At 55.0% G+C, this 115,343-nt stretch carries 102 protein-coding genes, 1 pseudogene and 1 riboswitch (1 of these 104 only partly in view); of the genes and pseudogenes, 10 read left to right on the plus strand and 93 right to left on the minus strand.

What is annotated here, in order from left to right:
* Together C8P63_RS02045 and C8P63_RS02050 are read right to left on the minus strand one after the other, a co-directional pair.
* Positions 1-887, minus strand: the 5' portion of a protein-coding gene (locus C8P63_RS02045) for an aldehyde dehydrogenase family protein (protein WP_108021674.1). 547 nt of this gene lie to the left of the window's left edge; the window shows 887 of its 1,434 coding nt (coding positions 1-887); its start codon is at positions 885-887; its stop codon lies off the left edge, out of view.
* Positions 884-1,975 carry a tartrate dehydrogenase gene (locus C8P63_RS02050; protein WP_108021675.1) on the minus strand — a complete coding sequence of 364 codons (1,092 nt, stop codon included), beginning with the start codon at positions 1,973-1,975 and terminating at the stop codon, positions 884-886. Before C8P63_RS02050 ends, C8P63_RS02045 begins: the two co-directional genes overlap by 4 nt.
* Before the next feature lie 425 nt (positions 1,976-2,400).
* Between C8P63_RS02050 and C8P63_RS02055 the strand changes: the two genes are divergently transcribed.
* Positions 2,401-4,056, plus strand: coding sequence for a PucR family transcriptional regulator (locus C8P63_RS02055; protein ID WP_108021676.1), 1,656 nt, complete (start codon positions 2,401-2,403; stop codon positions 4,054-4,056).
* A gap of 12 nt (positions 4,057-4,068) precedes the next feature.
* Here the strand turns inward: C8P63_RS02055 and C8P63_RS02060 are convergent, their stop codons facing one another.
* The 8 genes from C8P63_RS02060 to C8P63_RS02095 all read right to left on the minus strand — a co-directional run bounded on the left by C8P63_RS02060 (position 4,069) and on the right by C8P63_RS02095 (position 14,015).
* Positions 4,069-4,857, minus strand: coding sequence for an ABC transporter ATP-binding protein (locus C8P63_RS02060; RefSeq protein ID WP_170109442.1), 789 nt, complete (start codon positions 4,855-4,857; stop codon positions 4,069-4,071).
* Between the two features lie 238 nt (positions 4,858-5,095).
* The gene (locus tag C8P63_RS02065) at positions 5,096-5,938 is read right to left on the minus strand and encodes a VOC family protein (protein WP_108021678.1); all 843 of its coding nucleotides are present in this window, start codon (positions 5,936-5,938) and stop codon (positions 5,096-5,098) included.
* 171 nt (positions 5,939-6,109) lie between these two features.
* Positions 6,110-6,550, minus strand: a complete 441-nt coding sequence (locus C8P63_RS02070; RefSeq protein ID WP_108021679.1) for an Rrf2 family transcriptional regulator — start codon at positions 6,548-6,550, stop codon at positions 6,110-6,112.
* A 790-nt stretch (positions 6,551-7,340) separates the two neighbouring features.
* Entirely contained in the window at positions 7,341-8,861 is a 1,521-nt protein-coding gene (argH, locus tag C8P63_RS02075) for an argininosuccinate lyase (protein WP_108021680.1), read from the minus strand.
* 22 nt (positions 8,862-8,883) lie between these two features.
* Positions 8,884-10,602 carry an ABC transporter permease gene (locus C8P63_RS02080; protein ID WP_245920626.1) on the minus strand — a complete coding sequence of 573 codons (1,719 nt, stop codon included), beginning with the start codon at positions 10,600-10,602 and terminating at the stop codon, positions 8,884-8,886.
* A complete protein-coding gene (locus C8P63_RS02085) occupies positions 10,595-11,692 on the minus strand; it encodes an ABC transporter ATP-binding protein (protein WP_108021682.1) in 1,098 nt (365 codons plus the stop codon). Before C8P63_RS02085 ends, C8P63_RS02080 begins: the two co-directional genes overlap by 8 nt.
* A gap of 26 nt (positions 11,693-11,718) precedes the next feature.
* On the minus strand, positions 11,719-12,795 hold the full coding sequence (locus C8P63_RS02090; protein ID WP_108021683.1) for an extracellular solute-binding protein: 1,077 nt from the start codon (positions 12,793-12,795) through the stop codon (positions 11,719-11,721).
* 29 nt (positions 12,796-12,824) lie between these two features.
* Positions 12,825-14,015 (minus strand): ROK family transcriptional regulator, encoded by a 1,191-nt coding sequence (locus C8P63_RS02095; protein WP_108021684.1) that lies wholly within the window; start codon positions 14,013-14,015, stop codon positions 12,825-12,827.
* Between the two features lie 228 nt (positions 14,016-14,243).
* On the opposite strand from C8P63_RS02095, the gene C8P63_RS02100 reads away from it, so the two are divergent.
* A complete protein-coding gene (locus tag C8P63_RS02100) occupies positions 14,244-16,763 on the plus strand; it encodes an NEW3 domain-containing protein (protein ID WP_108021685.1) in 2,520 nt (839 codons plus the stop codon).
* Positions 16,764-16,887: 124 nt separating this feature from the next.
* On the opposite strand, the gene C8P63_RS02105 is transcribed toward C8P63_RS02100, so the two are convergent.
* The 12 genes from C8P63_RS02105 to C8P63_RS02165 form a co-directional block, all read right to left on the minus strand.
* Positions 16,888-17,589 (minus strand): trypsin-like serine protease, encoded by a 702-nt coding sequence (locus C8P63_RS02105; protein ID WP_108021686.1) that lies wholly within the window; start codon positions 17,587-17,589, stop codon positions 16,888-16,890.
* A 140-nt stretch (positions 17,590-17,729) separates the two neighbouring features.
* The gene (locus C8P63_RS02110; protein WP_108021687.1) at positions 17,730-17,948 is read right to left on the minus strand and encodes a hypothetical protein; all 219 of its coding nucleotides are present in this window, start codon (positions 17,946-17,948) and stop codon (positions 17,730-17,732) included.
* A 450-nt stretch (positions 17,949-18,398) separates the two neighbouring features.
* The gene (locus C8P63_RS02120; RefSeq protein ID WP_108021689.1) at positions 18,399-19,835 is read right to left on the minus strand and encodes an MFS transporter; all 1,437 of its coding nucleotides are present in this window, start codon (positions 19,833-19,835) and stop codon (positions 18,399-18,401) included.
* Positions 19,836-19,885: 50 nt separating this feature from the next.
* Positions 19,886-21,598, minus strand: a complete 1,713-nt coding sequence (locus C8P63_RS02125) for a thiamine pyrophosphate-requiring protein (RefSeq protein ID WP_108021690.1) — start codon at positions 21,596-21,598, stop codon at positions 19,886-19,888.
* Between the two features lie 44 nt (positions 21,599-21,642).
* On the minus strand, positions 21,643-23,100 hold the full coding sequence (locus tag C8P63_RS02130; protein WP_108021691.1) for an aldehyde dehydrogenase family protein: 1,458 nt from the start codon (positions 23,098-23,100) through the stop codon (positions 21,643-21,645).
* A gap of 67 nt (positions 23,101-23,167) precedes the next feature.
* The gene (locus C8P63_RS02135) at positions 23,168-23,572 is read right to left on the minus strand and encodes an acyl-CoA thioesterase (RefSeq protein ID WP_108021692.1); all 405 of its coding nucleotides are present in this window, start codon (positions 23,570-23,572) and stop codon (positions 23,168-23,170) included.
* Positions 23,569-24,873 (minus strand): phenylacetate--CoA ligase family protein, encoded by a 1,305-nt coding sequence (locus tag C8P63_RS02140; protein ID WP_245920627.1) that lies wholly within the window; start codon positions 24,871-24,873, stop codon positions 23,569-23,571. Before C8P63_RS02140 ends, C8P63_RS02135 begins: the two co-directional genes overlap by 4 nt.
* A 36-nt stretch (positions 24,874-24,909) precedes the next feature.
* Positions 24,910-25,695, minus strand: a complete 786-nt coding sequence (locus C8P63_RS02145) for an IclR family transcriptional regulator (protein ID WP_108021694.1) — start codon at positions 25,693-25,695, stop codon at positions 24,910-24,912.
* Between the two features lie 31 nt (positions 25,696-25,726).
* Positions 25,727-26,842: a cupin domain-containing protein gene (locus C8P63_RS02150; RefSeq protein ID WP_108021695.1), complete on the minus strand. Its 1,116-nt coding sequence runs from the start codon at positions 26,840-26,842 to the stop codon at positions 25,727-25,729.
* A gap of 13 nt (positions 26,843-26,855) precedes the next feature.
* Entirely contained in the window at positions 26,856-27,350 is a 495-nt protein-coding gene (locus C8P63_RS02155; RefSeq protein WP_170109444.1) for a DinB family protein, read from the minus strand.
* A complete protein-coding gene (locus C8P63_RS02160; RefSeq protein ID WP_108021697.1) occupies positions 27,313-28,293 on the minus strand; it encodes a fumarylacetoacetate hydrolase family protein in 981 nt (326 codons plus the stop codon). The genes C8P63_RS02155 and C8P63_RS02160 overlap by 38 nt, the downstream gene beginning before the upstream one ends.
* Positions 28,294-28,351: 58 nt before the next feature.
* Positions 28,352-29,581, minus strand: coding sequence for an FAD-dependent monooxygenase (locus tag C8P63_RS02165; protein WP_108021698.1), 1,230 nt, complete (start codon positions 29,579-29,581; stop codon positions 28,352-28,354).
* 264 nt (positions 29,582-29,845) lie between these two features.
* Here C8P63_RS02165 and C8P63_RS02170 point away from each other — a divergent pair, with 264 nt between their 5' ends.
* Entirely contained in the window at positions 29,846-30,616 is a 771-nt protein-coding gene (locus C8P63_RS02170) for an IclR family transcriptional regulator (RefSeq protein WP_108021699.1), read from the plus strand.
* 170 nt (positions 30,617-30,786) lie between these two features.
* Here C8P63_RS02170 and eutS read toward each other — a convergent pair whose 3' ends face one another.
* From eutS to C8P63_RS02280, 22 genes and pseudogenes are all read right to left on the minus strand, one after another.
* Positions 30,787-31,128, minus strand: a complete 342-nt coding sequence (gene eutS, locus C8P63_RS02175) for an ethanolamine utilization microcompartment protein EutS (protein WP_108021700.1) — start codon at positions 31,126-31,128, stop codon at positions 30,787-30,789.
* Between the two features lie 29 nt (positions 31,129-31,157).
* Positions 31,158-32,093, minus strand: coding sequence for a malate dehydrogenase (gene mdh / locus C8P63_RS02180; RefSeq protein WP_108021701.1), 936 nt, complete (start codon positions 32,091-32,093; stop codon positions 31,158-31,160).
* A 30-nt stretch (positions 32,094-32,123) separates the two neighbouring features.
* A pseudogene (locus C8P63_RS02185) lies at positions 32,124-32,384 on the minus strand (BMC domain-containing protein); the annotation flags it as partial.
* The gene (locus C8P63_RS02190; protein WP_108021703.1) at positions 32,381-32,662 is read right to left on the minus strand and encodes a EutN/CcmL family microcompartment protein; all 282 of its coding nucleotides are present in this window, start codon (positions 32,660-32,662) and stop codon (positions 32,381-32,383) included. The gene C8P63_RS02190 and the pseudogene C8P63_RS02185, both read right to left, overlap by 4 nt.
* Before the next feature lie 16 nt (positions 32,663-32,678).
* On the minus strand, positions 32,679-33,392 hold the full coding sequence (locus tag C8P63_RS02195; protein ID WP_108021704.1) for a hypothetical protein: 714 nt from the start codon (positions 33,390-33,392) through the stop codon (positions 32,679-32,681).
* A complete protein-coding gene (locus C8P63_RS02200) occupies positions 33,374-34,045 on the minus strand; it encodes a phosphate propanoyltransferase (protein ID WP_108021788.1) in 672 nt (223 codons plus the stop codon). Before C8P63_RS02200 ends, C8P63_RS02195 begins: the two co-directional genes overlap by 19 nt.
* A 162-nt stretch (positions 34,046-34,207) precedes the next feature.
* Positions 34,208-34,498 carry a BMC domain-containing protein gene (locus tag C8P63_RS02205; protein WP_108021705.1) on the minus strand — a complete coding sequence of 97 codons (291 nt, stop codon included), beginning with the start codon at positions 34,496-34,498 and terminating at the stop codon, positions 34,208-34,210.
* A gap of 54 nt (positions 34,499-34,552) precedes the next feature.
* Positions 34,553-36,049: an acetaldehyde dehydrogenase (acetylating) gene (locus tag C8P63_RS02210; RefSeq protein ID WP_108021706.1), complete on the minus strand. Its 1,497-nt coding sequence runs from the start codon at positions 36,047-36,049 to the stop codon at positions 34,553-34,555.
* On the minus strand, positions 36,050-36,604 hold the full coding sequence (locus C8P63_RS02215) for a BMC domain-containing protein (RefSeq protein ID WP_108021707.1): 555 nt from the start codon (positions 36,602-36,604) through the stop codon (positions 36,050-36,052).
* A gap of 12 nt (positions 36,605-36,616) precedes the next feature.
* A complete protein-coding gene (gene eutL / locus C8P63_RS02220) occupies positions 36,617-37,270 on the minus strand; it encodes an ethanolamine utilization microcompartment protein EutL (RefSeq protein ID WP_108021708.1) in 654 nt (217 codons plus the stop codon).
* 19 nt (positions 37,271-37,289) lie between these two features.
* Positions 37,290-37,442, minus strand: a complete 153-nt coding sequence (locus tag C8P63_RS18895) for a hypothetical protein (RefSeq protein ID WP_170109445.1) — start codon at positions 37,440-37,442, stop codon at positions 37,290-37,292.
* Positions 37,443-37,459: 17 nt separating this feature from the next.
* A complete protein-coding gene (locus C8P63_RS02225; RefSeq protein WP_342748041.1) occupies positions 37,460-38,932 on the minus strand; it encodes an ethanolamine ammonia-lyase reactivating factor EutA in 1,473 nt (490 codons plus the stop codon).
* Between the two features lie 80 nt (positions 38,933-39,012).
* Complete coding sequence (locus C8P63_RS02230) at positions 39,013-39,630, minus strand: ANTAR domain-containing response regulator (RefSeq protein ID WP_245920629.1); 618 nt, start codon at positions 39,628-39,630, stop codon at positions 39,013-39,015.
* A 105-nt stretch (positions 39,631-39,735) separates the two neighbouring features.
* Positions 39,736-40,167, minus strand: a complete 432-nt coding sequence (locus tag C8P63_RS02235) for a EutP/PduV family microcompartment system protein (RefSeq protein WP_108021710.1) — start codon at positions 40,165-40,167, stop codon at positions 39,736-39,738.
* A 34-nt stretch (positions 40,168-40,201) separates the two neighbouring features.
* Entirely contained in the window at positions 40,202-41,620 is a 1,419-nt protein-coding gene (locus C8P63_RS02240; protein WP_108021711.1) for a sensor histidine kinase, read from the minus strand.
* Positions 41,621-41,646: 26 nt separating this feature from the next.
* The gene (eutH, locus tag C8P63_RS02245; protein ID WP_108021712.1) at positions 41,647-42,888 is read right to left on the minus strand and encodes an ethanolamine utilization protein EutH; all 1,242 of its coding nucleotides are present in this window, start codon (positions 42,886-42,888) and stop codon (positions 41,647-41,649) included.
* A gap of 21 nt (positions 42,889-42,909) precedes the next feature.
* Complete coding sequence (gene eutC, locus C8P63_RS02250) at positions 42,910-43,785, minus strand: ethanolamine ammonia-lyase subunit EutC (RefSeq protein ID WP_108021713.1); 876 nt, start codon at positions 43,783-43,785, stop codon at positions 42,910-42,912.
* Positions 43,785-45,158 (minus strand): ethanolamine ammonia-lyase subunit EutB, encoded by a 1,374-nt coding sequence (locus C8P63_RS02255; RefSeq protein WP_108021714.1) that lies wholly within the window; start codon positions 45,156-45,158, stop codon positions 43,785-43,787. Before C8P63_RS02255 ends, eutC begins: the two co-directional genes overlap by 1 nt.
* Positions 45,159-45,547: 389 nt before the next feature.
* Positions 45,548-46,660 carry a hypothetical protein gene (locus C8P63_RS02260; protein WP_245920630.1) on the minus strand — a complete coding sequence of 371 codons (1,113 nt, stop codon included), beginning with the start codon at positions 46,658-46,660 and terminating at the stop codon, positions 45,548-45,550.
* Positions 46,661-46,682: 22 nt separating this feature from the next.
* Positions 46,683-47,666, minus strand: coding sequence for a Nif3-like dinuclear metal center hexameric protein (locus tag C8P63_RS02265; RefSeq protein WP_108021715.1), 984 nt, complete (start codon positions 47,664-47,666; stop codon positions 46,683-46,685).
* Between the two features lie 133 nt (positions 47,667-47,799).
* Positions 47,800-48,156, minus strand: a complete 357-nt coding sequence (locus tag C8P63_RS02270; protein ID WP_245920631.1) for a Na-translocating system protein MpsC family protein — start codon at positions 48,154-48,156, stop codon at positions 47,800-47,802.
* A gap of 533 nt (positions 48,157-48,689) precedes the next feature.
* Positions 48,690-49,505 (minus strand): creatininase family protein, encoded by an 816-nt coding sequence (locus C8P63_RS02280; protein WP_342748045.1) that lies wholly within the window; start codon positions 49,503-49,505, stop codon positions 48,690-48,692.
* Between the two features lie 116 nt (positions 49,506-49,621).
* On the opposite strand from C8P63_RS02280, the gene C8P63_RS02285 reads away from it, so the two are divergent.
* Positions 49,622-50,419 carry an aspartate dehydrogenase gene (locus C8P63_RS02285; RefSeq protein WP_108021718.1) on the plus strand — a complete coding sequence of 266 codons (798 nt, stop codon included), beginning with the start codon at positions 49,622-49,624 and terminating at the stop codon, positions 50,417-50,419.
* 30 nt (positions 50,420-50,449) lie between these two features.
* On the opposite strand, the gene C8P63_RS02290 is transcribed toward C8P63_RS02285, so the two are convergent.
* From C8P63_RS02290 to C8P63_RS02330, 9 genes are all read right to left on the minus strand, one after another.
* A complete protein-coding gene (locus C8P63_RS02290; protein WP_108021719.1) occupies positions 50,450-50,794 on the minus strand; it encodes a 2Fe-2S iron-sulfur cluster-binding protein in 345 nt (114 codons plus the stop codon).
* 22 nt (positions 50,795-50,816) lie between these two features.
* Positions 50,817-51,089 (minus strand): DUF1450 domain-containing protein, encoded by a 273-nt coding sequence (locus C8P63_RS02295; RefSeq protein WP_170109446.1) that lies wholly within the window; start codon positions 51,087-51,089, stop codon positions 50,817-50,819.
* A 13-nt stretch (positions 51,090-51,102) separates the two neighbouring features.
* A complete protein-coding gene (locus tag C8P63_RS02300; protein WP_211308227.1) occupies positions 51,103-51,789 on the minus strand; it encodes a GntR family transcriptional regulator in 687 nt (228 codons plus the stop codon).
* A 19-nt stretch (positions 51,790-51,808) separates the two neighbouring features.
* Positions 51,809-52,339 carry a chromate transporter gene (locus C8P63_RS02305; protein WP_108021722.1) on the minus strand — a complete coding sequence of 177 codons (531 nt, stop codon included), beginning with the start codon at positions 52,337-52,339 and terminating at the stop codon, positions 51,809-51,811.
* Complete coding sequence (locus tag C8P63_RS02310) at positions 52,336-52,911, minus strand: chromate transporter (RefSeq protein ID WP_108021723.1); 576 nt, start codon at positions 52,909-52,911, stop codon at positions 52,336-52,338. The genes C8P63_RS02305 and C8P63_RS02310 overlap by 4 nt, the downstream gene beginning before the upstream one ends.
* Before the next feature lie 28 nt (positions 52,912-52,939).
* Positions 52,940-53,419, minus strand: coding sequence for a GlcG/HbpS family heme-binding protein (locus C8P63_RS02315; RefSeq protein WP_108021724.1), 480 nt, complete (start codon positions 53,417-53,419; stop codon positions 52,940-52,942).
* Positions 53,420-53,448: 29 nt separating this feature from the next.
* Positions 53,449-54,918 carry an aldehyde dehydrogenase family protein gene (locus C8P63_RS02320; protein ID WP_108021725.1) on the minus strand — a complete coding sequence of 490 codons (1,470 nt, stop codon included), beginning with the start codon at positions 54,916-54,918 and terminating at the stop codon, positions 53,449-53,451.
* Between the two features lie 69 nt (positions 54,919-54,987).
* The gene (locus C8P63_RS02325; protein WP_108021726.1) at positions 54,988-55,707 is read right to left on the minus strand and encodes an iron-containing redox enzyme family protein; all 720 of its coding nucleotides are present in this window, start codon (positions 55,705-55,707) and stop codon (positions 54,988-54,990) included.
* Positions 55,708-55,816: 109 nt separating this feature from the next.
* Positions 55,817-57,277: a hypothetical protein gene (locus C8P63_RS02330; protein WP_108021792.1), complete on the minus strand. Its 1,461-nt coding sequence runs from the start codon at positions 57,275-57,277 to the stop codon at positions 55,817-55,819.
* A gap of 203 nt (positions 57,278-57,480) precedes the next feature.
* Here C8P63_RS02330 and C8P63_RS02335 point away from each other — a divergent pair, with 203 nt between their 5' ends.
* On the plus strand, positions 57,481-58,899 hold the full coding sequence (locus C8P63_RS02335) for a hypothetical protein (protein ID WP_108021727.1): 1,419 nt from the start codon (positions 57,481-57,483) through the stop codon (positions 58,897-58,899).
* A 60-nt stretch (positions 58,900-58,959) separates the two neighbouring features.
* Here the strand turns inward: C8P63_RS02335 and C8P63_RS02340 are convergent, their stop codons facing one another.
* The 32 genes from C8P63_RS02340 to C8P63_RS02495 form a co-directional block, all read right to left on the minus strand.
* The gene (locus tag C8P63_RS02340) at positions 58,960-59,649 is read right to left on the minus strand and encodes a GntR family transcriptional regulator (RefSeq protein WP_108021728.1); all 690 of its coding nucleotides are present in this window, start codon (positions 59,647-59,649) and stop codon (positions 58,960-58,962) included.
* 261 nt (positions 59,650-59,910) lie between these two features.
* Positions 59,911-61,131, minus strand: a complete 1,221-nt coding sequence (locus tag C8P63_RS02345) for an acyl-CoA dehydrogenase family protein (protein ID WP_108021793.1) — start codon at positions 61,129-61,131, stop codon at positions 59,911-59,913.
* A 157-nt stretch (positions 61,132-61,288) separates the two neighbouring features.
* Positions 61,289-62,440: an acyl-CoA dehydrogenase family protein gene (locus tag C8P63_RS02350; protein ID WP_108021794.1), complete on the minus strand. Its 1,152-nt coding sequence runs from the start codon at positions 62,438-62,440 to the stop codon at positions 61,289-61,291.
* Between the two features lie 7 nt (positions 62,441-62,447).
* A complete protein-coding gene (locus C8P63_RS02355) occupies positions 62,448-63,347 on the minus strand; it encodes a 3-hydroxyacyl-CoA dehydrogenase family protein (protein WP_108021729.1) in 900 nt (299 codons plus the stop codon).
* Positions 63,344-64,555 carry a thiolase family protein gene (locus tag C8P63_RS02360; protein WP_108021730.1) on the minus strand — a complete coding sequence of 404 codons (1,212 nt, stop codon included), beginning with the start codon at positions 64,553-64,555 and terminating at the stop codon, positions 63,344-63,346. Before C8P63_RS02360 ends, C8P63_RS02355 begins: the two co-directional genes overlap by 4 nt.
* A 154-nt stretch (positions 64,556-64,709) precedes the next feature.
* Positions 64,710-66,434, minus strand: coding sequence for a sigma-54 interaction domain-containing protein (locus tag C8P63_RS02365; protein ID WP_245920632.1), 1,725 nt, complete (start codon positions 66,432-66,434; stop codon positions 64,710-64,712).
* 239 nt (positions 66,435-66,673) lie between these two features.
* The gene (gene fadH / locus C8P63_RS02370; RefSeq protein ID WP_108021732.1) at positions 66,674-67,444 is read right to left on the minus strand and encodes a 2,4-dienoyl-CoA reductase; all 771 of its coding nucleotides are present in this window, start codon (positions 67,442-67,444) and stop codon (positions 66,674-66,676) included.
* A 284-nt stretch (positions 67,445-67,728) separates the two neighbouring features.
* Positions 67,729-68,550, minus strand: a complete 822-nt coding sequence (locus C8P63_RS02375; RefSeq protein ID WP_108021733.1) for a 5'-methylthioadenosine/adenosylhomocysteine nucleosidase — start codon at positions 68,548-68,550, stop codon at positions 67,729-67,731.
* Between the two features lie 107 nt (positions 68,551-68,657).
* Positions 68,658-70,418: an adenine deaminase gene (gene ade / locus C8P63_RS02380; protein WP_108021734.1), complete on the minus strand. Its 1,761-nt coding sequence runs from the start codon at positions 70,416-70,418 to the stop codon at positions 68,658-68,660.
* A 134-nt stretch (positions 70,419-70,552) separates the two neighbouring features.
* Positions 70,553-70,654: riboswitch (purine riboswitch) on the minus strand.
* Between the two features lie 167 nt (positions 70,655-70,821).
* Entirely contained in the window at positions 70,822-72,192 is a 1,371-nt protein-coding gene (locus tag C8P63_RS02385; RefSeq protein ID WP_108021735.1) for a GntP family permease, read from the minus strand.
* Positions 72,193-72,207: 15 nt separating this feature from the next.
* A complete protein-coding gene (gene pdxA / locus C8P63_RS02390; protein WP_425437222.1) occupies positions 72,208-73,221 on the minus strand; it encodes a 4-hydroxythreonine-4-phosphate dehydrogenase PdxA in 1,014 nt (337 codons plus the stop codon).
* Positions 73,209-74,525, minus strand: a complete 1,317-nt coding sequence (locus C8P63_RS02395; RefSeq protein ID WP_108021737.1) for a four-carbon acid sugar kinase family protein — start codon at positions 74,523-74,525, stop codon at positions 73,209-73,211. The genes pdxA and C8P63_RS02395 overlap by 13 nt, the downstream gene beginning before the upstream one ends.
* Before the next feature lie 20 nt (positions 74,526-74,545).
* A complete protein-coding gene (locus C8P63_RS02400; RefSeq protein WP_108021738.1) occupies positions 74,546-75,325 on the minus strand; it encodes a DeoR/GlpR family DNA-binding transcription regulator in 780 nt (259 codons plus the stop codon).
* Between the two features lie 288 nt (positions 75,326-75,613).
* Positions 75,614-76,381, minus strand: a complete 768-nt coding sequence (locus C8P63_RS02405; RefSeq protein ID WP_108021739.1) for a ParB N-terminal domain-containing protein — start codon at positions 76,379-76,381, stop codon at positions 75,614-75,616.
* Positions 76,378-77,601, minus strand: a complete 1,224-nt coding sequence (locus C8P63_RS02410; RefSeq protein WP_108021740.1) for a type III PLP-dependent enzyme — start codon at positions 77,599-77,601, stop codon at positions 76,378-76,380. Before C8P63_RS02410 ends, C8P63_RS02405 begins: the two co-directional genes overlap by 4 nt.
* Positions 77,598-78,386, minus strand: coding sequence for an HpcH/HpaI aldolase family protein (locus tag C8P63_RS02415; protein ID WP_108021741.1), 789 nt, complete (start codon positions 78,384-78,386; stop codon positions 77,598-77,600). The genes C8P63_RS02410 and C8P63_RS02415 overlap by 4 nt, the downstream gene beginning before the upstream one ends.
* Positions 78,370-80,211, minus strand: coding sequence for an IucA/IucC family protein (locus C8P63_RS02420; protein ID WP_245920633.1), 1,842 nt, complete (start codon positions 80,209-80,211; stop codon positions 78,370-78,372). Before C8P63_RS02420 ends, C8P63_RS02415 begins: the two co-directional genes overlap by 17 nt.
* Entirely contained in the window at positions 80,186-81,970 is a 1,785-nt protein-coding gene (locus C8P63_RS02425) for an IucA/IucC family protein (protein WP_108021742.1), read from the minus strand. Before C8P63_RS02425 ends, C8P63_RS02420 begins: the two co-directional genes overlap by 26 nt.
* Positions 81,971-81,975: 5 nt before the next feature.
* Entirely contained in the window at positions 81,976-83,235 is a 1,260-nt protein-coding gene (locus C8P63_RS02430; protein WP_108021743.1) for an MFS transporter, read from the minus strand.
* Positions 83,232-85,016 carry an IucA/IucC family protein gene (locus C8P63_RS02435; RefSeq protein ID WP_146172091.1) on the minus strand — a complete coding sequence of 595 codons (1,785 nt, stop codon included), beginning with the start codon at positions 85,014-85,016 and terminating at the stop codon, positions 83,232-83,234. The genes C8P63_RS02430 and C8P63_RS02435 overlap by 4 nt, the downstream gene beginning before the upstream one ends.
* Positions 85,017-85,067: 51 nt before the next feature.
* Entirely contained in the window at positions 85,068-86,096 is a 1,029-nt protein-coding gene (gene sbnB / locus C8P63_RS02440) for a 2,3-diaminopropionate biosynthesis protein SbnB (RefSeq protein ID WP_108021745.1), read from the minus strand.
* 6 nt (positions 86,097-86,102) lie between these two features.
* Positions 86,103-87,119 (minus strand): 2,3-diaminopropionate biosynthesis protein SbnA, encoded by a 1,017-nt coding sequence (gene sbnA, locus C8P63_RS02445; RefSeq protein ID WP_281258663.1) that lies wholly within the window; start codon positions 87,117-87,119, stop codon positions 86,103-86,105.
* A 295-nt stretch (positions 87,120-87,414) separates the two neighbouring features.
* Positions 87,415-89,019 (minus strand): gamma-glutamyltransferase family protein, encoded by a 1,605-nt coding sequence (locus C8P63_RS02450; protein ID WP_108021746.1) that lies wholly within the window; start codon positions 89,017-89,019, stop codon positions 87,415-87,417.
* 268 nt (positions 89,020-89,287) lie between these two features.
* On the minus strand, positions 89,288-89,818 hold the full coding sequence (locus C8P63_RS02455) for a chromate transporter (protein WP_108021797.1): 531 nt from the start codon (positions 89,816-89,818) through the stop codon (positions 89,288-89,290).
* Positions 89,819-89,822: 4 nt separating this feature from the next.
* Positions 89,823-90,410, minus strand: coding sequence for a chromate transporter (locus tag C8P63_RS02460; protein WP_108021747.1), 588 nt, complete (start codon positions 90,408-90,410; stop codon positions 89,823-89,825).
* 27 nt (positions 90,411-90,437) lie between these two features.
* A complete protein-coding gene (locus C8P63_RS02465) occupies positions 90,438-91,406 on the minus strand; it encodes an ABC transporter ATP-binding protein (RefSeq protein ID WP_108021748.1) in 969 nt (322 codons plus the stop codon).
* Positions 91,384-92,382 carry an ABC transporter ATP-binding protein gene (locus C8P63_RS02470; RefSeq protein ID WP_108021749.1) on the minus strand — a complete coding sequence of 333 codons (999 nt, stop codon included), beginning with the start codon at positions 92,380-92,382 and terminating at the stop codon, positions 91,384-91,386. Before C8P63_RS02470 ends, C8P63_RS02465 begins: the two co-directional genes overlap by 23 nt.
* A gap of 11 nt (positions 92,383-92,393) precedes the next feature.
* Positions 92,394-93,929, minus strand: a complete 1,536-nt coding sequence (locus C8P63_RS02475) for a glutathione ABC transporter substrate-binding protein (RefSeq protein ID WP_108021750.1) — start codon at positions 93,927-93,929, stop codon at positions 92,394-92,396.
* Between the two features lie 34 nt (positions 93,930-93,963).
* A complete protein-coding gene (locus C8P63_RS02480; protein WP_108021751.1) occupies positions 93,964-94,866 on the minus strand; it encodes an ABC transporter permease in 903 nt (300 codons plus the stop codon).
* Positions 94,867-94,883: 17 nt separating this feature from the next.
* Positions 94,884-95,825, minus strand: coding sequence for a nickel ABC transporter permease (nikB, locus tag C8P63_RS02485; RefSeq protein WP_108021752.1), 942 nt, complete (start codon positions 95,823-95,825; stop codon positions 94,884-94,886).
* Between the two features lie 12 nt (positions 95,826-95,837).
* On the minus strand, positions 95,838-96,314 hold the full coding sequence (locus C8P63_RS02490; protein ID WP_108021753.1) for an Lrp/AsnC family transcriptional regulator: 477 nt from the start codon (positions 96,312-96,314) through the stop codon (positions 95,838-95,840).
* Positions 96,315-96,751: 437 nt separating this feature from the next.
* The gene (locus tag C8P63_RS02495) at positions 96,752-97,942 is read right to left on the minus strand and encodes a M20 family metallopeptidase (protein ID WP_108021798.1); all 1,191 of its coding nucleotides are present in this window, start codon (positions 97,940-97,942) and stop codon (positions 96,752-96,754) included.
* Between the two features lie 572 nt (positions 97,943-98,514).
* Between C8P63_RS02495 and C8P63_RS02500 the strand changes: the two genes are divergently transcribed.
* Genes C8P63_RS02500 through C8P63_RS02510 form a run of 3 tightly spaced genes read left to right on the plus strand, consistent with a single transcriptional unit; the run spans position 98,515 to position 102,186 of the window.
* On the plus strand, positions 98,515-100,017 hold the full coding sequence (locus tag C8P63_RS02500; RefSeq protein WP_170109447.1) for a spore germination protein: 1,503 nt from the start codon (positions 98,515-98,517) through the stop codon (positions 100,015-100,017).
* A complete protein-coding gene (locus tag C8P63_RS02505) occupies positions 100,017-101,123 on the plus strand; it encodes a GerAB/ArcD/ProY family transporter (protein ID WP_108021755.1) in 1,107 nt (368 codons plus the stop codon). Before C8P63_RS02500 ends, C8P63_RS02505 begins: the two co-directional genes overlap by 1 nt.
* A complete protein-coding gene (locus C8P63_RS02510) occupies positions 101,107-102,186 on the plus strand; it encodes a Ger(x)C family spore germination protein (RefSeq protein WP_170109448.1) in 1,080 nt (359 codons plus the stop codon). The genes C8P63_RS02505 and C8P63_RS02510 overlap by 17 nt, the downstream gene beginning before the upstream one ends.
* A 126-nt stretch (positions 102,187-102,312) precedes the next feature.
* Here C8P63_RS02510 and C8P63_RS02515 read toward each other — a convergent pair whose 3' ends face one another.
* The 7 genes from C8P63_RS02515 to C8P63_RS02545 all read right to left on the minus strand — a co-directional run bounded on the left by C8P63_RS02515 (position 102,313) and on the right by C8P63_RS02545 (position 111,633).
* On the minus strand, positions 102,313-102,648 hold the full coding sequence (locus C8P63_RS02515) for a hypothetical protein (RefSeq protein ID WP_108021757.1): 336 nt from the start codon (positions 102,646-102,648) through the stop codon (positions 102,313-102,315).
* A 21-nt stretch (positions 102,649-102,669) separates the two neighbouring features.
* A complete protein-coding gene (locus C8P63_RS02520; RefSeq protein ID WP_108021758.1) occupies positions 102,670-104,412 on the minus strand; it encodes an ABC1 kinase family protein in 1,743 nt (580 codons plus the stop codon).
* 46 nt (positions 104,413-104,458) lie between these two features.
* Positions 104,459-105,349: a R2-like ligand-binding oxidase gene (locus tag C8P63_RS02525; protein WP_108021759.1), complete on the minus strand. Its 891-nt coding sequence runs from the start codon at positions 105,347-105,349 to the stop codon at positions 104,459-104,461.
* A 55-nt stretch (positions 105,350-105,404) separates the two neighbouring features.
* Positions 105,405-105,830, minus strand: a complete 426-nt coding sequence (locus C8P63_RS02530; protein ID WP_108021760.1) for an SCP2 sterol-binding domain-containing protein — start codon at positions 105,828-105,830, stop codon at positions 105,405-105,407.
* Positions 105,831-106,191: 361 nt separating this feature from the next.
* Positions 106,192-107,760, minus strand: a complete 1,569-nt coding sequence (locus C8P63_RS02535; protein WP_108021761.1) for a SagB family peptide dehydrogenase — start codon at positions 107,758-107,760, stop codon at positions 106,192-106,194.
* Between the two features lie 22 nt (positions 107,761-107,782).
* On the minus strand, positions 107,783-109,732 hold the full coding sequence (locus tag C8P63_RS02540; protein WP_108021762.1) for a TOMM precursor leader peptide-binding protein: 1,950 nt from the start codon (positions 109,730-109,732) through the stop codon (positions 107,783-107,785).
* On the minus strand, positions 109,729-111,633 hold the full coding sequence (locus C8P63_RS02545; RefSeq protein WP_108021763.1) for a putative thiazole-containing bacteriocin maturation protein: 1,905 nt from the start codon (positions 111,631-111,633) through the stop codon (positions 109,729-109,731). Before C8P63_RS02545 ends, C8P63_RS02540 begins: the two co-directional genes overlap by 4 nt.
* A gap of 159 nt (positions 111,634-111,792) precedes the next feature.
* Between C8P63_RS02545 and C8P63_RS18900 the strand changes: the two genes are divergently transcribed.
* Both C8P63_RS18900 and C8P63_RS02560 read left to right on the plus strand, forming a co-directional pair.
* The gene (locus tag C8P63_RS18900; protein WP_170109449.1) at positions 111,793-112,365 is read left to right on the plus strand and encodes a hypothetical protein; all 573 of its coding nucleotides are present in this window, start codon (positions 111,793-111,795) and stop codon (positions 112,363-112,365) included.
* A 270-nt stretch (positions 112,366-112,635) separates the two neighbouring features.
* Complete coding sequence (locus C8P63_RS02560; protein WP_108021766.1) at positions 112,636-113,061, plus strand: DUF2935 domain-containing protein; 426 nt, start codon at positions 112,636-112,638, stop codon at positions 113,059-113,061.
* 11 nt (positions 113,062-113,072) lie between these two features.
* On the opposite strand, the gene shc is transcribed toward C8P63_RS02560, so the two are convergent.
* Positions 113,073-114,968, minus strand: coding sequence for a squalene--hopene cyclase (gene shc, locus C8P63_RS02565; RefSeq protein WP_245920634.1), 1,896 nt, complete (start codon positions 114,966-114,968; stop codon positions 113,073-113,075).
* Between the last annotated feature and the right edge of the window lie 375 nt (positions 114,969-115,343).

The raw sequence follows: 115,343 nt of genomic DNA on the forward strand, positions 1-115,343 counted from the left end.
TCATGAACCAGGATCCGTTGGACGGCGATGCAGGCCTGTCCGGCGTTGTGGAAACTGCGGGCAGCGATCTGCCGGGCGGCCAGGTCCAGGTCGGCGTCTTCGTGAACCAGATTCGGGGAGTTGTTCCCCAGCTCCAGCGTGACCGGTCGCAGCCCGCTTGCCTCCTTGATCCGCTGTCCCACCTCCGCCGAGCCGGTGAAGGTGTAAAGGGCGATCCGTTTGTCCCGAAGGAGCCACTCCCCCGCTTCCCGGCCCGAACCGGTGATCACCTGGACATGACCGGGGGGAAGCCCCGCCTCCTCCAAGAGAGTGACCAACTGGAAGGCGGCAAGGGGCGTCTCCGAGGAAGGTTTCAACACCACCGTGTTGCCCGAAGCGATGGCGGGGGCCACCTTGTGGACATTTAACAGCCACGGATAATTGAAGGGTGTGATGGCGCCGATCACTCCCCGGGGCACCCGGATCGCCCAGCCGGTCCGATTCTCCGAGCCCGGTGTGGCATGAAGGGGGACCATTTCTCCTGAGATGCGCTTCGCTTCCTCCGCGGACAGGCGCAGGGTGTTGATCACCCGGTCCATTTCCCCCCGGGCGTCCTTCCGCGTCTTCCCCACCTCCCGGACGAGGGAAAGTTCCAGAGTCTCCCGCCGCTCCTCCGCCAGGCGGGAAGCCGCAAGCAGGATCTCAGAGCGTTGAAAGGGTGTCAGGGAGCTTTTCCGGAAGGTCTCCTCCGCCCGGGTGACGGCCTCTTCCACCTGGTGCCGCTCCGCCCGGCCCACTTCGGCGATCACATCCCCGGTGTATTTGTTTTTTACCGGGATCCACTCCCGTGTCTCCACCCATTCTCCCCGAATGTACAGAGGGTAACGCTGGACTTGCTGGACGGTCATGTGCTCTCCTCCTTTGAACCCCGTTTCAAGATCTGCCGTCGGATGGCCTCCCCCATCTCCCGGGTGGAAGCGGATCCCCCCAGGTCCGGGGTTCGGACGGTTCCTTCCACCAACACCTCCTCCACCGCCTCCAGGATCAACCCGGCCTCCTCCCGGTGTCCCAGGTGCTCCAGCATCAGACTGACGCTCCAGATCTGGGCGATCGGGTTGGCGATGCCTTTTCCGGCGATATCCGGGGCGGAACCGTGGATCGGTTCGAACATCGACGGATACCGCCCGTCGGGATTGAGATTGCCGGAAGGAGCCAGCCCCAGCCCTCCGACGATGGCCGCTCCGAGGTCCGTCAGGATATCCCCGAACAGATTGCTGGCCACCACGACTTCAAAGACCTGGGGACGGGTGACGAAGCAGGCGGCCAGGGCATCCATGTGGACCTTCCACGTTTCGATCCCGGGATGCTCCTGTGCCACCTCGCGGAAAATCTCGTCCCAAAAGGGCATGGTGTGGTTGATCCCGTTGGACTTGGTCGCCGCGGTCACGTGGGTTTTCCCGGTGGTCCGCGCCCACTCGAAGGCGTATCGAATCACCCGTTCCGTCCCGTGCCGGGTGAAGACGCTGTTCTGCACCGCCAGTTCATGGGAAGTCCCCCGGTGGAGACGACCGCCGGAATCCGAGTACTCCCCTTCGGTGTTCTCCCGGATCACCACGAAGTCCAGTTCCTCCGGCCCCCGGTCCCTCAGGGGACTCTCGATCCCCCTCAACAGCTTGATCGGCCGGTAGTTGATATACTGGTCGAACCCGCGCCGAATGGGGAGGATCAGCTCCCAGATGGAGACAGGGTCCGGCACGTCCGGAGCCCCGATCGCCCCCAGCTGGATCGCGTCGAAATCCCGGAGGACGCTTAAGCCGTCTTCCGGCATCATCCGCCCGTGCTTCCGGTAGTGGTCACAGTTCCAGTCGAATGCCTGCCTTCGGAACCGGAGCCCCCCGTGCAGTTCCTCCACCGCGTGCAGGACTCTCAGCCCTTCCATCATCACCTCCGGTCCCACCCCGTCTCCGGGGAGGACCGCCAACCGGTACTCTTTCATCGAAACGCTCCTTTGACGCAGTTTTCTGTCATTAGCTGATTTGGAAGCCTCTTGGAACGGCAGACTTATAGTTTAGTATAATCAATAGAAAGAATACACGCATTAGTTAGAAGCGTTGTAATTTAATGTTCGTTTCGAGAAAGGGGAAGCGTTTACCCAAAGTAGCGACTTTGCTGTCCTACCCAGTGGAGAATCAGCCTGCAAGGGCGTTTAGGGGCAAAAGCTGCTCTGTGTTGCATCCGAAGGCGTTTTGCCCCTGCCCGCAGCAGGATGATTCGGAGCGGACAGTGCAACCATCACTGCAGGACAGCAGCCGGAGCGGCTTTGGGTAAATGCTGCCAATCACTTTTTCACAACGCTTCTATACAAAATGTTAGGTGAATACCTACGTCATCTTGACATCACCGCAGGGGAGGAAGAAAGTGATGCACTCCACCACCCGCTTCACGGTCCGGGACGCCCTCGACCGTCCTCTCTTCGCGACGGCCCGGGTGTTGGCCGGAAAGGACAGCCTCGATCGGACCATCCGTTGGGTTCACATCCTGGAAGTGACCCGCTTCGAGCATCTGATCAGCGGCGGGGAGATGATTCTCACCACGGGCATCGCCTTCCGGTCGGGAACGGATTCCCCCCTCGCCTACCTCCGGAAACTGATTGACCTGGGGGTCTCCTGCCTCTGCATCGAACTGGGGGAGTATTTCACCGAACTCCCCCGGGAGATGGTGGAACTGGCGGAGTCCCGGGGCTTTCCTTTGGTCGTCTTTGAGGAAACCGTCCGCTTTGTCGACATCACCCAGGACCTCCACTCCCTCCTGATCCACCGCCACTACGACCGTCTCAAGCAACTGGAAAGTCTGTCCCGGACATTCCACCGGCTCACCCTGTCACCCCAGGGGTTGGAGAACATCCTGAAGTTGCTCCACACTCATACCGGCCACACGGTCCTCTTTGTACCGGCCCAGGGCCGTCCCCGATCCGTGCCCATGCTGCCCCCGGAAGAACGCGATTCTCTCTTCGTCCGCATCCAGGATGACCTGGCTGGGGCAGAAAAGGATTCCCCCCCTTACCGACGGGAACACGCAGGACGTCCGGTCCTCCTTCAACCCGTTCAGGCCATGGGGCAAACCTGGGCCTTTCTGGGGCTGGTCTGTCACGCCACGCCGGAAGAATACGAGTCGCTCATTCTGGACTGGTCCTCCCTCGCCATCGCCCAGGACCTTCTCCGGAAGCGTTACCTGGAGGAACGAAAGCTCCACACGGAGCACCTGTGGGTGGACGACTGGCTCCACGACCGGATGGCGGAATCCGATCTCGAGTACTACCTGGGCAGCGACTACGACACGCTCGCCTCCACCCCCTTCCGGGTGTGCCTTCTGGAACTGCCGGAAGGAAACCGGACGACATCCGCTCACCGGGAGCTGGACGCCTTCCGTTACGAGATCTCCCTCATCGTCCGCTCCACCTTTGAGAAACAGGGATTCCGCCCCTTCATCACCCTGCATAACGCCCGGTTGGCCGTCATCGCTTTCAACCGGCGATCCGAAGCGTCCGAACGGGACCGCCTTCGCCAGGTGTTTGAGAACATCCGCCGTCTTTGCCGCCAGGCGCAGTGGAACTTTCATCCCCTGATGGGTGCCGGCCGCCTCTGCCGGAATCTCCTCCGGGCTCCCGAATGCCATCGGGAAGCCCACCAGGTCCTGACCGTCAACCGAAGGGAACCCGTCTCCCCCTTCTATGAAGACCTGGGAATCTACCAGCTCCTTCTCCACCCCGGCGGCAACCAAAACCTCACTTCCTTTGTGCGGGAACACCTCGGCCCCCTGATCAACCACGACCGGGAAAAAGGAAGCGACCTCCTCACCACGTTGAAGGTCTACCTCGACCACAACGGTTCCAAAAAGGAGGTCGCCGAAAAACTCTACATCGTCCGCCAGTCCCTCTATTACCGCCTGCAGAAAATCGGGAGCCTGTTGGGCGAAGATTATCTGTCCCCGGATAAGAAGCTCACCCTTCAGGTGGCCCTCCGGGCCTGCCGGATGGTGTATCCGGAGTTGGTAAAGGAGACGGGAGAAAAGACATAAGTTCGCGGATCGTCATGACCTCAATCGTATCCACGGCCGGTCCTGTTGCCAAGTCACTTGCAACGGGACCCCAAACACCCGGCTCATCTGTTGATCCGTCAAAATCCGGTGCTTTTCCCCCTTCGCCAGGATCCGCCCTTCTTTCAGCAGCAAGACGTGCTGAATCACCGGCACGATTTCCTCCGCATGATGGGTGATATACAGGATCGTCGGACCCTCCTCTGCCTCTCCCATCACCTGAAGCGATCGCAGGAGAGATTCCCGTGCCCGGATGTCCAGTCCCGTGCCCGGTTCATCCATCATGAGAAGGGCCGGTTTTGCCATCCAGGCGCGGGCCAGCAGGACGCGCTGTTTTTCCCCCTGGGACAACTGAACGAAAGGCTTCGATGCGAGGTCCTCACACCCGAACCGCCGGAGCAACTCCATCGCCTCCTCCACCTCCCGGTCGGCCACCCGCTCATACACCCCGATGGTGGCCCGTTTCCCGCTGATCACCACGCGAAGGGCGGATTCATTTCGATGGTGACGATCGAACCGCTCGGCAAGGGAAGGGCTGATCCACCCGATGGAACGACGCAGTTCCTGCAGGGGGTACTCGCCGAACTTCTTCTGAAGCACGGTCACGCTTCCCTCCGTCGGCCACGTATACCCCGTGATGATATGGATCAGTGCGGTTTTCCCGGCTCCGTTCGGACCGAGGATGGCCCAGTGCTCCCCCCGTTTCACCGTCCAGTCCACGCCGCTCAGCAAGGTTTGTTCTCCCCTTTGCCAACAGACACCTTCCAATTCCAGGATGTTCAAAATTCAAACTCCTTTCCGACGGTATTTCCGGCAATATAGCACAGGGGGCGCTTCGGCTCAATCATAAGGTTACGCCCCCTTATAGAGGTTGCGATCAGTTAACTTAAAAATAGAGCGGACTAATACAATTTTTGCAAGTAAACTGAAAAGCGACTCCCTTACAACCGGTTGAAGGCAGTCGCTTTTTTAAACACCACACCCAACAGCACTTGAAAAGCCGTTTCGGGAACACCCGGGATTATGGGTGGATCCGGATTTGATTTTCAAAGGGATCGGTCGTCAACACGGCCGCTCCCCGGGTTTCAACCGGGGCACCGATCTGCCGCAGCCGTTGAGCGATGCGTTCCACCTCTTCCGGGGACTGGACTTTAAGCGAAAAAACGCGCAGACCCACGGAGTTGGGGGGAGGCGGCGGAGCCCCCTGTCCAGCCCAGGTGTTCAGGCCGATGTAGTGGTGATAACCGCCGGCCGACACGAACAGGGTCCCGTTCCATCGGATGGTGGGTTCCAAATCCAACCCTTCACAATAGAACTCCTCGGCTTGGTGAAGATCGGCCACATGCAAATGCACATGTCCGATTCGGGTCTTCTGCGGAAACCCCTCCCAAGTCTGATCCCCCGCCAAGGAAAGCAATCCCTTGACATCCAAAGGATCACTGACAGCCGGTAACTCTCCATCCCGTCGCCACAACTCGCGCGGACGGTCAGCGTAGATTTCGATGCCGTTTCCATCGGGATCCGGAAGGTAAAGGGCTTCGCTGAAATGGTGATCCGATGCTCCCATTCGGATCCCGATATCGGCCAGGTAACGGAGACACCGGGCCAGGTCGGTCCGTTCGGGCAGAAGGATGGCATAGTGATACAATCCTGTGGTCCCGGGGGGTTTCGGTCGGGCTTCGGCTACCTCTTCCAGGATCACCAAAGGGGTGGTTCCGTCAGCCGTGAGTTCGGCTGTCCGGCTTTCCCGGCGCAGCATACGAAAGCCGAGGGTATCCCGGTAAAAGTCAAGCGAACGCTCCAGATCCGCAACGGTCAAATGGACGCGGCTGATCTCCGTTTCGGGATGGATTGGCCGGTTCATATGTGAATCCCTCCAGTCGGATTGATTTTCTCAGTATGATCTCTCTCATTAAGGTGCCTTCCCGCATCTCGATTGATGTAACCATCATTGTTACAACACATCCAAAAAATAGCATGATGAATCAGGACTGTATGACAGCCGGGTGTCATTTCCTTCAGCCCCGGGACTCATTTACGATGGACGGTCCTCCATCTGTTGGATCAAATCCTCGACCAGCTGTTTCATGGTGATTTGTTCCAACACTTGTTCCATCGCCGATTGGGCGATTTTCAAAATCACATGGAGCACGGTTTGGATGTTGGCCCCGACCGGACACTGAGGATTGGGATGCTCGTGAAAGTGGAACAGCTCACCTTCCTCCACCACTTCCACTGCCCGGTAAACATCCAGCAGGGTGACATCCTCCAGGCTCTTCAGCAGATAGGCTCCCCCTGTTCCCGGACGGACGCCGACCAGGCCCGCTTTTTTCAGCTTTCCGATCACCCTGCGAATAATGACCGGATTGGTGTTGACACTGCTTGCAATCCATTCCGAAGTACAGTGGGAAGCTTTTTCAACCTCAAGAAGGGAAAGGATGTGAACAGCTATAGTAAAACGACTGCTGATTTTCATGGCATCACCCTTTGTGTTATGTAACCATAATAGTTACAACTCAGAAGGAATGCAACTCCAAAAAACACCGGTGGGACAGAACTTCGCCAAGCTGATCCGGTCGTTAAAGTCCCCAAGCGCTTGCAAGATCACTCCTTTTTGAAGAATAGATGGAAATTTCGTCATGAACCCCAATTGGGTGTCAAAAATTTATCAGGGGGTCCAATCGGAATCTGTACATCAACGGCTACGGACCGAGGTCCGAGTCAACGGCAACTGAAGCGGGTTCAGGGAAGCAGATACTTCTCACTGAGCTTGGCTCGCTCAGCATCCAAACATAGGAATTCATCACGCAGATACTTTGATCTACCCATTTGAAATATTGTGAAATAGTGAGCGGCAGCAATTACCCGAAGCCGCTCCGGTTGCACTCACAGAGCACAAGTCTCGCCGGGGTCGCTTCTCTCCCCGGTCTCGCTATGCTGTCCTGCAGGGATGGATGTACGGTCCGCTCCGAATCTTCCTGCTGCGGGCAGGGGCAAACGCCTGCGGATGCAACACAGAGAAGCTTTTGCCCCTGAACGCCCTTGCTGGCGGATTCTCCGCTGGGCAGGAAAGCAAAGTCGCTATTTCGGGTAAACGCTTCCCCCTTCTTCTGACCTAACAATAAATCACAACACTTTTAGGTAACATTGTGTGTAATTGGGTTTGTCCATTAAAATTCGGGTCAACCGCAGACTAAGGGTTGACTTATTCCACCAACTCCGAGAAAGGCCACTTAAAATCAGACTTTCTTTAAACGTAATGCATTTTATCCATCGGAAGACAGAATAAAGCTATGAACCCGGTCCATCAGCCTCTCTTGGGCAGATTGGATTTTACCTTCAACCCGGGTCCACCGGTCCCGGTCTTCTTTTAAACGGCTTTTGCGAACATCCAGCATCCGTTGGGCTTCCTTGGGACTGGGACCCCCTGGACATTTGCGAACTTCGATGAAATAATGAGGATCGCTGACTTGGGCCAGTTTTTCTTGAGAAAAGGTCATCTCCCTTCCTAAGACTTCTTTAGCCGCTTCGAGAATCATCTGTGGAGGAACTTCATCCAGCTCCATGCCGGCCCGGTGGGCTTTGTGGGCCACCTTGGAAGCGATCTGGTGAGCGGTTCGGAATGAAATCCCCTTCTCCCGAACCATGGCATCTGCAAGCTCCGTAATGGTGATGTATCCTTCCCGGGCCCGTCGCGCGAGATCTTCCCTGTTGATTTCAATGGTGCTGATAACGGCGGTCATCAATTTAATCACCCGGACGCTCTTGTCGATCGCCTGGTAAAGGTGGGGTTGCAGATCGTCTTCGGTATCCACGATATCCCCGAAAGGAGTGTTGTGCACCATGGTGAGAACAGCCTGAGCGTCGGCGATGGCGCTGCTGGACAGGGACCTGGAATGCTCCACGGAAACGGGGTTTCTCTTCTGGGGCATGATGCTGCTGATCTGGACGTAAGCATCCGCCACCTTCACGGCATTGAACTCACGGGTGCAAAATTGGAGCATATCCTGAACCCACCGCCCCAGGTCCGTCATCAGAATCATGATCGAGGTTGCGGTCTCCAGAAGGTAGTCCGCTCCCGCGATCGCGTCATAGGAGTTTTCCACCACTTCCTCAAACCCCAGAGAATCTTTTACGGAATCGCGGCAGATGTCAAAGCCCGTTGTGGTGATGGCTGCCGCTCCGAGGGGACTTTTGTTGACGTTTTGGTACGCCGACCACAATCGTTTTGTGTCCCGTTCCACCATATCGTGCACGGACAGGAGGTAATGGCCCAGCGTGGTGGGTTGTGCCGGCTGGGTATGGGTGTAAGCCGGCATCACGGTTTCCAAATGTTCTTCCCCCACATACAGCAAGGCTTCCCTGAGTTCCTGCACGTTCCGGATCAGCTCCAACAGCTTTTCCCTCAAAACCAAACGGTACATGGCCACTCCCATGTCATTCCGGCTGCGGGCAATATGCATATTCCCCGCCAGGTCTTCCCCGATCTCCCCCTTTAACATACCCTCCACCATGAAGAACAGGTCCTCGTAACGGGGGTCGTATTGAAATTCGGAGGGATCCTTCCCGGCCAACTTTTCAACGGCCCGCAGGATTTTTCCTGCTTCATCCCTGGATAACAGCCCTTTATCGCACAGCATTAAAACATGGGCTCGATGAATCTGAAACATGGCGGAAAACAGAAAATCCCTTTGATCATTGAACACAGGCTTTAACAGACAGTCCACATAGGTCTTGGCAGGAAAGGCAGTACCGTCTCTTTCCAACACTTTTTTCCTCTTTCCCATCTGTACACCCTCCCTCGGGAAATCATAGTGTATTTTGTGCTTTTACACCGAAAAAACGTTGAGAGATCCACAGTACGCCGGCGATCAATATAATCTGGTAGACGGCGTATGCAGCGGCCTGGCCCAGATTGAACATACGAAGCTGGTTCATGATTTCGATCGAAATGGGCCGGTTATCAATGGTGTAAAGCATCACAGAGGAGACGAATTCGCCCACCGCTGTCACAAAAGCCAGTAAGGTTCCGGCCATAATCCCCGGCATGATCACGGGAAGAATCACCCGTCGGAAAGTGGTCGTCCACCGAGCCCCCAAATTTCGGGCCGCTTCCTCCAATGAATCATCCAACTGTTCCAATGCTGCATTGGTGGAGCGGACCACCAAAGGGATGTGACGGATAAAATAAGCCAGGGGCAAAATCCAAAACGTTCCGACCAACACATGCCCAAAGGTGAAGGGAGTCGGGACGTTGAATGCCAGGATCATGTTCATCGCCACCACAGTGGCAGGCAGAGCCCAAGGCAGCATCACCAAAATATCCAGGAGATTCTTCCCCCGGAATCTTCGTTTGACCAACACATAGGAGGCGAAGATCCCGAACAGGAAGTTACCGGCTGTGGCGACAGTGGCCATCAAGAGACTGTTTCGGACCGGTTCCCAGATCGTTGGATCTTTCATCAGCAGAATGTAGTTCTCGAAACTGAACGTGGTCGGATACGTCTGATAGGTCCAGGTTCCTTCGGGAACCAGCGACAGCAGGAACAAAGTCGCATGAGGAAGGAGAAGGATGATGACCCCGAAAACCCCGGTGGCCACCAAGGGCCACTTTACCCATGGGTTACGGACTTCCCTCCGGTGGGTGCCGACCCCTTTTTCCATCATCCGGTAATCCCTTCTTCCCTGGTACCACCGCATCAACAGCAGAAAGGAAATCGAGATGACAGAGAGGATCACCGATTGGGTGGCGGCCATGTCCAGGTTTCCGTTGATTTTTGAAAAGTAGATTTGAAGACTGAGAACCCGGAACCCCCCTGCCAGCAGGAACGGCGCTGAAAACGAAGCCATGGAGGTCATGAAAACCAACAACGATGCTGCCACCAACGCCGGTGTCAACAGCGGGAGAGTAACTCGCCGGAACACCGTCCAGGAGCCGGCCCCGAGGTTCGTGGCCGCTTCCTCCAAAGCGGGATTGAGGCCACGGACAGCGGAAGAAACCGTCATGTAAAAATAGACATACATGGTATAAGCGTGAACAAGGAGAATTCCCGAAACCCCGCTCAGCTTGAAAGGCGGTTCCTCCAACCCGAACAGATCCTGGATGGATCGGGTAACCAAGCCCGATTCCCCGTAGAGGAACAGAAAGGACATCACCCCGACCAGCGACGGGAGCACAATCGGCATGATCGCTGCCGATGCGAAAAAACGACGGCCCGGGAATTCATATCGGTTGAAGATAAAGGCCAGGGGAACGCCGATCAGGGCACTTAAGAACACACTGAGAATCGAGATGTAGACACTGTTCCACAACGCCTCCAGGTTGGCCAGGCTCTCCGGATTAAAGAATAGTCGGTAATTTTTTAACGAAAACGTCCCATTCACCCAGACGCTCTCCACCAACGTCCTGAATTCGGGATAAAACACATAGGAAAACAACACCGCCACCACCGGGAGCAGAAGCACCCAGGTGAAGACCCGGTCTGTCTGAAACCAATCCCATCCGCGTTTCAGCAAGCGGTTAAGCACGGTCATCACCTCCGGGAATGAGCCGGAGGCGATCCTCCGGAAACCGGAAGATCACCCGATCGCCTTCCCTCAAACGGCCCATCAGGTCGGGGCGGTTGACAAACATGGCCTTGAGCGGTGTCCCGTCTTCGAGACGGGCGGCACAATGAAAGGAAGTGCCCATAAACTGGACAAGCTCCATTTTCGCCGACAACGTATTTTCTCCCGCTTCCGGGACCAAGTCCACTCCTTCCGGCCGAATGGTCAGGAACAACCGGTTTCCCGGTTCCACAGAAAATCCGGACTCCTCCTGCTTGTGTCTGATCCGGAAGGTATGATCCTTGCTTTGGACGGTCACCGTCTCCCCGGATACTTGTGCCACCGTGGCCGGAAAGAGGTTGGTTTCCCCGACAAAGGAAGCAACAAAGGCATTTCGGGGGGCGTTGTAAACCTCTTCCGGGGTCCCCACCTGCTGACAGACCCCTTGGTTGAACACTGCGATCCGATCGCTCATGGACAGGGCCTCCGTCTGATCGTGGGTGACATAGATGGTGGTGATGCCAAGTGAACGTTGTAATGACAGGATTTCCGAACGCATCTCATCGCGAAGCCGGGCATCGAGATTGCTGAGCGGTTCATCCAAAAGAAGAATTCCCGGACGGATCACCAGGGAACGGGCCAGGGCGACCCGCTGTTGCTGCCCCCCGCTGAGTTGGGCGATCCTCCGGTCACTGTATCCGGCCAGCCGGACCTGCTCCAACGCTTTTTTCACCCGCTCACGGATTTCCTTTTTGGAAATCTTGCGCACCTCGAGTCCGAAAGCCACATTTTCATGCACCGTCATATGGGGAAACAGGGCATAGTTTTGAAAAACCATGCCCGTGTTTCTCTTCTGGGGAGGAACTTCGGTCACGTCCCGGTTATCAAACCAAATCCGCCCCTCCGCGGGATAATAAAAACCGGCAATCATCCGCAAAGTGGTGGTCTTCCCGCATCCACTGGGCCCGAGGAAAGTAAAGAACTCCCCTTCCCGTATAGTGAGATTCAGCTCTTTGACCGCGGTTGTGGTTCCGAATGTTTTGGATACATTTTGCAGACGGACCCGGCTCAACCGTTATCACTCCCATCCCGGTATCGTCATTCTTCTTTTTGTTTGGCTTTGTTCTTGATCTTCTGATCCCAATACTCCATCCATTCATTCTCTTTTTCCTGCAGCACTTTCCAATCAAGATCCATCGGTTTGATTTCCGTCTCTTCAATCCATGCCGGTAAACCTTTTACATCGGTTCGTGTCGGAATGCGGTAATATTTCTCGGCCAACTGCTTTGCCGCTTGTTTTGAGTTGACAAACTCATAAAATGCTTTGGCCGCTTCGGGATGTTTCCCGCCCTTGACCAGGGCCATTCCTTCCGTCAGAACCGGGGTCCCACTTTCAGGAATCACGAAGTCAAACGGATAATTCTTGGTCTCTTTCAACATGACGGTATCGGGCATGTTCCAGACAGAAAGGGAACCTTCGCCCCGGGCCACCTTGCTGTACATGATCTCAGGATTGGCGGCGTATTCTTTCGTGTTGGCATCCAGCTTTTTCAGCCATTCATAGCCTTTTTCGGGGCTTTTGGAATCCTTATATTCCCGGTAGATCATGGCCGAATAAATGGTCCGCATTGTACCGGAAGCGAGGGGATAGCGGATGATTATCTCGTTTTTCCATTTCGGATCCAACAGATCGTCCCAGTCTTTAGGTGCTTCCGACTTGGAAATCTCCTTTGTGTTGTACATGATCACTTCGGGGGTCTGGCTGGTTCCGGTCCAGGAGAAATCCTCTGCCCGGAAATCTTCGGGTAAAGCCTCGGCATACTTCGGCTTATAAGGTTCCAGCAGCCCTTCTTCCCGTGCTTGCTCGAACATCACCGACGGGGCACCCCACCAGACATCCGCCTGGGGATTTTCTTTCTCGGACCGAATCCGGTCGAGGACCTCCTGTGAGCCGATGTCCAGCCATTCCACGTCGGTGTTGGGGTGCTCGTTTTCAAATTGTTTTTCGAAATCCTGCAGAATGTCTTTTCCGTGAGGGGAATAGACGACCACCTTCTCCTCCAGACCGTCTTGATTCGCGGAATCTCCCTCCGGTTCGGAGGCCAAGCAACCGGTCGATATTACAGTGGCCAGGATGGTTAAAAGAATCAGGCTTTTTCTTGTTTTTGACCTCATATGATGGACACTCCTTCCATGAGAGGTTTTCACAAAACACCCTGATACGGGCAGTCATGCTCTTTCAAAACCAAGGCTCCCGCCCCCAGTGCGCCGGCATCATCGCCCAGTTGGCTGATTCGGATTTCCGGCTGAATCGGGGCAAACCTTTTCACAGTCTTTAATATTTGGGGAAGCAGCAGATCCTGGGACTTCATCAGGCCGCCTCCCAGAATCACCACTTCCGGATCAAACAACACCACCACATTGACGATCCCGGCAGCCAAATGCTTGTTTGCCTCCCAAATCACGGCCCCTGCTGTCTCATCGCCCTTCCTCCATAAGTCGAAAATATCCTTTGCATTCGAGACAAGCGTTCCGTCCGTATCTTTCAGGCCACGCAAATACTGACGCGCGATGGCAGGCCCCCCGGCTTTGCTTTCCATATAACCGAAGCCCGAAAAAACCGGATCATCCCAGTGTTCAACGGCATGGGAATCGGTCACCATGAACCCGATTTCTCCCGAAGCCCACCGGGAACCCCTGTAGAGGTCCCCGTTCAGAATCAATCCACAACCGATCCCCGTTCCGACGGTGATCATGACCACGTGTCGTTTCCCCTTCCCCGCACCCAGCCAACACTCCCCCAATGCCGCCATATTTACGTCGTTTTCAACATAAACGGGCAGGTTGAAACGGTCCTCCATTTCCTCTTTTAACGGGAGATCCGTCCAACCCAGGCTGGGTGCCGACAAGACCACCCCGTCATGGAAACGGGTGATGCCCGGTGCACCCACACCGAGACCGATCAGCCTTTCCACAGGAACCGGTGCGTTATCCAGAAATCGTTCAATCAAACGAAACAGCGACTCCAGTCCAAGAGATACCGGCGTGGAAACGACTTCTTTGGAAACCACTTTTCCGGAGAGATTGCAAACCACAAAAGTGATGCTGGAACCGCCGATATCCAACCCGCACACAAAACCGGAATCATCGTCGATGGATAAAAAAACCGGCTTTCGTCCTCCCTGAGTGGGTGAAGAACCCCTTCCCGTCTCCCTCACCACCCCCTCCTCCATCATTTCATCAATCAACTGGGAAACCGTTGTTCTGCTGATGGACGTCATCTCCGAAATTTCTGTCCTGGAGATCGGCTGCTTCCTGCGTATGGTCTGCAGGATTAATCGTTGGTTCATGCGTTTCATCTCGCGGGGAGTTCCGCTGACGCTTTGCTTCCTCATAAGCCATCCTCACTCGGGTTTGGTTTGTAAAGTTTCCAAACTAACAATGCAGAGGTGGGATAAATACCACGGTCAACTTACTATACATCATATTTCTGATTTTTAAAATACTTTGAACTGAATTAATTTTTACAAAAAATTATTGAAAAAATAGTTTTGATGTGATCATAATATGGATGCAGATGGTGGGATAGAATACCGGACTACTATTATACGGGAGGGTCCGGCATGTACCGGTGGAAAAAGTGGTTTCCCCTGTTTCTGTCCGTGTCGTTGATGGTCAGCCTGCTCTTGCCTTCATTTTCGGTTCAAGCCAATGAAGAACAGGATCCGGAGCTCTGGAAGGTCCTGCGTCCCTTGGACAAGGTGGTCAGTTTTATGAATACCGGGGCTCACCCCGACGATGAGTTCAGTGCACTGCTCGCATGGCTCTCCCTCGGTGAAGGGGTGCGGACGTCCAGTGTCCTGGCCAACCGGGGAGAAGGCGGTCAGAATGAGATCGGAAATGAACTGGGAAACGGCTTGGGAACCATTCGCACCCGGGAACTGCAGGAAGCATCCAAAGTTCTCGGGATCGATCTGTTTCTGCTCAGTCAACGGATCAACGACCCCATCTATGACTTCGGCTTTTCAAAATCTTCGGAAGAAACCCTGGAAAAATGGGGAGAGAAGGTGGTCTATGAACGCCTGATCCGCCGCATCCGTGAACAGCGCCCCGATATCCTGATGCCCTCCTTCCGTGATGTCCCCTCCCAGCACGGACATCACCGGGCCATCACCCGTCTCAGCCTGAAGGCGTTCCATGATGCCGCCGATCCCCACGTTTTCCCTGAACATTTGAAACAGGGGCTCCGCCCATGGCAAATTAAGAAATTGTATTTACGAGGGATGGAAGGGCATGAAACCCTGCGATTCAACATCGGAAAGAAAGATCCCGTGTTCGGCCTCACCTATCCTCAACTGGGCGAAGAATCAAGAAAGCTCCACAAAAGCCAGGGTATGGGCCGTGATTTGCCTGCGGAAGATTACTTTGTCTCTCTGGAACTGGTAAAATCAGCATCCGGAGAAACCGGGAAAGAATCCTCCCTCTTTGAAGGGATTCCCGTCACCTTTGAAGATTTGGCCGCTTCCGTCAAAGACGCGGGCCTGAACAAACGCCTGATCTCCCTGCAAAAGATGCTGGAAGCAACCCAGAAGGCCTACCCCGACCGCCCGGCGGTGACGGAAAAAGTGCAGACGGCCCTGAAAATGACCCGCCACATCAAGGATGCCGTCGAAAAAAGCCGACTGGACAAGAAACAGAAAGAAGACCTTGCTTTTCGGCTTCAGGTGAAAGAAAAACAACTGCAGGCAGCCAGTGCCGTGGCTTCCAACATCACAGTCCGGATGTCGGTGGAAGATCCGGTTTTGACCCGGGGGGATGACACCCAGGTCACCATTGACATCCAAAACGGCGGAACATCGGATTTGACCGACCTGAATCTCCAACCCGTCGTCCCGGATGGTTGGACCGCTTCCACAGATCCCTCCTTCGGGAGCATAGCCTCAGGAGAACAAAAAACCGTCACAATGAACCTATCCGCACCGGATGACGCTTCTTATTTCGACCCCTACCAACCTTCCGTCATCCGTGCAAAACTTCGATACCGACTCCAAGGAACCAAGGTCAACCGCACCCTCTCGGTCAACCCTGTCAAACAAACCATTGCTCTCCTCCCCGACTGGGGGATGCAATTAAACCCTTCCGCCACCATCGTCAACACGGAGAAGGCTTCCGATCCCAAAGAAGTGACCGTGACCGTCACCAACTACAAAGACAGCGCAAACTCCGGAACCCTCCGGCCAAAACTGCCGCAAGGCTGGAAAGCGGAACCCGCTGTCCAACCCGTCACCTTCACCCGACCAGGGGAACAAAAAAAGCTGACCTTCCGGGTGACCGCCCCTAAGGGGGTACAGTCCGGCCGCCATTCAATCGATTTCACGGCGGAAGTGGGCGGACGCCGCTTTCAAAGTCAGGTGCAGCCCATCTCCTATGATCACATCGGCACCAGCTACTTGCTAACCAAGTCCCGCCTTCCCGTCCAGGCTTTCTCCCTCAAAATGGCGGAGGGCCTGAAAGTGGGCCATGTGGATAGCGGCTTTGATAATGTGGCTTCCCATCTGCGAGAGGCCGGGATGAACGTGACGGAATTGAAAGCAGAAGACCTCGCCAACGGGGATCTGAGTCAATACGACACCATCGTCGTCGGCATCCGGGCTTATCTTTCCCGGGAAGACCTTCTGGAGCACAATGACCGCTTGTTGGATTACGTCAAAAACGGCGGCCATGTAGTGATGCAGTATCACAAACCTTGGGACAACTGGAAACCGGAACTGGCCCCCCACCCCATCACTCCGGGACAACCGTCCATCCAGTGGCGAGTCACAGATGAGAAGGCACCCGTGACCTTCCTGCAGCCGGAGCACCCTCTTTTCCATGCCCCCAATGAGATTACGGAGAAGGATTTTGACGGGTGGGTTCAGGAACGCGGCCTGTACTTCCCTTCCGAATGGGATTCCGCCTACACCCCACTCCTTTCCATGGCAGACCCCGGTGAAAAACCCTTCCAGGGCGGTTTGCTGGTAGCCGATTACGGGGAAGGATCCTACATTTACAGCAGCCTGGTCTGGTACCGGCAAATCCAAAACCAGATTCCCGGCGGCTACCGAATGTTCGTCAACTTGATCAGCTACCCGGAAACCAGATAACCTTCCTTTAAACAACCGCCTCCCATCCTTGACGAAAAGGGTGGTGAGGCGGTTTAAAAATCAAACGAACATTGTTGCAACAGAAATCGGGAGAGCCTCGGGACCGCTTATGGATCCTTTTTGTTCAGGGCAATTCCACAAACTGACTGAGGAATTCCCGGGCAGTGGGGATATCCAAACGGTAAATGGTGTTGGTCGATTTACACATGGCATCACCCGTGACGGTTACACCCGCAATAATATCGGTTTCTTCGGGACCGGAACCAAGGAAGTTGGGGCCGCCGGAATCGCCATAACAGGTACCACCGTCTCCGGTGGCATCATTTTGCGAAAGACGGAGCCAGCTGTCATTAAGCGCTTCAAATTGGGAGACGGATTTCCAGCGTTCCCCGTCGTAGGGGAAAGTGGGACCGCCGGGCTGATTTACCGGGGCATGAACACCGTAACCGACAGCGGTGAAGGGTTGACCTTTCATTCCGTCGTGGTCGCCCATCCGGTCAAACAAACCTGCTTCCGGCAGTTGGGCAGGTTGGATTTTTTTAATGGGTTGATCCAGCAATACCACCGCCAAGTCGGCGGGGTTGGATTGACGTTGGTTGTAGTCTGGATGAGTAACGGCTTTGCCTGAGTACAGTTCGGTGGTGGTCGTCACCGGATCGACATCCGAATCAAAGCTGACCCATACGGTTTCATCTCCCAAATCACTGGTGCAGTGAGCAGCAGCGAGGAAGACATTAGTAGTATTGTGAAAAAGTGAGCGGCGGCATTTACCCGAAGCCGCTCCGGCTGCTGTCCTGCAGAGATGTAGGCACTGTCCGCTCCGAATCTTCCTGCTACGGGCAGGGGCAAACGCCTACGGATGCAACACAGAGAAGCTTTTGCCCCTAAACGCCCTTGCAGGCTGATTCTCCGCTGGGTAGGACAGCAAAGTCGCTATTTCGGGTAAACGCTTCCCTTCTTCTGTGCCTAACCATAAATCACAACGCTTTTAGGTGAAATCAAGGTACCGCTGCAGATATGTTCTTTATCACCGGTGTCCGGGTCTTCAACGATCAGAGCACCTACATTGGGGTGATCTTCGTCGTCCGGTTCACCGTAGGTAATGGCGTGTACGGAAGCGCCAAGAGACACCAACGTCATACAGAGAGTGAAGAAAACCGATAACCAAACCAAGGGTCGGTTCATCCATTCCCCTCCTTAATGTTTCGAGTATTTGTGTTCTTTATCTTTTTCGATTTCGGATTTGGAAGTTCCTGTTATCAGGAAGGGCTGGAAATCCCGTGGAGACGGAAAACCAGTCCGTTGACGCGCAGCAATACGTTCCGCTTCTTGTGGGCTTTCTCGATACGTCTCCTCTCTTGCCTCGATTTCCTTTTGGATCTTCCCTTCCCGTAAGATCTCTTGTAGTTCAAAATCTGCCATGATCATTTACCGATTGCTGTGCTTGTTCAGCGGCATCCACCCCGGATCCGACTTCCGCTCCTTGAAGAAATGCTTTCCAAGTACTCCTTGGATTTTTGTTTTTTCAAATACCTCGACGAACGGTAACCGCCGGCCGATGAAACAGACCGCGGATGCCCGGCGGTTTCGCCGGGCATCCGATTCACTCCCTTGGTCACAAAGATCTTCCTTCCCTCAGTTCGCCACTTTCATTAACGGCTCTTCTGCCGCTTTTTCCCGGACGAACAGGATGAGGACGAAGCTGGCCAGGATCAGGGCGCCGTCCAGCATGACGGCGGCGGTCCAGGTGCCGGTGGCGTCGCGGAGGGCGCCGCTGACGACGGGGGACATGACCGCACCCATCTCGCCGATGAGATTCCACATACCGAAGGCGGCACCCCGGTATTCAGCGGGGGCGATGTCCGCCGTCAGGGCCTGGGAGATGGGCTGGAGTGCGTTGAAGAAGAGACTCGTGACGAACAGAAGCACGGCCATCAGGACCACGGATTGGCCGCCCTGGGACAGGTAGAAACCGAAGCCCAGGGTGAGGAGTCCCTGGATCAAAGTGAAGGATAGCAGCATCCCTTTCCTCCCCCACCCTTTCCGGACGGCATAGTCGGCGAGCCAGCCCCCGGCGGGAAAGCCCAGGATCCCGGCCCCCGCGTTGAAGGTGGCGGTCAGGGCTGCCTTCAGGAAAGAGGTATCAGCGGCGTTGGAGATAATGGCCACCGACCAGAAACCGAAAAACCACAGGTTCCACAAAATGGCGATAGCGGCGATGTACAGAAGAAGCAGGTTTTTGTTGTAAAGGACCGGGGAGAGCTCCTTCCCCTTTTTGCCGAAGGCAAAGCCGATCAAAAGGAAAGCCAGGATGAGCTCGATCGCCGCGACGCCGTAGTCCGGCATCCCGATGGATTCGGACAGGAAGTAAACAGCCATGATGGCCGCGAGAAATACGGCTGAATATTTCAATAATTCAAGGACGGCGGCGCGGTAAGGAAGATTTGGCTGCTGGGCCCTGAAATACCGGTATAACCAGACTCCCATGATCATGGTGATGGCACCCAGGACGAAGAACGGCATCCGCCATCCGTTTTTTCCCGGCATCCAAGCTTGTCCCCAATTGATCAGGTAGGGAGAGAGCAGGATGGCCAAGGTGATCCCGATGGACAGGCCGGTGATCACCACCCCCATGCCGAAACTTCGCTTTTCAAAGGGTGTCTTTTCCGCGATGAGAGTCCGGTCGTTGGAGTAGTACGCCCCCTCCCCCAGTCCGGTGATCACCCGGAGAGCGATGAATCCGACCAGGCTGGTGACGAACCCGCTGACGATGGTGGCCACCCCCGCCCAAAGGATGCTGATCACAATAATGGTCCGGTGGCCGTATTTGTCCCCCAGATACCCGCCGGGAAACTGGGTCAGCATATACCCGGCGAAAAAGAGACTGCCCACCAGTCCCCCGAGAGCATGGGGATGATCCGACGCCCCCAGGAAGGAGACCTGGTTTTCAATCATCCAAGTGATGACCGGTCCGGTGATGGTCCGGTCCGCCGCGCTCACGACCCACCCCAGTAACAGCAACATCCACAGTTTATGGTACCCTTGCCAAGGCCATCTTCCGAATGCACCCATTTAACATGCCTCCTTTGGCTCCTGTTGAAACCGCTTTCAAATTTACTCTGTCAAATGGGAGGAAGGCGGACATCCAATACAGCGGAACGTCCTTCTCTCACCCGTCTCAAACCGTTTTCCAAGGCCTCTTTCAGTTCAGACGCCTTTTTCACCGTCTTCGCATAGGTTCCTCCGGCTGCTTCGGCGATCCTCGCCAAATCGGCCGATGGATCAAAATCAACCCAGAACTGACCGGTCTGTTTTGCCACACCGTCCGGATGCACACCCAAGGTGGAAAGTTTCGGGGATTTCCATCCCCGGTTGTTATAAATCACCGTTAAAAACGGAGTACGGTATCGGTTCGCCATCCAATGGACGGTTGCCGGAATGCTGAACAGATAAGCACCGTCCCCCGTAAGGCTGATCACGTTTTTCTCCGGTTCGGCCAACTTGGCCCCGATGGCCGCACCCCCGTTCCAGCCCAAGGATCCCCCGCCGCTTGTGAAGAGCGAACCGGGCCGGATGGTCTGAAGATGAGTGGAGATAGTCTCATAATTGGAAATGCCTTCGCTCAATACCAAGGTGTGGTCATCCATCACTTCTCTGACGCAAGCCGTCAGATAGGCCGGAGTAATCCCGGCAGGATCCGGCTGTTCCTCGCGAATCAGCTCCTCCCTCTGCCGTTCATGAATCTGCGAAAACTTCCGCCAACGCATCATGACGGCCTCTTCATCGATCAGGTCCACCCCCTGCAGGTACTGGTTCAGTTGTTGAAGAGCCACATGGGAGTCCGCCTTGAAAAAACGCTTCGAAGGGATATACCAAAGGGGCATCTGTTCCTTCAAAGGATCGATGTCGATATAATAGATCCTCGCATTCTCGGCCGGCTTGTTTTTTATCGGAATCCAAGGAACATCGCTGTCCAACACAAGGACGAGGTCCGCTTCGGCGAGAAGTTCATTCTGCTTTGCCGTGTTCCATTGATAACCGACATGCATGGGGTGGTCCGCGGGAAAATTCATGTAATTGGGGACGGATTCGATGACGGGAATGGCCAAACGTCGGCTCAAGCGGATCAGCTCACCGACGGCTTCCGGATTTCGTCCCAAATAAGAAGTGATGATCAACGGGTTTTTCGCCTTGATCAGATCCGAGGCCAGTTCAGCAATCCCCTGGGGCGGGAGGGCACAGGGAGTTACCGGCCCCCAAAGTTCCGGTTGGATGGTTACGGGTTCCGTCTCTTCTTCCATGACTTCCCGGGCACCCATCAGATAGACCGGCCCCTTCGGATCGCTGATTGCGAATTGCATGGCGCGATGAACGAGTTGTTTCACATTGTCCCCGGAACGTATCTCGTTGTCGTATTTGGTGTATCCACGAACGATCCCCCGTTGATCGAAAACATCCTGAATCCAGTGGATAAACTCGTTCCGGCTTCCCCGAACTTCCCCTTCCTGTGTATAGGGGGAAGCCCCGGCAAAGATCAGGACGGGAATCCTGCCTTTGGCCGCATTATGGACCGCCCCTCCGAGGTTTTGCGTGCCGCATTCCACATGGACCAACACGGCCTGCGGCTCTCCGCTTACCTGGGCATAACCGTGGGCGGCACTCATGGCCACCATTTCATGGGGGCAGATGATGAGCCGGGGAAGGTTTCGGTTCTCTTTACGTGCTTGGGCCAGACTTTCGATGATGGCAGAGTGGTCGCTTCCCAGGTTGGCGAAGATATGGGAGACTCCCACTTCCCTTAAAGCTTCCAAGAAAGCCGTCGCCGTTGTATACATGAGCCTTCCCCTTTCATGGAGTGAGTTGCGACGATCCGGCACCATCAGGTGAAGAAGGGATAGTCCCTCTTCTTTTCCTGGACGGAGATCCATTGATGGGTCGTGAATGCTTCCAGAATCCATTCCCCTCCGAAACGGCCGATTCCGGACGCCTTTTCCCCACCGAATGCCACATGGGCTTCATCGTTGACCGGTTGATCGTTGACGTGCACCATTCCCGTTTGGAGAGACCGTGCCACCCGGACGCCGCGTTGGATGTCGCGGGTGTGAACCGCTCCACTCAAACCGTAGACGGTATCGTTGGCGATCCGAATCGCGTCGGACTCGTCCCGGGCCCGAATGAGGTTGGCTACGGGACCGAACATCTCGTTTTGGGCGGTTGCCATGTCATTGGTCACATTAACCAGAATCGTCGGCTCCAAGATCAAACCCGTCGCATGTCCCCCGTAGATTCTTTCGGCCCCCTGTTCCAGACTGTGCTCGATATGTTCCAGAATACCTTCCAACTGGGACCGGTTGATGAGGGGACCGATCGCTGTGTTTTCGTCGGCGGGGTCCCCGGTGCGAAGCTGTTCCACTTTTCTTTTGAAAATGGGAATGAAATCATCGTAGACTTTTTGATCGATGATCAACCGATTGACGGCCATGCAAATCTGCCCCTGATGGAGGAATTTCCCGAAGGCGGCTGACTCCGCCGCCGCTTCGAGATCGGCATCGTCCAGGACGATCATGGCGTTGTTTCCGCCCAGTTCCAGCTCCGTTTTCTTCAGATGTTTCCCGGCCAATTGGGCGATATGGCGTCCCACCTCGGTGGAGCCTGTAAAGGAGATGATGCGGGGGACCGGATGGGTCACAAAAGCATCCCCGATTTCGGAGGATTTGCCCGCAACCACACTCATCAAGCCCTCGGGCAACCCGGCTTCCTCCATGATCCCGGCGATCAACAACCCACCGGTCACCGGTGTTTCCGAAGCGGGTTTAACCACGACACCGTTACCGGCCGCCAGAGCGGTCACGATCGAACGCATGCCCAGATGCAACGGAAAGTTCCACGGGCTGATCACACCGATGACCCCGACCGGCCACCGGTAGACCCGGTTTTCTTTCCCCGGTAGGGTGGAAGGCAGGATTTTGCCTTTCATGCGAAAGGGGAACGTGGCCGCCTCTTTGACCATTTGGCAAGCCGCTCCCCATTCAATTTGCGCTTTCAGACGGGTGCTCCCCGATTCTTTCACCAGCAGATCGATCATCTCATCTTTGCGTCCGACCATGATGGAAGCCGCCCGCTCCAGTATTTCCGCTCTTTCCTGGGGGAGGGTTTTCGCCCAGTCTTCCTGCACTTTTTGACTGGTACGGTAGGCTTCGTCCACATCCCGTACGGAGGCTCCCTGGAAGGTAAACAATAGCTCCTCGTTATATGGATTCCGCACTTCGACCCGACTGCCTCCGGATCCGGACTTCCAACGTCCGCCGATGAACAACCGGTTCCAGTTCTTGTCCATTTTCTCCCTCCTGTTCAAGCCCTGATGGTTCCGGGTATGACGGATTTCCCGGTCTTCGGTCCGATCTTCATTCCCCTTGGAAGAGGGCGCGTACTTCCTCCGGAATCGGAACGGCTTTGGGACGGTCACCCGAAAAAACGGTCCACGCACGCACTTCATATCCCGTGGCGTTCAGTGTATCTCCTGTCTTGAATCGGTGCCGGATTTTGAATACCTTCCTGTGCAACTCCAGGAGAGTACTTTCGATGTCGATCACCGTTCCGAAAAACACCGGTTTTTCAAATCGGCAGTGTGCCTCGAGAATGGGCAGGCCGACTCTTTCGTCTTTAAACAGCTTGACGGTCGGCAACCCGGCAACATCAAACAGCTCATGGGTGGCCTGGTCCATCCAGCGATAAAAATGAGGGTAAAATACAATACCGGCTGCATCGGCATCTCCCCATGCCACCTTATATGAAAATACGTTTTTCACGAGGATGAACCTCCAAGGGGGGAAGCTTGGCTCATTCGCTGATCCACCACCCTCCGGGATTTCATTTCAAACCGCGGGAGGAAGCCTTCCGTTACGGGTTCCACGTCGATGCGGAGCCCGATCCGGCTGCGAAGACGTTCGGCCAATCTCGGAACTATAGAGTCGGGAGCTTCCACCTGCACTTTCACCTGGTTCATCTCTTGCACGGTGTAATAAATGATGCGGAATTCGGCCACTTCCGGGAACTCCCGGATGACGGCCTCGATCGATTGCGGAAAGATGTTGATCCCCCGGACGATCACCATGTCATCGCTTCGTCCGAGAATCCCTTCCGGAAGAAAACGTTGCGGATTGCCGCAGTTGCAGGGCATCCCGCTGTTCCTCACCACATCTCCCGTCCGGTACCGGATCAGGGGGTATCCGTAGCGCCCCAGATTGGTCAGCACCAATTCCCCTGTCTCCCCTTCCTCCACGGGTCGGTGGGTCTTGGGGTCGATCACCTCCGCGATGAACTGGGATTCGTTCACGTGAAGACCGTTGCGCATGGAGCAGGAATAACCGTAGGCTCCCATCTCCGTCATGCCGGCATGGTCGTACAGATCTCCTCCCCAAGCTTCTTCAATCTGCCGTCGGACCGAGGGGATCGACCCTCCGGGCTCTCCCGCCGTGATGATTTTCCGAACGGAAGAGGATGTAAGATCCAGCCCCTGCTCCCGGGCCACTTCCGCCAGGTGCAAGGCGTAACTCGGAGTGCAAAGCAGGGTCGTCGCCCCGTTGGCCTCCATGGCGGTGAGCCGCTCCACGGAGGTTTGACCTCCTCCCGGAATGACGAGGGCCCCCGATTTTTTGGCCGCTTCATAGGCCGACCAGAAGCCGATGAACGGGCCGAAGGAAAAGGCCAGAAAAACCCGGTCTTCTTCGGTAACCCCGGCGGTGCGCAGCACCTCCAGCCAGCAATCTTCCCACCACTCCCAGCTTTTCTTCGTGTCCAGGACTTTGAGGGGTTTCCCCGTGGTCCCGGACGTCTGGTGATAGCGGACATAGCTGGAGAGGGGATAGGTGTGGTTGCGTCCGAAGGGTGGAAACTTCTCCTGATCCTCCATCAACTCCCGTTTCATGGTGAAGGGGAGACTTCCCAGTTCTTCCGTAGAGCGCAAGGGAAGCCGGACGCCTCTGAGCTTCTCCCGGTAAAAACCGTTCATCTGGGAAGCAAAAACCAGTAATTGATTCAAGCGGTGTAACCGGTAGGTTTCCAACCCGACATTTTGTTCGTGAACCCGGTAACCTTCGGCCTGGACCAACTCACTCCTCTCCTTTCCTGTCAAACTTCCCATTGCTCACACCAAGGATTTTGAGATCCCGTTGGCTGCCCGCATGACTTGCCGGGAAAGACCGGAGATCGTCCCCCGGTGGATCCGGGTCACCGGACCCGCAATATTGACCGAAGCCACCACGCATCCGCTCCCGTTTCGGATGGGGGCCCCCACGGAGGTGACTCCCGCATGCAACTCTTCCGCACTGACGGCATAGCCCGATTTCCGGATAACCGCCAGCTTTTCTTCCATCGCCTCCGTCGTGACGGGCGTGTTGGGTCCGTGAGCCGGCAAACCCTCGGCCAACACCTCCCGGATGACGGCGGGAGGACGGAAAGCGAGGACGGCCTGACCGGTGCTGGTGCAGTGGACGGGATTCCGCTTCCCTACATAGGAGAGCAGGCGGACGGGATACCGGGATTCCAATTTGTACAGATACACCACATAGGGGCCTTGCAACACCCCAATGTGGGCCGTCTCCCCGGTTTCCTCGACGAGCTCTTTCAGCCAGGGATACACCTTCTCGCGATGCAACTGAAGCCGTGCGGTGAAGGCGTTCCCCAGGGCCAGCAGGGAACCCCCCAACCGGTATTTCCGCGTATGGTGGTCTTTGGCGACGAAACCCCCGTCGGCCAAGGTGGACACGAGCCGGTGGGCGGTGCTCTTCACCACATCCAGTTCATCCGCGAGTTCACTCACCCCCCACTCGGGCTCTTCAACTGAAAACTGTTTTAACAAACGAAGGGCGTTTCGCAGGGAGGAAGTCGGTTTCGGATCTTTTGACAGGGGAATCGTCTCTTCAACCGGCATGGGTGGCTCCTCCTTTTCCGATCCGGGATCGTCAGAGGGTCTTCGGTTCAAAGTGACCGGTGATCTCCTGATGGCCGCCGTTTTTCGGATAGGACTCTTCCCGTTCCACCCCGAAGCGCTCCATGATGGGAAGGTCACTGGTGGAAAAGAGAAGGGCGTCTTCGGATCCCTCATTGTTATGCTCGTGCCACGCCCACCCGGGGACGACGAAGTAATCCCCTTCCGACCAATCGAACCGGGTCCCGTTGATGATCGAACACCCGGAGCCGCGGAACACATGGTAGATGGTGGAATGGGTGTGCCGGTGGGCCTTGGACCGGAAACCGGCCGGAAGCTTCTGCATCCAAGCGGCAATGTTCGGATTGGCGGTCGCCCCGCTGGAAGGATTGAGGAACTCCACCGCCACCCCGTCATGGGGATCCGGCTCGAATTGGGAGAGGGAGTCCAAGCTGGACCGGGTCTGCTCCCACTTAAAGGCGCCGAGGGGGGCCGTCTGCGCCTTCCGGTCGGATACCGGGCGGACCAGACCTCCCGCGTAGCGGCGGGGGGAGTGGTCATCAGGCCGGGAAGGGGGCTCGATGTGGTCCGGATGGGGTTCGAAAAAGGTTCCCCCCAAGGCGTAAATAAAGGGAATGTCCAAGCAGTCCATCCAGATCATCGGTTCATCCCCGGGATGAGCATGGCCGTGCCACAGACCCAGGGGGGTGGTGAGAAAATCCCCCTCCTCCATGAAGAGGCGTTCCCCGTCCACGATGGAATAGGCCCCCTGGCCCTGGGTGATGAACCGGAGGGCGCTCTGGGTATGGCGGTGGGACGGAGCCGTTTCCCCCGGAAGGATCAGCTGCACCGCGGCGTACAGGGTGGGCGTGGCACACCCCCAGCCCCAGGGTTGGCGATCCTTCAGCCCGGGATTCTGCAGATAGATTGCCCGCCTCTCCCCGCCCCGGTCCGGGGTGAAGATCTCCCTCGCCTCCATCAGTTTTGTCCGTAGCGTCTCCCATTTCCACAGATACGGGATCGCCCCGGTGGTCGGCTCCTTGCAAGCCAACTCCGGGATCGCGCTCCAGAGCGGCCCCAGATCCAACTCTGCCAGCTCCCGGTTGAACCGTCGCACTTCCTCACTCTGCATGAAGGCTTGCGTTTCCATCGGAATCGCCTCCTCAAAGGGTGTTCCGTTCCCGAAGACTTCCCAGAATCCGGTCGATCTGTCGAATGTGCCGGTCGAGGTGCTCCACCATGAAATGGTCCAGCAGAAAGGACATGGGACGCGTTCCGAACTTCGGGTTCCGGTGGGGGGCCTCCACATCGAGATCTTCTTCCCGGAGTCCGGCCAAAACCGTATCCGCCCATTCCCCGCTTTCCCCGATCTCTTCGATCACCTTGGACGGATTCCGGTCCCCCGCCTGTGCCACCGCCTTCAGGCGCCCTTCGTGGTCCATCCCCCGCCCCCAGGGACCCGGGGACTGGACCACGCGCTTCAGTTCGTTGATCCAAAAAACATTGGCTTCCGCCACATGACACAACACTTCCTGCGCCGACCACTCCCCGGGGGCGGGTTTTTGGCGGAGCGTCCCTTCTTCCAATCCTTCCACCCGGGTGACCAGGGAGTCGATCCGTTCACCGATTTGCCGCCGATATCGATTCAGCCGTTCCACGGTGATTCCTCCCTTCAGCACGAACTCTGTTTTCCAGCACTCCGATGCTTTCCACTTCGATCCGGACCCGATCCCCGTCGTTCAAAAACACGGGCGGTTTCCGGGCGAACCCGACCCCTCCGGGAGTGCCGGTGCAAATGACATCGCCGGGTTCCAGGGTCATCAGTTCCGATAGGAACTCCACCAACCGGGCGACGTCAAACACCAGTTGCCGGGTGTTGCTCCGTTGCCGTTCCTCCCCGTTCACCCACAGGGCGATCTCCAGGTTGCCCGGATCCGGAATCTCGTCCCGGGTGACCAAACACGGTCCCATCGGGGCGCTTCCATCCAGGGTTTTCCCCTGCAGCCACTGGATGGTCCGCTTCTGAAGATCCCGGGCGGAGACATCGTTGACGATGGTGTACCCCGCCACGTAGTCCAGGGCCTCATCCCGGCTCACGTTTTTGGTGCGCCGGCCGATGACGAAGGCGAACTCTGCCTCGTAATCCAACTTCTCCGTGACCGGGGGCAACGGAATCTCATCCCCGGGTCCGATGACCGTGTTGGCAAACTTGGCGAAAATCACCGGAAACTCGGGCTCTTCCCGTCCCATCTCCCGGATATGGTCGCGGTAGTTGAGCCCCACACACAGGATTTTCCCAGGGGCGGGGACGGGAGCGGCCAGACGTACCGCTTCGCGGGAGTGAACCGTTCCCGGCGGCAGCCGGTCCCCGTGTTCCCGGACATACTCCACCGCCTTTTCCGCCTGTTTCAGGCTTTCCTCTCCCCCCTGCAAAAACGGGGTGATCTCTTTCGGAACCCAAGCATCAGCAAGAGCTTCGGACCGCGGATTCCCCTCCGCTTTCAACCACGCACGGCACGCCCGGTTCAGGTCGATCACCCGGTCACCGTCCAGGCAACCGAGCCGGTGTCCTTCCCCCTCATGAAACGTGACCAATCGCATTTTCATCACCTTCCCTGTGGTTTGGTACGAATACAGAAACCGCTTTCAAAAAGATCCATCAATACTTGGAAGCCATGGCCGGCGGGCCGGATTTCGGCCCGTAGGGACCCTCGTCGAGCCATCTACCCAACCGCGGCCACATCGGGGCCAGCGAGGCAGCCATGTACCGTTTCATCTTCATTCCCGCTGAACGCCCCTGAAGGTGATGCAAGGCCACCCCGGCAGCATCGCGGTTGTATTTGGCCGCCTGCAGGCGCTCATCGGCACAGGAGCGGATAACCCGTTGCGCCGAAGCGGGATCCTCCGTACGAAGGGCAGTATGGATGGCCCGGGCTGCCGCAATTGCATCCGCGACGCCGGAATTCATCCCACGGGCTCCGAAGGGGGCGAAGAGGTGGGCCGCTTCCCCGGCCAAAAGCACCCGACCGTTCGGATCGGTGAACGCCTTCGCCACCACCTGGAGAAACCGATACGTCGACACCCATGTCACGCGGTCGGCGTATTTGTCATCCATCACCTTGGGCAGCCACTTCCTTACCCCTTCGGAACCGCTGTATTCATCGATGTCGTCCCCGTCGAAGAGTTGAAGGTCGATCCGCCATCCCCCGGCGAAGGGAACAAAAAGCACGTTCCGCCCGCCGACGGCCGGATGGTGGTAGTGGAAAACCCGCTCCAGCGGCATGGGGTTTTCCGGGTCTTCCTTCACATCCACCACGATGAACGTGTTGGCCGAGCGGCTCCCTTCCATCCCGATGTCCAACCCACGGCGGATAGCGGAACGGGCCCCGTCCGCCCCGATGAGGTAATCGGATTTCCAAAGGGTTCCGTCTTCCGTCGTCACGGTGACCTGGTCACGGTCCGTGTCCACCTCCCGCACCGGGGCGTTCCAGATAAACTCCACCCCGGCCTCTTGGCAAGCCTGATGAAGGTCCCGTTCCACCTCCACTTGGGGTAAGCTGGTGAACGGGGGCAACTTTTCGGGGTCCGGGGACGGATACTTTTTCAGGTAAACCTCCTTCCCTTTCCACATCGTTCGTTTGATCGGCCAAACCAAGCCTTTTTCAGCCAAGGTGTAACCCAGTGATGGAGAGATCTCCTCCAGCAGTTTCAAGGTCGCCCGGTGCACGAAGATTGCACGGCTTCCCGGACGAATCCGGTTCTCCGGTTCCGCTTCCAACACCGTGACCGGGACTCCGTGACGCTTGAGCGCCAGGGCCGCCGTCAACCCCACAGGACCGGCTCCGGCCACCAACGCGGACCGGCGTTCACGGTAATGGTCATCCGTCACATTCCATCCCCCTATCCATCGGTTGTTTTTTCACCGTCGAAACCGCTTACATTTCAATGGAAAAAACGGTGTATTCTGCGGAATAGGTTGCCTTACCCCCAAAAGTTTTCCGGGAAGTGGGTAAACCTTCCTTCCGTTCCCCCTTTCATCCGGGTTGCGCGTCTTTTGTTGGCCAGTATATAGTGATCGTGACCACGGCAAAAGTCCGTTGTTCTTATATTCGGAACAATCTAAGGAAAACAATAAATATTCGGAGGGAACAGTATGTCGGAACCCCGCAGAGTTTACCTCTTGAATTCCGTCAAAAACGCCATGCGCATTCTCCATCTGTATACAGAAGACCGTCAAGAACTGGGCATCAGCGACATGGCCCGCAGGTTGAAATTGAGTAAAAGCACCGTTCATCGTCTGGTGCAAACGCTGGAAGAAGAAGGATTTCTGGAAAAAAACAAACGGACCCAACGCTATCATCTCGGCTGGAACCTGCTCCAGCTGAGCGGAGTGGTGATAAACCACATGGGCATGTTCCGCGAGGCGATTCCCCTCATCGAGAACCTGGCGCAAAAATGGGGGGAAGCGGTCCACATCGGCATCCTGGAAGGAGCTGAATTTGTTTATCTGCATAAAGCGGAAGGTCCGGATCCGGCAGAGCTCCTTTCCCACATTGGCAAACGGAACCCCGCTTCCTGCACCAGCGGGGGAAAGATCCTGCTCGCCCATCTCCCGGAAAAATACCTTGCTCCCATTTTGGAGCAAGGCTTGCCCGGCTGCGGGCCCCGATCCATCACGGATCCAAAAGACTTCCGCCGCCACCTGAAAGAGATCCGGGAAACAGGCTATGTCATCAGTGTGGACGAGCTTCATCCGGGAGCCGTCAGCATCGCCACCCCCATCCGGGACTACACCGGCGAAATGGTGGCCGCCCTCAGTATGGCGGGCCCCACCGACCGGATCCCCGAAGCAAAATTCGCCGCCATAGCAGACGACGTCGTCCGCTATGGCGGGGAGATATCCCAACAACTTGGTTATTTTTGATATTCTCCTAAACACTATGATGAGGAGGAATTAGGCTTTCGGAGACAATGTGGAATATACGAAAAATTGAGTTAATATTGGACGATTTTTTCAGAAAATGGAAATTGGACCTTAATAAGATATAGACATAAAATCTGCACCTCTCCCGGATTTGCCGAGAGAGGTACGGCCTAAGATTTGGTGATATTAGAAGGTGTATAGCCCAAGTTGGTCTTCAAAAACTCGTTGATGTCATTTAAGGCTGTCTCCACGTCGGAGACCGAACCCACTAGAACTAGGCTGCCGGTGAACCGGTCCAGGAAGCCAAGGGAAACATTGGAGCTTTTGGTGGCAATGTCCCCCGCTATGATGACGGTTTCACTGGGGGTGAGGGTTAAGATCCCCAGGGCTCCACTCCTGTCGATTCCCAACTTGTCAAACATATCCTGATCCGGGTTTGAGATCAGATGGCTGAGGGTGACTTGCTTTCCGGGAACAAACTCCTGAATAAACCGCTTTTTTTCTTCCGACACGCCAGCACCTCCTCCCTTCTCCCTTCTTTTTACACCGAAGATTTCAACACCTTCAGTGTTTTCTCTACCGCTCGGGAGGATTTTTCCAAAGCTATTTGTTCGTCGGAAGTCAAGGGGATCTCAATTACCTTTTCCACCCCGTTTTCTCCGATGATGGCAGGAACTCCGAAATAGAGTCCGGAAATTCCATATTCTCCTTCCAGGTATACCGCGGTCGGCATGATCCGTTTCTTGTCCTTCAAGACAGCCTCCACCATCTTCGCGGTCGATGCTGCCGGAGCAAAATAAGCGCTCCCCTTCTTCAACAGGTTGACGATTTCCGCGCCTCCCTTCCGGGTTCGCTCGACAATCCGGTCGATTTGTTCCCGGCTCATGAGCATTTCGATCGGAATGTTACCGGCGTACGAGAAACGAACCAAGGGAACCATGTCATCCCCGTGCCCGCCCAGGACAAACGCGCTGACATCCTCCACGGATACCCCGAGTTCCATGGCGATAAAAGTGCGGAAGCGTGCGGAATCAAGAACCCCCGACTGCCCGAAGACACGATTTTTCGGTAATCCGCTCGCTTCAAGGGCTACATTGCACATTACGTCCAATGGATTGCTGACAATGATGAAGATGGCATCGGGTGCGTATTTTACCGCTTCCCGTGTCACGTTCTCCACGATTTTGGCATTGGTTTTGACGAGGTCATCCCGGCTCATCCCCGGTTTGCGGGCGATCCCCGCCGTCACCACCACCACGTCGGCTCCGTCAATCTCCCGGTAATCGTTGGAGCCGGTCACCATACAGTCAAACCCTTCCACCGGAGACGCCTCCAGGAGGTCGAGGGCTTTACCGCCTGGCATCCCCTCCTCAACGTCAATCAACACCACATCCCCCAGTTCTTTACTTACCAACCAGTGGGCCGTCGTCGCCCCCACATTGCCTGCACCGATAATGGCGATCTTTTTTCTTCCCATCCCCCTGCCTCCTCAATCTTTTGCGTTGAACAGTGACTGATGTACCGATCGATCCGGGCGCGGGATCAGGTGGTGGGAAACCAGCTCCCCCACCCGTTTGGCTGCCCCGGCCCCGGCATCGAGAGCCGCCCGCACGGCCCCCACGTCCCCTTCCACGAGAATGGTCACCAGGGCACCGTCCACTTTTTCCTGTTTGACGAAACGGACGTCCGCCGCTTTGACCATCGCATCCGCCGCCTCCATGGAACCGATGAGACCGCGGGTTTCAATCATACCCATGGCTTTGCTCAAGATTGCTTCCCTCCTTCCAGATCAACCGAATCGATGATTCCCACCACTGCCGCATCCACCGCCGTCTCTGTATTGGACAGGATAAAACGCGCCGAGCTCCCCTCTGTCACTATCACTTTGTCCCGGTCTCCCGCACCGATTTGATCCACTGCCACGATCACTTCGCCCGCCGGTTCTCCCGAGGCGTCCTCGGGTTGGATCACCAGGAATTTAAGGCCCTGAAACTTTCCCTCTTTGCGGGTGGCCCATACTTTGCCGATCACGGTGCCGATTCTCATGGTTCCACCGCCCTTCCTACATTTCCAAATCAATTACTTGGACATTGATTTTCCGTTCCCGGACGAAATCCTTCGCCAGTGGAGTAACCAGCGTGGAGGAAGAAACGACCACCGTACTGCCCTCGGGCAAGGATTGCACCTTCTCCGCATCCAACAGCAGTACATCAAGGAACCTTGGATCCCCGACGGCGAAGGACCCGCGGATCTCTTCCGGGGTGGTTACCACCGTGGCACCGTAGGAACGCAGTTCATGCACGCATTCGAGGATTTTCCGGCAATAGGGGTTTATCCGGTTTCCGGGTTTCTCCCGTGTCGTCCACAAGAGGTGCTTTTCCGGGACCAAGCAGACCTCTTTCTCTTTTAACAAGGAACGGGCCAATAACCGGGTCGGAAATGTGTCGGCGATCTGCCGCGCCCCTTTGACCAGAGTATCTTGGTCTACTCCGAGGAAAATCATCCGTTCCGCCTGGGTCAGTTCCCGGTCCCAAAGGGCTTCATCCGCTTCCCAGGAGTGAACGGCTTCATATCTGTTCGGATCTGCCAAGCTTCTCTCCGGCGTAAAGAGTACGAGGTCCCACCTTTTCTCCAACTCTTCCAACCGGATTTGACCGGAATCGGTCATCGCTTCGGACCAGCAGACAGCAACCGCTCTTTTCCGTGTGGGACCCTGTTTCATCAGTCTCTCAACCACTTCTTCGACGATCTGTCGCACTAACTCCCGATCGGCCATGGCTCCACCCCCGACTTTTTAACGAGGCGGACTGTTTCCCCGGTCTTTAACATGGCGGCATTGGCCTCATCGGTGTCAATGTGCATTTCCAAGCGATATTGATCACTGACCCGGATCAAAACCCGATCAAACGTGACATATCTGTCCCCGCCGGTTTCAACGCCGACGTATTCGCCGTTTTGAACCCCGAATTCCAGCGCGTCCTTTGGTGTCATGTGGATATGACGCTTGGCGATGATCATTCCCTCCTCCACATGAACCGATCCCTTGGGTCCGATCAAGGTAACCGGCGCCGCTCCCTTTAAATCGCCGGATTCACGGAGGGGAGGATTGGATCCCAGTTTTACGGCGTCTGTCAAGGAAACCTCCACCTGTGTGCGGCCGCGGGGCGGGCCAAGAATGCGGACCTTTTCCAACACACTCTTGCCTCCTGCCACCATCACGGTTTCCTCTGCGGCGTATTGACCGGGTTGGGACAACGCTTTCCGCCTGGTGAGACGATACCCCTTTCCGAACAGCTTCTCCACATGATCGGGGGATAGGTGGACGTGCCGTGCGGACACGCCGATCGGGATGGTCCGAAACGGGTGTGCCTTTTGCTTTAATTGTCGGATCACCTGTTCCACGATCTTGTTGATCTCTGTGGCATGCATCTTTGCCCCCTCCCTTCGTTCCGCCACCATGTGCTCGTCCTGCCGTTGGGCAGTCAGGGCGATCCGTTTCATCGGTGCCGCCTTTCACAGTGCCAAGCGGCTCTTGTTTGTTTCACAAGCATGCCTTCAGCCAAAACCTCCACCCATGCCGGCCTTCGGGAATCATTCTTGTGCCGGCAATTTCGGCAGAATTTGCTCCAGTTCGTTGTGCGGCCGCGGAATCACATGGACCGAGAGGAGTTCACCGACCCGCTGTGCCGCCGCTGCTCCCGCGTCCGTCGCTGCTTTTACCGCACCGACATCACCCCGCACCAGCACCGTAACCAAACCTCCGCCAACGTGCACTTTTCCCAACAAACGAACATTGGCCGCCTTGACCATCGCGTCTGCCGCTTCCACCGAACCGACCAAACCTTTCGTTTCAACCATTCCCAATGCTGTGAATTCACTCATTGTTGGATTCCTCCTCCATTATTTTCGTTTTCACTTAAATGGTGAACGAAGCCCTCAACTCATACGGGCCAACACTTGCTCCACTATTCGGGTGATCTCTTCTCTTCCGACTCCCGAAGCCTCACCCCCTTCACTGCGGGCCTCCACCTCTCGTGTCGGTTGACGGGATGCCACCTTCGTCTGCTCCCGGACTTGCGGGGTTTCTTTTGTTCCATAAGCCAGCCGCTTGGTATTCATCAAATGTTGGACTGTCAGATTGTCCGAGGTGATGTTTCCTCCGAAGGAACCGCACCCGAGGGTCATGGCGGGTTTCAATTCCGTAGTGGCACCGATGGCTCCGAACGTGGAACCGGTATTGACCAACAGGCGGGAGACGGGGATTTCGAGAGCCATATTCCGTATTACTTCTTCGTCGTTGGAATGGATGGAAAAACTGTGACCCTTCCCCCCCAAATCCAAAAGCATGATGCTCAGCCGGCTGGCCTCTTTCCAATCTTCCACTTCATAGAGGGCCAATATGGGGCTCAACTTTTCGATGGAAAAGGGAACATCCTTGCCGATCCGATCCTCCTCCGCCAACAACACCTTGCATGTTCCGGGGACTGTGATGCCGGCCATTTCAGCGATTTTACCGGCGGAGAGACCCACGATCTGCGCATTGAGTCCTTTACCGGCGGGAGAGATCACGGCCTCCACTTTTTTCTTCTCCTCCCCATTGAGAATGTACACTCCCTGGTTCCGCAGTTCCCTGAGCACCATCTGTTTGATATTTTTGTCCACCAAGATGGCTTGTTCGGAAGCGCAAACGGTGCCATTGTCAAAAGATTTGCTGTCGATAATTTGCCGGACCGCCCGGGGAACATCGGCGGATCGTTCAATATAGGCCGGAACATTGCCCGGTCCGACCCCGTATGCCGGTTTGCCGGAACTGTAAGCCGCCCGGACCAAACCACTTCCGCCGGTAGCCAGGATTAAGTTCACATCCGGATGCTTCATCAGCTGCTGGGTGGCTTCCAATGTGGGTCGGGATACCCAACCGATCGTTCCTTCCGGGGCACCCGCTGCAACTGCCGCCTCAGCGCAAATTTTCAACGTTTCCACCGTGCATCGGGCTGCGGAGGGGTGGGGGCTGACTACAATAGCGTTTCTTGTCTTGAGGGCGATCATGGTTTTATAAATAGCGGTGGAGGTGGGGTTGGTCACGGGCACCACCGCGGCGATGACCCCGAAAGGGGAAGCCACTTCCACAATCCTGTTTTCCGGATCTTCCCTAATCACCCCGACCGTTTGGGTGCTTTGGATGGATTTGTAGACGTCTTTTGAAACAAATTGGTTTTTTACCTTTTTATGTTCCACCACCCCGCGACCAGTTTCACTGACGGCCATCTCTGCCAAAACCTCTGCCGACTGATACGATTTCTCGCTGATCGCCCGGATGATCGCGTCTATTTTTTCCTGGGAATATGCTTCCAGCTTTTTTTGTGCCGACTTGGCTCTTTCCACCGCGTTTCGCATTTCCTGCAGGGATAAAAGATCCTTGTCCAGCTCCATTTAAGTCACACTCCTTTCGTTGAAGTACTGCTCCATGGCGGAAACCAATCGTTTTCGGTTCGCTCGGGAAATCTCTTTCCCGGGCAGGTTGAATCCCGGCAGACGGCGGGCTTTTTTGCGCAGCTCTTTCACGCTGAGAGTGCGCCACTCCCCGGAATTCCCGTTGATATCAGAATCAGGTGTAAGTTGCAACTCTTTCTCTCCCGACTTCCCGCTTTCTTCCTGTGAAGAGGTTGAAGTTTGTCGGTCCTTCCCGGGACTTGACTGGTTAACCGGCAGGGATCCCCCTGGCCGCAACATACTTTGCAATTCCTCCATCCGGGGAATCACTGTCCATTGCAACACCTCCCCCAGTTCCTTTCCCCGGGTAACTCCGTGCTTCACGGCTTCCGCAACTGAGGCCACTTCCCCGGTCAGCACGATGGTGACACGCCCCCCGCCGATCCATTCGAAGCGGGAAAGCCGGACGTCAGCTGTTTTCAGCGCCGTATCCGCTGTGATTAAGGTGGCGGTAAATCCGGTCATTTCGATCAGTCCCAGAGCTCTCTCTTTCATGGTCCGGGACACCTAATAAACCTTCGGGTTTTCGGCGATCCGGATCACAGTGTCCATAAAGGCCTGGGTCGCCGATTTGCATGAAGATTGGGAGCCGGTCAACAATCCACCGCCGAAATTGGTTTCCGAAGGGGGCTTGTAAAACTTCACCAAACGGACGTCCGCCGCTTTCAACGCGGCATCCAGGCCCATTACCGCTTCAAGGGGAGGAGCGATCAGGTAAGCCAAAGGCTCCCCTTCCCGTATCCCCGCCACTTCGGACAGGTAGGAACCCGTCCGTGAAATCACATGGGCGTAAAATGTGTGTTTCGCTTCGGGGTCCAGAGCGTAAAACCAGGCTTCGTTTTCCGCCGTGTAACAAAAGACTTCCATGCCGCTTTTCACCTCGGCCGGAGTAGGTCCCGCCAGAATTCCGATAAACTCCCCGGACAACGGCCCGGAAGCGTGGGCTGCCCCGGCATAGAATGAACTTCCGTAAACCACTTCCACGTCTGCCTTTTTGGTGGCCGCGTCCAGGGCGGTATACCCGACATCGTCAATATTGGTGGTAAGGATCCCTATACTGCGTTGATGCGGTTTCAGAGCCAATGATTCCGCCAACCCCGCATCCACATTGGGGATCATCTTGGCGGCCAAAATTTCCGCCTTGACCGGTTGCAGATCCAACTGGATCCCTCCTCTTCGTTCATCCGGATCGATTGTTTTTGTCGCCCGGAAGGTAGTCGATCACTCTTGCACGTGTGGTAGATGTCCCGTTTTCGGTCCTTTCAAGCTCCATCCGCTTCATCTTTTCGACCACCATCCGGACGACTGTCTCCACCAGTTCTCTGTCCTTCAATTTGGAACCACCCCTTTCTATGTCGAAAATGCCAAGGTTTTTACAACCACCGGTACGACGCGTCCCCCGAGCAGTTTTCCGATATCGATGTAGTCCCCGTGCTCCACTTTAACCTGATCGATGCAAAGGACTGGTCGCCCGTTATTCTCTCTCGAAAGTGTCTGTCCCAGCACTTTGGCCAGATCGCGGTCGACGATCAGCACCACCGGTTCCCCGGAGGGCTTTTCCTTGTGCAAGGCTTCAGACAAATACCGGCTCAAGTCTCGGATATCCCGAAAGCTCATATAGGGAAGATCCGACATCGCCAAAGCAAAAGGAACACCTTCCCGGTTGGGGTCGTACATTTCCGTTCCTTGCTGAATGGCACGCTTAACCTGCTTTTCCAGCTCCTCCGCCGGATGGTGGCGAAACTTGAAAACCGGCAGGTTTTTGATCGGGAGCACGTCATCCGCATGGATCGTCGATCCGCTGACTTCGATTGTCTGCATTCCGGCTCCCGACACAGTGGCCCGTATGGTTTCGCCGGCCTCTGCCCAATGCCAGGTCCGCAACCCGGGAAAAGTGAGGAGATCCTGGGCTAAAACCGGCCCGAGGTCTCCGTGTCGGTTGATACTCTCCCGAAAGGACCAACCGGGTGGGCTTCGCAGACAGCCCCCCACACCACCCGAAAACATCAGTTCCTCCACTCTGTCGTTCCAGTCAGGCGGGCCACCGACCAAGAGCAGTCGATCCGTTTCCTCCAATTCCCCGCGCAGTACATTTGAAAGTGTTTTGGCCATTTGGCGGGTCAGATACCTGACTTTTGATTCCTCAGCCATGTCCCCCGGACGGAGAGTACATCCCACCGCTTCCATCAGAGTCCACAACGGGCGGGAAATGTGGGCCACCCTTCCCTTTTCAAATTTCATCAGCCTCCCGCCGATATGAAGGGTGCAGGTTCCTGACAACTCTCCACCGCGGAAAACCGCGATATTGGCCGTTCCTCCTCCGATATCCACATTGGCTACAGTTGTCCCCGTCTCCTTGGAACGTTGCCAAGCACCGGAGCCCTTACCGGCGATAATCCCTTCCAATTGGGGGCCTGCCGTTGCCACCACAAATTCTCCGGCCTCACCGGCCATTCGGTGGACCATGTCCCTGGCGTTCTGTTTGTTGGCTGTTTCACCGGTAATGATGACCGCCCCGGTATCAATCTCACCTGGTTTGATCCCTGCCAAGCAATACTCCTCACTGACGATCGACAGCACTTTTTCAATGTCCACACGATCCGAAGCGATCAAGGGGGTGGGATGGATCCGGCTCCGGTATAACACTTCTTTGTCCACAATTTCGATTCGTGGAACCTGGGCCCACCCTGCCAGGTTCTCCAAAGTCAGTCTGCTGATCACCATTTTCGTTGTACTTGTTCCGATATCGATTCCCACGCTGGTAATCTGTGTCCGATCTTCGTTTCCATTTTTGGATATCAAAGATTGAATGGTCCTCACCACCTTTAAGAGGACAAATGAAAAGGCACCAAGCTCACCCCTATCAAAACAGGGGAATGATAACTTGGCGCCTTTGCCAAAAGTCATTTTCTTTTTTGGTCGTGATCAGGTGGATAGTCCGTCCGTTCCTTTTCCAAAATGCTCCTGGCCAGATTCACCATGGACAGATTGTGCATCATACAATAACTTCTCATCTTTTTAAAAGCCGCTTCCTCCGCCCAGCCCTTCTCCTTCATCAGCAAGCCCTTCGCTCGCTCGATAATTTTCCGGTCCTCCAGCTTTTGGTTCAGCTCCCGGTTTTGCGATTGCAAGCTGTACAATCGTTTTGCCTGTTGAAGGGCGACCTCCACGGCTGGGACCAAATCCGTTTCACGGATGGGTTTAACCAGATACCCCACGATGAAAGCGTTTTCAGCTTCCTGAACAAACTCTTTCTGGCTGTACGCTGTCAATATCAGAGATGGGATATTGTAAGCATTGCCTATGATGCGGCTTGCTTTGAGGCCATTCATTTTGGGCATCTTGATATCCATCAGCACCAGGTTCGGCCGGTGACTTGCCGACAGTTCGATGGCCTCATTCCCATTACCAGCCTCAGCCACCACCTCGTATCCCGCCTGTATCAAAATCTCGTGAAGGTCCATCCTGAGGATCGTGTTGTCTTCCGCAAGCAGGATTTTTGCTTTTCCCGTACGGATCACCCCCAAAACAGCCTACCATTGGATATCTGACTATTTTTATATTTAGATTATACCATATTGAAAGTTATTTATAATTGGAAATATTTTTATACATTATGCCGCAAATTATCTGATTCCTAATAAGTTTAAAAGCTCATCGATCCCTTTTCCATTAAAGGACGATGTAATAACCACCGGCCCTTTGGGCATAGCCTTACGCAGTTGGGTTTGAGCCCAATTGATGTCCGCCTCCGGATGGTCCGCCTTTGTCACCACTCCGATGGGAGTCTTTGGGATCCCGTTGGTGAACCCCGGCGGGATCGTCGCTTTTTTCCGGGTGGAATCCTGGACCACGAGAATATGTGTCACTTCCAACACCGTGGCCATTAATGCCTTGTAGTAAAGGGGGTTTTCCAAATATTCTCCCGGTGTGTCAACGATCCAATCATGATAATTCAACGTCTGGGTTTTTTTCGATTCCTCTTTCCGGTCCAGCAGCCTGTTTACCAAGGTTGATTTTCCCGCCCCCACTGCCCCGATCAACATGACTTTACCCATATGGTTCCCTCCGCTTTCAGGGTTGCCACTCGGTTCAGGAAGAGTGTTTGAATGAAAAGTTTACTTGGGTCCCATCTGAGTTTATATACTCCAGGTGTCCATTCAACTCCTTCTCCACCAGGGTCGTCACGATCCGTGTGCCTAATGTATGGCCTGAATGATTCTTCGGATCAAAGCCGCACCCGTTATCCCGTACACCGATATTCAGGCAGTCCTTTTCTTTCTGTACAATCACTTCGATATATCCCTCGTTCTGATTCACGAAAGCATGGTCCAGGCAATTTTGGATCAATTCGTTCAAAATCAGGGCGACGGCGATTGCTTTATTCGAAGGAAGAACGACTTTGACACCGTAAACTTTGAAATTTATCTTTTTTTCCGGGGGAGACATGGTATGGACGATCATGGAGACCACTCTTTCCATCAAGCCGTTTAGCTCCACAAACTCAATCCCTTTCTGAGACAGAGTTTCATGGACCAGCGCAATGCTGCGGATCCGGTTAATCGTATCCTGGAATACTTTCCGGTTTTCTTCCGATTGAACCCGCCGCAACTGCAACTGCAGCAGACTGCTGATGGTTTGCAGGTTGTTTTTCACCCTGTGGTGGATTTCACGGATCACCGTCGATTGGATACGCAGTTGTTTTTCTTTTTTCCTTAGTTCGGTGATATCTCTCAGTAAAAGCACAACCCCTTTGAAGCGATTCTTTTTTTGAACGGAGATCGCTTTAATGGACATCGCGTTTTCGTCAAATTGCAGTTCCTCCCTTGACACCCCTTTGGCTTGAGCATCGGCCACTACCGAATCGAAAACCCCGAAGCAAAAAGCGGACAAGGGGGTGCCGATCTGCGGAATCGGTTGATCCAGTTCTTTCAACATTTCACGGGCCTTCGGGTTGACGTAGCTGAACAATCCTTCCTCGTTGCACAAGATGACCCCTTCCTGGATGAGGGTGGGCAGATCCGTCTCCGCCACCGTCACTTCCCAGAGGGTCTCACTTAGATCCTCCGCAGTTTTACGTATCCTTCGAAGTTTCTTTTCCTGCCTGATCTGATTCGAAATGTCCTGTTCCAGGATGAGTACACCGATCACTTTGTCATCCCTGAAAACCGGAAGGACTTTTTGTTCCACCGTTACTTTTTCATTGGTGATGGCTCGGGTCCCTGTAATATACTTACCGGTTTGAAAAGCTGCAAAGACACCCGGTTCATTATCTTTCAGAATCAACTTTCCGGTAAAAGATTCGGTATACAAACTGCGGGATGTGCGGGGTTTCGCTTCCGCGACAACCACAGCTTGGTCGCTTCGTCCCCTTACCAGACAATCGAGGAAAATGTCTGCCCCGTACAGATCCGCCATCAGCTGCAACTGCGTTGTCACCTTTGTCAGCTCTTCAATATCCGCTCTCTCCAGCCCGGTTTTTTCCTGAAGTATTTGTAACGTTGGTTTCATCTTTCCACCCCGACTCCTATCCAGATCTATGCACTCTCTCCCGAAAGTTTACCGGAATCAAGAGACCCCTCTTTGCGCTCCTGTTTCTCCAGCTCCAGGGCCTTGGGTACGGAGAGTTTATAAGCCAACGCAATCGCCAGTATTCCTCCACAGATTTTCCCCGCCATCACGGGAACGATCAGCGTCGGCTGAAAATTTGCGGTGAATGCCATATGGTCACCGAACAAGAACGCGGCGCAGACTGCAAACGCAATATTAATCACTTTATCTTTTGGTCTCATAAACTTCACCAGACGGAACATGGCCAGGATGTTTGCAATGGAAGCCAATATGCCCGCGCTGCCCTCCTTAGTGAGTCCCAACTTCTGACCCGCAAATTCCAACGGCTTCGCCAAATACTTTCGCATCAGATAGACCATCGGGAAAGCCCCGGCCAGCATAATTCCAATATAACCGGCAATTTCCAGCGCCCTGAACTGGTCTTCCTTGTCCGCGATAATAGGATCGAACCCCCAGGACCCGAACAAGGTGGAAAACCAACTTGTGAAATATTCCACGATGGAGAAAACCAATACCAGTTTAATCCCGGCATCCATGATTTTGCCGAACCACATGAACCCGCGGATCATGGCGTCCGGTATAAACCGCAGGCCGACGGCGATGGCAACACAAAGGACGATCAGAGGCGCCAGGTTAGCCAGGATGCTTCCCAACCCCAAAGCCAACTGATAAGTGGCTTCCGCATTTGTCGAAACAGCTTCCCGAACTTCGGCATGGCTGAGGGATAAGATCAGGCAGGAGATAAATACCCCCACCGGAACCGTCAGAATACCGGACATCACACCGAGTGCCATATACTTATGATCCCGCTTTTCCAACAAGGCCAGTCCGACGGGAATCGAGAAAATGATTGTGGCTCCGGCCATATATCCCACCATCATTGCCATAATCCAGCTTTCCCGTGTGGCGGCCAAGGCATCCGCCAACTGGTACCCCCCCATGTCCACGGCAATGAAAGTGGTGGCAGCTATGGCAGGATCCGATCCGACAAGACCGAAGACCGGACCGAAAACGCTTTCAATGATTTTCGACAAATAGGGAATGGAAGCCATAATCCCGGCAACCGGCACAAAAATGTAGCCGATGGAATACAACCCCTCCATAAACTCTTTTCCCAAACCTTCTTCGCTGTTACGAATCGATGCAAAGGCACCGAGAATGGCTGAAGCCATAATGACATAAATAACGTACGTTCCAATCTGGCTCATATGCGTACCTCCTTCAAAAGGTTACTGCACATCCGAGCGGTGACGAGCTTTGGCATATTTCACGCCGCTGACTTTCAACTGAAGCACTTCTTCCAATACATCCGCCAAATACGCTCCCGCTTCCACGGGCGGAGTTCCCCCTTTGTGAATATTGGAAATCACCGTGCGGTCCGCCTCCACTGTTTTTTCAGAGGGGCGATACACCAGATATGCACTGACACTTTCAGCCGTGGCCAAGCCAGGTCGTTCTCCGATGAGAGAGATGATCACATCACAGTTCACCAGAGAGGCCACTTCGTCTTGTACCCATACACGGCCGCGTTTGATGAAAATCGGTTTTCCAACGGTGATGTTTTTCAGTTCCAACCCCTGCATCAGGGAAGGAAGCAAATCCGGGATGTTTGTTTCGATCGCAGTGGAGCTTAACCCATCTGCCACCACAATCTGTACCTGCCTATTTTTGGGACAATTCCGTCTTATCCACTCCGCTGACTCTTCATTGAGCCGCCGGCCCGAGTCTAAGTCCATCAAGTATTCTTCCATGGATTCGGCTTTTGTTTTAAGCAGGGGAAGACCGTATTCTTTTAAAAAATCTTCTGACACGTCCTTGAATACCGCATCCTGGGCCGCTGCATGATCGATGCGGAATTTCAACAAGCTGTCTGTCTTCATTCGGGTTCCCGCACGACCGATCCCGATCCGTGCAGGCGTGGCTGCTTGAGCTTTATCAATGGCCTCTCTTTTTCTGGGCTTGTCCACGCCGACTTTTTTGTCCATTGAAAAGACGATCGTTTCTTTCGAAGGAGGAGAACTTTTTTGGACGGTTTGCTTCCCGTTCTTTTTTTCTATTTCGGCGAGGACTTGATTTACGATTTCTTCAATACTGACATTCCCCATCACAGTTCCCTCCTGTCGAATATGGATAGGTCACCCGCCCGGGAGGTTAACCTCCCGTTTTCCATAATCCCCATCTTTTCCAGCCACTTCTCAAATTCACGGAGAGGACGAAGCCCCAGCATCTCTCGGAGACTCGCATCGTCATGGTAGCTGGTGTCCTGATAACTCAGCATCACGTCGTCCCCACCGGGGACTCCCATATAAAAGTTGGCTCCTGCCAGCGCCGTCAGCATCCCTGCAATTTCCTGGTCGTTTTGATCGGCAATCATGTGGTTTGTATAGGTGGGCGCGATTCCCATTGGCAACCCATGAAGCTTGCCCATAAACAAGTCTTCCAAATCGGCCCGGATGACCTGGCGACCATCGTACAGGGTTTCCGGACCGATGAAGCCGGAAACGTTATTGACCATGAAGGGCTTCCAGTGTCGTGCATAACCATAGGTTCGCGCCTCCAAGGTTTGCATGTCCACGCCCTGATGAGCATCAAGGGAAACTTCAGATCCCTGACCCGTTTCAAAATACAATACATTGGGCCCTGTGGAAGTTCCTCTGGTAATCATTAACTGCAAAGCCTGGTCCAGCAATTCCTTGTTCACTCCGAAATCGTCATTGGCTTCCTGGGTACCGGCAAGGCTCTGAAACATCAGAGCGACCGGTGCCCCCTTTTCCAAGCTCTGCATTTGTGTGGTGATGTGGGCCAGAACACAGTTTTGGGTGGGAATCCCCCATTTTTCCATGAATTCATGGGACATATGCAACAAACGGGATACGGATTCCACTGAGTCATTGTTAGGGTTGATGCCGATCACTGCATCCCCGGACCCGTACGACAAACCCTCTTTGATCGAAGCCAGGATTCCTTCCGGATTGTCGATCGGATGGTTCGGTTGACAACGAAATGCAAGGCGTCCCGGCTCTCCGATGGTTGTGTTGCAATGGGCTTGGACTTTGATTTTCTGCGATGCGATCACAAGATCGATACTGGACATCAATTTGGCCACAGCAGCAATCATTTCACTCGTCAAGCCGCGGCTGATCCGTAACAAGTCCTCCTGAGAGTTACCGTGGGACAAAATGTACTCTCGGAGTTCCCCGATGGTCCAACCGGAAATGGATTTGTAAATATGGAGGTTGATATCGTCATAAATAATGCGTGTTACTTCATCTTCTTCATAGGGAATCACGGGATTTTCATATATGTCTTCCAGTGTCATTCTACTTAAAACCACTTTGGCCGCCGCCCGCTCCAATGAGGAACCGGCGGCGATCCCGGCCATTTTGTCCCCTGATTTTTCTTCACTCGCTTTTGCCATCACTTCTTTAAGGGTGGAAAATGTAAAATGTTCTTTACCTATCAAACAACTTAGTTTCATCGGCCTGCCCCCTCATCCATGCAAGGTAAAATCGCTTAAACAAAAAACGCCATAAGGCAACCGGAGATTCCGGATACCGAATGGCGTCGTTACCATCGTTTATTCTTTTTCAACTCTATGCTAGCTCAATTTTTTAACTATTTCAAGATTTGGTTTTACTTGTTTATGCGTTAAATACTTCCATTTTTTTTGATAACCGCCCTTAATACCCCGGAGACACCGCCCCTTCCTTCTCAAAGGGCCAGGGGGGCAGATTCCTCCGCAGGTCCTTGTCCTTGCTCTCCGAATCTCCTGGGGAATTCACCCCTTCCTCCTCGAAAGCAGGTCCCATTTCCAAGATTGTCTGCTTACGCCAAATCGTCGCTTTCCGGGAACTTGGAGGAAACTGTTTAAATAAGGAAAGGTGTCAAGCCGTACGAAATTATTATCACGGTTATAATTCGCATTGTAATACCAATAATAGCGGCGATTAAGGCTTCCCGCGGTGACAGATCGGAAGAATTGGTTGACCAAATTGCAGGAACTTGTCCGAAAATATCTGAAAGAGGTAATCCCGAAGCTGCCAATACAAAGGTTCCCACTACAAGCCGGGGATCCATATTTGTTGCTACATCGTGCAACTGACTCATCGCTAATGTTGGAGAAGCCATAACGGCGGTAATACCCGTTTTGGGATCGGCACCGATCCATCCCATAAACTGAGTCATTCCCTGTTCAAAAGGTTTCCACACCCCCATAAAATCCAACAAACCGATTAGCCCAAAAATTACTGCCACCGCCGGAATCACAAGCAGGAATAAAAGCTCCGCTCCCTCTCTTGCCCCTTTGAATAGGGTACTAAAATAGGGTGTATTAGGAGTGAATTCAGGAAGGTCTTGTAATGCAACTGCTCGAGTATTTCGAAAAATGGTCTTGCTTAATAAAAAAGGAACTACCACCAAGGGGGTGAATATCGCGAGAAGGATAACAGGAAAGGCATTAATACCGGCTATGGACAAGGCGACCAACCCGAGCATAAAGCATGAAAACGATTGTTGGGACTGTACCATGGTAGCAATTGCAATCATTTGCTCATCTTTGGTCGCCCCTGCCCGTTTAAGAATAGGCCCTCCAATTCGACCAGCCGCATTGATATCACCAAGAATATTGTAAATTCCGGGAATCACTACGGCTGAATTGACTTTTAATTTATTGGTGATGGGGACAAATAAACGGACCAAGGCATCGGTGAAGCCTAGGCGTTCTAACATCCGTCCAGTCATAACGCTCAATATGATTGCAACCCCTACGCCTCCTGTTAAAAATACATCTACTATGATAGGCTTGACTCTGTTTAGCATGGCACTAAAAGCACCGCTAATCAAGTCCGGTTTGGATACAAGCAATGCCACCATCAGAAGTACAAAACCCATTCCTACCCATTCAATTCTTTTGATTTTTCGCGGGTTGATTTCCCCTTGTACCTCATACACAGATTGAAGATCTTCCTGTGCTTTTGCCATTGTTTAGCCCCCCTATTTGTTTTCAAACTCGTACCTTGCTAAGCAAATAATCGCTTGCCATCTTTTCAGCGTAAGTTGTTAATTGCTCACCTCCAGCTTGCTTCACTGGATACGACGTTACCCGTTCACGAAACACCACTACCTCCACTTTTGGTAGGAGCTTGTCCAATGCAAAAGCCAACGGAAGGCCGTTTTCGAATATTTCTGATATATGATTATTACCAATTACAAAGTTTAATCCCAACTTATTAGATTCCTTAACTAATGGACTGTCCGCTTGAACCCTACTGATTGATGCTATAACCGTATCGGACTCTGGAAACTCCATAAAGGCATGCTGTAAATCGTCCACCGAAAAACCAGTGTGGGGAAAAATATGCAAAACGTTCTTCACTTCACTATTTTTATTTCCTAAAAGAATTTCTCCCTGTTTAACAGTGATTGTATCTATAGACGTGTTACCCTGAATATCTCTTTCTGCCTGAACTTGTTGGGTTAAATCCATAAAGGAGCTTAACCGTTGAAGTACATCCCCTAAATTTTTGACTTCTGGCAAGGTTGTACCCGCAAACAGTACATTTCCTTCCTTACCTCCATAATTAAGGTTCGAATAATAAGCTTGGTGGCCATGTAAAAAAGGGATACCAGGGTGCAAACCGTGAAATGCCTCGTGTAACTCGAAAACAGCTAAGCCATAAAGAGTTAAGTAATTTTTTAACGTCACTCCCCCACTACTGGTCGCATCGGCTACGGGGTGATGAGCAACAATGGCATCTACCCCCGTTGCAGCAGCCAATTCGATATCATGTTCCGACATTGTCATTGTTACCGCTAATTTGTTAATTACGCGATCCGATTCACCAAAAACAAGCCCTGGTTTTTCGAGAATATTTTTGCCCTTTATTCCAGAATTCTTCCACACAATGAAATTCCTGCTCTGCGAACCAAGCACTCTTCCTTCGGTTAGATAATCTAATGCTCTCAATACATCGTTTACAGTCGCCATATTATAACCCCCTATAAATGTACACATATATATAAAAAGCCGACAGCACGCTAAACATGAGGAGGTTACTCCCTTGTTGGCGTACTGACGGCTTTCCTGCCCTCTTTACAGAGTTCATTCTACCAGTCAGGTTTTACCCTATTAGGTGTGTTTCTACATTCGACTCTAACACAATCACCGTTGCCGACCATTCGGTTAGCGGATCATAGTCTTTAAGAATAGAAACCACCTGAAACCCGTATTTCGTTTTAATTTTATCACATAATTTTTTCTTAAATTCATCAATTAACAATACGTCCATTTGGCGAGTAAATAAGCGATTTTTTTTGTCAATTGAACGAATAGCTTTAACACGTCGATGAACAGCCATAATTAATATTTTGTTATCTATGATGTTAACACGGACTTCCTTCGTTCCAACATCGAATAATTGCATGTTAATTTCATTGTAGTCGCTAATAAGTTTCTGTTTAAATTGATTTGTATTCACGGTTGAACACTTCACTCAGTTACTTTTTATATACTATAACCTATTGATTGAATATTGTCAATAATTTTATACAACAAAATATGATGTGATGTCAAATGTACAGAGAGATGAATAACTGTCGACATTCAGAATTTCAAATGCCAAACACAAAAAACGTTATGAAAACAATGATTTTATCAGATTAGTCAGATAATACATCCTATACCCTAAGGGTATAGGCTTCGCCCTTGATGTCAATCCCGACGATGGCTGGTTTCTTACCAAGGAGGAAAGGATACAAACGGACTTCCAACTCGGGATTTTCTTTCTTTCGAACGGCTTTGTAAAAAGTAGCCGGAGCCTGGTATGTGAGGGTTCCGTGAATACGCTCCTCATTATAAAACAGAATGAATTCCGTCACTATCCCTCTTCATAGTCCTCAACCTCAGGTGTGTGAAAGATAAAGCTCTCTTTCAATCCAAAAAAGCCGGTGTAATCTTCACCGACTTATTCATGGTATGACTCCGTATCTATTAAGAGTAAATCCATTGTGACTAGGATAGACAAGTTGACAACTCTTTACATCCACCCGATTTTTTACAATTGGAACATGGAACTTTTTTTCCGGTTAGGTTAAGTAACTCACTTAGAGATGTGGTAAGTTGGTCTAAAGCTTCTTCCACAATGGCCTTACCGGCCTCGGCGCTCGCTTTCGGCGCATCGCCGATGCACCCGTTTGCGGTCATGTCTTCGTAGGAGTATGTCCCTTGGACTGGATTCCCCGGCCGCAGCTTCCTCCACTTCCCCTCCCGGATGTCCCCTTTTTCCAGGCGATCCATGTGAACAAGATGCGGAGCCAGATACAGGGCCTCGGACACCTCCCGTTCACAGCTGTGACCGTACAATGGTGATTTCACATGTCGCTTTAGTGCATTTTTGGCTGAAGCGGTCGTTTTCGCATAATAGATCTCGACGTTCAGCTCACGGGTCAGCGAATGGCAAGCGATACTGAGTGTGGATTGATTTCCCCCGTGGGCATTCAGAAAAAGAAAACGGGAAATCCCATGATGCTTTAATGAAACAACCATATCCCTCAGGACACAGATCAGGGTTTCCGGTTGCAGACTGATGGTACCGGGGAAGTTGGCATGATGATGAGAGACCCCGAAATTCACGGTCGGGGTGACCAAGGCGAAGGGGTGCAGACGCTCCGCCAACCTCTTCGACATTTCAGTCGCGAGTACGGCGTCACAGCTCTCCTTCATATGAGGACCGTGCTGCTCGTGTGCCCCGACGGGGATAATGGCGAGTTTCACAGTATTTAAAGCTTGCTTCACTTCCGGCCACGTCATCTCCGTCAGTAAAAACATCCCCAATTTCAATCACCTCTCTTTCGAAGGTTATTAAGGGTTGTCAAAATTCCGTACATTTGATAAATTTTATTCGCGGTATACAATACACCAAATACAAAGAAGGAGTCATCATTATGCTAAATATCGGAATAATCGGGTACGGTGCAATAGGAAAAGATGTAGCGGGCTACATCCATTCCGGCTTTGCGGGTCAAGTGAACCTGAAATCCATCCTTGTAAGGAATCGAAACAGACTGGGAAGAGAAGAGGACAAGGCTTTGTTTGAAGATCACCCATCCCGCTTCTTTGATTCGGGCCTTGATCTCGTGATCGAAGCTGCCGGACATGAAGCGGTCAAGCGCTACGCCGTGGATTCGCTTACCAGGGGAATCGACTTCCTGTCGGTCAGCGTGGGAGCGTTCTCCGACGAAGAGCTTCACAGACGGGCGGTGGAAGCAGCCGAACGATTTGGAAGCCGCCTCATTTTCCCTTCCGCAGCGATCGGCGGTTTGGACCGTATCTCCGCCGGCAACATCGGAGAAATCGATCAGGTGACTCTCTCAAGCAAGAAACCGCCCCAAGCTTGGTATGGCACCCCAGTGGAAAAACAGATAGATTTGAAACGGGTGACCAAACCTGTTTGTGTATTCGAGGGATCGGCCCGGGAATCGGCCCGCCTGTTTCCGGAAAACGCAAACGTATCAGCCGCACTGAGTCTGGCGGGGATCGGTTTTGACCGGACCCGGGTTCGTATTTTCGTGGATCCCGATATGACCCGAAATGTCCATGAGGTGTACGTCTCGGGTCAATTTGGAGAGTTCCGCGTTCAATTATCCAATGCTCCCTCGAAAAACCCCAAAACCGGATATATCGTGGCCATGAGCATCATCAAAGCGCTGAAGGACTTGTCCGGTCCCGTCATGATCTTGTAAAGTTTAGTGCCGAAAGGTCACGTGCAACGGTCAGCTCGTCTTATTTTCCCAATACTTCCTTAATTTCGGGGGAACATTGACCGTCACCGAAGTGTCCCATTTGATCTTTACGTCCCCCGTGGCGAAGGATTGGCATGCCAGACGGTATCCCTTTTCCAACAATTCCCCGCCCAGACGCTCGACTTCTTTCTTTTTGATCTCCGTCAGGTTTTCCGCCCCCTCGTCTACACGGATCCGACATGTCCCGCACAAACCGCCTCCGCACCGATAAGGGATGCCGCATTCGTACCGAATCGAGGTGCGGAGGACATTGCTTTCTTTTCCTTCTTCGATTTCCACTTTTTTATCGGTGCTCGCAAAATAAATGCAGGGCATCGTGCAAACCTCCTCCATTTTTTTATACTGCGGACAGCTCCGCCAACCGCTCTTCCACCCGTGCCTTGATTTTGTCATAGAACTGTTCGGGTGTTACACCGGGAACGAATCTTTTGTCGACCAGCACATAGGGTGTGGTTTTGCAGACCGTACAGATCCCCCCGCATCTCATTTCCACGTATTCGATGCGAAAACAGATGTTGGGAAATTCCTTCTTTATTCTGTCGACGATTTTGGAGGTCAGTGCATGCCGTCGTTTATTGTTTCTGCACACTTCGATCTTGATGGCCGTCAAATCTGTCCCCTCCTCACCCGGAATTGGCTTTTGCCGCGGCGCTCTTGTAGGCCTTCATGGAGTTTTCTACGTGAACCTTGGTCATGGCCTCCGCGAGTTCCGCATCTCCGTTCCGCACGGTTTCCATGATTTTACGGTGCTCCTCTACCGCCTTTTCCCACCTTCCCGGTATGTCATGACCCACCTTTGCGAAGGCCCGGATATAATCGGTCAAGCCGATCAACAATTCATACAGTCGGGGGCTTTTTGAAGCTTTGTACAATTGTTCGTGGATTTCCAGATGAAGTCGGGGAAACTCTTCTTCCCGCCCATTCTCCAAGAGATCCATCATTTTTCTGATGGTCGTGTCGAAAGCTTTCGCGGTTTCCTCATCCATTTTTTGTGCGGCCAGCCTCGCAGCCAAACCCTCCAGGGCGGATAAAATGGTGAAAATTTCTTCAATCTCGTTTCTGGAATAATCGGCGACCACCACGCCTTTACGTGGCAGGGTGATCACAAATCCCATGGATTCCAACCGGAACAAAGCCTCCCGGATCGGTGTGCGGCTGATTTGTAGCTTTTCGGCCAAGTCCCTTTCAACGATTCGGTCCCCGGATCTGAGTTCGCCGCATAAAATGGCGTTTTTTAGGTAATCGAATACTTTGTCACGAATGGGAACCAGCTCTCCTCCGTTCCATGTCGTTTCTCCTTGCTGGCGAATGCTTCACCCCTCCCTCCGTTCATCCAAGAAAGATCGCTCCATAGACCAGAGAGCCCGTGATTACCCAAGCGGGATGCGTGTGCTTTACATATAAGAAGATGTAGCTGAAGGATCCCAGCAGAAAGGTGTGCAGGGTGCCGCTGGATTGCTTCGCTTCCAGAAAAAACTGCCACGCCAGGATCCCCAGCAAAACAGCGATGACCGGTTGAACGGAGCGGGTCATGGCCTTCACCTGGTCAGAGTCCTTGAAAAGGTCCACAAACTTAAACAATAGAATGACCGCAATCGCTGAGGGAAGAACCGTCGCCGCCAAAGCCGTTGCCGCTCCCAAGGAGCCTCCGACCTGGAATCCGACGAACCCCGCGATCTTGGTGGCGATTGGCCCTGGCAGGGCGTTGCCCAATGCAAGCAGATCACCGAATTCTTTCAGACTGAGCCACTTATAATGATCGACGACTTCCTTTTGGATCAGGGGAATGGTGGAAGGGCCCCCGCCGTATCCCAGCAGGTTGGATATGAAAAAAGCCCAAAAAATCTTGAAATAAATCATGGTCTTTCCTTTCCCCCCTCAGAAGGATCACGGCTGCGCCGTCCCCAGGTGGCATATGTGAAAGCGCCGGCCAAAAACACAAAGATAAGGATCGCCGGGTGAACCCCACTCAGGACAGCCGTCCCTCCCACGGCGGTCAAAGCCACGGTCACCGATAAACCCAATCCCGTTTTCGCCTTGTCAAAGAATTCATAAGCAAACATCCCCAGCATAACCCCGATGACCGGCCCCACTCCCCGGATCATCCCGCTGATCACGGGGGAATCCTTAAACTTGTACAAAACACCGAGGAACCCGATCATTACAAGTACAGTCGGTAGAATATGGGACAGAATCGCGGTCAGGGCGCCTCGCGTTCCTTTCACCCTATAGCCGATATAAGCGGCCATTTTGGTGGCGATCGGCCCGGGTAACGCGTTTGCCAGAGCAAGGACCTCCGCGAAATCCTTCTCTTCCATCCATCCGTATTTTTCCACCGCCTCATAGCGGATCAATGGGATGACGGAAGGCCCGCCCCCGTATCCGAGAACACCCGCTCTGATAAATCCGGTGATCAATTGAAGATAGGACATGGGCGATCCCCTTATTCAATCAAGTTTTTCAGAGCTTGATGTCCGCATTCGTTTCCACGGTGTATCCCTGGGAGGCAAATGAACTTTTCAACGCATCCAGAGCAGCTTTGCCCACCGCAATGTCCTGCTCCCCGTTGCCGCCGCTGATACCTACACCCCCCACCACTTCACCGTCGATCACGACGGGAAACCCGCCTACAAAGACGGCGAACTTACCCGGAAACATCAATTGAATTCCATAAGCTTCGTTGCCGGGCAAAACGGGACCGTTTGGCTCCCGGTTGAAAAGGTGAGTGGAACGTTTATGACCCGCTGCCGTAAACGCCTTAGCGACGGCGATCTCGGGTCCGGTGATTCGCGCGCCGTTCATTCGTTCCAACGCAATGAGGTGTCCCCCATCATCCACAATGGCGATGGTTTCCAATACCTTGATTTCTTCCGCTTTCTTTTTTGCCGCTTCGATCATTAGCTTGGCGTCTTCCAGCTCCAGTTTAAAGGCGGTTTTCAATTTCTTTCTCTCCTCTCCTCCGACTGAAATCAATACCCGTAATAGACGGTCTTCGTTTGCGTGAAGAACTCCAGCCCCGTTCGACCTGATTCACGGAAAGTGGAAGTGCTGGAATTCTTCAACCCACCGAAAGGCGCCTGAATCAGGTTACCCGTTGTTGTTCGGTTCACCTTCACCGTACCCGATTGGATCCTCCGGACAAATCGGTGTGCCTTCTCCACATCCCGGGTAACAATCGAAGCGGATAACCCATACTCCACCCCATTGGCCACCCGGATCGCTTCTTCAAAGCTGTCCACCGCGAGCACCGAGATGACCGGGCCAAAGATCTCTTCCTGTGCAATACGCATTTCCGGCGTTACATCCGTAAAAACAGCCGGTTCCACGTAAAACCCTTTATCATAGCCCTCTCCCGTCAATTGCCGGCCGCCGCATCTTAAAACAGCTCCTTCCTTTTCTCCGATCTCCACATAGCGAAGTACATTTTCCAGCTGTTTTTGACTCGCGAGGGGCCCCAGTTGAATCCCTTCCGACAATCCATCTCCGATTTTCAATTCCTCGGTCTTTTTCACGAGTTTGGCCGTGAACTCTTCCTGTACGGCCCGGGCCACAATCACCCTGCTCGTTCCGGTGCAGGCTTGACCGGTCAGTGAAAAACCACCATTGACGGACAGTTGCACTGCCAAGTCCAGGTCGGCATCATCCAAGACAATCAGGGGATTCTTTCCTCCCAGTTCCATTTGCGTCCTTGTGGTCAAGGGAACCGCATTGTGAATCTCCTTGCCGGCCTGAGTTGAGCCTGTAAAGGTCACAGCCTTGACCGCAGCGTCCGATACCAAGGATCGTCCGACCTTCGAAGCCGAACCGGTGATGAAATTAAGCACCCCCTCCGGCAGACCTGCCTTCACAAAAGCTTCCGTCAAGCGGAGCCCCATCAACGGCGTAACGGAAGATGGCTTAAAAACCACCGTATTGCCGGTGATCAGGGCCGGTGCGATCTTTCGGGCCGGGATGGACAGGGGAAAGTTCCACGGAGTGATCGCAGTCACCACTCCCAAGGGCTCCCGCACGGTGAACACCATCGAGGAAAAGTCGTCCTGGGGAAATGTCTCCCCCGAGAAACTCAACCCTTCTGCAGCATAAAAGCGCAGCGTGTCTGCGGATCGTTTCACTTCCTGACGTGACGCCGGCAGGATTTTCCCTTCCTCCCTGGTTAATTCCCGGGCAATCAGTTCCAACTCATTTTCCAGATGATCAGCCGCTTGGTTCAGTATCCGGGCCCTCTTGGACGGAGGGGTTTCCGCCCACCCGGGAAACGCTTTTTCAGCTGCGCGGATGGCTTCCCCGGCATCTTCCTTTCCGGAAGCCTGAAAAGATCCGAGCACATCTTCCGCATTCGCGGGATTAATGCTTTCGAACAAAGATTTTTCACTAGCTTCGACCCAGCGCCCGTCGATGTAGTTCTGGTAACTTTTTGTGACAGTTGTAAGCAAATGCATCTTCCTTTCTTGGAATGAAACGGCAGATTTCACTAAAGGGTGAAAACTGCCGTTTCTAATGCTGGTTTCTTAAACCTCCGCAGTTTCCAAATCCCGTTGTACATAGGCGCGATAGAGGCCGTCCATATACATCCATCTCATTTGGGCCCCGGTCCGGACAATATCCAAACACCGTTGCTGCAGCTCGACCGTGTCAGCATAGGTCAGGACTAGCTGATAACCCCGCTCTCCGTGAATTTCGTCCGAAACGATGTGAAGGTCGAAAAACTCCACTTCTTCCTCGGTAAAACCGTACTTTTCTTTCAACGGAGGGGTCTGCTTCCGGTAGATGTCGGGAACCTGAGACTCAAGGCCCACGATCAGGGCGGCGGTAGCCACGGCGAAATGTTCCCGCATCGCAACGGCATAGCACCAGCTTTGAAGGCCCAACGTGCTGGGCAACATGTTTTTCGGATTCTGCACCCGGTCCGCAGTGGTGCCGCAGGCTTCGGCAAATCGGATCAGCAAGTCCGTATGACGATCCCCGCCAAGCTCTTCTTCCCACATATTCTGCAGGAGGAAGTCTTTCGCATCGGTAAACTGATCTGGGATGCTGGAGTAGATATAGCCCAGGTAGTCCGCGAAGGGACCTACGTAGTGGTAATGATTCTCCGCCCACTTGGCGAAGTGTTCCCTTTTCAGTTTCCCTTCCGACCACGCAACGCTGAAGGGAGACGCTTGGCTGTGATTCCCTTTTACCGCCTCTTCCAACTGGTTACGGAATTCTTCCCGGGTCAACAATTCAGCCATCATTCTGCCTCCTATTTGGTTTTTGGTATATGGTATACCAAACTTTCGTCTACAGTTTAATCAATGACCATTCAGAAGTCAACACCTATTTGCAACTATCTAAAAATTTCTACCAGATTAGCAGGGCAACCAACGTGGATACAAACAGCCCGATAACCACGGGAACAAAGTTCCTCCGGACCAACTCGATCACGGGTACTCCTGCAAACCCGGCCACCGCCACCAATGAAGACCAGGCGATGATCGTTCCCCCTCCCGTCCAGATGCTCCCCATCTGTCCGATTGCCGCCAGCGTTCCGGGATCGACCCCTGAAGCGTTTGCTAACGCCCCGGACAGCCCTCCCGTCAAAGGAAGTCCCGAAAAGCCGGAGCCGTCCAAGCCCGTAATCATACCAATAATCAATACTCCAAAGCCCGTCAGCAAACTATTCACCGGAATCAAGGCTTGTCCTGCTTGAACGAGGTCAAACAGAAACGACGGTGCATTTTTATCTTGGGAAAGGATTTCCCCGGCGAAATCCCCGCTTCCCAGGAAAAAAAATCCTGCAATCGGGACCACGGGTCCCATCGCCTTGAATGCAAATACAAATCCTTCCACGATGTGTTCACTGATCCTGTCCAAGGCATGGAGCCGTGCATATGAAAAGGTGGCCATTGCCAGCAAAACGGCGGCCACTCCCCCGATGAAAGCCGCGCCGCCCGGCCCTTCAAGCCCGCTTTCCTGGCCGCCGTATTTGGATTGTACCATGATGATGATCACGGCAAGCAACGAAAGGGGCACAAGCACTGCAAAGCACTTCCCCCATTTTTGAAGCTGCTGTCTGCTCTGAAACCGGTCTGAATCTACCTTCTCCAACGTCACGGCCACTTCTGTTTCAGCCTGGCTCCCCCCCAGGTATCCGATCTCTTGATCAATCAGCCGGTCATCGGCTTTCCTCACTTTCCTGTACGCGTTGGACAAATAAGCGATACCGATGGCGACTCCGCCGGTTATCAGCGATAATATCATCGCTTTGTCCGCCACCTGGCCCGTGCTTACTCCCGCTGCCTTCGCACTCAGCATCGGGGCCACCTGCATCACATAATCGGATGAAAGGGCCATCCCCTGTCCCGCGATCGCGATTGCGACGGCTCCCGCCATCGCCGGAAGGCCGGCTCGGATGGCGGGGGGCAAAAGCAGGGCGCCGATCAGCGGCACAGCCGGTGTCGGCCAAAAAAACAGGGAAATGGTATAGGTCATACCAGCCAGAATAAAGAACGAGACGTGGCCGTTCACCATCATCCTCTGAATCGGTTTGATCATCCTTTGGTCTGCTCCCAGATCCTTCAGGGATCGGAGAAGAGCAACCATAAAGGTGATGATGAGAAAAATGCTGAACAATTCTTTGGCTGCAACCAGGTTGGCATTGAAGATCGACTGAAGTCCAGCTACGAAACTCCCTTTGAACACCCAGGCAACGAGTAAGGTTCCAATCAACGTGGGTAGGACGACACCTCGTTTGAACAGCATGGTGAGAATGACGACGAGTGTCACCGCAGCATAGAGCCAATGTGCTGCCGTCAGCGCCATGATCCCGGCACCTTCCTTTCCCTTATTTTCCTGCCGGATCAACTATTTGGCATAAGGTATACCAAATACACCTTGAGCTTAAACAATTCGATCTATTAAGTCAATAATTATTGATAATTTTCTAACATGTTCTAATTCAAATTCAATTTCTTTTGGTATACAATATCCATAGTCTTATTGTATCTGTTGAAAGGATGGTGGCCATGAGTATACAATCCCGACACATCAGAGCAACGGTTTTTACCGGTGCCATTCTGCTCCATTTGATTTCCACCTCTGCCCATGTCCACCTGTTCGATTTCGTGATTTCCCTGCTGTCTATCGTGGCGGTGGCGATTGCGATCCCCCATGCCAGTTCAATGGCTCGGACCCTGACCTTCATCTTTATTCTCTCGGGAAGCTGGATGCTGTGGGCACGAGGGATTCACTTACCCCAATACATTTCCCTATACGGCAATATGCTTCATCTGCTCAGCCTGTTTGTGATCATTCCTCTTCTAGCCATTCCCATCCAATTGGGAGGCTACAGCAAAATCATCAAACGTCTACTTCATTTGAAAGTCCGGTCTCAGCAACATCTTTATCAATTGATCTCCGGCTCTTCATTTTTTCTTAGTTGCTTCATGAATCTGGCAACCCTGCCGATGATGTACTACAGCGTAAAAGACACGATCGACCAATATCCGATTCAATCCCACAAACGATTCGTTTCCATGAGCATCGTGCACGGATATGCCCTTCCGATCTTGTGGACACCCGTCGCGCCCATTGTCGGGGTGGTTTTGGATCTGACGGGTGTAAGTTGGATAAGGATGTTTCCGGTTTTATTGTCACTGAGCCTCGGAGGTCTTATTCTGGATTGGTCCATCCATTTTTTGATGAAAAATCGGCTTTCATTTTCAAAAATCCAAGACAAGCAAGCCCGCCGGGAAGCGGCGACAACGTTGGAAGAAGGTTTTATGATCGACAAAAGCGAGGCAAAGATCATTAAACGAAAACTGATGCAACTGGGACTTGTGATCTCATTCTTCATTTTGCTGATCACCACCCTTGAACACGCGCTCCCCATCGGGATGGTGCTGACCACCGTACTGATGACCTTTCCCTTCGCGGCGATCTGGTCCGGTCTTATGGGAAAAGGCGCCTCATTCCTTGAAAAGGCGTCCCGTCATGTAAGCCGATATGTTCCCGACATGGCCGAACAGTTCGCCATTTTCTTAAGCGCAGGTTTTTTTGTCAAAGCACTGGAATTGACCGGGCACAACCACGAAGTCAATGTTGTGGTCCAGGGGTTGAATCATTGGATGGGAGACCCCCTGTTTTTGGCCCTCTTACCATTCATCCCCCTCGGCTTGTCCTTTACGGGAATGCACCCGGTTGTGGCCATTGCATTGTTGGCTGAGTCTTTGAATCCGCAGTTGCTGGGCATTTCCGTTGAAAAACTGACAGTGGCCCTGTTGGGCGGTGCCGTCACAACATTCCTTATGGGCCCTTTCAACGCCACAATCGGGATTATGTCCTCCATCATCAAAGAAACCCCATTGCGCATTTCGGCCTGGAACGGGTCGTTCACGGCAGGATTTGTCGTTTTATTGATCGGATTCCTCTATTTTCTTCCATAAAAAAACGGATAGTCCATCTATCCGTATACAGTATGCCAAAAGCCATTTGGTATCAGCTCTTCAAACCTTTTCCTCACCATTGTTGTCGCCTTTCAGGGCTTTCAAATAAGCCTTTTTTGAATTTTCAATATGAATTTTCGTCAGATTTTCCGCCAGCTCGGCTTCTCCATCCCGCACGGCAATGGCAATATCACGATGTTCTTCCAGTGAACGTCTCATTCGGTCCGGCTGTCTGAATCCGGTCCGGGCAAAAGCATGGATATAGTCGAATAAACTGTGCAGCATATTCAGCAGTTTGGGACTTTTCGCCGCCTGACAGATGGTGTCCACAATATCGATGTGAAAGAGGGAAACGTCTTTGCCGATATCTTCTCCAGCCAGGATTCGCTCGATATTCCCAGTCAACCGGTCCAATTCGAGTTGCGTCTTCTCGTCGATTTTGCGGGCGGCCAGTTTAGCGGCTAATGCGCTTAAAGCAGAGAGAATCGTGAATATCTCTATAATTTCATCCGGTGACAAACGGGCCACCACGACTCCTTTTCGGGGGAGGGTTTTCACAAACCCCTGGGACTCCAAACGGAACAACGCTTCCCGGATCGGGGTCCGGCTGATGCTCAGTTTTTCCGCGAGATCCCGTTCGATAATGCGTTCACCCGCCGTCAGTTCCCCTTTTAAAATGGCATTTTTAATATAATGATATACCTTGTCCCGGATCGGGTTCAGTTCCGAAAAATTCCAACCTTCATTCATCTCTAACCATCTGCACTCCTTTTATTGTTGCCATTATAATTACTATATCACTTTCCTTTAGTCCGGTTCCATTATTTTATAATTGGTGATCAAGTCCAAAGTTCTGTGTAAATCCTCCCCATTAGCAGAAGTTACCGTTCAGGGTAAAAGGTTAATCGAGCCATCTCACATCCTCCTTTTTTTGTGAATGTTACGTCAACTCTATTCAAAGAGGAGGATGCGTGGCTTTTTCCATTTCCAACCAAATCCAATTTTACACAGCTATTCTTGTCCCTGAGACACCTCCCCTTCCTTCTCAAAGGGCCAGGGGGGCAGATTCCTCCGCAGCTCCTTGTCCTTCCGGTAGCCGAGGGCATACTCCCCTTGCATGATTTGATGGATTTCCCGGGTACCTTCGTAGATGACGGGGGCTTTGGCGTTTCTCATGTAGCGTTCCACCGGGAACTCGTGGGAGTAGCCGTTGGCCCCGTGGATTTGCACGGCATCCACGGCGGCGTTGAAGGCGGCGTCGCAGGCGTACCATTTGGCGAGGGAGGTTTCCCGGGTGTTCCTCCACCCCTGGTTTTTCAACCATCCCACCCGGAAGACCAAGAGCCGGGAGGTCTCGTAACCCGCGGTCATTTTGGCGATCATTTGCTGCACCAGTTGGTGCTTGCCAATGGGTTTCCCGAAGGTTTCCCGTTGGTTGGCATACTTCACACTGGCTTCGATGCAGGCGTCGATCAGGCCGACCGCTCCGGCGGCGACACTGAACCGTCCGTTGTCCAGGGCGGACATGGCGATCTTGAACCCTTCTCCTTCTTCCCCGACAAGATTCTCCCCCGGAACCCGCACGTTCTCCAGGAAGACCTCCCCGGTGTTGCCGGCCCTGATGCCCAGTTTGTTTTTGAATCCGCGGGTGGAGACACCGGGAAAGGTCCGCTCCACGATGAAGCAGGACAGGCCTTTGTGGCCGTCCTCCGGGGAAGTTTTGGCGAAGACCAGGATGTGGTCCGCCACATCGCAAAGGGAGATCCAGGTTTTGCTCCCGTTCAGAATGTAATCGTCGCCGTCCCGCTTGGCCCGGGTTTGCATGGCGGCCACATCGGAACCGGCGTTGGGCTCTGTCAGGGCGTAAGCGCCCACCTTCCGTCCCTGTGCTTGGGGGGTGAGGTATTTCTCCTTCTGGAACTCGTCCCCCCATTGGAGGAGCGTCATACTGTTCAAGGAGGTGTGAACGGAAACAGCGGTGCGGAAGGCGGTGTCCCCCCTCTCCAGCTCAGCGCAGACGATGGCCAGGGTGTTGTAGTCCATCCCCTGTCCACCGTAGCGTTCGGGAATGCAGACCCCCATGAGACCCAGGTCCGCCATTTTCTCGATGATGCCGGTCTCGAAATGCTGGTCCGCATCCCACGTTTCAATATGAGGCATGATTTCCCGGTCGACGAATTTGCGGACCGTTTTTTGAACGGCTTGTTGATCTTCCGAAAGCGAAAAATCCATGGCGCGGATCATTCCTTTCTGATAGGGTCGGGTCCCGGTCATCGGTTGGGTCGGCAGGGATTTCATTAAGAAGGATTTGGCCGCCCGCCCACCACACTCACGACACGTTCGTGCAACACCGTCCGATTTCCGGGTGGCCGGCACAGGTGACTCCTCCTTACCGTTCATATTCCCGCTTCAGCTGCGCGGCGATGATGTTCCGCTGAATCTCCGAGGTTCCCTCATAGATCCGGGTGATGCGGGCATCCCGGTAAAACCGTTCCACCGGGAACTCCTTCATGTACCCCATCCCGCCGAAGATCTGGACCGCCCGGTCGGCGATCCGGTTGTACACCTCGGACGCATAGAGTTTCACGGCGGCCGACTCCTTGATCACCTTTTTCCCCTCATCCACCAGGGAAGCGACCCGGTACAGCAGACTCCGAAGGGTTTCGATTTCCAGCGCCATGTCCGCCAGCATGTGCTGGATCGCCTGGTTGTCGAAGATGGGGCGGCCGAACTGTTTCCGTTGCATGGCGTAATCCATGGAGAGCTCCAGCAATTTCTGACAAGATCCCAGACAACGGGCGGCCAGCGTGGCCCGTCCGTTGGCCAGGATTTTCAGGGCGTTCACATATCCCTCCCCCTCTTCGCCGAGACGGTTTTCCAACCTCACCTCGCAATCCTCGAAAAACAGCTGGCAAGTGTGGGATCCCCTGAGCCCCATTTTCCCGTCGGCAGGCCCGCGGCTGAGGCCGGGGGTGCCGGCCTCCACGAGAAAGGAGGTGATCCCTTTGCTCCCCTTATCCGGATCCGTCACGGCCATGACGGTGATCACATCCGCTTCCGGTCCGTTGGTGATGAAATGCTTCATCCCGTTCAGGATGTATCGGTCCCCGTGCCGTTCGGCACGGGTTCGGATGTTGGCTGCATGGGACCCGGCTTCCGGTTCGGAAAGGGCGAAGGCGCCGAGCCATTCCCCCGCGGCCATTTGGGGCAGGAAACGGCGTTTCTGTTCCTCGGTCCCCATCTCGACGATTCCGACGCTGCCGATTCCCGTGTGGGCCCCGATGAGGCTGGTGAAGCCGTTGTGTGTCTTCCCCAGTTCCTCCAGCAGCATGCATTTGCCGGTCATGCTGAGTCCCAGTCCGCCGTACTCCGCTGGGATGGACAAGCCGAACAGCCCCAACTCCCGGGCTTGTTGCACCACGCGTTCGGGAATCCGATCTTCTTCTTCGATGGTTTGCACAACCGGTTCCACGACTTCCCGGACAAAGTCCCGCACCACCGTACGCAGTTGCCTGATTTCCGTTTCCGTCATCGGTTCCATTTCAAATTCACCGTCCCGTCGGAAGTTCTGATTGTTCCCGAACCCGCCGTCCCCGCTCGTCATACCGGTAGACCCCCCGGCCCGTTTTCCGTCCGAGCCGTCCGGATTTCACGTATTGCACCAACAGCGGGCAGGGGCGGAACTTTTCGCCGAGGGTTTCATGAAGATACTGAAGCACCTTCAGGCGGGTGTCCCATCCCACAAGGTCCCCCAGTTCGAAGGGGCCCATGGGATAGTTCAATCCCAGCTTGAGCGCCCGATCGATCTCCTCGGGCGACCCCACCCCTTCCATCAGCATGTAGAACGCCTCGTTGCCCACCAGGGCGCTGATCCGGCTGGTGGCAAAGCCGGGGCGTTCATGGATGCGGACCGTCTCTTTCCCCATCGTCTCTCCGACGGCCACCGTCCGTTCCACGACCCAGTCGGCGGTTTGCAGCCCCCGGACCACCTCCACCAACTTCATACGGTGGACCGGATTGAAAAAGTGCATTCCGATCACCCGTTCCGGACGGGCGGCCGCCGAGGCGATCTCCGTGATGCTCTTGGCCGAAGTATTGGTGGCCAGCACTACGTCCTCTGGAAAGAGGGCATCCAGTTCCCGGAACAGGCGTTGCTTGATTCCCAACTCCTCCACCACCGCTTCGATGACAAAATCACAGGAGACCAAATCTCCGATGGATGCGGCGGTTTCAATCCGGGGGAGGGCGGCCTCTCCCTCCTCGGGAGACAGCCGGCCCTTTTCGATTTGACGCTTCATCAGGGAAGCGATGTCCTGAACGGCCTTCTCCAGAACGGGCGTCTGGGCGTCATTGAGCCGGACTTGATAACCCCGGAGGGCGGCCTGAAAGGCGATCCCTTTCCCCATCACTCCGGCGCCCACCACCCCGATTTTCCGGACTTCTCTCATCGGTTTCCCTCCCCGACCGTTTCAACGATGGTCGCGATTCCCTGTCCCACTCCGATGCACATGGTCACCAACCCGTAACGGGCCTTTCGCCTCTTCATCTCATGGAGAAGAGACGTCAGCAACCGGGCTCCGGTGCTTCCCAGGGGATGTCCCATGGCGATGGAGCCGCCGTTGACATTCAGCTTTTCTTCCGGGATTCCCAACTCCCGGGCACAAGCCAGGGATTGGGCGGCGAAGGCTTCGTTCAGTTCCACCAGATCGATGTCGTCCAAGGTCAGCTCCGCCCGCTGCAACGCTTTGCGGACCGCCGGCACCGGCCCGATGCCCATGACGGAGGGATCGACGCCGGCAATCGCGCTGGACACCACCCGGCCCAGGGGGGCCAGCCCGTACTCCTTCGCTTTTGCCGGTGTCATAAGGAGCAGGGCCGCTGCTCCGTCATTGATGCCCGAGGAGTTCCCGGCAGTTACCGTTCCGCCTTCCCTGAACGCCGGACGCAGTTGGTCCAGTTTGTCCAGGGTGACATCGGGGCGGGGATGCTCGTCCTCCTCCACCCATTGCGTCCCTTTTTTCGTCCGGACAGGAACCGGCACGATTTCCTCCCGGAACTTCCCCGATCGGATCGCTTCCGCCGCTCGTCTTTGACTTTCCAGGGCAAAGCGGTCCTGATCCTCCCGGGAAATTCCGTATTGCTCCGCCACATTTTCCGCGGTTTCTCCCATGGAGTACGGGGGATACCGTTCGGCCAACCGGTCATTGATGAACCGCCAGCCGATCGTGGTGTCAAAGACCGTTCCGTTTCCGCGGGGAAAAGCCCGCTCCGGTTTGGGCATCACCAAGGGAGCACGGGACATGCTCTCCACCCCGCCCGCGATCATGACGTCTCCCTCGCCCAAGCGGATCGCCCGGCCGGCCTGATGGATCGCTTCCAATCCTGAGCCGCACAGCCGGTTGACGGTCACCCCGCCGACACTCACCGGCAAATTCGCCAACAACAACGCCATCCGGGCCACGTTGCGGTTATCTTCCCCGGCCTGGTTGGCATTTCCGAAGTAGACGTCTTCCACGTCCTCCCCGGGAATCCCGCTCCGCTCCATCACCCCTTGGATGGCGACGGCAGCCAGGTCGTCCGGACGGACCGAAGACAGACTTCCGCCGTGGCGGCCGACCGGAGTCCGGACCGCTCCCGTGATCCATGCTTCTCTCAACCCATTCACCTCCCGGTTTGGTACCAAAACAGTAGCAAAAAACATGCCAACGGGTGAAAACCCTGTAAAAACGGAGAATCGTGTTTGGGATTTCCGAACCTGAGTCAAAAAAATAAGTCGATTCCGCCTGATCAGTCGGAATCGACTTATTCCTCTACGATTTCTCCCGGATGCCGTATTTGTATGCTTTCCGGATCGCGCTGGACTGGCTGATGCTCAGTTTTTCAGCCACACGGTAGGAGCTCCGGTGCCTCCGATAGGCCTCGCGCAGAATCTCTTGCTCCAGCCGGGCGGTAAACTCGGACAACGACTGGAAAGGTCCGGTTCCAGCCGGCAGCGGAAAGACTTCCCCGTTAATTTTCGTCCGCAACCCGCCCGTGTCCGGGGGCGTTGTTTTTTTCTTCAAGCCCCGGGTCTCCGGGATGTACTCGGGAAGGATGGTGTCATCGGGGCTGGTGATCACCAACCGCTCCACCATGTTGGCCAGTTCACGGACGTTCCCGGGCCAATCGTACTGCCGCAATTTCCCGTACACTTCGGGTGCGAAGGTCCGGGAGGTTCGGTGCTTCCGGTTGAACCGGTCAAGGAAATGGACCAACAGCGGTTGGATGTCACTCCGCCGCTTCCGGAGAGGGGGGATCTCGATGGGAACCACGCTGATCCGGTAGTACAGGTCTTCCCGAAACTCCCCTTTCTCCACCATCTTCTTCAGATCCCGGTTGGTGGCGGCGATGATCCGGGTGTTGAAGGGGATCGGTCGAATTCCCCCCACTCGGCGAAGGGTTTTGTCCTGAAGGACGCGCAACAGCTTGACCTGCATGGGTAACGGAAGTTCCCCGATTTCGTCCAGAAACAGCGTGCCGTTCTCCGCCACTTCAAACATCCCCGGTTTGCCTTCCTTTTTTGCCCCGGTGAAGGCTCCCGGTTCGTATCCGAAGAGTTCGGACTCCATCAGCTCCGGGGGGATCGCCCCGCAGTTGACGGTGATAAAGGAACCTTTTTCGAATCGGGGGCTTTGTTTGTGGATGGCCCGGGCAAACACTTCTTTCCCCACTCCCGACTCTCCCAGCAACAACACGGTGGTATCCGTTCCCGCCACCCGCCGGGCCAGATGATAAACCTGTTTCATGGCCAGATCGTTCATGATGATGGAGGAATCGTCTTTGAGATGAAGTTTGCGGAGCTGGGCCAACTCCCGTTTGTATCGATCGGACAATTTCCGGGTCTCATTCAGTTCGTCTTTCAACCGGTTCAGCTCCGACACGTCCCGGATATTGGTGACGACACGGATGATTTCCCCATCTTCATCCAGGACCGGACTGCCCGTGATGACGTTGATCTTTCCCTGTTTCGTCTCCTGGACCACGCTGACGGGTTGGCCGGTTTTCAACACCTCCAGGGTGACGGATTTTTTCAGAATCCCTCTTCGTTCCAGGTAACGGACGTCTTTTCCGATATAGTACTCCTTCGGGATCCCGGTCAACCGTTCGATCGCCGAGTTGGTGTGAAGGGTGATGCCGTGACGGTCGGTGATATAGATGCAATCATAGGCGTTTTCGATCACGGCGTCCAATTCACCGGTTCCCTCCGGTTTTCGAACGTAAGGTTCCAGTCGGTGAAGCCGCCCTCCTTGCAGACACTCCGGTCGTTCGGTATGCAGGCGGTATGTTTCTCCCTTCCGGGTAATCCACACATTCTCCGATGTCCGTTCCAGAATGGAATCCTTCAACTTCTCCCATGAATCAGGGAATTCGGCCTCCGCGTTACGCTTCACCAACCGGATCATGGCTTGAGTCGCATGGTGGATTCGTCCCCCTGCATCCACAATGGCCATGGCACAGGATGACTGCTCCCAGAGCTGTTGCCAATTCAACTGCATGTCAATCCCCCCTTCCAAAACCCCATCCATGACTGCCCTCATTTCCGTTGACCGTGATCACAGGACAACCTGTTCCGCGTTTCTTCCCGATCGAAATCGGTTCTGTCTATTTCGATTAACGAAGATTTCATCCGGAGAGATTGCAGTTTGAAAAAGAAAAACACCCTTTCCGGTGTTTAACAGAAACCTGTCTCTTTTGTCTTCCTTTTGATCGGGTCGATATAGGTATCAGCAAGACCTTAAACGAACGACTTTTGGCCGCTGAGCCATTGCCCTCCGTCGATCGTGATGCACTCCCCGTTGATGAAGCCGGACGCCGGAGAGAAGAGAAAGCTGGCCAGTTCGGCGATTTCCTCCGGCTTTCCCAGACGGCCGAGGGGGACGCTTTCAATCGTACGTCGGCAGGCTTCTTCCGACTGAAATAAACGTTCCTGCCCGCCGGTGTTGGTAACCGGACCCGGTGCAATCGCGTTGACTCTGATTCCGTACTTTTCACCCCACTCCACCGCCAGCGTCCGCGTCATGGCCAGAACACCGGCTTTGGCACACGCGGAGTGGATGACGCCCGGTCCCGCCCCCCAGGCATACGTGGCGAGGATGTTGAGAATGCTGCCATTCCGCCCGGTTCGAATCCACTCCTTTCCGACCGCCTGGGAACAATACCACGTTCCGTTCAACACAATGTTGACGACAGCATTCCACCCGTTGATGGAAAGATCCTCGGCCGGACAGATAAAGTTTCCGGCCGCATTGTTCACCAGATAATCAATGTCCCCGAACGCTTTTTTTGTCTCTTCCACCGTGTGATGGACTTTTTCCGGATCGCGGACGTCCATGGGCACGCACAGAACCTGTCCGTCCCGGTGTGGTATCTCTTTCCTGGCCGCCTCCAAACGTTCCGACGAACGCCCGGTGATGACCACACGCGCCCCTTCCGCGGCGAATTTCTTCGCCATGGCCTTTCCCATTCCGCTTCCGCCACCTGTTACAATCACCACTTTGTCTTTCACCGGAAAGACCTCCTTTTGGGAATGCAATCACTCTTTACATTTTAACGAATCATTCAAACACATGAAATATTCTTTGGGTAACTTTCCATGTTTCACAAAAAAGCACACCCTTCCGGGTGCAGCATGGGATTCTCAAATACCAGCATTTCATTTTTCAACCCCATACGGTGTTATAGGCGATGCTTGCAACCAAGGCGAAAAGGTGGTTGAAACGGGAGGAAGCCCAACAAATCAAATAAGGGGCAGGCTCTGTGACATTCACAGGGCCTGCCCCCTCTCTTTTATTAATTCATATTTTCGAGCATCTTCTTGATGACGTGGCTGGAGTTTTTCGCTGCTTCTTTCACAAAGTTTTTTTGGATTTTCGCAGCTTCTTTGTCGGCTTTATCAGAAGCTGAGCGAATGACCACGTACGGAATGTCGTTCATATAAGCCACTTGTCCGACAGCAGCGCCTTCCATTTCAACGACATAAGCGTTGAATGTTTCATAAATCCACTTGGTCTTCTTTTCACTGGCGATGAATTGGTCGCCGGTCGCAATGCGGGCGGTATACACATCAACGTAGTCCGGCAATCCTTTCGTGCCTTTTTGGGCCAAGGAAATCAATTCTTTGTCCGCTTTAAAAAACCGGACGTCCATCCCGGGGATTTGGCCGGGCTTGAAGTCTTTAGCCGTTTCATCCATATCATGATGGACCGTTTCCGTTGAGATGACAAGATCGCCAAGTCCCAGTTTTGGATAAAGGCCGCCGGCAACACCGGAGTTAATGAGCGCGTCGACATGAAATTCACTGACAAGAATTTGGGCGGCAGACGCAGCATTGACTTTGCCGATGCCTGATTGAACGAGGACAATGTTTTGTCCTTTCAATGTTCCTTTATAAAACGTCATTCCGGCAATTTTTTTCGTTTCATCGACTTTCATTTCGTCATGCAGCATGTTGATTTCGACTTCCATCGGTCCGATAATACCCACGATTTTTTCGTCTTTTTTCGGTTGTTGGCCGCCGGTTGTGTTGTTTTGGTTTTGTGTCCCGCACCCCGCGATTAACATCGTGACCAGCGTGAATACCAACAGCTTCTTTCCGATTGCGAAAACATTCATCTTCTGTACACCTCATCGTTGTTTTTGAGATCGAACTCGAATAAAAATCAAGGAGAAGGGGGTCAGGCCCTGTGACCGAATGTTGTTCACAGGGCCTGGCCCCTTTTTTAAGTTGTGTTCACAAGCCCCGGCACCCCTGCCTCAATGTGTTGAAAGGTCTCAACATCAAACAGTCCGACATCGGTCAACTTGAGTTCAGGAATGACCGGCAGTGTCAAAAAGGACAAAGTTAAAAAAGGATTGAAGGCTCCCGAAAAACCGGATTCTGACAATGCGGCGTCGATCTGTTCAAGCCCGGCATTCACGGTGTCACTGTCTTGATCTGACATCAGACCTGCAATTGGCAGCGGCAGCGCGGCCTGCACTTCGCCGCCTCGTACGACGACCAATCCGCCGTTCATGGCGCGGATGGCATCAACCGCTTTCACCATGTCCCGATCATTCGTCCCCGCCGCAACGAGATTATGGGAGTCGTGAGCGACCGTGGATGCAATGGCGCCGTGGGTCAAACCAAGACCTTTGACAATCCCCAAGCCGATATTCCCGGTGCCATGATGCCTCTCCACCACCGCTAATTTAAGCTGGTCGCGGTTCACTGAAGGCTGGAAGACTCCGGCTTCCACATCCACTTTTTCAATCAACTTTTCCGTCACCAGGCTATTGGGGTTAATCCCGATAACATGGGCCTGTTCGGTTGTTCCGATCGGAATTTGCAACTGTTCTGCCCGAATTTCCGGAATCTGAACGGTATGGGTTATCGGCGGCGGCGGAGTTACCGGATTCAAGTCTTCCCCGACGTATTTTCCCTGTTCAGCAACAAGCTTCCCTGATTTATAAACCTCACTGATGGTGACCTGATCCAAGTCATCCAATAGTAAAAAGTCCGCTTCATAGCCCGGGGCGATCGCTCCTTTTTCGTTTAAACCATAGCATTCCGCTGCATTCAGTGAAGCCATCTGAACCGCTAACAACGGGTCAAGCCCTTCTTGAATCGCCAAGCGGACATTATGATCAATGCTGCCTTCTGCGATTAAATCATCCAAATGCTTATCATCGGTGCAAAAAAGACAACGGTGCGCGTTCCGTTCATTGACAACCGGCAGCAGCGCCTTAAGGTCTTTGGCTGCGGACCCTTCCCGCAAAAGAAGGTGCATCCCGCGCCGTAAACGGTCCTTCGCTTCAGAAGCCGTGCTACATTCATGGTCCGTGCCAATTCCAGCCGCGCGGTAAACATTTACGGCAGCAGCGTCCAAACCGGCAGCATGACCGTCAATATGGCTGCGATGCTTTGCGGCCCTTGCCAGCTTGTCCATCATTCCATCCTCAGCGTTTAAAACCGATGGATAATCCATCACTTCAGCCAACCCCTTCACCCTTTTATGCTGATAAAAAGGTTCAAGGTCTTCCGCCGTCAGCTCGGCTCCGGCATTTTCAAACGGTGTGGCGGGAACGCTTGACGGCAGCATAAAAAAAATGTCCATCGGGATATTTTCGGCATCATCCATCATAAATTGAAGTCCGTCTGTTCCGGACACATTCGCGATTTCGTGAGGATCCGTCATGACCGTCGTGACCCCGTGCGGCAGGACGACTTTGGCAAATTCACTCGGCGGGACCATCGCCGATTCAATATGCACATGACCATCGATAAACGAGGGAGAGACATAACGGTTGGCCGCATCAATGACCTGTTTGCCTTCAAATTCGCCAATCCCGACGAAAAAGCCGTCTGCGATGGCAATATCCCCTTCCATCACTTCCCGATTAAACACATCTATAATTTTTCCATTTTTGATCACGATATCAGCAGGAATTCTTTTACTTGCCACATCAATCCGTTTTTTTAATCCCGATGGATCGAAAACCATCAAACTTCCCCTCCTCTAATAAAAATAAAAAACTCCAGGCTCATCCTGGAGTTGACGCAGAGGAGAAAAATTAGAGTTTGCACACAGATGTCACCGCTCAGTATCCGGACCCTTTTCCGGCCGGGCGGGTGAAAGCACGACTCTAATCCCCTCGTAGTCAAACTATTTACGGTAGTTTGGTAGAAACTTCCGGACCATATTTCCAGGATTATACGAGTGGATGCATCGCTTGTATTCAATTGAAGGAATGCTGATATTCTAAACACGGACGACAACCGTGTCAATGCCCCCCATGAGATATAATAATTTTAAAACCTTTCTGCGACAAGATGACGACAGTGAACCCCCCCCCTCCAAAAAATACCCTCCCGGCAACAGGAGGGCGTGCTCTTATACAATATTTTCAACCCACGATCCCATTCGCCAACAGAAGCATGACCAAGGACACCGCCCAGGCCAAAGTGGTGGGAACCGACCAGGTCCAGAGCTGTTCCTTCACGTTTTTGATCCCCAACATCCGGTTGGCCACCCAGAACATACTGTCATTGAAGTGCGAAAACATCATCGAGCCCAGAGCGGCACCTTGTGCGGCCAGCACCATGTTGATGTCCAGGTGGACGATGATGGGGGCGGAGATGGAGGCTGCCGTAATCATGGCGACGGTTCCGCTTCCCTGGATGAGACGGACCAGTGTGGAAATGAAAAACGGGAGCAGAATCGCGGGCAACGGCGCTTGGGCCACCAGTTTGGCGATTTCCTCGCCGGCTCCGCTTTCCCGAAGGACATTCCCCAGCGCGCCCCCCGCACCGGTGACCAACAGAATGATCCCCGCTGATTGAATTCCTTCTTCCATCCGTTCCAAGGCTTCCGAACGGCGAAGATGACCGAACAGACCGTAGACGGCGATCAACAGCCCGATGCCCACGGCGATGACCGGGGATCCGAGAAAGAGAAAATAATCCACCACCCCGCCTTTCCTATCAAGCGCCGTCAACACTGTATTGATCAGGATGAGGATGAGGGGAACGAATATGGGCAATAGTGAAATCCAAAGAGACGGCAAGTTCTTTTTTTCTTCCATCTCCACAAACTCGCGGAACGTTCGGGGATGTTCGGGACGAACCCATCCCGTTCCTTCTTCATCGGGCAGCTGATATATCTTTTTACCCACCCATTTGCCGTAAAAGACGCCGGTCATGATCACCGGTATGCCAAAGATCAATCCCCACAGCATCATCAATCCGACATCCACTTTGAAGATGCCCGCGACCCCCAAGGGACCCGGTGTCGGGGGAACCGCATGGTGGGTGGCGGTCAGCCCGATTCCCAGGGCCACCCCCAACCCGACAACGGATTTTCCCGTTCTGGAAGAAAGCGCTTTCGCAATCGGGGTTAAAATGACAAAGGCCGAGTCGACAAAAATGGGAATGGAGACCACGTATCCTGTCAAAGCCAATGCCCATTCTTCTTTCTTTTTGCCCAACCACTTGAGGAAACTGAAAGCCAACCGTTCCCCCGCACCGGAAACTTCCAGGATGCGGCCCATCATCACCCCGAAGCCGATCACCAGTCCGATGGACCCCAGTGTATTTCCGAATCCCATGGTAATCGCTTCAATGACGGCCGGGGGAGCCATCCCCCCGACCAAACCTGTCACCGAAGCGGCGATGATCAATGCGGGAAAAGCGTGAACCTTGGTTTTTAACACAAGGAAGATCAGTATTCCCATTCCCAAAAGAAGCCCGAGAATTATCAGCCCTGCCGAACCGTCCATGATGAAACCCTCCTGTCAGCTGATTTGAGTAAAATGAGGGGCATACTTCGCCGCCGCTTTAATGCATTCCTCCATGCTGACTGAACTGGCAATACCCTTCCCGGCGATATCCAGGGCGGTCCCGTGATCGACGGAAGTGCGAAGAAAAGGCAGTCCGTTGGTAATGGAAACCGTCCGTTCAAAATCCGCCATCTTAGCCGCGATATGGCCCTGATCGTGATACAGGGAAAGAACAGCATCGTACTTTCCGTGCAAGGCCTGATGAAAAACGGAATCCGCCGGAACCGGACCGACGACATCCAGTCCTTCCCCCCGTGCTTTCTCAATCCCAGGGGCAAGAATCTCCATTTCTTCGTTTCCGAACAGGCCCTGTTCTCCCGCATGGGGGTTGAGGGCGGCCACCGCCAATTTCCGTCGGCTGAGGCCCAATTTTTTCAAGGCTTCGTCACAACGCTTCAAATAGTCATGCACCCGCTCGACCGTGATAATGCCGATGGCCTCTTTCAGGGAGAGGTGGCGGGTGAGGAAAAAAATCCGAAGGTCGTGGACTTCAAACATCGTCAACGGATCTTTCACTCCGGAAATATGGGCGAGCATGGCCGTGTGATCGATGAAAGGAACCTTGGCTGCCTGCAGGGACTCCTTGTTAATCGGTGTCGTGGCCACCGCATCCACGATTCCCTCATGAGCCCAACGGCCGGCTTTCATAAAGTAGTCGTAAGCCGCTTTCCCCGCCATGGGTTGGATTTCACCGAGCTTTAATTCATCTGTCTTTACATTGTCCATATGAACAAGGTCAATGGTCCCGTACTGGTAATCCCCTTCATCCGGGTGTTCCACTTTCCGGATCTCCAGTTGCACCCCGCTGAAGTCCATCGCCTGTTTCAACACCTCGCGGTTCCCCACCACAAGCGGGCGACAAATCTCGTAAATTTCTTTTTTATCCAGCGCCTTCACCGTGATTTCCGGTCCGATGCCGGCCGGGTCTCCCATCGAGATGGCGATGATCGGTCTCTTCAACCTTCCCACTCCTTCATCGGTTGTTTTCTCTTGATGAGTTCAATCTTCAGATGGCGGACACTTGCGTCAATCGCCCGTATATCTCCGGCCATGCCGCCTTTGGTGACAATGGGAATACCGTCGAGGTAACCCCCGATGAAGCGGCCATAGGCGATCAACGGTTGGATTTCTTCCAAGAGCTCGATCCCCCGGGTCCCGGTGGCTGCAAACAGAGAAGCGGTGACGTCTCCCCCGCTGGCAAAACAGCCGCCGATTTCCCCCCGGCTTCTCTCGATGATTCTTCTGGAGATTCCCGCAAGTCCATCGGTGATGCTCTTCGCAAGGGATCCTTCCGAGGTTCCCTGTTCCTTGGCCAAAGCAGCCAAGTCCAACAAACCCTGCTCCGGGTGGTGGGTGGTGACGAGAATCACATCCGAGTGCCGACTGCGCTCCAAAGCTTCTTCGATGGCCCGCTCCATCGCTTCATTCCGACGGTCCGATCCGATGGTGAGCACTTCGGGCGCCACGTAAACCGGCCGGCAGTCCCACTCCTTCATGAAATGTTCCAACTGTCTTCCCGTGGTCGGAGTGACGCTGCCCACGGTCACCAATACTTTGGTACCCTTTTGCCTCGATTGAAAATGGGTCTTGATATACGCGACGGAAAGGGGGCCGGGGTCCGCGGGGACCAGAGGTTTTTGAATCCGCCCCATCGCTTTCGCGATTTGCTCGATCTGTTCTTCAGTAACGGCATCCAGGACGATGATTCGGTTTCCCTTTTGAATTTGCTTCACCAGGGTCCGGTGGATTGCAGGCATTCCTTCCAAAACCGTCTCCATCTCGATGAAACCGACGGGGAGTCGGCTTTGTTCCTTCAGTAACGTCGGGATGTGGGAACGGGTGATGGGAGCCACAGGGTCCTTCGCCACATCCGTTCGTTGCAGCGGAATCCCGTTGACCAAAAGATATCCCCCCACGGTGATCCGTCCGGAATCCGGAAAGGAGGGAACCACTACCGCGGTGGTTTCTTCCCCCAGTACATCCAACAACGCATCCAGCTCCGCCCCCACGTTCCCGCGAAACGTACTGTCAATCCGTTTGCAGAAGACCTGGGTGCCGCCTTGACGCAAAATATGGACCGTTTGTGTCACCCGCCGTCGGGCTTCCACTGGGGTCGCATATCGGCTGTCCGTATCCACGGAAACCACATCGTAATCCCCTTCGGGGTGGATCAGACCGAACACCATGGAAGCGGTACGGAACCCCTGCTTGGAGAGGCGGACCCCGGTTGCATTGGCTCCCGTCAAATCATCGGCGATAATCCCGATCTTCATGGTGGCTCCTTTCCGAAGACTTAATCTTCCGCCTTTTGATTGGCTGTCAATAATTGCACCCCCGAGTCGATGCAGGCTTCCCGGAACTCTTCCGGAATCCGGTCATCGGTTACGATGACCTCAAAATCCTTCAAACCGGCAAACCGGGCCAACGCCCGCTGTTGCAATTTACTCGCATCTGCCATCAACACCCGGCGGGAAGCCTGTTCCATCATGGCTTTTTTTATTTTGATTTTGGGCAAACTGTTGGTCTGGGCTCCCCGTTCCCAATCAAAGGCGTCACACCCGATAAAAGCGATGTCCACATTCAACTCACTCAGCATGAATTCTCCGAAAGGCCCCTCCAGACTGTAAACCTGCGGCTTCAGTTCCCCTCCGGTCAGTATGACCCGGATCCCCTCCTCATCCACCAGTTCCAATGCGATCTTCACATCATTGGTCACCAAGAGAAGGTCGTGAACCCGCTTCAACCCCTGAGCAAAAGCGTGATTGGTGGAGCCCGCATCCACGATGAGACTTTCTCCCGAAGAGACCAACGAAAGTGCTGTTTCGGCGATGGCCCGTTTCGCCGCCGCATTGCGGGTGGCTTTCTCTTTCAGGGGAAATTCCCGCATATGGGACGGACTCAAAATCGCCCCGCCGTGGGTGCGCTGCAAGTCCATCTCCCGTTCCAATTGATCCAGATCCCTGCGGATCGTCATAGCGGATACGTTGAATTCCGAGGCCAGCTCACTGATTTTGACGTTCCCTTCCAATTCCAGCTTCTGCTGAATTAAACGCCGCCGTTCCGCTGAAAGCATGACATGTCTCCCTTTCAATCAAACACAAACTAACACATTTTCATCATTATTTGTGTTAGTTTGTGTTTATTAATGTACTCTTTTGTCATCTTTTTGTCAATCTTATTTCTTCGACTGGCTTGCCCCCATAAAAGGAAAACACCGGCGTTCGGTTGAGACCTGCGGGCTCTGATCAGGGGATTCATTTGTTTCATTTATAACTGAAAAAAAGTTGACGCCTGTGGACAGACGTCAACGGGTTGGCTTCGCTCGGGTGTTTTACCATGATCCACAATGAAGGCTGGGCCTTTAAGCTTCACAGAGGTAGACACTCTCCGTGTAGAGTCGCATCCGATCCTCCCATCTTCGGCACTGCGCTTCCCATTCCGATTCGCCGGGTCCCTCCCCGTACAGCCAGGAAAGCGGGACCCCCAGGTTGAGGAGACGGCCCCGGACCGTGAATCGGGTCACACCTGCAGGGAGCATTTCCCCTGCTTCCCCCAGCCGGCGGAGTTGGTGAACCGACAGGGACGGATGTTCAAACAGAACGCTTCCCTCGGGCAGCGATGTTTCCCCGTTTGCCCGAAGCCGGCGAACCGGTCCGGCGATGCTGTAGGAGAGGACCACCCGGTGCCAGACCTCCAACTCCTCTTTCAGGGAAGGGTTCCGCTCCGACGGGACAATCCACCCGCTGCTTCCTTCCCCTGTCATCCAGCGGATCCCGCGGACGCCCTCCGGCGGATGTGTGGTCCACGACAGCTTCGGATCGGAGCGAAGGCGATCCAGCCATTCTCCCCGGCTCACCAGGTGGCTCCAGGCTTTTAAAACCACATCCTTCGGATCCACCAACTGAACCGGCGCTTTCCGGCAACCCAGCCGAAGGAGGGAAGCGAAACGGTGAGCACCGTCAAGAACCAGACACCCCCCCTCCGACAAAGGTAACGCGATAATGGGGTTTTTCACCTCTCCGTCGTCCCGGATCCGACGGCAGGTCTCTTCCAGCCTTGTGGCCTCATGGCATTCATGCAGCCGGATCCGATCGACTTCCATCAGTTTCAGACTCGACAGGGGTGTCATCTTTGCACACCCCCCTCCGCTTGGAGAGAACGCTCACGGAAATAAACCTGGTCGGGGTGGGGGTGGCTCAAAAAGTCGTGGTGGGAAATAGACCAACCGTAAGCCCCCGTGTACCGGAACAGGAGCACATCCCCGATCCGCAGACGGGAAACGGCCGCTTCCCGGGCCAGCACATCCTTGGGGGTGCAGAGCTGGCCCACTACCGTCACGGCGGTGTCTTTCCATTCTTTTCTCGGGAAGGGGTAATCCCACCGATCGACGGGAACCACCTCGAAGGGGTGGCTGTGCTGCCAGGAAGCGGGAAGCCGGAAATGATGGGTCCCGCCCCGAACCACCGCGTAGTTTTTCCCGTGATTCTGCTTCAGATCCAACACTTCCACGGCATAGCCGCCGCAGGAAGCGGTGAGGTACCGCCCGCACTCAAACTGAATCGTTTCCACCGTCTCCGGGAGCTCCCGTTCCAACGCGGACAACCCGGGAAGGAACCTTTCCCAATCGAAGGAAGCGTCCGGGTCGGCAAAATCGATCCCGATTCCCCCGCCCACATTGATCACTTTCGACCGGACGCCGAATAACTTTTCCCATCCCGCCACTTTCTCCATGTACAGGCGAAGCAGGCGGAGATGCCGTTCCACATCCAGATTGTTGGAAAGGGAGTGAAAATGGAACCCCTCCAAATTCACTCCTTCCAGCTCCCGGGCCATTCGGATGGCTTCCGGGACCTCCTCTTCATCGATCCCGAACTGGGTCGGCCGGCCGGCCATGTGGAGGGTGGCCGAGGGAAAGGGACCTTTCAGGTTGACACGCAGCAGGACGGGAATGTGAACCCCGAGCCGTCCCGCGATCCACGACACCCGCCTCAGCTCCTGAATGCTTTCCACGTGAATCCGTTCCACGCCGAGACGGACCGCTTCTTCCATCTCTTCGTCGGTCTTGCCGGGCCCCCCGAAGATCACCGGGATGGTTTTCCCCGCTGTCCGCGCTTTCCGGACTTCCCCCAGGGAAGCCGTTTCGAACCCGTGGACGACGGAAACGAGGGTGTCCAGGATAAGGGGTTCGGAGTTGGCTTTCATGGCGTAATACATCCGGAACCGCCCCGGAAGGGAGGAAACGATCGCCCGGGTGTGGGTTTTCAGATGGTCCAAGTCATACAGGTGGGCGCAAACGGGTCCGCCGTCTTCTGCCTTTCGGGCTTGGATCCATCGTTGGAACCGATTCATGCCCGTCCCTCCTTCACCGTCTGTTCTTTCATCCTCTCCAGATGGGAGCGCAACGCCCGGAAGGCCAGCCCTCTCTCCTCTCCGAGAACGAAGGCCCGGACTCCCCGATTCTCCCACTCCTGCAGATCCTGCTTGGCCCGCGGAAGGGCACAGAAAGGAACCCCGTGACGGTCGGCCGCCTCCCGGATCCTTTCCAGGGCTTGCTTCACCCCCGGATGGCGGGTCTGCCACGGAATGCCGAGGGACTGGGAGAGGTCCGCCGCTCCTTCCAGCACCATGTCCACTCCGTCCACGGACAGGATTTCATCGATCCGGTCCACCCCTTCACGGTCCTCGATCATGGGCACAACCATCACCTCCCGGTTGGCCGGCCGGAGATATTCTTCCAGGTCCAAGCGCCCGAACCCGGGCACCCGGCCTCCGTTGAGACTCCGCATCCCCTCGGGGAAATACCGTGCCGCCTGCAAGGCCGCTTCCGCATCCCGGCGGCAGCGGACGTGGGGAACCACCACCCCCCGTGCTCCGGCGTCCAGGGCCCTGAGAATCGGGCCAGCTGAAGGGTTCGGAACCCGGACCAACGCGGGCAGATCCCGGGCTTCCGCCGCCCGGATCATGTTCTCCAGGGTCTCCGGGTTGACGGAGGCATGCTCCGTATCCACTATGACGAAATCATAGCCGGCACAGGCGATCATCTCCACGTGGAGGGGAGTCGGAATGGAACAGAACAATCCCCATACCTTTTCTCCCTCTGCCAACTTTCGTTTCAGTTCATTCGGTTTCCACACGGACCAAACCCTCCCCGGAAGCAACCCGGGCCAGCGGGTTGCGGACCTCGTGGACGCGGAGCTCCGTCTCCGGAAACAGGCGCCGCTTGGTCAACTGTTCCACTTCCACCCGGGGTGCCAACAGATCGAAGATCCGGAAGCGGGGCGTCAAGCAGTCAAACCGTTCCATGTAGCCACCCACGATCTCCCGTGCCATCTCCCAAAACCGCCGTTCCGCCAGGCCGTAAACATCCTGCAAAAACATCGCCAGTTCCCCCAGGTTCACGAAGAAGAAGGCATCCAACATAAAATCCGACACCTGACGGGGATCTTCGGTCTCAATAAAAGAGTTTCGGTTGATCCGGGCGTGAGACTCCGGTGTCGCGGTCAAATCGGGCCGGTTGCCGGGATCGGTCAGATGGTCCGCCGAAAAACGGATCCCGTCGTGAAAATCCTTCAGGGCGATCCGTTCCGGCACCCCCTTCCGGTGGATCAGCACCATGTTCTGGGCGTGGGCTTCCATTCCGATCCCGTGGGCGTACAACAAGTGAAGAATCGGCGGCAGGGACACCTCCAGCAGGCGGCGGGTCCAGGTTTCCACCCCCAGCTGCCGGACCCAGGGATCGATGAGCGGCGTTCCGTCGGTGTCCCGCTGGCACAGGCCGTTGTAGGGCACCGCCTCTTCCTCCGGACGGAGATAGCGGTGCAGGCTTTCCCTCCAGATGGCGCTGAAAGCCCCGTAGGTCCGGTCCGCCAGGGGGGCCGGAACCGGACCGTCCCATGCGGCTCCCGCCACCTCACCGAGCAGGATCAGACGGCATTCTTCCCGTAAATAGCGGTCCTTCTGCCATATCCCCCGGAGCCAGTCCGTGATCTTCGGTGCATTTTCGACTGTGTGGGGGGCCAGCACCCGGGAGGTGGAGGTATTGAGAATGCTGAGGGAGACCTTGAGGGACCACCTTTCGGGACAGGTCACGTTCGCCAGCGTCCGGATCGATTGTTGGGGGCGGTAACCGTCTTCCGAGGGACCCAGGAACAGAATCTCCCCCGTCTCCAGGGCCCTCTGGTAATGGACGGCGATCACGTTGCGCCACTGCCAGGGGTGAACGGGGATCGGGAGGTATTCCACGGGGTCCGCGCCCGCGTCCTTGGCAGCCTCCCGGAGCCGCCGTTTCACTGCGGTTCCCGCCAGTGCCTCCACCTGCTTTGGCGGGGATATGGATTCGGATACGGCCAAACGCGCTTCTTCCCGCCGGACTGCCAGCCAGACCGGCCGGATTTCCGGAAGGAATTCCGGGCCGTAGGCCAAATGGTCCGACAGGCTGAACCCGATCCGCGATTTGTAGGAAGGGTGATAGGGATGACCGTCCATCAGCTCCCCTTCCAGCTCGTCGTAACCCTTGCCCAAGAGGGTTCGCCCTTCCCTCCGCCGGAGATATTGGCAGAGGGTGTCTTTGACCAGCGTCTCCTCCAGTTCCCTCGTGAAGTGGTTCAACTGCTCCCCATCAGCCCCGCACACCTCCCCGATTTCTTCCAGGAACCGGGAAAGGGAGACTGCCTCCCGGCCTTCACGGTAAAGGGGGGACACCAGCCGGATCCGGTCAAAAGAGAAACGACGCTCCCCCCGGCACCAGTAATGTACCGGCTTCCCGGTCCGGTCTCTCCCTTCCCACTCGAAGCGCTTTTCTCCCTCCCGTTCCACTTCGGAGGAAGAGAGCACCCCTTCATAGAGGAGGGTCTCCACCAGCTGGCGGATCAGACGGCGGCGAACCCCTGCCGCTTCTTCCGATCGAAGGGCCCGCCAGGTGATTTCCATTTCCTCAGTGTCGGTCCGTTTCAACGTCACGACCGTTCACCTCCCGGATCGGATTGGGAATCATGACGTAATCGGGGCGCTCGCCCCGTTCGTGGAGGCGGCTGACCAGATTGGCTTTGGCGGGAAGATGGGGGTGGTGGAGCAGATCATCCACATACCGTGCTGCATCCTCCGTCCATTCCTTCCGCCATTCGATCAAGGAATCACGGAAGTCACCCCACAATCGCTGCTCCTTTATGCCCCCGTGAAACGCGAGGACGTGGATCAAGTGGCCCAAGTGGTTGGTCACCGCATAATACTTCAACCGTTTCCATGCTTCTTCATCCCCGTACAGCACCGGACTTTCCGGCGGAATCGGGGCTCCTTTGGGAAGCCGATCCCGGCTGACACTCACCCCTTCCATGTCGCGGACCCAAAACCGCACCGGCCAGTTCTCTTCCACCTCCACCAAGCAGTTTTGCACATGGGCTTCCAGGCTGATCCCGTCACGGATCCATGTGTGAAGGACCGGTTTGAAGGCGATCCGGAGATAGGCCTTCAGCCACTTCCGGACCCAAGCCGGGGAGAGGGGTCCCTTTTTTCCACCGCCGGCCCGGCGGACGATTTGGACCAGCCACGGCTCTTCCCCCTGCCGTTCTTCCAGAAGTGAGGCGACGACCCACGGGGTAGGGCCCGGCTCCGGAAAAGGGTGCTCCCGGAACAATACCGCCGTATCTTCCGCGCGGGCTCCGATCCGGCGGCAACCCCAATCCAGGAGCACGCCAAAGCCCGGGTCGCTCCACCCGCGCCGGCACCGGGAGACGTAAACCCCCGCGTCCAGGGTCCTTCGGATGTGTTCGGGCGGGTTGGTCCGGAAAAAATGGGTGATCCGGACGCGAAGGGGGAGTTTCCACGCTTTCAACCGCCCGGGATGGCATACCGTCCGGACGGATGAGGTGGGGTAGACGGGTTCCCCGAGGGGGCCCAGATCCACGAGGCTCCCTTCCCGGACCCGCTCGCTGAACCACGGTTGTTGCAGGAGATGGCGGGCTTGCCAGGGGTGCAGGGGGAGAAGGCCGAAATCCCGCTGTCCGGCATTCAACCGGCCGGACGCCGACTCCCGGACTTCATCCGGAACCGGCTCCCCCTCCCAGCCGGGCAACCGCTCTTCCTCCAACAGAGAGGGATGGACGGCCAAATAATGAAGCCGGAACGACGCTCCCATTTCCGGGGCGTACTGCTTCAGGTCCTCCGGTTGGAACCCCTCGGAGCTTTTCGGGGTGGGATGAAAGGGATGCCCCGCTGTCAGAGCCTGTTCCGCTTCCTTTCCTCCCAGATCGGGCCGCCACACCCTCCGGGGATGTCCGCGCTCCGCTTCTTTCCTCAGATAAAGGGCCGTTTTTTCCACACTGTTGCGAACTTGGGCAAGAAACCGCTCCAGCCTCTTCCGTTCCGGGCCTTCGTTTGGCAAGCCGTCTTCGAGCAGGAAGCGGGCCAGCTCAACGGCGGTGGTGACCTGTTCCCACCCCTTTCCCCGGTCCGCACGGAGAAGGTCCGCGTAGCGATGATGGCCGGAGGGAGAATAATGGATCAGGTACCCGTACAGTTTTTTTCCGTTCAGATCCAAAGAGAAGGGTTCCCCCGGAATGTTGCCGACAACTCCTCCCTCCGGAGTACTCTCTTCCACTCCGGACCGGATCCGCGGATCCGGAATTCCCGACTCCCGGAGATAAGCGTTCAACAGACGCCTGATCGCACTTTTTTCCGCCGCTTTCGCTTCCGAAGCAGCGGTGGTCCAGCCGTTTTCCATGGATCTCACCTTTCTCTGTTTACTCCCCCGGCGGCTTGTTCCATTCCCAGGGGGGGCAGTCCGGGAGACCGGCTCAGGGTGTGCCGGGGCAGGCGCACCATCAACAGGGCTCCAGTCAAAAAGAATCCCCCCAGGAAAAGGAAGGCGGCATCCGGAGAAAGCCAGCCGGAGATCAGGGCGGCGGAAAAAGAGCCCATGATCTGTCCGAGCACCAGAAAACTGTTGGTCACGCCGATGGCGCTTCCTCTTACCTCTTCCGGTGAGCTCCGGGTGACTTTCAAAAAAACCGAGGGTAAAAGCGCACTGAAGCAAAAACCCTGTACCAGGCGCAGAGGGAGCAGCCACAGGGGATGATGGACCGCCGTCTGCAAACCGACGCAAACCCCGCAGGCAAGGGAGGCGAAGAAGAAATTCCTTTCCGGCGAGGACCGGTCGTTTCGCTTTCCCCACCAGGACCCGCCCAGAAAGGTGGCGCCCCAGGTGACCGCCTGAAGCCCCCCCACCCACGTGGCGGCATACGCGGGGGAACCGGAAAGATCCCGGACCAGCGGAGCAAACACCACCACGAGACCGAACACGCCCGCCTTGGCCAGAAAACCGGCCAGAATCAGGGAACGCGTGCTCCGGCTTCCCCACAGTCCCGCGAACACCTGCCGGAGCGGGACGGGCTTTCTTTTTCGTTCGATGCCCGTCCGGGGTTCCGTGAGCGCCTTGGCGGCCCACAGTCCGCTGATCCCCGTCAATGCGGCCATCAGGAAAAACAGCACCCGGTATCCGTACCCGTCGGCCAGCAACCCGCCCAGCAGCGGTCCCGCCAGGGAACCGGCTGCCGTGGCTCCCTGAAAGCTTCCCAAGGTCCGTCCCCGCTTGTCCGGGGGAGCGTCGGAACCGGCGAAGGCGGCGGCGGCATCCACCACCCCGCCGAAAGCCCCCTGCATCAGCCGGAAAAGGAGAAAAAGCCAGGGAGTCTGGGCCATCCCCATCAGGAGCATGCTGAGGCAGAGTCCAAACACCGCCCGGACGACCATCCATTTCCTTCCCCACCGGTCCCCGATCTTTCCCCAGAAGGGGGAAGCGAGGATCAGGGTGAGAGCCGGCGCCGAAAGAGACAAACCGGTCCACCAACGGTTTTCCTCCCCGAACACCCCCAGGGTTTCCAGATAGAAGGGGAGCAGGGGCACCACCACCGTCAGGCCCGCCGTGGAAATGAACTGCACCCCCCACAGAACCCGGAAGTTCCGCCGTTGTTCCATGCCGGGGTTCATCCCCCCATCCTCTCCCGTTCCGCCGAACCGGAGAGGGGGTTGGAAATGTACCCTGTCCCCGAGGGCATGCTCCCGCCCCCTGTCCCCTTGCGCTGAAGCAGGGGGGCGAGGATCTTCTTGAAGGGCCACCGATCCTCCCGGAGGAGCACCCGGCGGAAGACTTCCCGGTGCCGGATCGGCTGCTGCTCCAGGACCGCCTCCACGGACGCCCGGATTTGCCGGAAAAACTGTTCTTCCCCGATCCCCCACTTCCGGCTCCAGGCATCGGCGATGGCACCGAGGTTGACCTGGACGCCCAAGGTTTGAAAATAGGCCAAAAGCGCTTCCGGTGAGGACAGGATCAGGTTGTTGGGGGTTCCCGGCTTCACCGTGTACCGGGGGGGCTTCACCCCCGCCGCTTCCATCCAGGGAGGATGGATGCGAAGGGTGTCATGATCCCGCAACACGATGCCCTCCGGGGATCCGTTCCGAAAGAGGAGCAGGACATTTTGGCCGTGAACCTCCGGCATCACCCCGTGGGAAGCAAATTGGAGGGCCATCTCCACAAAGGGCTCACAGACCGAGCGGAACCGTTCCAGCATCTCCTCCAACCTTCCGTCCGAAAGTCCCAGACAATCGATTCCCTCCTCCACGGCCAACGCAGACATCGGCACCGGACGGATCCCGGGATCCGCGGTCACGCTTTCGGGATATCGACGGATCTGGGCCGCCAAATGGCCGGGCCGGTCGCCGAAGGGATCTTCACCGGGCCTACGGAAAACGCACCAATCCCTTTCGTCGCAAAGGTGGACAGAAGTTCCCGGCACCGGATCTTTCCGGAGAAGGGCCTCCATGGCGGCTTGTGCTTTGGACCCGTTCTCGAGATAGCGTGACGGCAAGATCCGCAGGGCACTCAGGGAACCGATTCCCAACGCCAGTTTGAGATGGATTCCTTTCCGCCTCCATGGCGCGAGGGTGCGGAGAGAGGAAGTCGCCTGATAACACCCGGTATTCTTTAAAAGGGGAACCAGGATGCCCTCTTGGAACTCCCTTTCAAAAAGCGAAGAAATCATTCGTCGGCTCTGCCAGGGATGGACCGGCACCGGGACCCATTCCTTTCGGGAAAGCCCTTTTTCCCGCATCGCCTCCATCACCCTTTGCTCGCCGAGCAGAACATCCATCCGGTCCCCTTCCCCGCCGATCCGGACAAAGTTCCGTTGGACCGCGACCCAATCGATTCCGAAGGAGTTGCCGAATTCCGGACTGTAGTTCCGGTATTCCTCCTCCTCCCAACCGACCTTGGCCCGGGCCGTCGGGTGAAAGGGACGATCCCGCATGGAAGCCAACCGTTCCGTCCATCTGAGAGATTCCGGACGGGAAGGTTCTTCCCGGAACCGGTCCCAAGCCTCCAAGGCGAGGGTGGCGTGCTTTTGAGCCGTCCGGAGCTCCTCGATGAACCCATCCCCGTTGGGTACGGGCTCTTCGCTTTCGAGGAGAAGCTGAAAGACCTCCACCGGCCCCGGATGCCGTGACCCGCCCTCTCCCTCGAAAACCACGGGGAGACGGCTCAACTCCAGCTGACCCCGGACGGAAGAGAGGACCACTGGAAAACAGAGATTCTTTTCCGGGAAGAGGGAAATCCGGTATCCGGCTTCCCCTTCCCGAAAGTCCCCCCACTCCGGCAGGGGCTCATGGAAGATTCGACCTTTTTCCTTCAAACCGAACAGGTTCTCCGCCAACATGGCGTTGATCAGATCCCGGAGAATCCGGTCCCGGATGCGGGAATCTTCCCTTTTCGTCACAGGGGTGCTTCCTTTCCCATCCCGATGCAAGGTGACATGCCTCCCTTTCTCTCAGTACAGGTCCAGCCAGGTTCCGACTCCTTGTTGAATCGCCTTCTGATAGAGGTCCTGGGCGCAGGCGATGTCCTCGATCGCCATGCCCATCGGGTTCAGGAGAATGATCTCCTCTTCCGATTCCCGTCCCGGTTTGTCTCCGGAGACGATCTCTCCCAGTTCGGCGTGGAGTTGTTCGCGGGAGAACCTTCCTTCCAGGACCAGTTGATGAATCACCTTCTTCTCCCGGTTGCTCTGCTCCCAATCGTCCACCACCACTTTGTCCGCCTTCAGAAAGACCTCTTTGTGCACGTCCATGATGGAAACGTTGCTGATAAAGGCCCCTCTCCTGAGCCATCCGTAGGGGATGTAGGGTTGGTCGGTCACGGTGCAGGTCACCACCACTTCCCCGGAACGAACCGCTTCCTCGGCGGAACCGGCCGCCCATACCTCCACTTCCGGGTGCCGATCCCGAATGCGGGAGGCGAGATCTTCCGCTGAATCGGGGGTGAGGTCGTAGAGATGGACCCGGCGGATTGCCGGAAACTGCTCCAGCAGGGAGAACACCTGCATGCGGGCAATCACCCCGCATCCGATCAAGGTCAGATCCTCAAATCCCTCCTTGGCCAGACACCGGGCCGCCGCCACCGTCACGGCAGCCGTCCGCATCCCGCTGATCAGTCCCCCTTCCATCACGGCCAGCGGAAAGTTGGTTTCCGGATCGTTCAACACCACCAACGCGCTGGCCCGGTCCAGGCCCCTCCGTGTGGGGTTGTCGTGTTTGCTTCCCACCCATTTCAGCCCGGAAATCGCCGGTTCCCCCAGGTGGGCGGGCATGGCGATAATCCGGTCGGCGATGTGGCCCTCCGCCCCCGAAGCCCGGAGGTAAGGTTTTAAAGGCTGAACGAACTCCCCGCGCGCGTGGAGGGTCAACGCTCGCTCCACGGCCCCGACGTACAGGTCCGAACGGTCTCCCCCCAACCGGAACAGATCGCTTCGGCTCAGATACAAAATCCGGGGATCATTCCCGCTTTTTTGAATCTCCATCCGATCCTACACCCTTTCTCCCATGATCGATGTCCGCTCTTCCTCCTGCCCTGCGGCCAGACGGTCCACCCAATCATCGTTGTACACCAGATCGAGATAACGGTCTCCCCTGTCGGGAAACAGGGTGAGAATCCGGCACGGACGGGGCAGCTTCCCCAGGGTCTTCCGAATGGCGGCCACCACGGAACCCGAGGATCCGCCGGCGAAAATTCCCTCCCGCTCGAGAAGCTCCCGGCACCCCCGGGCGGCCTCCCGGTCATCGACATGGACCACCTCATCGATTTCCTCCGGAGAAAACAGCTCGGGAACCCTGCTGGCCCCGATTCCCGGAAGTTCCCGCTTGCCCGGGGGGCCTCCGAACAGAACCGAACCCACCGCATCCACGGCGACCACCCGGATGGAAGGAAAATGCTCCCGCAGACGCCGGGCACAGCCCAGAAGGCTTCCGGTGGTGCTCACCGCGGCAAAAAACACATCCACCGGTCGGTCCAGTTGGTCCGCCATCTCGGCGGCAGTCCCGTGGTAATGGGCTTTCCAGTTGTTCTCATTGGCGTATTGGTTGATCCAGAAACTGTCAGGGATGGTATGTAACAACTCTTTCACCCGGCGGATGCGGGAATCCAGGTACCCTCCGTTTTTATCGGGCTCCCGGACCATCTCCACCCCGGCTCCCAACCGCCGGAGGATCCGGATATGGGTGGCCGTGGTCTTGGGATCGACCACACAGGTGAAAGAGAGACCCAGCACGCGTGCCGCCATGGCGACGGCGATCCCCAGGTTGCCGGAACTGCTTTCGATCAGATGGGAACCGGGACGGATCTTTCCTTCCCGCATCCCCTGTTGGATCATGTAACGCGCCGTCCGGTCTTTCATGCTGCCTCCCGGGTTCATCAATTCCATCTTGGACATCACTTGAACCCCGGGCTCCGGAAACAAGCGGTCGAGGGAAACCAACGGTGTATGGCCCACACATTCCAGTACGGAACGTTTTACTCCGCGGCTTTCCACCTTCAGGTCGACCAAGTTGCACACCCCTTTGATTGAAAATGATTATCATTTATCTCGTGTCCCAATGTAATTGATAATCATTTTCAAGTCAACCCTTTTTATAAAATTCCTGAATCATCAATGAAATTCCTGAAGATCTTCATTTGCTGATTTTGTTTTCGTCAGCTTCCGGATACGCTTCCCCTGGATGTCCATCGGTTGGAAAAAGTGAACCCGACTTGGTCAACCCAAAGCAAAAAAACGACCCGAAATGCCTATTCGGGTCGCACACGATTCCGTCTTCAGTTGGATCCATTTCAGACTCTTCTTTTTACCATGCGGCGATGGACCCGTCGGTCCGGGGTTCCGTTCCGCCGGCCAGGACACCGTCTTCCCCCCGCCAGATGATCTGCCCCCGTCCGAAACCGCCCGGGTCGGTGGCGATGCGGATGTCGTGGCCCCGGCGGATCAGCTCCTGCACGATGGCATCGGGAACCCCCCGTTCCACTTCCACGGTCTTCCCTTCCACCCAGCGCCAGCGGGGGGCATCCAGGGCGGACTGGGGATTGAGACCGAAATCAACGGTGTTCATCACCACCTGGAGATGGCCCTGAGGTTGCATGTACCCCCCCATCACCCCGAAGGGGCCCACCGGCCGCCCTTCCCGGGTGAGAAAGCCCGGGATGATGGTATGATACGTCCGCTTCCCCGGTTCCAGGGCATTGGCGTGATCCGGGTCCAGAGAAAAGGTATATCCCCGGTTTTGCAGACTGATCCCCGTTCCCGGTACGACCAAACCGGATCCGAAGCCCATGAAGTTGCTCTGGATGAAGGAAACCTGGTTCCCCTCCCCGTCGGTGGCGGCCAGATAAACCGTCCCGCCCGGCCGGGGGCTTCCGGCGGAGGGCAGTCGGGCCGAATCCCCGATCAGGCGTCTGCGTTCCTCCGCATACCGATCCGACAAAAGCGCTTCCACGGAGTACGGCATCCGCTCCCTTTCCGTGATGTAGGCCTCCCCGTCGGCGAAGGCCAGCTTCATCGCCTCGATCTGGCGGTGATAGGTCGCCGCCGTCTCCCGCTCCCCGAAGTCGAACGCTTTCAGGAGGTTCAAGGCCATCAGGGCCACCAGCCCCTGGCCGTTGGGCGGGATCTCCCACACTTCATACCCCCGGTACCGGATATGAATGGGGTCCACCCACTCCGGGCGGAACGCTTCCAAGTCTTCTTTTCGCAAGAATCCGCCGTGCTCCCGCGCGAAGCGATCCATTTTCTCCGCCAGGTCCCCCCGGTAAAAGGAATCCGCCCCGGTTTCGGCGATGGAAGTTAACGTTCGGGCATGGTCCGGCGACCGCCACACCTCCCCCGCCCGGGGAGCCCGCCCTTCCGGGGTGAAGGTGCGGAACCAGGATTCAAACTCGGGACCGTCCAATGGACGGAAAACCGCAGCTCCTTTCTCCCAGTATTTGGCCAAAACCGGGGTCAGCGGATATCCCTCTTCGGCGTAACGGACAGCGGGTTCCAACACCGCGGTCAGGGAAAGCTTGCCGAAGCGGCGGGACAGCTCCGCCCAGGCCGCCGGTGCGCCCGGCACCGTCACCGGCAGCCAGCCGAACCGGGGGATCCGCTCGTGACCCGCTTTCCGGACTCCATCGATGGAGATCCCACGGGGGGCCGGGCCGCTGGCGTTCAATCCATGGAGTTTTCCCCCGGTCCAGACCAAAGCGAAGGCGTCCCCCCCGATTCCGTTGGAAGTGGGTTCCAGCACCGTGAGGGCCGCTGCCGTGGCGATGGCGGCATCCACGGCGTTGCCTCCTTTCTTCAGCATGTCCAGTCCGGCTTGGGCCGCGAGGGGTTGAGACGTGGCCACCATCCCTTTTTTGGCGTAAACGGTGGTGCGTTGTGAAGGATAGGGTTGATGCAAAGGATGAAACTGCATGTTGAACCTCCCATTCGATAGGCCGTGTTCTCCCGTCTCTCTCCGGGCGAATTGTAAGAACATGGAATTATTGTGAAAAAGTGAGCGGCGGCATTTACCCGAGGTCCGCTCCGAATCTTCCTGCTGCGGCAAGGGCCAACGCCTGCGGATGCAACACAGAGAAGCTTTTGCCCCTGAACGCCCTTGCCGGCTGATTCTCCGCCGGGGAGGGTAAACGCTTCCCTTCTTCTGAACCTGACAATCGATCCCAACGCTTCCAGGCTTTCTGTTATCCCAGCAAAACAAAACCGTAGACGAGGGAGCCGGCGATCACCCAGGCGGGGTGAATCCCCCATTTCTCCAGCAGAAGCAGGCTGAGAAGGGAAAGTGCCGCCGTCTGAAAAACCCCCACCTGGTTCCATGAACTTTCGAAAAACTCCAGAGCGATCATCGCCAGCAGAACCCCCACCACCGGCCGGATCAGAGTGGTCATCCGCTGGATTTTCGGGGAATGACGATACTTGTAAAGCAGTACCAGCAGAAGGATCATCGCCACCAACGACGGCCCGACCGTGGCCAACAGGGCCACGGCGGCCCCCAGGGGTCCTGCGACTTCATACCCGATGAACCCGGCCATCTTCGTGGCAATCGGTCCGGGCAGGGCATTTCCCAAAGCCAGAACATCCCCGAATTCCTCAAGGGTCAGCCAATGATACCGATGGACCACTTCGTGCTGGATCAGGGGAATGCTGGCAGGACCGCCGCCGTAGCCAACGATTCCGGGGATGAAAAAGGCCCAAAAGAGTTTCCAGTAGATCACCCGCTCAACCCCTTTCCTCCCCGCCGGCGGAGGCTTCTCCATCCGGGGGCGTGGTTCCCTCTTTACCGCCGGTGACCAGTGCCAGGATCAGCAGCGCCCCAATCACCAACGCCGGGTGAGTATCGAAAAAAAGAGCGAGGGCGGTAACCCCGGCGATGGCAACGGTCCCGGCCCCTTTTTGTTCTCCCCAGGATTTTTTGAAAAAGGAGTAGGCAAGCACCGTGAGCATAACCGCCACCACCGGCCGGACCGCGGCTGTCATCCCCTGGACCCGGGGGGAATCTTTGTAAGCCATCAAAAACCCGAGCAAAAAAATCATGATCAGCACTGTCGGCAACACCATCGCGGCAACCCCCACCAAGCACCCTTTGATGCCGGAGACGCGGTATCCGATGTAACCGGCCATTTTGGTGGCGATGGGACCGGGAAGCGCATTCCCCAGAGCGAGGACATCGCTGAATTCTTCGTCATTCATCCATTTGTACTTTTTCACCACTTCTCCGTGGACGAGGGGGATCGAGGAAGGCCCTCCTCCATACCCCAGCATGCCCACGCGGAAAAAGGCGAGGAAAATCTGCCACAACCGTTTCATCGTCCCATCCTCTCCTCCGGGTCACCTTCATCGGGCATGGCAGGCGACGCGGTGTCCCGGTCCGATCTCTTTCCATTCCGGCCGTGTTTCCTTGCAGATCTCCATCGCTTCCGGACACCGGGTGTGGAAAGGGCATCCCTTGGGGGGATCCGCGGGGCTCGGGAGATCTCCCCGCAGGAGAATCCGTTCCCGCTTCCTCCCCGGGACCGGGCGGGGGATCGCCGACAACAGGGCTTCTGTGTACGGATGCACCGGATTTTTGTACAGTTCACGGACCGGCGCCAGTTCCATCGTTTGCCCCAGGTACATGATCAGTACACGGTCGCACAGGTGACGCACCACCCCCAGATCGTGGGAGATGAAAAAATAGGTTAATCCGTGTTTCTCTTGCAAGGATCGGAGCAGCTTGAGCACCTGCGCCTGGACGGAGACATCCAGCGCGGAAACCGGCTCGTCACAGACGATCAGAGAGGGGTTTAATGCGAGGGCCCGGGCAATTCCGATTCTCTGCCGCTGTCCACCGCTGAATTCGTGAGGCAGACGGTCATAATGGTCCGGTCTCAAGCCCACTTCCTCCAACAACCCCATGACCCGTTCCCGCTTCTCCCCTTTGCTCAACGAAGTGTGGATCGTCAGGGGCTCTTCGAGGGCCGGACCGACGCGTTGACGGGGATTGAGAGACGCAAAGGGATCCTGAAAGATCATCTGCATCTTGCTTCGGAATGGTTTCATGGCCCGGGCTGGAAGTTCAGAGATATCCGTCCCATTGAAATAGAGTTTCCCTTCCGTCGGTTTTTCCAGACGAATCAGCGTGCGCCCGATGGTGGACTTCCCGCATCCGGATTCGCCGACCACTCCCAAGGTCTCCCGATCGTACAGATCGAGGGAGACCCCGTCCACCGCTTTAACCCGGGCGGAAGTCCGTTGGAGCCATCCACGGCGAACCGGATAGTGCTTTTTGACGTTTTCCAGCTTAACCAACACTTTCTCCGGCATGATCCTGATCCTCCTCCTCCGCCAGCCAACAGCGTGACATGTGTCCCGGTCGGTGAGTGAACACCCGGGGATTTTCCTCCCGGCAGCGGTCCATCGCTTCCGGACACCGGGGATGGAAGGGACAGCCCTGTTGAATTTCCCCCGGCTTGGGCAAAGTCCCCGGAATCGCCTCCAATGTATAAGTATCGTCATCCACATTGGGCATCGAGCGGAGCAATCCCTTTGTGTAAGGATGTTTCGGATCCTCAAACAAGGTCCGGACATCGGCTTCTTCCACCACTTTGCCGGCATACATGACCAGCACGCGGTCCGCCGTTTCCGCCACCACTCCCATATCGTGAGTGATCAGGATGACGCTCATCCCCGTGTCCTCTTTCAGCTTCAGGATCAGCTCCAGGATCTGCGCCTGGATCGTCACGTCCAGGGCGGTGGTGGGTTCATCGGCAATGAGAAGCTTGGGTTCGCAGGAGAGGGCGATCGCGATCATCACCCGCTGCCTCATGCCTCCGGAAAGTTCATGGGGATACTGCTCCATCCGCCTTCCCGGATCGGGAATACCCACCCGTTCCAGCAAGCGGACTGCTTCTTCAAACGCTTGTTTTTTCGACAGATTCCGATGGACCACCAAAGGTTCCATCAGCTGAAAACCGACGGTGAAGACCGGATTTAACGAGGTCATCGGTTCCTGAAAGATCATGGAGATGTCATTGCCCCGGATCTGCCGGATCTCTTCCCGGTTCAGACGGAGAAGATCCCTCCCGTCAAAACGAATGTGCCCTTCCGCTTCGGCGGATCCCGGCAACAATCCCATCACCGACAGGGAAGTGATGCTTTTCCCGCAGCCGGATTCCCCGACGATGCAGAGCACTTCTCCCCGATGGACGGAAAAGGAAGCTCCCTGGACGGCGGGAATTTCACCTGCCGCCCCTTGAAACCGGACTTCCAGCCCTTCCACCGTCAATACCGGATCCTTCATCAAATCCCCCCTTATTTGAGCGAGACGTTTTGCAAGTGCCATTCGCCCGTCGGATCGACTTCGAGTCCTTGGACGTTTTTGGAGGTGGCGATGACGATGACACCGTGATGAAGCGGCACCCAGGGTGCTTCTTTCACCAGCAGTTGGTTCGCCTCATGGAGCACCTTCAAACGCTTTTCCTTGTCTGTGGTGGTTCGGGTTTGGTCAATCAGCTCATCCGCTTTCGGGATGGAGGTTTGGGTGCCGTTGCTGGCTCCGATGTTGTCCGAATGCAGTTGAGGATAAAGCAACTCGCTGCCATCTCCCGTACTGTTCGTCCAACCGCCGATCACCATCTCAAAATCGCCTTTCCGCAGCCGGTCGAGATAAGCGCCAAACTCCAGGGTTTGGATTTTCGTTTTCAAACCGGCTTTCGACAGTTGTCCCTGAACCAGTTCCGCCAATGTCGGGTAGTTTCCGGTGTTTGCCGTGGTGATCGTCATCGTCTTGTCGTCCATTCCGGCTTCCTTCAACAATTTTTGCGCTTTTTTGACGTCGTAATCGTAACCCTCTTTCTCAATTTCCTTGTTGTAGCCGAACACCTTGGGCCCGATGATCCCTTTGGACGAATGGGCCACTCCCTTCAGCGCATCCACCACTTCTTCCTGGTTGATGGAATGGGCGACGGCTTGGCGGAAGGTCTTATCTTTCCCCGGTCCTTTTTTCATGTTGAACCCGAGGTACGTGACGGGAGTGCCATCATTGGTCTTCACATTTACTTTCTGGTTGTTTTTCAGGCGGTCCAGGTGTTCAGGCTGCAAGGAATCCACAAGATCGACTTCCCCCGTCTCCAAGAGGGAGATGGCGGTGGAAACCTCCGGCACGACACGAAATTCCACTTCTTTCAGTTTGGGAGCACCCTCCCGGTAATCCTCGTTGGCTTCCAGGATCAATTTGTCTCCCGGGACCCATTTTTTAAACTTAAAGGGGCCGGTCCCCACCGGTTTCTTCATCAGGTTGCCTTTCTTATCGGCGGTGGGGCTGACGATGGAGGCGTTGGAATGGGCCAATGCCGCCAACAGCGGGCCGTATGGTTTTTTGGTTTTAAGGACGACGGTGAACTCATCCTTGACTATCACTTCATCAATCGGCTCCAAGAGCGATGCTCGGGGTGCCGCGGTCTTGGGATCGCGGAATTTATCAAAGGTGTATTTGACGGCTTCCGCATTAAAGGGTGTGCCGTCGTGAAACTTGATCCCCTTTTTCAAGGTAATCTCCAGCGTATTGGGATCTTTTTGTTCATAGGATTCCGCCAGCAAGGGTTGGATTTCCATCGTCTTCGGATCACGGGTAAACAGCGTTTCATAGATTTGGTCCAAGGCGCGGGCGGACGCTCTGTCGTTGGTTTTGATGGGAGACAAACCGACGACATCCGCTGTCGAGGCATAAACCAGTTTTTGCTTCCCGGATGAACCCGCGTCGGGAGGCGGGGGAGTGCATCCCCCGGCCAGCAGCACCAAGACGAGAAGTGAAATGACCCATCCCTGCCATTTGAAAAACCCTTTCATTTATCATCCCTCCATCGATGAATCGAATCAAAGATCAACGGACTTCCATGTTGGGATCCAATGCGTCACGCAATCCGTCACCCACCACATTGAAGGCAAAAACGACGAGCATGATGGCGATACCCGGAACAATTGTCATGTGGGGGGAGGTCCACATGAAATCACGGCCGGCTGCGATCATCGCCCCCCATTCCGGGGTCGGCGGCTGGGCCCCCAACCCAAGAAAGCTCAGGGCGGAAGTGGAGAGGATGGCCGTCGCCATCCTCATCGTTCCGAAAACGATAATCGGGGCCGTGCAGTTGGGAAGAATGTGCTTGAACAGAATGCGGATGTCGCTGGCCCCGTTGGAACGGAGGGCCAGGACAAACTCTTGGTTTTTCAGGGACAACACGCTCCCCCGAACGATACGGGCGCAGGATGGAATCGACCAGACACTGATGGCAATCACGACATTGACCAAACTTGTTCCCAGCATCGCAATAATCAACATGGCCAACAAGATGCCCGGAAAGGCAAACATCAAGTCCATCAGGCGCATGAAGGGCCCGTCCAACCAACGGTAATAGCCCGCCAACAGACCCATCAAAACCCCGCCGATCAATCCCAGCAACACTGACGAGATTCCCACGATCAGCGAAATCCGGGCACCGTAAAGTATACGGCTCCACAGGTCCCGCCCGAATTCATCGGTTCCCAGCCAATGCCCTTCCGAGCCGGGAGGCCGTTCTTTCACTGACAGATCCTGGGCCGTGGGGTCATAGGACGTTAATAACGGAGCAAAAACGGCCATGATCACCTGCAGGGTGATGATGACAATCCCGACGGCGGCCCACCGGTTTTGGAGCAACTTCCTCCAAACGGTCTTCACCCGGTTTTGCTGATCCGGAATCGGCGCCTCAACCTGCACATCCGTCGTCACAGCTGTATCCGTTGCCATCAGGCCCCCTCCTTTCCTCATTCATATCGGATTCGCGGATCGATCAGGGCGTATAGGATGTCAACCAAGAGGTTCACCAGGACAAACAGGGTCGCCACCAGGAGAACGGCCCCCTGAACCATGGTGTAATCCCGATTGGCGATCGCCTGGATCATCAGCCTCCCCACGCCGTTGATGGCAAAAACTTGTTCCGTGATGATCGTTCCGCCGAGAAGAAAACCAAAATTCAGACCGATGACGGTGATCACCGGGATCATGGCATTCCGCATGCAGTGAAGAAGAATGACACTCTTTTCTTTCACCCCCTTCGCTCTTGCCGTCCGGATGTAATCCTGACGGATCACTTCCAACACGGCGGAACGTGTCATCCGTGCGATCAGGGCAGCGGAACCGGTCCCCAGCGTGATGGCGGGCAGAATCAATTCTTTCATCCCCTGCAGCGTCCAGGGAGGCTGAGTCACCCCGGCTGCGGGAAACCACTGCCAATTCACCGCAAACAGCAGAATCAAAACACTCCCCAACCAGAAATTAGGGATGGAGATCCCCGCCAATGCCCCGATGGTACTCAGGGCATCCAGGGAAGTGTTCTGCTTAATGGCGGATATCATCCCCGCTCCCACACCGATCACGGTGGCCACGATGATACTGGCGATGGCAAGGTTAAAGGTGTTGGGAAAGCGGATCATGATCGCTTCCGTCACGGATTGCTTGGTCTGGTACGAATAACCCAAATCCCCTTGCACCACTCCGCTGATATAACGGAAATACTGAGTGAACAGGGGGTCATTCAACCCGAGGTCTTCCCGGATCGAGGCGAGATCCTCGCGGGTTGCCGTCGGTCCACCGATCATGCTGGCGGGATCGCCGGGCGCCAGGTGAAGGGAGATAAAGACGATGAAGGAAATACCGAGCAACAGGGGGATGAGTTGAAACAACCTGCGGACAATCAAACCCGCCATTGGATTCCCTCCCTACCGGACAAAATTGAAGCGGCTCTTTAACTTCTTCAACACGGTGATAACATTGGTCTGACTCACCCCGTCGATGTGGTTCAATTTTTTCATCAAAAACTCGGATAAATCGTCATAATCCCGGGTCAACACTTCCAACATGAGATCGTAATCCCCGGTGGTGAAAATGATCCACCGGATTTCCTCCATCTCCCGCAGCTGCTTGACCACTTCATCCATCTGTTGCGGGGCCACGGCGACCTGGATGTAGGTCTGGACATTCAGACCCACCTTGATCGGATTGACCACTCCGACCAGGCTGAGGATGCCCTCCTCCTGCATCTGGGTGACCCGCAGTCGGATGGTTCGTTCCGTCACCCCCAGCTTTTCGGCGATTTTGGTAAAGGGTATCCTCGCATTCTCCTGCAGCAAAAGGGCGATCTCCCGATCCAGCTCATCCAGTTCATGACACCACGATTGATCCTTGCTTCCTTCCATCTGCGCCTCCTCCACGAAATCGACCCAAACAACTTCCATCGGTACGATATTCGTACAATATTTTCAGGATTGATACGAATTAAAGAATTGATTGTTCCTTATGATAATCAATGTCGGTCGATGTTTCAAGCATCAAAATAGAAAGAAATTTGTTCCGGAGAAAAAATTCACTCTTTTAACGGAGCAAAATGTGTTATCATCCGGCTGACCCCGACACGGTTCTGCTGAAACTGGTCGACGCTGCGGAGTTCTCTCCCTTCCTTCTTTCCGGATCCCTGGCGGCAGTGATGTCGACGGGGAGCGAACTTGGCCCACACGACCGCTTCCATCGTGGGCCGGATTCGCCCGGCCGGGGCCGACACCTCCTTGCGGACATAGGTTTTAACTGCAGAAAACCCGGCAACCGTGATGGTTGCCGGGTTTTGTATTTGACGTGGTTATGCCGGAGCGCTTCGGAAGGCGGGTTCCTTCAGCAAGCGCAGGGCGGAAAAGGCGAGAATTTTGATGCCGTTTTCCAAGGCGTCTTCGTCGATGGTAAAGCGGGGATGGTGATGGGGGTACGTACTCTCTTTCTCCTCATTGCCGGCCCCGATAAAGAAAAACGTGCCGGGAGCTTTTTGCTGGTAGGCGGAGAAATCTTCACTTCCCATGGTGGGTTCCAGCCGGACCACCGCATCGTTTCCCAGCATCTCTTTCGCCGTTTCCTCCACCACCCGGGTCACCGTCTCCGAATTGATCACCGGGAGATAGCCCTCTTGAAAACGGAAGTCGTAAGCAGCCCCGTGGGCCTCGGTGATGCCTTTCACCACCTGCTCCATCCTCCGGAACACCTCTTCCCGGACCCGGACATCCAGAGTCCGGATGGTCCCTTCGATCTCCACCGTGCCCGGGATGACATTGTGGGTGTTTCCGCCGATGAATTTGGTCACCGAGAGGACCGCAGATGCCAAGGGGTCGGTGTTTCTGGCGACGATATGCTGGAGGTTGGAGACCACTTGGGCTCCGACAGCGATACTGTCGACGGTCTGCTGAGGCATGGCGGCATGACCGCCTCTTCCGCGAACGGTGATATGGAAGTTGTTAATGCCGGCCATGGCCGGTCCATAGACCACCCCGGCCTTCCCCGTTTCCAGCGGAGACCAGAGATGGGTGCCGATCACCCTGTCCACCCCGTCCATCACCCCGGCCTCCACCAGTTGGGCGGCTCCGCCGGGGGGCTGCTCTTCGGCATGTTGGAAAATAAAACGGATCTCCCCCGGGATCTCTTCTTTGACCCGGGAAAAGAGTTTCGCCACGGCCAACAGCATCGAGGTATGTCCGTCATGGCCGCAGGCGTGCATCACCCCGGGGTTCTTGGAAACAAACTCGAAGCGGTTTTCCTCCTGGATCGGAAGCGCGTCCATGTCGGCCCGCATCGCCAGCACCGGCCCCGGCCGTCCCCCCTTCAACCGTGCCACCACGCTCGTCGACGTGGGACGGAACACTTCCAGATTTCCGAAAGAGGTCAGCTGCTCATGGACGAACCGGGCGGTCTCCTTTTCCTGAAAAGAAAGTTCCGGGTGCTGGTGGAGATATCGTCTCCATTGAATCACCTCGGGTTGAAGCGCCCGGATCTGTTCCAGGGAAATCGTCAAGTCCACCTTCCCCCTCCCTTTCGTGGTTGGTGGCAGTCCTTTTTCGAAAATGATGCCCCATTTATTCATTCGATTGAAATGAGACAAGATCCTCTATAAGTGTTTGAAAAAGTGAGCGGCAGCATTTACCCAAAGCCGCTCCGGCCGCACTCACAGAGCACAAGTCTCGCCTGGGTCGCTCGCTCCCCGGTCTCGCTATGCTGTCCTGCAGAGATGCAGGCACTGTCCGCTCCGGATCATCCTGCTGCGGGCAGGGGCAAAACGCCTTCCGATGCAACACAGAGAAGCTTTTGCCCCTGAACGCCCTTGCAGGCTGATTCTCCGCCGGGCAGGACAGCAAAGTCGCTATTTTGGGTAAACGCTTCCCCTTTTCTCGAAACGAACATTCAATCACAACGCTTCTATTTCGGCCTCCGTTAAGAAATGATACCGGGAAGGACCCCGGCATGACAGAGCGGACAGGTCCTCTCTCCGATGGATCCCGGCCTGCCTTCCCTCCAAATCGTATCTTCATCTCCTTGAAAGGAAACAATGATAAAGAATGCACACAAAAGGCGGTATTTCACATGAACCTACTCCGAAAATGGCTGGCCGGCCTGTTTTCGTTATCAACTCCGGAAGATGAACCTTCAAATGAAGTTCACCAGCCGGACCGTGGGTCGGCTCTTACCGTGAAACAGCTTCAGAAACGGTTCAAGGATGTCCATGATGCCCGTGTTCAACAATTGCACCATGACTCCCGAACCGTCACTCTCTTTTACGTCCGCTCCCTGATCGATGTGGAAAAATTGCAGGTGGATATCCTGTTTCCCCTGTTATACGGGCAGAAAGACCATACCGATCACGCCGTCGTCTCCGATCAGGTCCAACCCGTCCCGGATCTCGAGCAGGCGATTCATCAATCCCTTCAGGGCGCGGTCATCGTGTTTACCGAAGGAAATGTTTTTGCCGTAAAAATCCCCAGTACATTAAGCCGTCCCATTGAAACCTCGGAGCAGGAACAAATTCTCTACGGACCTAAAGACAGCTTGAGCGAGCAATTGGAGCAAAACCTGACTCTGATCCGCCGGCGTCTGCCGGTGCCGGAATTGAAATCCTGCATGTTTAACCTGGGAACCTTGAGCAAAACCGATGTGGCCCTGTTGTACATGGAGGGAATTACCAATCCCGAATTACTCCGAACCGCTTTGGAGAAAACATCGAACGTCGATTATGATGCCTTTTTTGACTCCTCGCATATCGGTGCGTTTCTGGAAGATCATGAGAACAGCGTTTTTCCACAGTTTCAGCATACGGACCGACCCGACGCCATCGCCGCGGCGCTGGCCAGCGGAAAAATCGTGTGGCTGGTTGCCAACAGCCCCTTTGCTCTGATTGCGCCCATCACGTTTTTTGATATGTTTCAGTCTCCGGAGGATTATGTCCAACGATGGACGGTGGGCAGCTTTTTACGCAGTCTTCGCTTTTTTGCTTTTTTGGCGGTGATGATCCTGGCTCCCATGTATGTCGCGCTGACCACGCACCATTATTACTCGATTCCCCTGCAACTTTTGTACCTGCTCATGGAAAGCAGAAGTGAAATTCCGTTTACTCCGTTTTGGGAAGCGACTTTTATGCTCTTGACCCTCGAAATTTTAAAGGAGGGCAGTTTACGGATGCCCACCAAGTCCGGTCAAACCCTCGGGATTGTCGGGGGGATTGTCATCGGTCAGGCCGCCGTCGAAGCGAATATTGCCAGTAACATTCTGATTGTGTTTATTGCCCTTACCGGGGTCGCCTCGTTTCTGGTCCCGAATTACATTATGACCACTTCCAGCAAGTTGATTCAGTTACTATTACTCATTCTGGCTGCATGGCTGGGGATGTGGGGAGTGATCTGGGGACTGGTGTTCGCCCTCATTCATTTAACCGGCCTGACTTCCTTGAAACAGCCCTACTTCGCTCCGCTTTCTCCGATGTTTTGGAGAGATTGGAAGGACACCGTGATCCGGGTTCCCTTACCGAAGATGAAACATCGGCCTGCGTATTTGAACCCTGTGACGTCATCGAGAACGAAAAGGAAGATCTGATGAGTACCGGTACCCTTTTTAACCATGAACAACCCCTGCAGCCATGGTTTTGGGCGGTTCTGGTGAACCGGCTCCAAATCGGCTACTTCCTACTGATTCTGCCGAAGATATTGGTCTATCCTTATATGCTATGGGTCATTTTAATGGTGGGACTGGTGTCTTCCCTCAATTTGCATTTGATCGGCAAGTGCCTGGCCATTCACGATGGGTTTATGAAAGGTGTCTGGTTGCGCGTGTGGATGGTCCCCGCCATCGGGATCCTCTTGTTGAAAATGACCCTTATTGTCAGAGGGTATGCCGGAGTGGTGCATCAGTTTTTATTTCCATCGATCGGCATCTCAGCATTTATCGTCCTGATGTTGGTTGCCGCCCTTTATCTGGCAAAACACGGGATGACGACGGTGCTCCATTTTTGTGTGATCGCCTTTCTCGCTTCGGTTTGGGCTACAATCTTGTACGGTTTTTTAGCGATGCCGCCGGAAGCCCACTATTCATACCTGTACCCGCTGATCCCCTTCCAATGGCCCTCCAATGGGTTCGAGTCCCTGTTGAGTGTATGGTCCGCGTTTGCCGGGCCGGAATATCTCATTGTGCTAGGACCGTGGTCAGGCGGTAAACGCCTGACGAAATACTTGCTGGCGGGTCATGTTTTTTCGATCCTCGAATATACCTATCTTTTTTTCGTGTCGTTGGTATTTCTCGGTTCTCCTTACTTAAAAACCGTCGAATTTCCGGTTTTTAATCTCCTTCGTTATGTCCAGCTCCCATTTTTTGAACGCTTGGAAATGATCGTCATTCCCGCTTACATGACTCCCCTTATACTGATTATTTCTCTGCTGCTGCTTTATTTGTATGGAGCCCTTCGAATTCTTTTAAACCGGAATCGAAAACCCGCGCATACCAGAGGACTTTTCATGGTCTCTCTCGCCGTGGCAGGTTATTTGCTGATGGTTGATCGTTGGCTTTGGACCACGGAGATCCACAGGCGGATGTGGGAACAGGCGCAAATGTACGTCGTCGGAGCAACCTTTGCATTGGCTCCCGCGCTCTTTCTCGGGTATTATGCCATGCAATCCAGGAGGCGGAGAAATGAAAAAACTGGGTAAGGGATTGCTGATCGTCTCGATGGTGATCTCGTTGACCGGATGTTCCTGGGGGGTAAAATCAAATATCATTGAGGAGATTTCACCGACGATCCTGAAATACATCGACCGGGAGCCGGATGGGCAATTGAAAGTGTCGACGCTCATCCCGCCCCTGCGCAAAGAAAAGAAACGGGTGATCACGGAAAAGGCGCGACTGGAAAAGGAAGCAAGAAATGAGATCAGTCAGAAATACTACCGCGAGCTGAAAAGCGGACAGTTGCGCATGCTCTTCCTTTCCAAGAGACTGGCCCGAACCGATATCTTACCTATATTAAACACATGGATGCTCGATCCTGAAATCTCCCACCGTCTTTACCTTGCCGTGGTGGAGGGGGATTTTGTTTCCTTCCTGCACCATCAGCTTCAAGTACAGGAACTGATCGATTTCAATTTATATCAGATGTTTTCCCACTATGAGCAGCAAGGGGAAATCAACGTGACCAATCTGCACCGGTTTATGGAAGCTTATTTTTCCCCCTATGCGGATTCAATGGTGCCGCTGTTCACATTGAAAGATAACGAGTTAACGTATAAAGGGACGGCCCTTTTTCGGGAAGGAAAAATGGTGGGCGAAATCACGTCCCTCGACGACATCCTCTTCCAAATGCTCTCTCATAAAAACTGGTTCCAAAAAACGCTTCCGCTTCCGGAACAGGGGATAATTTTGGGTTCCTTGTACACGGAATCAAAGGTGACGGCTCCTCCTTCAGGCGATGTGAAGATTCAAGTCGGATTAAAAGGGAAAGTGGATGAATATCAAGGCAAGCGGAACTTGAACCAATCCAAAGAGGTGAAACAATTGACAAGGGAATTGGAATCGGTGCTGGAACAGAAAATCACCCGCATTATGCATCAACTGCAACAATGGAGAGTCGATCCGCTTCGGGTTGGAGAACGAACCCTGGGCCCCCTTTCACAGCCTTATAGTGAAAAATCATGGAAAGCGGCATGGCCGGACAAGCGGATCGATGTGAAAGTCCGATTGCAACTGGAAAGTCTGGGGTTGTTGGAGCTCACAAAATAGACGTCTCAATCATTTGACTCGACAGGGGGATTGGGCCGTGTCCGGGGCTGCGGAAAATACAAGCCCGGTCCTCTTTGCATAAGGGGACCGGGTTCTTTCATGGTTCGCTTTACCAACCCATCCAACTCAAAGCGGCTTGTTGGATAAATATTGTTTCAACTCATGTATCTCTTTCTCAAGTCGTTGCACGCTTTCTTCAAGGTGGGCAGGGCCGGATGACGAACCGTTCCGGTTCAGCCTCCACCTTTGGATCCGCTCAAACAGCAACAGCAGGCTCGGATCCTGAATGATCGTATCCATCACTGCGTCTTCAAAGGTTTCCTTATAACCGGTCATCCCATGATCTCTTCCGTTTAACAAATGCTCTTCCAAAAGTCGGGCGATTTCACGGTTGTTCGGTCCCCCGCTTTGCTGGTAAAACGCCTGAATCCGTTCTTCCATCGTCCGTTTTTCCGTTCCCATCCGATCCCTCCATCCGGTTCGTTACGCTCGTTTGGAACGAACGACACGCCACAACACGTAAAGGGCCAGGACGGCGGAAGTCCATATCATCCCTTCCCCCAGCCAGCGAATCGACGGGGTCACTTTCATCGCCTCCGTACCGAAAGAAAGAAGCAAGGAAGAACCGATAAACAACCCGCTGGACACAAGGCCCAAGGTCAGCCGGTTGACCGATCGGTTGACAAACCGGTTTAATTCCTCGGGAATCCGGTGTTCAACGGGCATCTTCCAATCGTTCCAAACCAGTTTTTCCAGAATTTTGTTTACTCTCCGTGGAAACGTTCCGGCCAGTTTACCGACTTCCGTTATCAAGCCGGCATTGGCCCTGAAATTGAACCGGCGGGAGAGCCACCGACGCAAAATCTGGACGTCAGCGGACTCCACTGCTGTATGATAACTGATTTCGGGACACAGCCATCGGGCCGACCCCTCCGCCGCGGAAAACCCCTTCGCCCACAGCGCCAAGCCGTTCGGGATGCGGCAGTGGTTCCGCATCCCGATACTGATCAGCTGAATCAGCAAATGGCCCCAGTTGTACTGACTTCCCTGCTCGCTGTTCACATAGCGGATACACATCGTACGAAGTTCGTCTTTTAAACGGACCGGATCCGTGTACGGCGTCGGCTGAACCAAATCCAAAGCGGCTTCGGCCGCATCTTCCGCTTGATTCACCCGGATATGCAAAAGCGCCCGGAAGATCGCCTCTGTGTGCAGGCTGTCCATGCGTCCAACCATGCCCCAGTCGATACCGATGATCTTTTTGGTCCGACGGTCCACCATCAGGTTGGAGCCATGGGGATCAGCATGATAATACCCTTCCGAGAACGTTTTCACGTAATAGTGGGCCAGGTCGATCATTCTCATGAAACGTTCTTCAAAGGTGAAAAAGTCGACGGGAAACTCTTTGAGATTCCATCCGTCGATGTATTCCATCACCAGAACACGACGGCTCGAACGGTATACTTCCGGGACACCGATGGTTTCAAACTCCTCTGCAACCCGTTCGTGTTCCTGGATATTCCGGGCTTCCGTTCGCATATCCAGCTCATCCGTGGAGCTGCTGTAATAGTCGTCAATCAAACCCGGCAAATCAACTGAGGCGGCGACGGCGGGTGGAAGCCGTTTTTGCACGATTTTGGCGAATGTGCGGATGATGGAAATGTCCGTCCGGAACAATTTTTCCACTGTGGGTCGAACGACTTTGACGGCACACTCCCGCCCATCTTTCAATTTTGCATGATAGACCTGGGCCAAGGAAGCGGAACCGATCGGTTCGGGTTGAATCCATTCAAAGGTGTCCAGCCCGATTTCATCCTCCAGTACCACAGCCATCCGAGAAAAAGGTTCGGCGGGAACTTCATCCAACAGATCCGCCAATTCCGTTGTGACGGCGTCCGGAAGAAGTTCCTGACGGGTCACCAGCACTTGGCCCAATTTGATAAAGGTGGGCCCCAGTTCTTCGAAGGCCAAACGCAACCGACGTCCGATGTTACGCAACTTCTCCTCTTCGTCGCGGCTTCGGTTCTTGCGAAAAAGGCTCAAGTCTGCACGGTTGAACAGATGAATCAAGCCGTGTTTGGTCAGAATTTGAATCATCAGGCGGAAGCGTCTCTTGCGGGTGATCCGGTCGCACATCTTCTGAATCTCCCGACGCAATTCTTCTTTATCCCTTTGCAGGATCCCCTCTTCACCGATATGCCATTTCTCGGCAGGCATGGAACCCATACCTTTCCCCCTTTCGGCCCCCTTGATGGCGGATGGTTCGGAAGACTTACAGTAATTCTCCCATCTCTTCTTCCCGGGCTTGTTGGATGCTTTCCAGGGATTGATTGCGGGCCCGTTCCAGCACATCCATCCGTGAACCGAATTGTTTCATGGCGGTTTGGATCATTTCGTTTTTATCCAACCCGAAGGGAAGTTCATCCACTTGACCGATGATATCCTGGACCACCCCGATGGCGGGTTCCAGCAGCAATTCCATTCGTTTGCTGACCACATCCCAGAGATGATCGTGCTCTGCGATCAGACGGGAAAGGAGATACACGCCGTAACAGATATGGCGGGATTCATCCCGTTTCAGATATTCAAACGCCTGCACGGTCCCCGGCATGATCCCCAATCGCTTATAGGAGGTAAAAGTGGCATGGTAGCCCGTTTCAGCCAACATCCCTTCGACGATCATGTTGTAAGTGACCGATGCCTCCGCCTGCGCTTCCGGGGAAGGATCGTGGGTCAGGCGATCCATCGCTTCCGGCAGGTATTCATAAAAAATCCGTTTGTAATTGTCACTGTGATAGATGGAGAGATCACCGGAGATCCCCAATTCATCCACCATCCTCCGGAAAATCTCGACGTGTTTGGCTTCTTCCCAGAGAAAAGTGGTCAAGAACATCTCCTCTTCCATCCGTCCCTCGTTGGAGATCACTTTAATGAGAGGAAGAAGATCTCTCGTGACCGCTTCTTCTCCACCCAGGAAGACCGCGTTCAACCGGAGAGACATCTCCTTTTCAACTTCGTTGAAGTTGGCCCAATCCTTCTCATCCTGGGTGAAATCAATATCCCTGGGGTTCCAGGTCCCCAGTTTTTTGGCTTTGTGATACAGCCGCATGGGCAAGATGGAATGATCCAATCCTTTTTCACTGGTTGTTTGCAACACACGCACATCGAATCCCCCGTTTCCCCGTTTTTATCGTGAACAACCAGAAATGTAAGCGATTTCAAAGCCCTTCGGGTATTTCCGTTTCCACCTTCATCGCCGTCTTCATCAGTTGCTGAGCCGCTTGCACGTGGCCGGTCAGTTCCGCCATATTTCCTTTGACCAATTTCAGCCTTCCGCGCATCAAGGTGGAAATCGGCTCCAACTGACCGTCAAAAAGCTGTTTCCATGTCGGGGGATCCCCGCAGATGACTGTGGGGGCCGATTCCAGATCCTCCCGTAAAGAAGCCCTTGCTTGTCGGCACTCCCCACGCCACAGGTCCAAATAGATCCAGCGATCTTCTTCCAATCCCACGGCTGGATCTTTCTCCACCATAAACACAATCGGGCCTTCCCAGGTTTGTGCCGCCTGCCGGTACTGAGGGTTTTCATTCAATTTTTTTTGGTACTCTTTCGCCCATTCCTCCGTAAAAGCCTCAAAAGCCACCCGATCCCCTCCCGGTTATTGATACTAATACGTACTGGTATTTTAATTTATAATATTTAAATAAGTCAAGTTATTTTGTATGTTCTTACTGGAAACGTTGTGAAAAAGTGAACGGCAGCATTTACCCAAAGCCGCTCCGGCTACACTCACAGAGCACAAGTCGCGCCTGGGTCGCTTGCGCTCCCCGGTCTCACTATGCTGTCCTGCAGAGATGGTTGAACGCTCGAAGACAAATGATAAAGCCGGGGGTTACCCCGGCCTTCATTCAGGTGGAATCAAGTTTCATCTCCATTCCCCCTGCTTCGTTTATTTTTTTCAAACCGTGTCCCGATCGGTTCATCGTTGTCCTTCACCATCTCTCCTAACCGTGCAGACTTCCCTGCAGAACGGGGCGGGGACGGTGGGGGCCGACGGGGATTTGGATCAGGGTCGTTTGGTTTTGCGGGGTCAAGCGGTAGAGATCATCGCACAGGTGCCCGTCGAATCCGAGGAGCGGATGGCCTCCCAGTCCGAGAGCGGTTGCCGCGAGCAGCAACCGTTGCAGGAGCATCCCTGCTTCCATCTGTTGGATCCGGTATCCCCTGAACCCCAACTCCCCGGTGAGATGGTCCCGTGCCCCGGTCACATGGAAGCAGAGGGGAACTTGGAACAGGTTGACATTATGGAGAGACATCCCCTGTTGCAGCCGGGCACGGTGATCCCCGGGCCGTACAGGGAGCAACGCGTGGGCGGTGCCGTCGTATTCGTAAGCCCCGTCGGGGATGTTTTCCACCCCGTACAGACTGACCCTGAGGGTGAGACGGGAACCGACCTTCTCCACGTTCCCGTCCAAGTCATTCCGGCAGTGGAAGGAAGCCGTCGCCTCCCGGAGCAGCGTGGCCAGTTGGCGTTGACTCACCTTCCCCAGGACGAAATCCGTTCCCGGAGAAACCCGCTTCCGGCAAACTTCGCCCAAATCACGGACCGGCCGGTTGACGCGGGGCAGCGGAATTCCTTTGCTCTCGGGAGGAATCCTTTTCTCCTCCCCGACTTGCCGGAACGCCGCCGTGGATTCCTGCATCGACGCCCCGTTCATACGGATCAGCATCGGTAGCTCCCGGACCCGTCCCGACCGGACATGGTGATGATACGCAAGCGGTTCCAACTCCCCGCACAATTCCGTTTCGCTAAAGGGGCCGTCCCTGCCGCTTCCTTCCCCCAACCCGATCGGCTCCCTCGACAGCGGGATCACCGCGTACACGCTCTCCTCCGTTTCGGACAGCCCGAGCAAACGGTTGACTGCCCGGTCGAGAAATTGAAAACACACCCCCGCCTGGATCCCGGAACGCTCCGCCACCTCAAGGAACTGTCCGATCAGCACGCCGGTGTCCAGCCCCTGGAGGCGGTAAGCGAAGTTTCCGTACTTAAAGGCGTTCTTCCAGAACATCGTCGACAGGAACACCGCGCCGAAACACGACGACATCTCACAGCGGCGGCCCAGAGCCCGGGAGAGAAAGGAATCGAAATCGCCTTTTCGCAACAATACCAGCCGGTGGTGCGCCGGATCGTAATGGTAGACTCCGGAAGGCAGCTCCTCCAGTTTCAGATATACGTAGCATTCATTCGGATACAAAGCTCCGCCGGAAGGGATATACCGGCGGCACTGCACCCGCTCCGGGGCCGCTTCCGCGCTATCCCACACCCCGGCGGACTGGCAGCATTGCTGAAGCCCCGATGTGAACCACAGGAAATGGCCGAGCCCGCGAAGGTCGGGCTTGAGCGGCGCTCCCTTTTCCAGCGCCAGCGGCACTTCCGAAGAGAGGGGAAACGCAGGCAGACCCCGGTAGAGCTTATACGGGAGGGGGATGTCATCCCCATCCACCTCCCCGTTCGGGGATTGGATCCTGTCGATATCAAAATGAAGACAGTAAAGAAAATCCTTCAGATTCATTCTTCTCCCTCCCGGTGGGCGTTCACGGAAACGGATGCGGGTGGGAATTGAGTTGGTCCTTTGTCAAGGCGCGCTCGGCGTATCCCAGGATCTCCGGCACCTTCAGCACCCGTTCCAGTCCGGTCAGGCGGGTCAAGTGATGGCCGAAGGTCATCGGCAACATCCCCGGGATCAGCACCTTCACGCAAAAGAGGCCGTTCCGCCGGATTTCCGGCGCCGTTTGGTCCACCACAATCACATCGAGGTTCAGACGGCGGAAGGCCTGGAGCAGGTCCTTCAGGTCGTCGGTCAAATCCGCATGAGACGCCTGTCGTTTGAATTCCCGATCAAACCGTGAGAACGGGCGGTCGTCAGCCAACAAAAATTCCAGGCGCTCCTCTGCTTCAGGCAGGGCATACAACAGGGAATGGTCCTCCATGTGCCGGACCGATGCGGGATTGCGGAACATTTGGACCGCCTTCTCCCGATCTTTCTCCCATTGTCCGTCCAGGGCCGGCATCATCCCGGCCAACTCATGGATCGCGCTTTTCGACGCCCGGACCGGATCCGGATGGGCTCCGGCAGCGCAGATGAGATTCGCCCCTTCCCCTTTGCGGTTTTTCGCCAACGCCCAAACGGCGGGAATGCCGTTTTCCATCGTCGCGTTGTACAGATGGACGTCGTATCCCGCCACTGCCCGTACCCGGTCGATCATCAACATCAGTTCCCGGTCGTCGGCGGAACCCGGGTCCAGGCGCGGGAGGGGCAGCCGCCCATACCAGGTCATCAGGAAGGAATCCCGTTCCACCACCTCCAGAATCCCGTAGAAGATCGCTTCCTCCAGACTTCCCCCCAAGGCGCATCCGTTGGACGTCTCATAGACAAAACCGTCTCCGCCACCCAGGCTGTAATAGGCAAGCAATTGCGGAATGAGAATCGGACGCTCCTCCGCAAAGGACCAACCCCACACCCAATCCATGGATCGGTCGGGATTAAAGGGTTGAAAGGGGAATCCGGGCTGTTCATAGGCTTCTGCGTCATGCACCCCCACTGAGAGAGGGTGCAGCGCATGGTCCGCCAGATTGCGGTACGTGTCGCGGACCACGGTCCGTTTGCCCCGCGGGCCGATTCCGCAATACCGTTCCAGGCTCTCCAGAATGGCGGTCCATTCGCTTTCCTCATAGGAATGGGTGCGGCCCGCCGTGGCTTCGTCCGCCGTCAGCAAGGGCAGATTTACACTCACGGTTGCGAAGGGTGAAAGGAGATCCTCCATTTTCCCGTTCAAAAAGCCGGTCTTGATGTCCAGGTAATCCCGGACCAATCCTTCTCCCATCTCTTTCAAGGAACGGCAACGGTAACCGTCCCCTCCGGGCTTTGGACTGGGCCGAAGCGTGATCCGGGCCGCCTCCGGAGAATCCTCGGGGATTCCCCCGCAAACGGGACACATCGGATCCGGAAGAAAAAGATGGCGGGAACTTTTCAGCGTCTTCAGGTTGATCAACAAGAGCCGTCCTTCCAGACGTCCCCGCCCCCCGTCCAACACCCTCCGTGCCTCCGCCGAGACCAGTCGGGCCATTTGCATCAGTCCCATAAGCGAGGCCCAGGGGTCCGACTTCCCCCCTCCCTCCGCCGCCAACCGTTCCTTCAGTTCCAACGTCTCCCTGCGATCCCGTCCCGCCATGAGCCGCCGCAGATCGGCACACCGGGAACACCCGGGCACCCCTGGACGAACCAGGGGTCCAACCACTCCTTCCCCGAAGGAAACAAAGCCCCGCAGCCAGGGGATACCGGCCTCCCGCAACCACTCTTCCGACCCCCGCTCATCCCGGGGGTCCCAGGTGTCGTTCAAGATCAGTGCCAGTTCCGCCCCTTCCGGAACGACCCCCTCCCCGGTGGACATGGAAACCACTTGACAGTCGGAAGAAAGTTCGGACCGCACCTCTTTCGCCAGCCACCCCTCCCCCGCCAGGGCCACCGTCGCGTTTCCGCTCATCGGACCCCCTCCTCCCGTACCAGCACGCCGAACACACCCGCCAAGCCTTCTTTCATAAAGGGTTCCACCGTCAGGTCCAGGATCCCGAGGCGCTTTTGGTTTTGATTCAGGACCGGCAGCGCGGACTGCAGAAGCTCCGGTTGCGGCACTGCTTCACAGGCGGGGACTTCCAAGCTGCGCGTCCCTTTTTCCGGCGGATGCATGCCGGGCACCGCCGGAACGGCTTCTTCTCCTTGCAGGGCCTGTTGCAACGCCTTTCTCAGTGCCATTGTCACATTCAGTCCCACACCGGCGAACCAGAGCCCCCCCGATCCGACCCAAATCACCGGAAACCCGAACACCTCCCCGCCCCAACCGATCACCGGTTCTCCCCGCTCCGCGGTCAAGGCCTCCAGATAGAAGCGGCACCGTTCGTCCGCCACCTCACTCAACCGCACCTTTGAGATCGACGGGTTCCGCTCCTGGGTCACCCTTCCCAGCTCCTCGTCCAGACAAGCCTGCAAACCCCGACAAAGGGCTTCCGCAACCGTTTCCCCCGCTCCGACGCCGACAAATTCCCCCGGTTTCACAACCCCATCCGTCAGCCTCCCGGCCATGCGCAACACATATGCTTCCACCCCGGCCAAACCCGCCTCCCGCCGCGCCTCCTCATGGGTCAAACCGGAAAGTGTTTTTTCCGGCAACAGTCCCGCCGGTCCCCCGGTCAGCGGATCCGCCACCTGAACACGACACCGGGCAAGGGGAAGCTGTTTCAAGTCTCCCTCCTCCCAACGGTGAAAAATACCCGATTCCGCCGAGGTCAGCTGGCCGAAAAACGGAATCAGCTCCATGGGTCTGTCGCTTCCGCTGCTTTCGTTCAAAAGCGAATTCGGATCTTCTATCCATTGAACTTTCTCCGTCCCGGTGATCAACGGATGGGGAAGGAATGAATGCCAGTCCCCTTCCAAGGTCTCCAGATCCAGCAGGAAGAAGGCATTCCGCTGTTCCGGATCCGTCACTCCCGTCACCGATTGGAACCATTCAAAAACGGCCACATTGGCCAACATCGCGCCCGCGGTGAATGAAAACCGGTGCACCTTCGGATCTTTACAGAGGGCGGTCCGGTGGATCCGGCGCCATGCCGATTCCCAGCATCCCTCCGATTCCGGGTGGATCAAAGGACCGGCCAGACCGGTTTGTTCCAGACAGAGGGCCGGTATGAACACCTTTTTTTCCTGTCTGCATGCCTCGTGAAGCGCCCGCAACTCCTCCAGATCACCATCGCCGGAAACATACAGAACGGCGTCATACGGCTGTACCGCTTCCCGCCAGGAGCCGGCCGCCTCCAAGGCCGTCTCTTCCACCGCCACTTCGGAATCCGCCCGACGCGCATGCTCCTCCAGCTCCGCCAACCGTTCCCGGTTCGTGGGTACGGAATCTGTGATCAGGACGTGGAACCGGGGCAATCCGGTCTCCAGGAGCGATGAAACAAGGGAAAGGAAAAAGGGCCCGGAGCCCACAGCCAAGGCTTTCGCCTGACGATAGATCTGGAATCGATGGGCGCCCGATCCACCGAAACTGTCCAGAAACGCAATTTGGGAAGCATAACGTTCGAACACCCCTGCCGACAACTGATGGGGCCGGTCCCGGCTCACATCCCGGACGAATCCGTTTCGGTACAACGTTTCCACAATTTCATACACCCGTTCCCGGTAGGGACCGGGCAAACCTTCCGTCAATTCCCCCAATGTATGATCTCCGTTGAAAACGGGGATCAGCTTTTCGATCCACTGATCGATGGTCTTCCCCTCGATTCGGAATGAGCACGAATGATTCCGGAAATACACTCCCCGTCCGGGTTCGGGAAGAAAATACGTATCCGAATTCACTTTCAGCCGCATGGAAGCGTTCAACTCGGTCATTTGACTCCTCCTCCCCCTCATCGGTCTCATCTCTTCACATTTATGTACGGCAACTTGTCCGTTTGCATCATAAGCGGATGGAAAAAACCCCTGACAGTCCAACGACGGGGCTGTACAGGGGCAACTTTTTTTACACGCGGCCGCGGATTCCCTTGGCAAGTGGCTCCCGAAGACCGCAAGACTGCGCTCTCATCGGAAACCGCCGCAACCCCCGCAACCGCCGCAACGGAAACAATTGAAGCACCGAGAGCAGTTGAAACACCGGAAGCAATTGAAACACCGGAAACAATTGAAACACCGGAAACAGTTGAAACACCGGAATCCCGCACAACGGCCGCACCGCTGGGCAAGCGAGGGATCCTGATATTCCCAGGGTGCCGGCTCCTCCGCCTGAAATTCGTCCACACTCAGTTTCTGAAGCTCATGTTTGAAATCATCCATTTAATGCCCCTCCGTATGGATAAAATTCGTCCGAATCGGAAAAAAACAGACGCTGATTCTCAGACCCCTCCCCCCTTCCAAAAAAATATAGTTATCTTTATGAATCGAAGCCTCCGTTATTGCGGGTCCACATTTTTAAATTCAAAAAAAAAAGAACCCCCGGAAGGCGGAGGGTGGCAAGAAGATTCACTTCCCCGGAGTTTTTCCCTTGATTTTTCCAACGACCGGACCGATGGGTGGCCGTTCGCCGTCGGAGGGCTGGTCTTTCCTTGGGGCCAAACCGATATTTAACGTACTGCCGATGTTCACCGATCCGCTCGTACCGATGTCCCTCACACGAATACTGAAGGTATGGTTTTTAACAGCCATGCCCAATCACCTTTTGATCCGGATGATTTCTCACCCTATGCATGGAACCAAAAAAAGATGTCTGTCCGGGATGTCTGCATGAGACAGGAGGAACCACACCGGGCGATCGCGCCGACGCCCTTCCGATCATGTTTGTCTATCTTTGTGAATACATTGGTATAGGAAAGTATCGAATGGGGGTCGGGTAAGAAAATGCAATATTATTATGGAAATCAGATGCCGTTGCGGATCTTGGATGAGGCTGAATTTTGGAAACATCAAGAAGAAGAACATACGGTTGTGATCCGGGAGCTCGTAAATAACTTGGAAACATCCTATGTCGAGGCCCTGAAAGAATGGGAGAAGGTGTTAAGTGAAACACACCAGCGTGTTCTGAGGTTTATTGAAACAGTGATCCGTTCGGGTTATGTTATCACACCTGAGCTTTATCAAGACGTATTACGGCTGGTGAAATTTTGTCTCGATCAAAGCGAGCAATTTATCGAAATTTGCAGGCAAATCAGGGATCAAAGCGAGGCGCTCAAGGACCATTTGACCGCTAAAGTGGTGATGAATCATATTATCCGGGAATCCGAATACTTCATCGGCATTGCACAAACCATTTTATATCAAAACTAACAGGGCATAAATCATCCGGAACCCCCGTATTTATTCCGATAATGAGACAAGGCAATCAAGGGCCAAAGATACCGGTAGCTGTGGTAATGGATGTAGAATTCTCCGGAAAGTCCCGCTCCGGTGGGATACCGCATGAGCCAATCGTTTTTCTCCCTCATGTCGAGCAAGCACCGGATGCCCGCTTTGATCTCCGGAGTCGGCTGGTCATGCCAGGCGATCAGCGCATCCACGGCCCAAGCCGTCTGGGCGGGGGTGCTGCCGCGGAGGGGGATGTACCGGCGAACGACATCGCTTCGACAGGATTCCCCCCATCCCCCGTCTTCATTTTGAACGGATTTCAGCCACTGAATGCCCTTTTCCACCACCGGATGAGAGCGGGAGTACCCCACAGAAGCCAGTCCGGTCAAAGCCGCCCACGTCCCGTAGAGATAGGCCACCCCCCACCGTCCGAACCAGGAACCGTTCGTCTCCTGATGTCCCTCCAAGAACCGCACCGCCCGCCGGACCGCAGGATGATCCCCCTTCCATCCCAATTCCTTCCCGATGAATTCCAACGTACGGCCGGTCAAGTCCGTGATGGACGGATCCGTCCACACCGTATGGGCATCTTCAAAGGGCAGCAGACGCCGGGGCCAGGACTTGTCGGTGTTCTTCTCAAACGCCGACCATCCGCCGTCCCGGTTTTGCATGGACAACAACCAGTTGACTCCCCGGTTCCAGGACCCTCCCAAAGCCCACGGATTCCTCCGGCAGGTTGGGGCGACCGCTCTGAGACAGGAGGACGTATCGTCCAAATCCGGGTTCAGGGTGTTGATGTCGGAAAACCCCCATCCCCCCGGCCATACACCGGGATTCCGAAGGGCCCAGTCGCCGAACCGGGTATGTTGGCGGCGGAGAAGATAATCCACTCCCCGGCGGATGGCGGGATGCTCCGGTGGCAATCCGGCTTCCTGCAGGGCGTAAGTAATCAAGGAGGTATCCCACACAGTGGAGGTGGTCTCCTGAAGGTGCCATCCCTTCTCCATCGGAAGCAGAAAGCGTTCCAGCCCTTGCATCGCCTGACGGAAGAAGCGATGACGTTTGGGGTAGCCCAAGGCCATCAAGCCGAACACCATCAAAAACGTGCTGCTGAAATAGCTGTACAGCGTGCCGTCCGGTTCGATCCGGTTCAGCAAAAACCGTTCTCCCCGTTTCAACGCCTGGGTTTTCAACGGACCGGTTCCACGCGGCACCTGAGAGAGTCCCATCTCAATTTCCTGCCGAAACAACCGTTCGTTTGGGGAATGGCGTGAAAGAGACGGTTTCGTTCCCAGCCAATCCGTGAAATCCACGGGGGGACCGGGCAGACGAACGGAAAATTTCCGATCGGAAGCCAACAGAATGGGAGCGACATGAACCCGGGTGAAGCCGACAAAATCAAAAAAATTAACAGGCAACCACCAGGGCAGGAGCAAAAACCCCGCCGGAACCCCCGGATGATTCGACCAATCATACAGGCCGATCAGGCTCAACATCACTTTGGTCAACGACCCCGCCTGATGAATCCCCCCTTGTGACAGAACATATTCCCGGGCTTTTCGCATCACGGGATCGTCCGGTTGAATCGCCCCGGCATAGAGAAGTCCGACAATGGATTCGATCGTGGCGGACAGGTTGCCGCCTCTTTCATCCTCATACAGTTTCCAGACGCCGTCGTCTCCCCCCAGGTGACGGAGGCGTTCCGACAGGCGGTGAATGGCTTCCTTCTCCGTTCCAAACAGCCGGTACAACAGAATCATGTACGAATCGGTCATGGGACCGCTCTCAAAGCAAAAGATCCACCGGCCGTCCGCTTCCTGACGGGAAACCAGGAAATCGGTCAACCGCCGGATCTCCTCCTCCACCCGATCCATATGAGTCCGTTCCATCCGTTTCTCCCCCCACTACCCACTTTATGGGGGAAGAATTCCGTTATGCATGCTGTAAAAATTTCGGCTTGATGGTAAGGGGGACCGACGAAAAATCAGAACCTTGCCTTGTTCCCATGCGGATCTACCAACATACCAATACGGTAAACTCAAATCAAAAGCCCAATGGAGTGGTTCGGTTTCAGGACGAACCGGCCTGTACAAACGCCTGTTTTATATTCATAGGATAACAGTCTATCACCTTGAAGCAGGGAAATACATATTGTTATAACGAAATGGAGGAAAGGAGGAGAAAAGTTTGTCTGGACACTTTGGTTTGTTTGGTCTCCGCCGGCTGTTGCTGTTCCTGTTGGTCATCGCCACCATTTTTGCGTT

The sequence above is a fragment of the Melghirimyces profundicolus genome (assembly GCF_003054245.1).
Classification (GTDB): Bacteria; Bacillota; Bacilli; order Thermoactinomycetales; family DSM-45169; genus Melghirimyces; species Melghirimyces profundicolus.

What these genes read in the sequence shown, in the direction of transcription:
- C8P63_RS02050 (WP_108021675.1), bottom strand. Translation starts at nt 1,975, where the DNA reads ATGAAAGAGTACCGGTTGGCGGTCCTCCCCGGAGACGGGGTGGGACCG.
- C8P63_RS02055 (WP_108021676.1), top strand. Translation starts at nt 2,401, where the DNA reads ATGCACTCCACCACCCGCTTCACGGTCCGGGACGCCCTCGACCGTCCT.
- C8P63_RS02065 (WP_108021678.1), bottom strand. Translation starts at nt 5,938, where the DNA reads ATGAACCGGCCAATCCATCCCGAAACGGAGATCAGCCGCGTCCATTTG.
- C8P63_RS02070 (WP_108021679.1), bottom strand. Translation starts at nt 6,550, where the DNA reads ATGAAAATCAGCAGTCGTTTTACTATAGCTGTTCACATCCTTTCCCTT.
- argH (WP_108021680.1), bottom strand. Translation starts at nt 8,861, where the DNA reads ATGGGAAAGAGGAAAAAAGTGTTGGAAAGAGACGGTACTGCCTTTCCT.
- C8P63_RS02090 (WP_108021683.1), bottom strand. Translation starts at nt 12,795, where the DNA reads ATGAGGTCAAAAACAAGAAAAAGCCTGATTCTTTTAACCATCCTGGCC.
- C8P63_RS02095 (WP_108021684.1), bottom strand. Translation starts at nt 14,015, where the DNA reads ATGAGGAAGCAAAGCGTCAGCGGAACTCCCCGCGAGATGAAACGCATG.
- C8P63_RS02100 (WP_108021685.1), top strand. Translation starts at nt 14,244, where the DNA reads ATGTACCGGTGGAAAAAGTGGTTTCCCCTGTTTCTGTCCGTGTCGTTG.
- C8P63_RS02110 (WP_108021687.1), bottom strand. Translation starts at nt 17,948, where the DNA reads ATGAACCGACCCTTGGTTTGGTTATCGGTTTTCTTCACTCTCTGTATG.
- C8P63_RS02120 (WP_108021689.1), bottom strand. Translation starts at nt 19,835, where the DNA reads ATGGGTGCATTCGGAAGATGGCCTTGGCAAGGGTACCATAAACTGTGG.
- C8P63_RS02125 (WP_108021690.1), bottom strand. Translation starts at nt 21,598, where the DNA reads ATGTATACAACGGCGACGGCTTTCTTGGAAGCTTTAAGGGAAGTGGGA.
- C8P63_RS02130 (WP_108021691.1), bottom strand. Translation starts at nt 23,100, where the DNA reads ATGGACAAGAACTGGAACCGGTTGTTCATCGGCGGACGTTGGAAGTCC.
- C8P63_RS02145 (WP_108021694.1), bottom strand. Translation starts at nt 25,695, where the DNA reads ATGCCGGTTGAAGAGACGATTCCCCTGTCAAAAGATCCGAAACCGACT.
- C8P63_RS02150 (WP_108021695.1), bottom strand. Translation starts at nt 26,842, where the DNA reads ATGGAAACGCAAGCCTTCATGCAGAGTGAGGAAGTGCGACGGTTCAAC.
- C8P63_RS02160 (WP_108021697.1), bottom strand. Translation starts at nt 28,293, where the DNA reads ATGCGATTGGTCACGTTTCATGAGGGGGAAGGACACCGGCTCGGTTGC.
- C8P63_RS02170 (WP_108021699.1), top strand. Translation starts at nt 29,846, where the DNA reads ATGTCGGAACCCCGCAGAGTTTACCTCTTGAATTCCGTCAAAAACGCC.
- mdh (WP_108021701.1), bottom strand. Translation starts at nt 32,093, where the DNA reads ATGGGAAGAAAAAAGATCGCCATTATCGGTGCAGGCAATGTGGGGGCG.
- C8P63_RS02190 (WP_108021703.1), bottom strand. Translation starts at nt 32,662, where the DNA reads ATGAGAATCGGCACCGTGATCGGCAAAGTATGGGCCACCCGCAAAGAG.
- C8P63_RS02195 (WP_108021704.1), bottom strand. Translation starts at nt 33,392, where the DNA reads ATGGCCGATCGGGAGTTAGTGCGACAGATCGTCGAAGAAGTGGTTGAG.
- C8P63_RS02200 (WP_108021788.1), bottom strand. Translation starts at nt 34,045, where the DNA reads ATGCATGCCACAGAGATCAACAAGATCGTGGAACAGGTGATCCGACAA.
- C8P63_RS02205 (WP_108021705.1), bottom strand. Translation starts at nt 34,498, where the DNA reads ATGAGTGAATTCACAGCATTGGGAATGGTTGAAACGAAAGGTTTGGTC.
- C8P63_RS02210 (WP_108021706.1), bottom strand. Translation starts at nt 36,049, where the DNA reads ATGGAGCTGGACAAGGATCTTTTATCCCTGCAGGAAATGCGAAACGCG.
- C8P63_RS02215 (WP_108021707.1), bottom strand. Translation starts at nt 36,604, where the DNA reads ATGAAAGAGAGAGCTCTGGGACTGATCGAAATGACCGGATTTACCGCC.
- C8P63_RS02235 (WP_108021710.1), bottom strand. Translation starts at nt 40,167, where the DNA reads ATGGGTAAAGTCATGTTGATCGGGGCAGTGGGGGCGGGAAAATCAACC.
- C8P63_RS02240 (WP_108021711.1), bottom strand. Translation starts at nt 41,620, where the DNA reads ATGAAACCAACGTTACAAATACTTCAGGAAAAAACCGGGCTGGAGAGA.
- eutH (WP_108021712.1), bottom strand. Translation starts at nt 42,888, where the DNA reads ATGAGCCAGATTGGAACGTACGTTATTTATGTCATTATGGCTTCAGCC.
- eutC (WP_108021713.1), bottom strand. Translation starts at nt 43,785, where the DNA reads ATGGGGAATGTCAGTATTGAAGAAATCGTAAATCAAGTCCTCGCCGAA.
- C8P63_RS02255 (WP_108021714.1), bottom strand. Translation starts at nt 45,158, where the DNA reads ATGAAACTAAGTTGTTTGATAGGTAAAGAACATTTTACATTTTCCACC.
- C8P63_RS02260 (WP_245920630.1), bottom strand. Translation starts at nt 46,660, where the DNA reads ATGGCAAAAGCACAGGAAGATCTTCAATCTGTGTATGAGGTACAAGGG.
- C8P63_RS02265 (WP_108021715.1), bottom strand. Translation starts at nt 47,666, where the DNA reads ATGGCGACTGTAAACGATGTATTGAGAGCATTAGATTATCTAACCGAA.
- C8P63_RS02280 (WP_342748045.1), bottom strand. Translation starts at nt 49,505, where the DNA reads ATGTTTTTACTGACGGAGATGACGTGGCCGGAAGTGAAGCAAGCTTTA.
- C8P63_RS02285 (WP_108021718.1), top strand. Translation starts at nt 49,622, where the DNA reads ATGCTAAATATCGGAATAATCGGGTACGGTGCAATAGGAAAAGATGTA.
- C8P63_RS02290 (WP_108021719.1), bottom strand. Translation starts at nt 50,794, where the DNA reads ATGCCCTGCATTTATTTTGCGAGCACCGATAAAAAAGTGGAAATCGAA.
- C8P63_RS02305 (WP_108021722.1), bottom strand. Translation starts at nt 52,339, where the DNA reads ATGATTTATTTCAAGATTTTTTGGGCTTTTTTCATATCCAACCTGCTG.
- C8P63_RS02310 (WP_108021723.1), bottom strand. Translation starts at nt 52,911, where the DNA reads ATGTCCTATCTTCAATTGATCACCGGATTTATCAGAGCGGGTGTTCTC.
- C8P63_RS02320 (WP_108021725.1), bottom strand. Translation starts at nt 54,918, where the DNA reads ATGCATTTGCTTACAACTGTCACAAAAAGTTACCAGAACTACATCGAC.
- C8P63_RS02325 (WP_108021726.1), bottom strand. Translation starts at nt 55,707, where the DNA reads ATGGCTGAATTGTTGACCCGGGAAGAATTCCGTAACCAGTTGGAAGAG.
- C8P63_RS02330 (WP_108021792.1), bottom strand. Translation starts at nt 57,277, where the DNA reads ATGGCGCTGACGGCAGCACATTGGCTCTATGCTGCGGTGACACTCGTC.
- C8P63_RS02335 (WP_108021727.1), top strand. Translation starts at nt 57,481, where the DNA reads ATGAGTATACAATCCCGACACATCAGAGCAACGGTTTTTACCGGTGCC.
- C8P63_RS02340 (WP_108021728.1), bottom strand. Translation starts at nt 59,649, where the DNA reads ATGAATGAAGGTTGGAATTTTTCGGAACTGAACCCGATCCGGGACAAG.
- C8P63_RS02345 (WP_108021793.1), bottom strand. Translation starts at nt 61,131, where the DNA reads ATGGATTTTTCGCTTTCGGAAGATCAACAAGCCGTTCAAAAAACGGTC.
- C8P63_RS02350 (WP_108021794.1), bottom strand. Translation starts at nt 62,440, where the DNA reads ATGGAACCGATGACGGAAACGGAAATCAGGCAACTGCGTACGGTGGTG.
- C8P63_RS02355 (WP_108021729.1), bottom strand. Translation starts at nt 63,347, where the DNA reads ATGAGAGAAGTCCGGAAAATCGGGGTGGTGGGCGCCGGAGTGATGGGG.
- C8P63_RS02365 (WP_245920632.1), bottom strand. Translation starts at nt 66,434, where the DNA reads ATGCAGTTGAATTGGCAACAGCTCTGGGAGCAGTCATCCTGTGCCATG.
- C8P63_RS02375 (WP_108021733.1), bottom strand. Translation starts at nt 68,550, where the DNA reads ATGAATGTTTTCGCAATCGGAAAGAAGCTGTTGGTATTCACGCTGGTC.
- ade (WP_108021734.1), bottom strand. Translation starts at nt 70,418, where the DNA reads ATGGTTTTCGATCCATCGGGATTAAAAAAACGGATTGATGTGGCAAGT.
- C8P63_RS02385 (WP_108021735.1), bottom strand. Translation starts at nt 72,192, where the DNA reads ATGGACGGTTCGGCAGGGCTGATAATTCTCGGGCTTCTTTTGGGAATG.
- C8P63_RS02395 (WP_108021737.1), bottom strand. Translation starts at nt 74,525, where the DNA reads ATGAAGATCGGGATTATCGCCGATGATTTGACGGGAGCCAATGCAACC.
- C8P63_RS02400 (WP_108021738.1), bottom strand. Translation starts at nt 75,325, where the DNA reads ATGCTTTCAGCGGAACGGCGGCGTTTAATTCAGCAGAAGCTGGAATTG.
- C8P63_RS02405 (WP_108021739.1), bottom strand. Translation starts at nt 76,381, where the DNA reads ATGACACCCCTGTCGAGTCTGAAACTGATGGAAGTCGATCGGATCCGG.
- C8P63_RS02410 (WP_108021740.1), bottom strand. Translation starts at nt 77,601, where the DNA reads ATGAATCGGTTCCAACGATGGATCCAAGCCCGAAAGGCAGAAGACGGC.
- C8P63_RS02425 (WP_108021742.1), bottom strand. Translation starts at nt 81,970, where the DNA reads ATGGAAAACGGCTGGACCACCGCTGCTTCGGAAGCGAAAGCGGCGGAA.
- C8P63_RS02430 (WP_108021743.1), bottom strand. Translation starts at nt 83,235, where the DNA reads ATGAACCCCGGCATGGAACAACGGCGGAACTTCCGGGTTCTGTGGGGG.
- sbnB (WP_108021745.1), bottom strand. Translation starts at nt 86,096, where the DNA reads ATGGAGATTCAAAAAAGCGGGAATGATCCCCGGATTTTGTATCTGAGC.
- C8P63_RS02450 (WP_108021746.1), bottom strand. Translation starts at nt 89,019, where the DNA reads ATGCAGTTTCATCCTTTGCATCAACCCTATCCTTCACAACGCACCACC.
- C8P63_RS02460 (WP_108021747.1), bottom strand. Translation starts at nt 90,410, where the DNA reads ATGAAACGGTTGTGGCAGATTTTCCTCGCCTTTTTCCGCGTGGGCATG.
- C8P63_RS02465 (WP_108021748.1), bottom strand. Translation starts at nt 91,406, where the DNA reads ATGCCGGAGAAAGTGTTGGTTAAGCTGGAAAACGTCAAAAAGCACTAT.
- C8P63_RS02470 (WP_108021749.1), bottom strand. Translation starts at nt 92,382, where the DNA reads ATGAAGGATCCGGTATTGACGGTGGAAGGGCTGGAAGTCCGGTTTCAA.
- C8P63_RS02475 (WP_108021750.1), bottom strand. Translation starts at nt 93,929, where the DNA reads ATGAAAGGGTTTTTCAAATGGCAGGGATGGGTCATTTCACTTCTCGTC.
- C8P63_RS02480 (WP_108021751.1), bottom strand. Translation starts at nt 94,866, where the DNA reads ATGGCAACGGATACAGCTGTGACGACGGATGTGCAGGTTGAGGCGCCG.
- nikB (WP_108021752.1), bottom strand. Translation starts at nt 95,825, where the DNA reads ATGGCGGGTTTGATTGTCCGCAGGTTGTTTCAACTCATCCCCCTGTTG.
- C8P63_RS02490 (WP_108021753.1), bottom strand. Translation starts at nt 96,314, where the DNA reads ATGGAAGGAAGCAAGGATCAATCGTGGTGTCATGAACTGGATGAGCTG.
- C8P63_RS02500 (WP_170109447.1), top strand. Translation starts at nt 98,515, where the DNA reads ATGAACCTACTCCGAAAATGGCTGGCCGGCCTGTTTTCGTTATCAACT.
- C8P63_RS02505 (WP_108021755.1), top strand. Translation starts at nt 100,017, where the DNA reads ATGAGTACCGGTACCCTTTTTAACCATGAACAACCCCTGCAGCCATGG.
- C8P63_RS02510 (WP_170109448.1), top strand. Translation starts at nt 101,107, where the DNA reads ATGAAAAAACTGGGTAAGGGATTGCTGATCGTCTCGATGGTGATCTCG.
- C8P63_RS02515 (WP_108021757.1), bottom strand. Translation starts at nt 102,648, where the DNA reads ATGGGAACGGAAAAACGGACGATGGAAGAACGGATTCAGGCGTTTTAC.
- C8P63_RS02520 (WP_108021758.1), bottom strand. Translation starts at nt 104,412, where the DNA reads ATGGGTTCCATGCCTGCCGAGAAATGGCATATCGGTGAAGAGGGGATC.
- C8P63_RS02535 (WP_108021761.1), bottom strand. Translation starts at nt 107,760, where the DNA reads ATGAATCTGAAGGATTTTCTTTACTGTCTTCATTTTGATATCGACAGG.
- C8P63_RS02540 (WP_108021762.1), bottom strand. Translation starts at nt 109,732, where the DNA reads ATGAGCGGAAACGCGACGGTGGCCCTGGCGGGGGAGGGGTGGCTGGCG.
- C8P63_RS02545 (WP_108021763.1), bottom strand. Translation starts at nt 111,633, where the DNA reads ATGACCGAGTTGAACGCTTCCATGCGGCTGAAAGTGAATTCGGATACG.
- C8P63_RS02560 (WP_108021766.1), top strand. Translation starts at nt 112,636, where the DNA reads ATGCAATATTATTATGGAAATCAGATGCCGTTGCGGATCTTGGATGAG.
- shc (WP_245920634.1), bottom strand. Translation starts at nt 114,968, where the DNA reads ATGGAACGGACTCATATGGATCGGGTGGAGGAGGAGATCCGGCGGTTG.